The following is a 115,343-nucleotide window of genomic DNA, read 5'->3' on the forward strand; positions in this document are numbered from 1 at the left end:
GTTTAGAACGTCGTGAGACAGTTCGGTCCCTATCCTCTGCGCGCGTTGGAAATTTGAGAGGATCTGACCCTAGTACGAGAGGACCGGGTTGGACGAACCTCTGGTGTGCCAGTTGTTCTGCCAAGGGCATGGCTGGTTGGCTACGTTCGGGATGGATAACCGCTGAAAGCATCTAAGCGGGAAGCCGGCCTCAAGATGAGATTTCCGTAGGAGTTTACTCCTGTGAGGCTCCCAGTAGATGACTGGGTTGATAGGCCAGATGTGGAAGCGCGGTAACGTGTGGAGCTGACTGGTACTAATAAGCCGATGACTTGACTTCATCCCAAATAGTGTTTTGGGGCGTAAGTATGTTGTTGTAACGATGTTCGCGTCTACTTTGTGGTTCTTGACGTACGGCCACGACCCCTTGCATCCTGTGTGGTGCCTGGTGTGGGGTTTGTGTGTTATGTCAATAGAGTTTCGGTGGTTATAGCGTCAGGGAAACGCCCGGTCACATTCCGAACCCGGAAGCTAAGGCTGACAGCGCCGATGGTACTGCGAGGGGGACCTCGTGGGAGAGTAGGACACCGCCGAACAACCTTTATTGAAAGGGGTTGTTCAGATGAAGTTGACCATGTTGGTCGCCTCATCTGAACAGCCCCTTTTTCATTTTGTAGACTAAGAAGTACTGTCTCTGAGAGACAACAACCACATAGGGAGCACCACATGAACGATCGACAGGACCGACCCGAGGATTCCGGGCGTCCGCGCCGTTCAAATGGTGACCGCCCTCGGAATTCAGGCTTCGATCGCAATCGTGCCCCCCGCGAAGAGCGCGGCGGACGCGATGACCGTCGGCCCTTCCGCGACGAGCCCGGCGGGCGCGACGGGAACCGCCCGTACCGCGGTGACCGCGACGACCGGGGCCAGCGAGGCGAACGCACACCCTACCGTGGGGATCGTGACGGAGGCCAGCGTGGTGATCGTCCGGCCTACCGAGGCGACCGCGACGGTGGCGAGCGCCGCCCGTTCCGCGGTGACCGTGATGATCGTGGTCAGCGTGGAGATCGTCCGTCGTACCGTGGAGATCGCGACGGGGGCCAGCGTGGAGATCGTCCGTCGTACCGCGGCGACCGCGATGGTGGCCAGCGCGGTGACCGTGCGCCTTACCGCGGCGACCGCGACGGAGGCCAGCGTGGTGACCGTGCGCCTTACCGTGGGGATCGCGATGGTGGCGAGCGTCGTCCGTACCGCGGAGACCGCGATGACCGGGGCCAGCGTGGTGACCGTCCGTCGTACCGCGGCGACCGCGATGGTGGCCAGCGTGGTGACCGTCCATCGTACCGCGGCGACCGTGACGGAGGCCAGCGTGGCGATCGTCCGGCGTACCGCGGCGACCGTGATGGTGGCGAGCGTCGTCCGTTCCGTGGTGACCGTGATGATCGCGGTCAGCGTGGAGATCGTCCCGCGTACCGTGGGGATCGTGACGGAGGCCAGCGCGGTGACCGTCCGACCTACCGCGGCGACCGCGAAGGTGGCGAGCGTCTTCCGTTCCGTGGTGACCGTGATGATCGGGGTCAGCGTGGTGATCGTGCGCCTTACCGCGGCGACCGTGACGGGGGCCAGCGTGGCGACCGGGCGCCGTACCGCGGCGACCGTGATGACCGGGGCCAGCGTGGCGACCGTCCGCCCCACCGGGGCAACCGTGACGGAGGCGAGCGTCGTCCGTTCCGCGGGGACCGGGATGACCGCGGCCAGCGAGGCGACCGGGCGCCCTTCCGCGGCGGCCGCGATGATCGCCGCGAGCACGACTCGCGCGGGCGCGGTGGCACCCGTGGCGGGGGTCGCAGTGATCGTGGTGGACAGGATCGCGAATTCACTGAGGAGGAGCGTCTCCAGCACTCGCTCCGTCCCGTGCGCAGTGAGCACGACGACCCGATCATCGCCGACCACATTCGGGTCAACGACCTGCACCCGTCGGCACGCAACGAGCTGAAGACGCTGCAGCCCGAGGTGCAGGAGCGCGTCGCGCTCCACCTCGCGATGGCCGCGGAGCTGATTGAAGACGATCCAGAACTTGCGCACCAGCATGCGATCTCGGCAAGCCGGCGAGCAGGCCGCATTCCGGTGACTCGTGAGACCCTGGCGATGACGGCGTATCGGACGGGCGACTTCGCGCTCGCCATCCGAGAACTCCGCACGTTCCGTCGCCTGAGCGGTCGCGATACCCACCTCGCGATCATGGTTGACTCCGAGCGAGGTCTGGGCCGCCCAGAGAAGGCGATCGAGACTGGCCTGGAGGTCGACGTCTCCACCCTCGAAACCGCGGACCGCGTCCACCTTGCCATCGCAATGTCGGGTGCTCGTCTGGACCTTGGCCAGACGCAGCAGGCACTCTTCGAACTTGAGATCCCTGAACTCGATCCGAAGAAGGGCTTCTCATGGAGCCCGGAGCTGTTCGGCGCGTACGCGACCGTGCTTGAGGATCTCGGCCGTGATGAGGAAGCCAAGACCTGGTTCGCCTACGCCGACCGCGCTGAGGCAGCGCTCGAGGAGCACTTCGGCGGCATGGATGAGATCGAGGTGCTCGAGATCACCGAGTACGACGATCTCTACGACGCCGACGAGGCTGAGCCAGCAGCGGACGAAGCCGCCGATGAGGGGGCTGTAGTCGAAGACGTCGAGGCAGGTGACGCTCCCGCAGAAGTGAGCACCGAGACCGTCGATTCCGACTCCGATGGTGTCGACGAGGAGGCGGACGCCGACGCGGACGAGTACCTCGACGCGTACGTCGAGGCTGAGGCCGAGACCGGGATCGCTGAGGACGCTGACAACGCCGCTGCCGCTGAGCAGGGCGAAAAGGAGTAACACGATGGCCCTGTTCGGCAGGCGTGAGAAGTTCGACCCCGCACCCCTGGAGGGCAGGGAGGTGCTGCTCACCGACCTCGACGGCGTCATCTATCGGGGCCACGGGGCGATCGCTGGCGCCGTGGAGGCGCTCAACCTCGCAGCCGAACGGGCTCGCGTCGGCTACGTCACGAACAACGCAGCGCGGACCGACGCCACGGTCGCAGCGCACCTGAGCGAACTCGGGCTCCGCGCGACCGCAGCCGACGTGATCACTTCCCCGCAGGCAGCCGTCGCGCTGCTGCGCGAGGTGGTCGCGCCGGGCTCGCGGGTGCTCGTCGTTGGCGGCGAGGGGCTCACCCACGAGCTCGAGAAAGCTGGCTTCGAGTGGACCCGCAGCGCGGAGGACAGCCCGGTCGCCGTAGTGCAGGGCTTCGCCAAAGACGTGGGATGGGAGCACCTCGCGGAAGCCGCGTACGCGCTCCAGGAAGAGCCCGGCCGCGAGCCGCTGCCCTGGATCGCGACGAACACGGACTGGACGGTGCCCAGGGCGCGCGGTATCGCGCCGGGCAACGGGACGCTCGTGTCCGCGGTCCACACGGCAGTCCAGCGCCTCCCGGATTTTGCGGGTAAGCCGGAGACGCCGATTTACGAGGCCGCGTTTGAACGATTCGGTTCGCGCAACGCGCTCATGCTTGGCGACCGCCTCGACACCGACATTAAGGGCGCCGTCGCCGCGGGAATCCCGTCGCTGTTTGTCTTGACGGGCGTCGACCGCCCGAAGCAGCTCATCGCCGCATCCGCGGACATGCGGCCCGACTACATCGTCGCCTCGCTCGCAGAGTTGCACGAACCCTACCAGCGCGCTGAGACGCTGAAGGATGGAACCGTGCGGGTCGGCGGGGCAAAGGTGCGCATGGACGGGCACATCGTCACCGTGGTCGCCGAGGGGGACACCCCGATGGAGTTGCTGCGTGCGGGCTGCGGCGCGATCTGGGCCTCGGGCCTCGCGATCTATGGGTTGAAGGTGCCCGAGATCCTCGTCGAGGATCACTGGCGCTAGCCTCAGACACCACAGACGTCGCTCAGATACCATAGAGGTGCAGAACGATGACCGGGAGGTTGAGCCCATGCGCCACGTAGGATCCACAATCACCATTGCAACTGCTTTGGGAGCGGCGCTGCTGCTCTCGGGCTGCGCGCCGACCGTGACGGCGATTCCGCCGACCGCGTCACCCACTCAGCCAGCACCCGAGGCTACGCCGGACGCCACGCCCGAAGCAGGCGATGGCGACGCTGCTGTCGGCACGACCCCGCGCGACGTCGACCTCACGAAGACCGAGTTCGCGACGAGCTGGCGCGACGCGCTCGCCACGGGTGCGAAGTCGTTTGACGGTGAGCCGGTCTCGGTGTCCCTCGAGTGGAACCGCACCGCTTGGGCGTACACCGTCAAGTTGCTCTCGGCCGACGAGGTGTACCTGGCGACGGTGAATGCCGACAGTGGCGCGGTCATCGGTGAATGGACGAAGCAGCGTGACGGCGGCGGTCGCGCCGGAACCCCGTCGAACGTGTTCCCCGCTGACGGCGTCATCGAACCCTCGGCGGCGATCGCCGCCGCCCTCGCCGCGGCCCCGGGAACGTTCGAGGAGTGGGAGCTTGAGGAAGACAACGGCGTGCTGGCGTACGAGGTGCAGATCGATCAGGGCCACGACGACGTCGATGTGCGGATCGACGCCGCCTCCGGCAAGGTCCTCGAAGTCGACCAGTAGTCTGGCGCCAACTGGACGCTCCGCGACGGCGAACTACGCCCCGAGCACGACCGTCGAGTAGATCAGCCAGAGGTTGAGGGCGACGATCGCGAGCACGACGGCGAGCGAGACGTAGCGGAGCACCGCGCCGTTTCTGAATTCCCCCATGAGGTCGCGCTGACCGGTGAGCGCGATGAGCGGAACGAGCGCGAACGGGATTCCGAACGACAGCACGACCTGGCTCACGACGAGCGCCCAGGTGGGGTCGATGCCGAACCCGAGCAGAATGAGCGCTGGCAGGATCGTCACGATCCTGCGCGCGATCAGCGGGACTCGCACGTGGAGCAAGCCGGCCATGATCTCAGACCCTGCGTAGGCGCCGACGGACGTGGAGGCGAGGCCCGAGACGAGCAGGCCGATCGCGAAGAGGAGCCCGACGGCGGGCCCGACGTGCTCGGTGATTGCGGCGGCCGCGCCCTCGATGGTGTCCGTCCCCTCGATACCGGGGAGCGAGGCTGCAGCCAGGAGTAGCATCGCGATGTTCACGCCGCCGGCGACGACGAGCGCGAGCACCACGTCGAGTTTCGTTGCGCGCAGCAGCCGGGTGATGCGGGTGGCGCGACCTTCCGCGTGGTCGTCCGGGGTATGTCCGTGCCTGTCGCGCGCGAGTGACGAGTGGAGATAGATCGCGTGCGGCATCACCGTCGCGCCAAGCATGCTCGCTGCGAGTAGCACCGACTGCGTATCGACGAAGCGCGGCACGAGACCCGCGAACATCGCGCCGACGTCGAGATGACTGACAAACAGGCCCCCGACGAAGCCGACGGTGATGATGAATAGCATCGCCATGATGACAACCTCGAAGCGGCGCTGGTGCCGGCCCTGGAGGAGCAGGATCAGGAGCGACACGGCGCCGACGATGACACCACCCGCGACGAGTGGAACGCCGAAGAGGATGTACAGGGCGATCGCTCCACCGATGACCTCGGCGAGATCGGTTGCAGCGGCGACGAGTTCAGCCTGGGCCCAGTAGAGCCTGCGGCCGGCCGGGCGGAGGCGCTCGCCGAGCAGCTGGGGAAGGCTCTTGCCCGTCACGAGACCGAGCTTCGCCGAGAGGTACTGCACGATCACCGCCATCACGTTCGCCGCGACGAGCACCCAGAGCAGCGTGTAGCCGTACTTCGCGCCGGCCGAGAGGTTTGCGGCCACATTTCCTGGGTCGACGTATGCAATGGCGGCGACGAACGCAGGCCCGAGGAGCCCGAGCAGTCGCCGTTCAGGGCGTCTTGTCCGGGTCGAGGGCATCATGCTCCCTATCGTAATACGGCGGTCCGGAATCTCAAGTTCGATGCAACGAACTTGAGGTTCACGGTGGCGCGGCAGGGGGGACGGATAGGCTTGACCCATGCAGCACGACCCACAGGACGATCCATCGGGGGAAGCTCCGACCTCGAGTGAGTCGACCGCGGGTGGCGCCGAAAGCGACGGGCTGCTCGATCGCATCGAACTCATCGAGTCGCAGCCGCTCGACCGGCGCGCGCAGGGCTTCGAACAGCTCCACGATGAGTTGCTGGCCGAGCTGCAGCGCAGCGACACCGAGGGGGCCTGACCCGGTGGCAGCGGAGAGCCGGTGGGACGGCCCACTCGAACGGGTCGACCGCGCCGTCGTCGAGCTCGGGCTGGTGCGGTCACGCAGCCGTGCGGCGGAGCTGATCGGCGCGGGCGGGATCGCGATCGACGGCGTCACCGCCACCAAGCCGGGGACGCGGGTGCGCGCCGGCGCGCTCGTGAGCGTGCGCGGCGACGACCACTACGTGAGCCGCGGCGCCCACAAGCTCATCGCCGCACTGACGGCGTTCGCCATCGACCCAGCGGGCAGGCTCGCGCTCGATCTCGGAGCCTCGACGGGCGGCTTCACGCAGGTGCTGCTCGAACACGGGGCCCGGGAGGTGCTCGCGGTCGACGTCGGCCACGACCAGCTCGCACCGGAGCTGCGCGCGGACCCGCGCGTGCGCGTCGTCGAGGGCTGCAACGCGCGCGAGCTCGACGCCGCGCTGCTCGCCACGCTTACCGGCGTAGCCGAGCGACCGAGCCTCGTCGTCGCCGACCTCTCCTTCATCTCCCTTACGTTGATCCTGCCCGCGATCACCCGCTGCACCGACCCGGGGGCGGAGCTTGCGCTCCTCATCAAGCCCCAGTTCGAGGTCGGGCGGGTGCGCGACGGGATCGTGACCGACCCGGCGCTGTGGCGGGAGGCGATCCTGAAGGTGCTCACCTCGGCGGCGGAGAACGGGCTCGGCGTGCGCGGCCTCGCCCCGTCACCGATCGCGGGCGGCGAAGGCAATCGTGAATTCCTCGTGCATCTGCTGCGCGGCGAACCGACCGATCCGGGAGAATGGACGGAGCGCATCGACGAGGTGTGCGCGCCCGCATACACGCGTGAAGAGGGGAGCGGCGAGTGACAGTTTCAGCGCAGGACCGGTGCATGCTCATCGTGTCGCACACCTATCGAACCGAGGCGATTGAGGCAACGGCCGCGGTCGTCGACGCCCTTATTGCTGCAGGCGTCGTTCCCGTGCTTGGCGCGGCGGACCGAGCGGAGTTCGCGCCGCATATGGACGTCACCCGCACTGCGGTACTCGGTGACGAGGTCCCCCTGAGCCAGCTCGAGGCGGCGTTTGTGCTCGGCGGTGACGGCACGATCCTGCGCGCGGCGGAGATGCTGCACGGCTCGGCGTGCCCGATCGCGGGCGTGAACCTCGGCCACGTCGGCTTCCTCGCCGAGATGGAAAGCTTCGACCTCGGCTTCACGGTCGAGCAGGTGCTTGCCGGCAACTACACGGTCGACGAGCGCCTCACCCTCGACGTGCGTGCCGAACTCAACGGTGAGGTGCTCGCGGAGACGTGGGCGCTGAACGAGGCGACAGTCGAGAAGCGCAGGCGCATGCTCGAAGTGTCGGTCGGGATCGACGACCACCCGGTGTCTGTGTTCGCCTGCGACGGCGTCGTGCTCGCGACCCCGACCGGATCGACGGCCTACGCGTTCTCGGCGGGAGGGCCGATCGTGTGGCCCTCCGTGCAGGCGCTGCTCATGGTGCCGATCGCCGCGCACGCCCTGTTCAATAAGCCGCTCGTCGCGGGGCCCGACTCCGAGCTCACCGTGCGGATCCTGCCCGAGAACATCGGTCCGGGCGTCATGTGGTGCGACGGCCGGCGCCGGACCGAGCTGCCCGCCGGATCGGTCGTGACGGTGCGGCGCTCGCCCGAGACCGTGCGCATCGCGCGGCTGAACGAGGCGCCGTTCTCTGAGCGTCTCGTGCGCAAGTTCGACCTCCCGGTCTCGGGGTGGCGGGGCGACCGGAATGGGAACGGCCGCAGCGGCGGCGCGAGCGCGGCAGCGACCCGCGCTGACGACGGCACCAACGGAGGTGGTGAGGCATGATCGAAGAACTCCGCATCAAAGACCTCGGGGTGATCGCCGACGCGACGCTCCCGCTCGGGCCAGGCTTCACCGCGATCACCGGCGAGACCGGCGCGGGCAAGACCATGGTCGTGAGCGCGCTCGGCCTCCTCATGGGCGAACGCTCGGACGCCGGGGCGGTGCGCATCGGCGCGAGCCAGGCGCGCGTCAGCGGCATCGTGCACACCGCAGACGCCGCGGTCGCAGACATCGTCGACGAGCTCGGCGGCGACGTCGAAGACGGCGACCTCGTCATGAGCCGCACCGTGTCGGCCGAGGGCCGCAGCCGTGCGGCAGTCGGCGGCGCAAGCGCGCCCGTCGGCGCCCTCGGGCGGCTCGCAGACCGGCTGTTCGCCGTCCACGGCCAGTCGGAGCAGCTGCGATTGAAGTCGCAGTCGGCGCAGCGCAACACCCTCGATAGGTTCGGTGGTTCGAAGATCGCGGACGCCCTGCGCGCCTACCGCGACGTGCACGCCGAGCGGGTCGCGGCCGAGGAGCGCCTGCTCACGCTCACCGAGACGCAGGAGTCCAGGGCGGCCGAGGCCGCGAAGCTCCGCGCCGAGCTCGAGGAGATCAACGCCGTCGAACCGGTTGCCGGCGAGGAGATCGAGCTCACCCAGCGGATCGAGATGCTCGGCAACGTCGAGGGCCTGCGCGCGGCCGCGGTCGGCGCGGGGGAGGCGCTCGCAAGCGAGTCCGACGACCCCATGCAGCGCGACGCCGGCGGGCTCGTCGATCTCGCGGTGCAGGATCTTGAGCGGGTCGCCGACCTCGACCCGCGCATCGCCGCAGTCGTCGAACAGCTGCGCTCGGTGAGCTTTCAGATCGCCGACGCCGCGAAGGAGCTCGCGGCCTACGCGAGCGACCTCGACGAAGAAGGGCCGGGCGAACTCGCCCGTGCAAACGACCGCCTCGCGCAGCTGACGGCGCTCTTCCGCTTCTACGGCGCGACGAGCGCGGAGGTGCTCGAGCACGCGGAGGCCTCGTCGCGCGCGCTCCTCGAGCTCGACAACGACGACGAGGCGCTCGGAGGGCTTGCCGACCGCGTCGCCGAGCTCACCGAGCAGGAGGGCGCCCGCGCCGCGACGCTCACGGAGCTGCGCACGCGCGCGGCCGCCGAGCTCGGCACCGCCGTCAGCGCGGAACTGCGCGAGCTTGCGCTCCCCGACGCCCAGTTCGTGGCGTCGATTGCTCCCCTCGACGCGCTGACCACGTCTGGCGCCGACGAGGTCCAGTTCCTGCTCGCCCCGCACCCGGGATCGACGCCGCGGCCGATCGCGAAGAGCGCCTCCGGCGGCGAGCTGTCGCGCGTCATGCTCGCCCTCGAGGTCGTGCTCGCGGGCGCTGACCCCGTGCCGACCTTCGTCTTCGACGAGGTGGACGCAGGCGTCGGCGGCGCCGCAGCGATCGAGATCGGGCGGCGGCTCAAACAGCTCTCGAAGACGTCGCAGGTCATCGTCGTCACCCACCTCGCGCAGGTCGCCGCCTTCGCGACGAACCACCTCCGCGTCGTGAAGGACTCGAGCGGCGGGTTTACGCAGTCGAGCTGCCAGCGGCTCGACGGTGACGCCAGGCTCGCGGAGATGGCGCGCCTGCTGTCCGGCCTCGATACGTCCGAGAGCGCCCTCGACCACGCCGCAGAACTGCTGCAGCTCGGGGCGTAGCGCGGGAGGGATGCCTCGCTCTGAGCGGCTCTCCTCCGCGGTTCCCGCGTCGGCCGGGCCCGAGGGCGTGCCCGGCGGCGTCGCCGCGCGAGGCGATGCCTCGCTCTGAGCGGCGTGCCGCTGCTACGCTCACTGCATGTCGATATTCAAGTCCATAGGCTTTGGCAAGAAGACCAAGGCGCCGGAGGTGACGGAGCAACAGAGTTCCGAGCCAACCGAGCCGAAGCTCGTGCTGCATGCCGACACGAAGCAGATGGACGCGGAAGTTCGCGAGATGTATCGCGACGCACGCGAGGCCGCCCTGGACGCGGAGGATGAGGCGCGCGAGAGCCCGAAGCGTGAGTTCACGATCGGCCGCCCGTTCGCGCTCGGCTTCACCGTGACGCTCGGCGTGCTCGTCGCGCTCGTCGTCGGCGACATGGTCGGTCAGCTGTCGACGATCCTCATGTACGTCGTCGCCGCGCTGTTCATCGCGCTTGGCCTTGACCCCGTCGTGCGGTGGCTCGAACGGCACGGCGTGCGGCGGCCGCTCGGCATCGGCATCGTGTTCGTCGGCTTCATCCTCATCATCGGCGGCATCCTCGCGATCGTGATCCCGATGATCGGCAACCAGGTCGCGCAGCTCGTGCAGAGCGCCCCTGAGATCGTCCGCAACCTCACGAACGAGCAGTGGTACAAGGACGTAAACGACCGCTTCGGCGAGTTCGTCGACTTCAACTCGATCCTGAAGATGGGGCAGGACTTCATCGGGAAGCCCTCGAACTGGGCGTCGGTCGCCGGCGGAGTCTGGCAGGCAGGCATCGGGATCGCGAACGGCCTCACCGCTGGCCTCATCGTGCTCATCCTGTCGCTGTACTTCCTCTCCTCGCTGCGCACCATCAAGCGCGGGTTCTACTCGATCGTGCCGCGTTCGGGCCGTGCGAAGGTCATCGACATCACCGAGCAGGTGACGAAGTCGGTCGGTGGCTACGTGAACGGCATGGTCGTGCTCGCGCTCGTGAACGCGACGCTCGGCTTCATCATGATGACCATTGTCGGGGTCCCGTTCGCGGGCCTCGTCGCGGTCGGCGTGTTCCTGCTCGCGCTCATCCCGCTCATCGGCTCGGTCCTCGCGACCGTGCTCGTGACGGCGATCGCCCTGTTCAACTCGCCAATCACGGCGCTCGTCGCGGCGATCTACTACCTCATCTACATGCAGCTCGAGTCGTACCTTCTCACGCCGCGCATCATGAACCGCGTGGTGTCGGTGCCGGGCTCGCTCGTCGTCATTGGCGCGCTCGCCGGCGGTACGCTGCTCGGCCTGCTCGGCGCGCTCATCGCGATCCCCGTTACCGCCGCGGTGTTGATGATCATCAAGCAGGTGTGGGTGCCGCGCCAGAACGCCAGGTAGCGGCCGGCGCGCCGACCGCTCCAGACTCCCAGCCGACCGCTGTTCACCAGACCGAAGAAGTGATAGGATTGAAGCCCGTGGGCACAAACGCGGAACAGAGCAAAACAACCAAGCACATCTTCGTGACCGGTGGGGTTGTTTCCTCACTCGGCAAGGGCCTGACCGCCGCGAGTCTCGGTAATCTTCTTACCGCACGCGGCCTGCATGTTGTCATGCAGAAGCTGGATCCCTACCTGAACGTCGATCCGGGGACGATGAACCCGTTCGAGCACGGCGAGGTCTTCGTGACCGACGACGGTGCCGAGACGGACCTCGACATCGGGCACTACGAGCGCTTCCTCGGCATCAACCTGTCGCAGGCTGCGAACGTGACGACCGGGCAGATCTACTCGGAGGTCATCCAGAAGGAGCGCCGCGGCGACTACCTCGGCGCGACCGTCCAGGTGATCCCGCACATCACCAACGAGATCAAGCGTCGCATGCGCCTGCAGGCAGAGCAGGATCCGCAGCCCGACGTCATCATCACCGAGATCGGCGGCACCGTCGGCGACATCGAGTCGCAGCCGTTCCTTGAGTCGGCGCGCCAGGTGCGCCACGAGCTCGGCCGCAAGAACGTCATCTTCGTGCACGTCTCGCTCGTGCCGTTCATGGGCGCCTCGGGCGAGCAGAAGACGAAGCCTACCCAGCACTCGGTCGCGCAGCTGCGCTCGATCGGCATTCAGCCCGACGCGCTCGTGCTGCGCTCGGACCGCCCGGTCACGGGCGACAACCTCCGCAAGATCGCCCTCATGTGCGACGTTGAAGAGAGCGCGGTCGTGAACGCGATCGACGTGAAGAGCATCTACGACCTCCCGCAGCTGCTGAACTCGCAGGGCCTCGACCAGACCATCGTCGACCACCTGCAGCTCACCGACCGCGTCACCGACGTGGACTGGACCGGCTGGCGCCCCGTGCTCGACGCGGTGCACAACCCGAAGGGCGAGGTCACGATCGGCCTCGTCGGCAAGTACATCGACCTCCCCGACGCATACCTCTCGGTCACCGAGGCGCTCCGCGCCGGCGGCTTCGCGCACTCGACCAAGGTGAACATCGAGTGGATCCCGTCGGACTCGTGCGAGACCCCCGAGGGCGCACGCGAGCACCTGTCGCACCTGCACGCGATCTGCGTGCCTGGCGGCTTCGGCATCCGCGGCATCGAGGGCAAGCTTGGCGCGCTCCGCTTCGCCCGCGAGAACGGCATCCCGACGCTCGGCATCTGCCTCGGCCTGCAGTGCATGGTCATCGAGTACGCGCGCAACGTCGCCGGGCTCGAGGGCGCGTCCTCGACCGAGTTCGACCCCGAGACCCCGGTCCCGGTCATCGCGACGATGGCGGAACAGGTCGAGATCTTGGGCGGCGGCGACCTGGGCGGCACCATGCGGCTCGGCCTGTACGAGGCGAAGCTCGCTGAGGGCTCCCTCGCCGCAGAGGTCTACGGAGCCGACACCGCGAGCGAGCGCCACCGCCACCGCTACGAGGTGAACAACGAGTACCGCGACCAGATCGCGGAGGCTGGCCTCTCGTTCTCGGGCCTCAGCCCGGACGGCGGCCTCGTCGAGTACGTCGAGCTGCCCCGCAGCGTACACCCGTACTACATCGCCACCCAGGCGCACCCCGAGCTGCGTTCGCGCCCCGGCAAGCCGCACCCGCTGTTCGCGGGCCTCGCGGGCGCCGCGATCGAGCGTCGCGAGGCGGCGAGCCTGTTCGAGGTCGAAGAGACCTCGGCGGAGTAACCACACGTGCTGAACGCGGCCGGCCACGAGCCCCCGATCGCCGACGAGCCCGCACCCGACGTGCGCGTGCTCGAGAGCACGGAGCTCGTGGCCGGTCACGTCTGGGACATCAGGCGCGACCGCCTCGACTTCGGCGGCACCGTGCTTGAGCGCGACTACATGGACCATCCGGGCGCCGTCGCCGTGCTTGCGCTCGACGACGAAGATCGCGCGCTCATGTTCCGGCAGTACCGCCACCCGATCGCGCACCGCGACTGGGAGATTCCCGCGGGCCTCATGGACGTCGCCGGCGAGAGCGGCCTCGTCGGAGCCAAGCGGGAGCTCGCCGAGGAGGCGGACCTGCAGGCGACCGAGTGGTCGCTGCTGCTCGAGATGTTCCTCAGCCCCGGCGGCTCCAGCGAGGCGATTCGCGTCTTCCTCGCCCGCGGCCTGAGCGAGGCCGTGCACGAGTTCGTGCGCGAGGGCGAAGAGGCCGAGCTTGAGCCGGTGTGGGTGCCGCTCGAGGACGCGGTCACCGCGGCGCTCGACGGGCGCATCGGAAACGCGCTCACCGTCGGGGCCGTGCTCGCGGCGGCCGCGTCGAAGGCGGCGGGGTGGACGACGCTCCGCGATCCTGATCTGCCGTGGACCGCGCGCGACCGCGTGCGCGGCGAACGCTCGAGGTAGGCGCATGGAGCCGGGGCAAGCGATCGCGAAATACCTCAGGCACCTGAGCATCGAGCGCGGCCTGAGCGACAACAGCATGGCCGCGTACCGGCGCGACTTCGCGAAGTACGCCGACTGGCTCGGTGCGCGCGGCGTCGACGACCTCGCCGCCGTCACGCCCGACACGATCTCGGCGTACGTCGCCGCGCTCGCCGAGGAGACGCGCGCCCCGCGGGCCACGGAGCCCGGCGGCGAGACGGCCGATCAGGATCCGGTGCCCGCGTACTCCGCCGCCTCCATCACGCGAATGGTGTCGACCGTGCGCGGGCTGCACCGGTTCCTGTACGACGAGGGCGCGCTCCCCGAGAACGCCGGCCGCGGCGTGCGCACCCCGAAGAAGGGCAAGCGGCTCCCGAAAGCGCTCCCCATCGAGGACGTCGAGGCGCTGCTCGCGGCCGTGACCGGCGACGACCCGGTGTCGCTCCGCGACCGCGCGCTCCTCGAACTGCTCTACGCGACCGGCGCGCGGGTGAGCGAGGTCGCCGCGATCGACCTCGACGACCTGTACGCAGGGACGGGCCGCGAGGGCTCAGACGTGTGGGGCGACCCGGAGGGGACCCTCAGCGACGGCGGCCTGCTGCGCGTTACCGGCAAGGGATCGAAGACCAGGATCGTGCCATATGGCAGCTACGCCGGCCGCGCGCTCGCCGCCTACCTCGTGCGCGCCCGGCCGCAGTTCGCGGCCCGCGGCACCGGCACACCCGCGCTGTTCCTCGGGCCCCGCGGCGCGAGGCTCTCCCGCCAGAGCGCATGGCTCGTCATCCGGGCCGCGGCAGAGGCGGCGGAGCTCACGCAGGAGGTGTCGCCGCACACGCTGCGGCACTCGTTCGCGACGCACCTGCTCGCCGGGGGCGCCGACGTGCGCGCCGTGCAGGAGCTCCTCGGGCACTCCTCGGTGACGACGACCCAGATCTACACGCAGGTCACCGCGGACACGCTGCGCGAGCACTACGTGAACGCGCACCCGCGGGCGAAGTAGGGGCGCGCTGGGCGTTGATCGGCCCCCGGGCTCAGGAAGCTTTCTGATTCCGGGGGCCGACTAGTGGCGAGAGACGAATGTGTCCCGCTATTTCCAGTGTTACTGTGCGGCTAGTATCTCTCCGGCTCGGGGGCCTCGCGGCACGTAACGTCCGGTGGGACCCCCCACAACGGCACCGTTCTTGAGGACGTGTGAGCCACGCACGAACGTGTCGGTTACGAGTGCTTCGAGCGTAAACCCATCAAACGGCGTGTACTCCTGGCGCGACTCGGAGTCCTCCGGGCGAATGACAGTGGTCTGCGTCGGATCGACGAGGGCAATATCCGCGTCATACCCAACAGCCAGATCTCCCTTGTCGGTCAGCCCGAAACGGCGTGCAACGTTCCACGAGGTGAGCTGTGCGATTCGCTGCTCTGACACCCCCCGCTTCAGACCCTCACCAACGAACCCGGGTAGGAGATACTCTGCCCCACCAAATCCCGATCGTGCAGCGAAAATGTCGTCGTGGGCGTCACCTTTGCCAAATTTCTCATCTTCAGTGCAGCACGCGTGGTCGCTGACGATCCAGTCGATGTTTCCTTCACCAACGTGGTGCCAAAGCGCTTCGATATCTGCCTCCGAGCGCAGAGGCGGGTTGACCTTGCCACCGAAGTTTGCCGCCGTGTTGTAGCTCGCCAGGAGATGCCCGATCGTTACCTCACGACGGAAGTTGACGTGCGGGAATGCGTCCTTCATGAGCATGGCCGCCTCCAGCGCCTTGGCCGAAGTCAAGTGCAGGAGGTTAATAGTGGGCAGTCGTGTTTCGTGCGCCAAGTACGAGGCAATGGTGATCGCCAGCCCCTCCGAGTGCGGCGGGCGTGCCGCGCTGTAAGCCTCGAGACCTTTGAGCTTGCCTTCTTCCTGCACTATCTCGGTGTACGCGCGCATAATCTCCGCGGTCTCACAGTGGAGGCCGAGGGAAATCTCGTCCGCGAATTCTGGCAGCTCTTCGCGCAACCGCTGCACGCCGCGCATGACGAATTCGAAGTGGGCGATGTCGTAATTCTCACCCTCAGGCAGCATGAGAAACTCTCGCTGGCTCGACGATGCTCCGTGCAAACCGAAGCCGCCGTAGAACATGTAGATTTTGAATGAGGTTACGCCAAATTCGTTGGTCAGCATGGGCAACTCGTCGATGTGCTGCTTCGACATCGGTGCGACGTGAAAGGCGTAATCAATGTGCGAGCGGCCGGCGCAGGCGTTGAGAACCTTGGGCATGAACTGAGCGTATGAGCCGCCCTCGTTCATGTAGTACTGGCCAGTTCGGGTGTAGTTGATGCCTGTGGTTACGCCGCCCTGGGCCGATGCACGCGACTCACTGACGATGTCTTGATCAATGGGATTGTAGATGCCCCAGTGTTGGTGCGCATCAATCACACCGGGGAAGGCAAGCTTGCCCTCGCCATCGACAACGTGCTTTGCGAGCTCAGCGTTAATGGAAGACTCAATTGCCGCGATCTTGCCGTCTTTGACCGCGATATCGCCGACGATCGGGTCTGCGGTAGCGCTCACTACTTTGACATTCCTGATGAGAAGGTCGAATTCAGACATGTTCACTCCTTGGAAGTTGTTCGGTTGCTAGGGGAATGTGAGGCGAGCGGTACTGCAATCGCTTCGCCGACGGACGTCAATCGCTCGAATTCTGCGACTGAAGCACGCACGTGTTGCACGGAATGCTCACTGAGCACTCTGGAGGCGTTGTCCTGAAACTTCGCCCCGAGCTCGTCAAAGCTGAGTGGATGCTCCGGCCCTCCGCGATTGACGAGCACCTTCTTCTCGAGGCGCTGCCCGTCGACGGTTAACACACGTAGTACCCCGGGGAATTGATGAGGGAAGATGGCATCGCACTCGGCGTCGGCGACCACCGTAACCTTGTCCATGATCTTGCGTAGTTCCGGATCCGTCGCGCGTGCATCGGTGAAGTCGTCCAGGCCGAGGCCCAAACCACCGCCCCCGGTAAGGGCGGCAGCGATCACGAAGGGGGCGCTGAACTGTGCCATGTATCCAGTTTCGGGGCGCCGCTTGACTGCGATAGGTTCCCCAATGGTGCGCGCGGGGGCCGCAGCCGCGCCGAGCTCGATGCTCTTGATGGCCTCGGGTCGGAGCCCCTCCGCGCGGAAAGCCAGGGCTGCGTCAATTGCTGCGTGAGTGAAATGGTTCGCCGGATACGGCTTGAAGAAGATACTCGGGACTGACCACACTTTTCCGAGATCCCGAGTGATCTCTTCCGGATCGAACTTTCCGTGCAACCAAGCTTCGTAGAAGCCGAATCTGCCCTCCAAGACAGTCGGTGGGCCAGTGAACCCGAGCGATACGAGTTGCGATGCCGACACTGCTGCGTGGGCTGCCCAGCCGCAGTGCATTCGTTTCACCGTCCCGCCGGTGCGGTTGGACTCGATCAGCCCTGAAGCCATGGATGCAGTGACTCCAAGCACGTCGGCGAGGCCAGTCTCGTCCAACCCGCTCAGCAGGCCGGCGGCGACCGCTGCGCCCATGGCGCCGGTGATTGAGGTGGCGTGTTGGCCGTGCTCAAAGAATGTAGAGTTGCCAGCTTCCTGGTCATAACCGGCCATTCCCAGCCGGACGCACACCTCAATTCCAACGGCGATCGCTGCAATCGTGGCCTCGCCGGATGCCCCAGTTGCCTCGGCGACTGCGAGCGTAGCGGGGACGATAGTTGCACTTGGATGCAGCACCGAAGGGAGATGGGTGTCGTCGTAGTCGAGGGAGTGGGCCAGCACGCCGTTGACGAATGCGGCGTTCTGGGCGGGGACCGCGTGGGAGAGCCCAATGGCGGTCGCCTGTGGGGTACCGCCTTGTCGCTCTACCCATTGCATGGCTGCCTGGCTCGTTGACAGTTCTGTTGCGGCGAAACAGATGCCAAGAATATCGAGGATCCTACCTCTCACGCTTTCTACCACCGCCGAGGGAAGCGTATCGAAGTGAGTCTCGTATGCGAAGCGTGCCAGCTGCTGCGAAAGGGTCAGACTACTCACCAGCGACCACCGCCAGCGGGCGCACTGGAGAGCCAGTTGCCCCGAAAATGTTCAAGGGTACGAGCACGAGGGTGAATTCCCACACCTGTTCGTGAGAGATCTCCTCGAGATTCATCGCTTCAATGATGTAGATCCCGTGTTCGACAAGGAAGATGCGGTGAACGGGTAGCAAGCCATGGCCGGCACCGGGCTGGAGGCACTCGAACGCGATCGAATCGGCTCCTGCAGCGTGGATTTTCCGATCGGCAAGCCACTGGCCGACCTCCGGGCCGATACCCGGCACGCCGGATGGACCACCGACAAATGTAGCGCCCTCGTCAAATTTTGCACCCCAGCCGGAACGAATGAGCACGACGTCGCCTTCACGAACTTCGGTCCCCTGCTTCTCGAGTGTCGCCTCGAAGTCAGCGAGTGTGATCTCATAGCCACCGTCGAGCGTGGTTACGCCCAGATAAGCCGCGACATCGACGAGGATTCCCCGACGTAGCATTGGTTCGATCGTATGAACGCCATGCTCAACGTACTTCCCGCCCAGGCACGCGTCGCCCGCGTCGGCGCCGCCATACAACTCACCATCCTGACTGACGTGCGCGAGAGCATCGATATGGGTGCCCACATGGGTGCCAGTCGTGATCATGTCGTTTGCCGCGCTGCCGCCATCGGCACGCACCATGTCGCCATGGCGCCGCGGCAGCACATGCCAGAATTGAGGATGGTTCGGCGACTGCGGCATCCCGACGCGCAGCTGTCGCGCTAAATCGTACGTTCGAACGTCCCCGTTCAGGGCCTGAACTAACCGGTCGGTCACTTGATCGCACCACTTTCTCTAAGGTCTTGGATTTGGTCAGCCGTATAACCGGCTTCGAGGAGAACTGCGTCGGTATCTGCTCCGTGAGCGCGGCCCGTGAAACGAATCGACCCGGGTGACTTTGACATCCGCCACATGACGTTGTGCTGGAGGAGCGGTCCGAGGTCAGGATCGTTGACCTCCGTCAGCATTTCTGTTTGTCGAATATGAGGGTCATCCACGATGTCAGCAGCGTCATATACGGGGGCGATGGCGGCGCCGGCTTCGGTGAAAGCCTCGACGACTTCGTCGAGAGTGCGGGCGGCGATCCAGTCACCGACGTACCCATCCAGGAGCTCAACGTGTTCGACTCTGCCTGCGCCGGTCGCAAACCAGGGTTCGGTGATGACCTCTGGGTGCCCGACGAGTGTGAGAACACGTTCTGCAATTGATTGCGCGCTTGTTGAAATTGCGAGCCACTTACCGTCTCCAGTGAGGTAGGTGTTCCTGGGGGCGTTGTTCACGGATCGATTGCCGTTGCGCTCGCCGATGATGCCGAGCTGCTGGTAAACCGTCGGTGAAGGGCCAACAGCGGTGAGGATAGGTTCGAGAATGCTCATGTCAACAACCTGCCCTTCGCCTGTGGCATCGCGATGACGAAGTGCCATGACAGTGGCCGACGAGGCAGCGATACCGCAAATACTGTCAGCAAGTCCAAAGGCAGGCAGGCTCGGCGCGGCATCGGCGGGACCGGTTAGGTGGGCGAAGCCGCTCATCGACTCAGCCAGGGTGCCGAAGCCCGCGCGCGCGGCGTATGGGCCGGTTTGGCCAAATCCGGTAATCCGGACGATGACGAGGCCTGGATTGAGCGCGTGTAGTTCCGCCGGGGAAAGCCCCCATCGTTCAAGCGTTCCTGGTCTGAAATTCTCAACCAACACATCGGCGTCCCGCACGAGGCGTTTAAGGGCCTCGGCTCCGCTCGGCACGCTCAAACTAAGTGCAACGCCACGTTTGTTACGAGAGACTTCTTTCCACCAGATGGGATGACCGTTCTTTTGGTGGCCATGCCCACGTAGCCCGTCAGGCTTCGTAGGATGCTCGATCTTGATGACCTCTGCGCCAAAGTCGCCGAGAATCTGGCAGCACAGGGGACCTGCGATGATCGTCGACGCGTCTATGACCTTGATTCCCGAAAGCGGGGCCTGATCTGTGCCCAATGGTGCCTCCTTTGGCAGCGGGTGAGCGTCACGGGCGGGAGCCGCAACGGACGCCAATGAGTCTACAGAAAAGTTTCGTTCAAAGAAACATGCGGTTCAGAATTTACGATCTAAGCGTGGCGGTTAATTCAAAATCTATCTCAGAATATCGTTTTGATCTGGTTTTATTGTTTGAACAACGAGAGTTTTGTTCCTGGAAGACTGTTCCTACTTGCGGAACGTCAGCGAGTCGTTAATCGCAACTATGCGTTTGGCTCCCTCAACCATTGCGGCATCGAGGAATGATCCATCAGGCAGCACCACCGTGCCGGAACTGTCTGCAGCTGCCTCGCCAACGCGGGTCAGAGTCTCCCGCGCCCGAACGACTTCCTCGGTTGAAGGCGCAAACGACTCTCGGATTGGGGCAAGCTGCGAAGGGTGTATCGCTGCGCGGCCCAGGAAGCCCAGCATTCGACCCTTGGTGCAGCTTGCGCGAAGGCCCTCGCTGTCTCTCACGTTGGTAAAGACGCTCATGAGTGGGGGGACGATCCCTGCGGCAGCCGCGGCGTTGACGATTCGTGATCGGGCCCAGGCGAGGCCAAAGTTCGCCTCGAGACCCGGGGGAAGTCCGAGTGCAGAGCAAAGGTCCGCTTCCCCTAGGCCGATTGAGGACACTCCGGCCTGCGCAATCGCAAAAGCGTTCTCGACGCCGAGCGGTGACTCGATAAGGGCGTGCCAGTGTCTCCCCGGGAGGAGCTCCTGAGCCCGCTCTACGTCCTCGGCGGCGTGAACCTTCGGCATACGGATTTCTACGTGTGGTGGAAGGTGCGCAACTGCGGCGAGATCGGCATCGTGCCAGATTGAACCTCGCGGGTTCACCCTTACCTGCACTTTTTGTTCCCCCATGGCAAGGTCGGACAGAGCACTGTGCATCCCCAGTCGTGCCCGGTGCTTATTGTCGGCGCTTACGGCGTCTTCCAAGTCAACGATGACGATATCGGCACCGGACCCGAGTGCTTTCCGCACACGATCTGTGCGGTCTCCAGGAACGTAGAGCGCAGTGAGTGCGACACTGGCAGGTGAGCGATGCATTTCCATAGTTTGTTCGACTCCTGTGCAAGTGATGGTTACGGGTTGAGTGGGGCCTTGAGCCCTGCAGTGAGTTGATCGGCTGCGGCCATGGCCTGGTTCGCTAGCGACACCTCCCTTTCGGGAGTAAGGCGTGACGTGAGCGCGGCCACGCTGATCGCGCCAATCACTTCGTTGAATCGGTTGCGCACGGGAGCAGCGAAACTCGTTGAGTCCCGAACCCGCTCGCCGGTGGTGCGCGCGAAACCCTCTTGGCGTACACGTTCGAGTCGGGCTCTGAGCATCTCCGGTGCAGTAATGGTGCTTTCGCTGAGTGCGGGAACTGGAGCGCGCAGCGAAGCCTCGATCTCGTCGTCAGGGAGGAACGCGAGGATTGCGGCGCCTGAGGCTCCAACCGTCAGGGGATGCGTTGCTCCGACCTCTACGGAAATGCGCACAAGCTGTCGGCTCTCGACTTGCCCAATGTAGACCCGGCGGTGGCCGATGCGGGACGACAGCGTCGTGGTTTCGCCTGCTATTTCTGCTAGGTCTGTGATGATCTCCATTCCTAGCCGGCGAAACCGAGTCGTCTGGTTCGCAGAGTCAACGAGCGAAAAGGCAGCGAAGCCAACCTGATACTTGCGGGTTTCGGGATTCTGCCAGAGGAATCCCGTCGAGCATAGTGTCTGCACGATTCTGTGAACCACGGCTTTGCTGAGGCCCGTTGTTTGAGCAATGTGTGTAATCCCAATCGGCTCCTTGGAGCCTGCGAAAGCTAGGAGTACCTCTGCTACTCGGGCGGTCGTGGAGTCAGCTGGGGTTTGGGGGCGGATCGGCGTCTCGCTCATCGGATCACTTTCTGTCTCTGTGTGCATGGGAGCTCACCGAAAAGAGTGTCGGTGTGCGTAAAGCGTATGTATATACTCGCAGGAGTCGGGCTCGATGCCGAGTCTGAATGTTCCATTTAGAGGAATTCTATGCGTGAAGATGTATTGAGGGAACTCTCCGCTTTCGCGGCGGGAGTGGATATCGCAGATGTGCCCGTGTCGGTGCGGGAAGCGCTTGGAAAGACCCTGTTCGACTCCATCGGAGTCGCCGTGGCTGGGGCTGGTACGCCGGAGCTGGTTTGCCTGCGGGGAGCCTGGCCCCGCACGCCGGGACCCTGCACGCTCTGGGGCGGAGAAGGAGACGTTAACCTCGAAGCGGCCGTGATGCTCAACGGGGTCGCGCTGTGCTCGCTTGAGCTCGACGAGGGAAACAAATTCGCTCGAGGCCATCCCGGGGCTCACGTTATTCCGGCGGCTATCGCGGAGGCCGAGCGCCTGAATGTTTCCGGGGCCGAAATGCTCTCGGCGGTGCTGGCTGGCTATGAAATCGCAGCGAGGGTAGCGCGCGCATTCTCCCCAGTGGAGGGGCTGCATCCGCACGGCAACTGGGGAGCGATCGGTGCGGCAGTGGCAGTAGGGCGATTGAATGGCTTTTCAGAAGCTGAGCTTGCGGAAAGTATGGATGCCGCCGCTGGCCTGGTGCTGGCTTCGCCGTTTGCGAGTGCGATAGCTGGATCATTCGTGAGGAACACGTGGGTGGGGACCGCTGGGCTCAACGGGGTTACGGCGGTGCGTCTCGTCCAGGCTGGTCTCGGCAGTGTTGACGAGACCGGGCAAGTAACGCTCGGCCAGATTCTCGGGAGAATAGACACGGCAGAGCTCACCGCAGAGTTAGGCACGCGCTGGGAAGTTTCGGGCGGTTACTACAAGCGCCACGCCTCGTGCAACTACACCCACCCACCGGCCGACGCCGCACTGCTGCTGCGGAAGACGTTCAGCCCGCAACTCGACGATATCGAAGCGATTGAGGTGGCGACTCACCGATTAGCGGCGCCGCTGGCATCGGTCGAGCCGACAAATCGGCTAGCGGCCATGTTCTCAATCCCGCACGTCGTGGCTGTAGCGCTACACCGCGGCATGTGCCTGCCAGAGAGCTTTGCTCCGGGGGCGCTCAATGCGCCCGAGATTGCCCAGCTGCGTGGCCTCGTCAATGTGGTCACTGACCCCGTGATCGACTCTCGGCTGCCGGCGGAACGGGGGGCAAGAGTCACTGTGTCTATGCGAAACGGAACTCACCATGAAATCAGTGTTCCGAACGCAATTGGAGACGCAGATCACTTCCCGCTGACAATGACGAATCTCCTGGAGAAGTTGCAGTCTCTTCTCGGGGATGAGCGTGCGGCGGCTCTACAAGCGCACGTCGCTCGCCTCTGGCAAGGGGAGAGCGTGCGAGAGGTGATGGCCGCTGTCCGGAAGGTCGCCTAGTAACCAGGGAGCGTGGCATCGCGCCCGACAACATAGTGGACAGGAATGAGAAATGAGAATACGAGCAATAACGCCAATCCGGGTAGACGAGTCGGAACTCACGCGAAGGCAGAAACGTTACGACAGGCTCGCACCGGAGGGGTGGCAGTTTGATGTTGAGAACCTCCCGCCAGGAGCGCCTGATCAGCTCGGCACGATCGCTGATCTACGCCGGTCCGAGGAAGCCGGTGTACATGTGGCACTGAACTCGCAGCGGAGCGCAACCGCGGCGGTAATGCCTGACTGTGTGCTCGACCCCGGAGTGCTCGCATTGTCCGAGGACGTTCCCCAGGCTGTGCTTGGAATCACCCGGCTGAGTGCTGGATTTCTCGCGGCACTGGGTGTGAAGTTCGGTGTCATTACACGGAATCGAGTCATTGCAGACGAATATGAAGCCACTGTTCGCCGCTACGGGATAGCCCACCTTTTCAGCGGAGCCTATGTGATGGATCTCAGCGTTGAGGACATCTCGAACACGGTGCTCTGGAACGCACGCGTCTCTGCAATTGTGGCCACGGCCTCAGCCGACGGTGTGGAGGTGTTGATTAATGGCTGCTCGGCCGTTGAAGTGACGGCAGCCCCAGGAGGGGTCCCCGTCGTGGACCCGACGGCTCTGGCCCTCAAGGTTGCTGAGCTAGGCGTCCAGGAGGGGTTGCTCGGGAATGTTGCGAGAAAGTGATTTCGCTCTACGGAACACGGGATTTCGGGCAAATATTGGGAAAATCTTTTGTTTTCTTGACATCACCGGGGTGCCTCCCGTGTATGCTGGGTGTCAGAAGTAACCTCAGATTCCGTTAATCGGAACTATGTCGATGGTGATGGAGGATGGCATGAAAGCAAAGAAGCTCACGCTTGTCGCAACGTTTGCAGTGGCCGCACTTGCGCTTACTGCGTGCCAAGGCGCCGCCGCTAGCGGTGGTTCTGGCGGCGATGGGGCCGTCGAAGAAATTGTAATTGGCGCGCTCCACCCGCTGAGCGGCGCCAACGCAGCCGATGGTCAGCAGATGAGTCACGCGGCCAAGATGGCGGTCGATGAGATCAACGAGGCTGGTGGAATCGAGTCGCTCAACGGGGCCAAGCTTGTGCTCGAAGCAGTCGATACCAAGGGCGAGCCAGAGACTGGCCAAAGCGAGGCCACGCGCCTGATCCAGGAGGGGGCTTCGGCACTCGTTGGATCGTTTCAAAGCGGAACGAGCGCCAATATCGCTGCCGTCTCAGAACGCAATGAGGTGCCGTTCGTGATGGACGTTTCGGCACTTGACTCGATTCTCGAGCAGGGCTATACATATTCGTTCCGAGTGCAGCCATCCGGTGGCATGATGGGCGAGCGGTCAGCCGTGTATCTCAAAGACATGGCAGATGAGGCAGGCACCGAGATTCAAAGAATCGGATTCCTCTATGAACAGGGCAACTATGGTGCTTCTGTATACAAAGCATTTGAGGCAAAAGCCTCTGAGCTTGGAATGACGGTATCCACCGCGATCAGCTACGACCCGGCCGCCAGTGACCTTTCGACTCAGGTGCAGCAGGCGCTCGCGGGGGGTGTGGATCTGCTCGCCGTGACGGGATACTACCGCGATGGGCTGCTGATCTCGCAGGCAGTCAACGCGATGGCGCCAGACGTAAAAGCCGTGTTTGGTGTGGCCAATGGAGGCTACGACCAAACCCAGTTTGTCGTGGACGCGCCAAACGGTGGCGAAGGCTACTTGAATGCCAACTATCGAATTGATGTCACGAACGATCGCAGCAAGGCTGTAGCCGCAGCGTTTGAAGAATCGTTTGGTGAGCCGATGCGTACGAGCGCCGCCCTAACGTATGACGCTGTGAACGTGATCGCTGCCGCGTTGGAAGAGGGCGGGAGCGCGGTTCCCTCTGATATCCGTGACGCCATCGCAGAACTGAGCTATGAGCCGATCGTCGTCAACGACGGCCCGGTGGAGTTTGACAGTGCCGGGCAGAACAAGAACGCCACAGTCTCTGTGCTGCAGGTGCAAGGCGGCAAGACGCTGACTGTGTTCCCCAACGAACTCGCTGAGGCCTCGTATGTCTTTCCGGCTCCGGTGAAGTAGGGATCATACGCGCCGTGGGAAAAGCAATAACTACACAAGTATCGACGGCCGAGACGTCCCCCGTCGCCGAGAGCGGTGTCAGCGCTCCGGGCGACGGTCCGGCTCGTCGTTTCAATGGTCCATCAATGCGAACGCTGCTGGTGACCCTCGCAATCATCGTGGTCGCTTCGGTCGTAGCCGGACTCGTGTCTGGCAGCACTACGGTGCTGGTGCAGGCGCTCAGCACGGGTTTGTTGACCGGTGGAATCTACAGTCTCATCGCGATGGGACTGACCTTGGTGTACGGGGTGCTACACGTTATCAACTTCGCTAACGGGGCGATGGTTGCGCTGGCAATGTTTATCACGTACGCCGCCGTCAACGGGCTTGGGATGCACCCATATGTTGCCTTGCTCGTCACGGTGCCAGCCATGTTCGTTATCGGGGTGGCGATTCAGGCGATGCTACTCAATCCGATCATGCGCGCGCCGATTCACACCCAGCTGTTGGTGACAATCGGCGTCGCGCTCGCAATCGAGAACATTCTTCTCCTGACCTTTGGGCCCAATCCGCTCTCAGTCTCGCTGCCGGGCAATCACGGCGTGAATATCTTTGGTGCCACGGTAGAGCTCAGCAGGATTTACGCATTTGTCGGAGCGCTGGTGCTCGTCGCAGTGCTGTGGATTGTCTTGCAGCGCACACGAATCGGCACGGCGATTCGGTCTGTGGCGTCGAGCCCGGAAGGGGCGCGACTGGTTGGAATTAACGTGAAGTTCATTTATGTGCTTACGTTTGGGCTGGGCGCCGCCGCAGCTGGGGCTGCCGGAACCTTTGTCTCGACCTTTACGACGGTCGAGCCCACGGCCGGAGCAATCTTCAACCTCACCGCATTCGTCGTTGTGGTGCTCGGTGGTATGGGTAATGTTCCCGGAGCCCTGGTCGGCGGGCTCATCGTCGGGCTGACAGAGCAGCTCGGCGGGCTCATCCTTCCCGGCCAATCGCCGCTTCTCGCGGTGTTCATTGTCTTCTTGATTGTGCTGTTTGCTAAGCCCAAGGGGATTTTTGGGAGGTCAGCATGACAACGTCAACAATTACTCGCCCGGAACCACCTGCTGCGACCGGTGCGATTATCGCCCGCCGTGTGTCGAATAACAACCAGCGGTGGAACTACATCATTCTCGCTGGAGTCGCATTGATCGGTGCGGTGCTCCCGTTCCTTTTGCCTCCTGCGGAACTAAGCATCGCCATGCGCATCATCATCTTCGCGCTCATGGGTATCGGCTGGAACATGATGAGCGGCTTCGGCGGAATGTTTAGTTTTGGTCATGCGGCCTATTTCGGTATCGGGGCGTACACCACGGCCTTTCTTGTAGTAGATCTGGGGATCTCTCCGTGGGTGGGGATGATCGCCGGCATGGCGTTTGCGAGCTTGGCTGCGGTTGGGATTAGCTATCTCGCGTTGAGGTATAGGCTCACGGGGGCGTACTACGCGTTGTCGACTTTCGCGTTTGCTGAGATGCTCCGACTCTTTGTCATGGGAAGTGGGCCGCTCAACCGCACCGTCGGGTTCACGGTCCCGGTTTTGCAGGGAGACAACTGGGCAATGTTCCAATTCCGGGCCGGCTCGCCGATCTATTTCTGGATCGGCACTGCTTTTCTCGTCCTGGCGCTCGCAGTGACTATTGTGTTTCTGCGCAGCAGGACCGGGCGATTTACGATTGCTGTGCGGGACGATGAGATGGCCGCGGCAGCGATTGGTATTCCGGTATTGCGCCACAAGCTTACGGTCGTGGCGATTTCTGCGGCAATCACCGCAGTCGCGGGCACGCTGTACCTGCAGTTCTACATGTTCGTTGATCCTGAGATCGCTTTTGGACACGCGGCATCTAACAACGCAATCATTACAGCGGTGGTGGGTGGTGTCGGCACACTTTGGGGACCAGTTCTCGGCGCAGTGATAGTGGCGCCCTTGAGTGACCTTGTCACGGCGCTGTTGAGGAACCCTCCTGAGTGGTTGAGCTTCCTTGAGGGGCAGAGCGGGCTCGATATTCTCCTGTACGCCATCATCCTCATTGCGTGTGTCATTCTCCTTCCGAAGGGCATCGTCGGAACCATGCTGGGTCGGAGGCGGAAATGAGCTTGCTAGAGATTCGCGGGGTTACGAAGTCGTTTCGAGGCATCCGCGCGCTTCGTGGCGTCGACATCAGCGTTGAAGAAGGCGAGATTCTTGGCATTATCGGAGCAAATGGCGCCGGTAAGACCACCCTCTTTAACTGCATTACAGGTGCGTTTGCCCCTGACTCGGGGGCGGTGACGCTTGACGGCGCAGACATTACCGGAGCCAAGACGCATGTCCTTGCACGCGCTGGCTTCGTGCGCACGTTTCAGCTCATGCGGCCGTTTGGAACTATGACGACGCTCGAGAACATTACGGTGGCAGTCCAAAGTCGGGGCGTGCGCACGGAACACGCTGCACGTGAAGAGGCCGAGGAACTGCTGATACGGACTGGACTTGAGCGTTGGATGGGAAGTACCTCTGCATCCCTCCCCACGGCAGTGCAGAAGCGGCTTGAACTGACACGTGCGTTAGCGCTGAAGCCCCGTGTGCTGCTGCTTGACGAGGTGCTTGCAGGACTGGTGCCCTCGGAACGTGCGCCCGTACTGGACTTGTTAGAGGAACTGCGTCGGGAGGAAGGGGTCACGTTGCTGTTCATTGAGCACATCATGGCCGCAGTTCGGCAGTTGAGTGACCGGGTTGTGATGATGGATCAGGGAGCCGTGCTCGCGGAGGGCGCGGTAGACGATGTGTTAGCTGACCCGCGTGTGATTGCCGCCTACCTGGGGAAGGAATACGGAGATGCTGCTTGAAGTAGACGAGGTACGCAGCGGCTATCACGGACTCGAGATTCTGCATGGCGTATCGCTGTCGGTAGAACCGGGAGAGGTGGTTGCGATTGTTGGGGCGAACGGAGCGGGAAAATCAACGACCCTGAAGACAATCGCCGGAGAGGTCAAGCAGTTCGCTGGCTCAGTGAAGTTCGATGGGAAGCCGATCTCCTTCGGCGGGAGCCACCAAGTGGCTCGGAGAGGACTCATGCTCGTCCCAGAAGGACGGGCCCTATTCGGCTCTTTGACGGTTGAGGACAACCTCAAAATGGGTGCTTGGGGTGCTCGGGATCGGAGCGGATTCTCGGAGCAAGAAATCCTCGAACTCTTTCCGATTCTCGAGGAGCGCCGAGATCAGCTTGCCGACACCATGTCTGGTGGTCAGCAGCAGATGCTAGCTATCGCGCGAGCCCTCATGGGGGCCCCTCGGCTGCTGATGCTGGACGAGCCGTCAACCGGGCTATCGCCGAAACTGACGTGGGATGTCTTTCACGCAGTGAACGCGATCCGCGAACGGGGCGTGGGCGTGCTCATCGTCGAGCAGAATGCTCGGCAAGTGCTCGACCTGGCGGACCGTGCATATGTGCTGGAATCAGGCCTGGTTGCCCTCTCCGGGGACTCAGCAGAACTCGCTAACGATCCACGGGTGCAGGCGGCTTATCTCGGAGGTTGACTCCACCGCGTCCGGTGTGAGCTCGGCGCTAGGAAACCACGCCGAGCTCAGCCAGATCGTTCCAGACGAACTGCTCCACGATGAATCCGTCTCGGATGGTGAACACATCGACATAGCGGATGTCTGTGAATCCTTCGCCGTGCGGGTCCTCGCCGTACAGGCGTCCCATGCTCGTGACGCTGAGTAGACCCGTGTCCGTGTCGGAACCGACCAAGAACCGGTCTCGATACTTTCGGACCCACCGATATCGGTTGCCGGTTTCTTGCGCGAGCGCCTCGAAGCTGTCGAATACCCTGCCGCCGGGGAACGTCATGCGGAGATCGCCGGGCCCCCAGTACCTCGCGGCGGACTTGAAATCTCTATCCTCACAGAGCTGGAGATACCTATCGATACCCGCGGCAACATTGTGGTGGGTGAGCGGCTTGTGCATCAGGCTCTCCGATTGGGTTGTTGCGCTGAAAGGAACATGTATGCAATGAATGCTAAGATTCGTTGAAATAATCGTGTACTCTGTACCTGTTAACGGAACCCTAACTCATGTGATTTGATCCCATCCCTCAGCGAGGAGGTAAAACGGTGGACAACGAATTTGAAGGACCTGACGTCGTAGTTGCGGGAGCAGGCGGCGGCCTCGTCGCAGCTCTCCGCGCGGCCCAGTGGGGGCTGTCCGTGCTAGTAATCGACTCGAATGAGAGCTTCAGTCGGGGGAACAACACGTCGATGTCGACGGCGATGATCCCCGCTATGGGCACGAGGTTTCAACGGGCGGCAGGCGTTGCAGACTCCCCAGAGAAGTTTCTGGGCGACGTCGCTGCGAAAACCGGCGGAAACTATAGCGTAGCTGTCGCAAGGTCGCTCGCGGAAATGAGTGCGGAGCTCGTTGAATGGCTTGCGGACGACGCAGGTCTGGACATCTCCTTGGTGACTGATTTTACTTACCCGGGGCACAGCGTGTTTCGCTGCCACACGATCCCAGGCCGCTCTGGGGCAGCGATGCTCGGAGGTCTGCTCGCTGCGGTGCGGGCCCATGATCTTATCGACGTCTATGTGCCAGCCCGACTGCTTGATGTGAACACTTCTCACGGTCAAGTGACTAGCGTGACTGTTGAAACACCAGATGGGGAAGAAGAGATTTCAACCCGTGCAGTTATCCTCGCGACTAATGGATTCGCTGCAAACACAAGTCTCGTCGCCACCCACATTCCAGAGATTGCTGGGGCCACGTACTTTGGAAGCGAACACTCTCGGGGCGATGCTCTGCGTATTGGCTCGTCACTAGGTGCGGCGACTGCCTACCTAGACGCGTACCAGGGGCATGCGGGCCTAGCAATGCCAGCCGCATCGCTTGCGACCTGGGCCACTGTCATGCACGGCGGTTTCCTCGTGAACGTCGAGGGCCAACGCTACGGGAACGAGGCAAGTGGTTACTCAGAATACGCGGCTGAATCGCTTCGCCACGCAGCAGGTGAATCGTGGATCATCATTGACCAGCGGATCTACGATGCTTGCCTCGCGTTTCAAGATTTTCTCGACGTTATCGCGGGGAACGGTGTGAAATGGGGAGAGGACCCTCGTGCTCTTTCGGCGTCGACGGGTATCGACGTCCACGGACTTTCCAGCACGGTCGAAGCGGTGTCGGAGATCGCTCGTGGAACCACCACGGACCCCTTTGGTCGAACCAACTGGTCCGCCCCTCTCGAAGGTCGACTCGCAGCCATTCGCGTACAGCCAGCGCTGTTTCATACCCAGGGGGGACTGCAGGTGAACGATCGAGCGCAGGTCCTTACGGGCGGAGGGCAACCGATCCCCGGGCTTTACGCTGCGGGCGGAGCTGCTTCTGGAATCTCAGGTCATGGGGCGAGCGGGTATCTTGCAGGTAATGGCCTGCTTCCAGCCTTGGGGCTGTCGTATATTGCGGCGACCGAGATAGCTCGTTGGCTCAAGCCGGCGTGATCCAGCAAAACCGGATTGGTGACACAGCTCGAGGATCCGCTTAGTTGAGCCGGGCACGGCGCTCTTGCCGCGCCCGACAAATGTATCGAGCGCATCCGTCGAACTGCAGCGTTCCGGCCGTCCGGGGAAGTTGAGCGTCGAAGAGGTCCGCGTTGCGGCACGTTTCGAGGCAGGCTGTACCAGCAGCGGTTCGCGCCCTATGCGGTTCGGCGCGGACGGTCGCGCATCGCGCGGACGCCTGAGGAACGCCTCCCTGGGTCGACGTAAAGCCCCTATGGCACGGACGGATGCAGGAGCGAAAGCCCACCTCGAGACCCGCGCTCGTGTCAGAAGTGGAGCCCTGTGAACGCTTGGACGGCGCCGGGCCCGGCGCCAGGCCCGGAGCGTCTGCGCGGTCGCATCCGTCCTCGTGCGGGTCATGGGGCGCAGCAACGCTCGGCGCGCCGGGCGCTCTCGATTTTGCACCCGGCGATGCCTCGTCGGTGGCCGACCGTAGTTTTTAGACGAGCTTCAGGACGGACGTCGTCGACGCGACAGTGTTGAGCCCGCGCATGCCCGAGATCGCTCTGGGGCTATAGAGACACCGGGCACGGGCGCGACAAGCTGTGGCATCTTGACGACGTTCGGTTCTGCACGTGCTGCGGTCGGCCACGTCGGGTTCCCCATCATGTCAACCGATCGGACGGTAACAGAGTGCGAACGCGCGCTTCGTCGGGCTCGCACCCCGGGACCGGCCCCAGGCCCGATAGGATAGGGCGTTAGCGACGGAAGGGAACTGGAGTGGCGAAAAAGCAGGTTGAGCTGGGACCGACGGGACGCCCGGAGCGCGTCATCCCCGCGCCCAAGACGCTCGATCGGCACGGGCCCGCGCGCATCATCGCGATGTGCAACCAGAAGGGCGGCGTCGGCAAGACCACGTCGACGATCAACCTTGCGGCCGCGCTCGCGCGCTACGGCCGGCGTGTGCTCGCCGTCGACTTCGACCCGCAGGGCGCGCTATCGGCCGGCCTCGGCGTTCCCGCGCACGACGTCCCGACGATCTACGACCTCATGCTCGGCAAGGTGAAGGATCCGCGCGAGGCGATCCAGCACACGAGCACCGAAGGTCTCGACGTGATCCCCGCGAACATCGACCTGTCGGCGGCCGAGGTGCACCTCGTGAGCGAGGTTGCCCGCGAGCAGATCCTCGGCGGCGTGCTGCGGCGCATCACCGACGACTACGACGTGATCCTCATCGACTGCCAGCCGTCGCTCGGCCTGCTCACCGTGAACGCGCTCACCGCGAGCCACGGCGTGCTCATCCCGCTTGCCTGCGAGTACTTCGCGCTCCGCGGCGTCGCGCTGCTCGTCGAGACGATCGACAAGGTGCGCGACAGGCTGAACCCGTCGCTCGAGCTCGACGGCATCCTCGCGACGATGTACGACCCGCGCACGCTCCACGCCCGCGAGGTGCTTGAGCGCGTCGTCGACACGTTCGGCGACTCGGTGTTTGACACCGTCATCGGCCGCACCGTGAAGCTGCCCGACGCGCAGATCGCCGCGCAGTCCGTGCTCGAGTACGCGCCGTCGAACCCCGCCTCCGAGGCATACCTGAAGCTCGCCCGCGAGCTCGTGCAGCGCGGCGTGGTTGCCTAACCGAGATGCCATGACCGCGCTCGAGACCGGGCCCGAGCCCGCGAGCGACGATCCCGGATTCAGGGTCTCGCTCGACGGCTTCGATGGCCCGTTCGACCTGCTGCTCACGCTGATCGGCAAGCACGAGCTCGACATCACCGAGGTCTCGCTGTCGCTCGTGACCGACGAGTTCATCGCGTACCTGGCGACGCTCGAAGGGCAGGGCCTGCTCGCGCTCGACCAGGCCTCCGAGTTTCTCGTCGTTGCGGCGACACTGCTCGACATGAAGATCGCCAGCCTGCTGCCCCAGGGGGAGACCGTCGATCCCGAGGACATCGCGCTGCTGGAGGCGCGCGACCTCCTGTTCGCGCGGCTGCTGCAGTACCGCGCGTTCAAGCAGGCGAGCGACTGGTTTCGCGAACGGCTCATCGCCGAGGAGAAACGCCACCCGCGGCAGGTGCCGCTCGAACCGAAGTATCGCGAACGCGGCCCCGAACTCGTGTGGACGCTGTCGCTCGACGACTTCGCCGCCGTCGCCCTGCTCGCGTTCACCCCGCGCGAGCTCCCGACGGTCGGGCTTGACCACCTGCACGCCCCGCTCGTGTCCATCCGCGAGCAGGCGGCCATCATTGTCTCGATGCTGCGTGGCGGGCCGGCGCGCAGCTTCCGCGAGCTCATCGTCGGGGTGACGGAGAAGGGCGTCATCGTCGCGCGCTTCCTCGCGATCCTCGAACTGTACCGCCGAGACGCCGTGCTGTTCGACCAGGCTGAGCCTCTCGGGGAGCTCAGCGTGCAGTGGTCGGGGGAGCACTGGAACGACGAAGAACTCTCGACGCTAGGAAGTGACTATGACTGACGAGACGCTCGATCCTGATCGCGAAACGCCGCTCAGCGTGGCCCGCGCTACCCACACGCTGCAGCAGCAGCTTGAGGCGCTGCTCATCGTCGCCGACGAGCCGCTCTCGGCAGTGACGCTCGCGACGGCCTGCGACGCGCCCGTGCGCGAGGTACGCAAGGCCCTTGTCGCGCTCGTCGCCGACTACGACGGGACCGGTGCGAGTGCGGCGGGTGCCACCGAGCCTCAAGCGCCGCGCGGCTTCGAACTGCGGGAGGTCGCCGGCGGCTACCGGTTCTACGTGCGCGAGAGCCTCGACCCCGTCGTCGAAGACTTCGTGCAGCAGCAGACGCCCGCGAAGCTGTCGCAGGCCGCCCTCGAGACGCTTGCCGTCATCGCGTACAGGCAGCCCGTGTCGCGCGGCGCGATCGCGTCGATCCGCGCAGTGAACGTCGACTCTGTCGTGCGCACTCTCCTCGCCCGCGGCCTCGTCGAAGAGGTCGCCCACGACGCGGAGACCGGCGCGATCCTGTATGGCACGAGCGACCAGCTCCTCGGCCACCTGGGCATCGGCGACATCAGTGAACTTCCGTCGGTGGCGCCGCTACTCGACGACGGATCGGAAGGATTTGATCATGAATCGCTCTAAAGGCGAAGACAGCGACCGCATGAGCGACGACGGCGGTGACGCCGGCGGGCAGTTCTCAGTCGACGGCACGGCCGTTGAGATCGACATGGCCGAGTGGGGGTGGGACCGTCCCGTGACGTCCTCGTCCAACGAGGTCGACCGCGAGGGCGAAGAAGGGACCGTCCGCCTGCAGAAGGCGCTCGCCAACGCGGGCGTGGCCTCACGCCGCGCCTGCGAGACGCTCATTACGAGCGGCCGCGTCACCGTGAACGGGGAGGAACAGCGCGAGCTCGGCTCCCGAGTGCACCCGGAGACCGACGAGGTGCGCGTTGACGGCGTCGTCGTGCAGCTCGACTCATCGAAGCGCTACTTCGTGCTCAACAAGCCCGTCGGCGTGGTCTCGACGATGAGCGACGAGCACGGCCGCCCCGACCTGCGCGAGTTCGCGGGCCAGGTGGAAGACCGCCTCTACAACGTCGGCCGGCTCGACACTGACACGAGCGGACTGCTGATCCTCACGAACGATGGTGAGCTTGCACACAAGCTCGCGCACCCGAGCTTCGGGGTCGAGAAGACCTACGTTGCGAAGGTGCGGGGCCGGGTGACGGCCGCGGTGATCCAGCAGATGCTCGAAGGCGTCGAGTTGAAGGACGGGCCGATGCGCGCCGACCGCGCGAAGCTCCTGCCGGGCGGTTCGACGAAGACGCACTCGCTCGTAGAACTCACCATCCACTCGGGGAAGAACCGCATCGTGCGCCGATTCCTCGCCGAGCTCGGTCATCCCGTCGAGGAGCTCGTGCGGCGCCAGTTCGGCCCGCTGAACCTCGGTACGCTCCGCGCTGGCGAGCTCCGGGAGCTCTCCGCGGCCGAGCGCGGCGCACTGCTCTCCGCGGGCGAGGGCAGCGATGCTGAGGCCGAGACGACCGGCGCGCGCGGCTCGAGCCGCAGCGGCGGGCGCGGCGCTGACGGGAAGCACAAGAACGCGAACGCCCGCGGCAAGAACCGGCCGATCACCGGCGGGCGCCCGGGTGACGGCAAGGGCGCGAAGGGCATGCGCGGGATCGCCGCGCGTGGCAACCCGAACGCCGGTCGCGGACAGGCTGATGAGGATCGCGGTGGCGCTCCGCGTGGTGGCGCTGGCGGCGACCGGCGCGGTGGCCAGCGGGGTGGCGGTGAACGGCGTGATGACCGGCGCGATGACTGGCGCGGTGGCGGTAGCGGTGTGCGCGGGCGTGACGGGGAACCCCGCGGGCGCTCGGGCGGCGACCGGGGCCGAACGGGCGATGGCCGCGGGCGCCCCCTCGAACGCGGCTGGGTCGACAACCCCTGGGACGATTCGCGTGGAGACCGGCGCGGTGGTGCCGGTGGATCGCGCGGCGACTCCCGTGGCGGCGGCAGCGGTTCGCGCGGTGGGTACCGCGGTGACTCGCGCGGCGGCCGTGACACCGATCAGCGTGGCGGAGGCCCCCGCGGTGGTGGCTCCTCCGGCAGCCGGTCAGGTGGCGCGCGCGGCGGTCGAGGTCGCGCCGGCCGCTGAGTCCGGGACGGGCGGCTGCCCGGCAGGAGGGGGTGCTGCCCGCCGGTTCTCTATCCGACGAGTAGCACGCCCGCGTAGGCGATCGCAGCAACGAGCACGGTCGCGAGTGCGGCGAGAACGAAGGGCCTGAACCCGACCTTCACGAGGCTCTTCACCTTCACGCCACACCCCAGGCCGAACATTGCTGCGGAGAGCAGCACGGTCTGCAGGAGCTGACCCGTCGCGAGCACACCCTCGGGGAGCGCCGCGAACGAGCGCAGCAGCACCATGGCGAGGAAGCCGATGATGAACGGGGGCACGATGGGAGGCAGCTTCGGCTGGCTTCCGGCGTGGCCCTCCAGCGGCGCGGGCACGCTGCCAGCGTCCGTGCCGGCGCCGCTCTGGGTGGGCGCCATGGCGGCCCTGGCGCGTGCCGCCCGCCGGATGCGCACGCTCAGCACCGCCATGATCGGTGCGAGCAGCAGCACGCGGGCGAGCTTCACGACCACCGCGAGGGTGAGCGCGGTGCCGCCGAGGATGCCGCCGACCGCGACGACCTGCGCGATCTCGTGGATCGACGCTCCGGCCCACATGCCTGTCTGGTCACTTGTGAGCCCGATGAGCGGGCCGAGGAACGGCACGAGCGGGATCATGATCGTCCCGAAGATCACGACGAGGGCGACGGCGGTGACGGTGGCCTGCTCATTCTCGTCGTCGGGGTCGGTGACACCGGCGGCGCCTGCGACGGCCGCGGCACCGCAGATCGAGAATCCGCACGCGATAAGCAGCGTGAGCTGGGTCGGCACCTTGAGGAGCCTCCCGAGCGCGACGGTGCCGAACAGGCCACCAGCGACGACGCAGACGATTACGGCGAGCATCGGCGCGCCGAGGGCGACGATGTCGCCGAGCACGAGCTGCAGGCCGAGAAACACGATGCCTGCTCGGAGCAGCTTCTTCGCCGAGAAGTCGATTCCGGGGGTTGCGGACCGCGGCAGAACCCCGGTGTTCGCCGCGATGATGCCAAGCGCGATCGCGATGATCATGGGGCTCACCCCGGGCATCGCAGCTCCGGCGGCGTACGACGCGCCGGCTGCGGCGAGGCAGATCAGCAGCCCGGGGGCGATCCTCCGGGTCCAGGCCGCGAGCCGGTGACCGCGGCGTCGGCCGCGTGCGTCGGTCGGGCCGCCGTGCGCTGTCAACCGTGGTGCCGCCTGTGCGGCGGGGGCTGCCGGTGATTCAAGGGGTGCGGGTAGGTCGTTCACGCTCCTCATGTTCCTCCTCGGCACACCGACGCGGTAGAGGCACTATCCGCGCAGCCCACAAGTTATCCTTGTGGCTAAGAGGAGGCCGTATGGATCGCGAACCAGACACAGCCGCGCTGCGGGCGCTCGCCCTCATCGCCGAGAACGGCAGCATCTCTGCGGCGAGTTCCGAGCTTGGGGTGAGTCAACAGGCGGTCTCTCTGCGGGTACGCTCGCTCGAGCACGAGCTCGGTGTGCCGTTGCTCGTCCGATCGGCACGGGGGTCGCAGCTGACCGCGGCCGGAGAACTCGTCGTCGGGTGGGCTCGCCCACTGCTCGACGCGGCGACCGAATTCGGCGCAGCAGTCGCGGACCTCCGGGCGGAACGCGACGGTAGCCTGCGGATTGCGGCGAGCCTCACGATCGCCGAACACCTCCTGCCCGGATGGATCGCGCGCTGGCGTGGCCTGCAGGGACCACACGGCGCAACGGCATCCCTCACCGCGGCCAACAGCTCCGCGGTGATCGCCGCGCTACACGCCGGCGAGGTCGACCTCGGGTTCGTCGAGACTCCGGACGTTCCGTCAAGCCTCACAGCGGTGACCGTCGGCCGCGACCGGATCGAAGTCGTCGTCGCTGCGAGCCATCCGTGGGCAGGCCAGACGGTGAGCCCCGCCGAGCTCGCCACGACCCCGATGGTGCACCGCGAGCGGGGGAGCGGCACCCGGCTGGCGTTCGAGCACGCGCTCGCCGCAGCTGGCCAGCCGCGTGCTGCCGAGCCCGCCGTTGTCCACGACACGACGCTCGGGGCGCGCAGCGCGGTGATGGCTGGCGTCGCACCCGGCGCGCTGAGCGTGCTCGCCGTGCGCGACGACATTCGGAGTGGACGGCTTGCGCGCGTCGCAGTGTCAGGGCTCGAAATCACCCGGCCGCTCACAGCACTGTGGCGCGGCGCTGATCCGACGGCCGCAGCGCAGGCGCTGCTGCAGGAGATCGCGGAGTCCCAGGGCGCGTAGATCGATTGGGAAAGCGGGCCCGACCCCGGACCTTCGACCCTCACCACATCTTCCTCTCGAGCGCACACCTACTTACGGGTGAATACGGTGTGCGCTCGCGAAGATGATGTGCTCGGGTGGGGCAGGCGTGCGGGGCGGCCCCGGCGCCACGCCCTGTCCCGCCCCGGCAAGCCTGGTTACCGGCTGGCGGGGAGTGCTGCGAGGGTGGCGAGGAGGGAGTCTGGCACGAGTTCGGTGTTCGCGCGGCCAGAGCGGACGATGTCGGCGATGCGGGTGCCGAGTTCTGCGGTTGTGGCTCCCATGTCTGCGCCCGCGAGGGCGGGGAGGCTGCCGAGGACCTCGACGGTTGCGGCCTCGATGGCCTGGGCGGCGTCGCCCTCGCCGAGGTGGCCGAGCATGAGCGCGAGGGAGAGGATCGCGCCCGAGGGGTTTGCCCAGCCCTTGCCGGCGATGTCGGGGGCGGAGCCGTGGATCGCTTCGAACATGCTGGGCGCGGTTGCGTCGAGGTTGAGGTTTGCGCTGGTGGCGACGCCGAGGCCGCCCTGGATGACGGCGCCGAGGTCGGTGATGATGTCGCCGAAGAGGTTGTCGGTGACGACGACGTCGAAGCGTTCCGGCGTGAGTGGCAGGTGGAAGCACATCGCGTCGACGTGGACGTAGTCGGTTTCGACTTCGGGGTAGCGCTGTGCGACGTCAGCGACGACTTCCTGCCAGAGCTGGCCGGCGGCGACGAGGATGTTCGTCTTGTGGCAGAGGGTGAGCTTCTTGCGGCGTCCGAGTGCGAGGCGGAACGAGAAGTCGACGACGCGTTCGATGCCGGCGCGGGTGTTCAGCGATTCCTGCATGGCGACGGCGTTGGGGGTGCCGGCGTGGACGGTTGATCCCTGGCCGACGTAGGCGCCCTCGGTGTTTTCGCGGACGATGACGAGTTCGCAGCGTTCGGGGGTGAGGCCTGCGATGGGGGTGGGGACGCCGGGGTAGAGGCGGACGGGGCGCACGTTTGCGGCCTGCTGGAAGCGTTGGCGCATTTCGAGGATGAAGCCGCGTTCGAGGATACCGGGGGTGACGCGGGGGTCTCCCATGGAGCCGAAGAGGATCGCGTCGGCGTCGCGGAGCTGGTCTTGTACTTCGGTGAAGAGTTCGCCGGTTTCGAGGTAGTGGTTGGCGCCTGCGGCGTATTCGGTGCGGGTGGTGGTGAAGCCGTAGCGGGTTTCGGCTGCGTCGAGGACTTCGAGGGCGCACGAGACGACTTCGGGGCCGATGCCGTCGCCGGGGAGGATGGCGATGGTGTGGGAGCGCGTCATTGGGATCCTTTCGGGGCCGAAGGGCGCGCGGCGTTGTCGCGGGCCAACTGTTCAACTATATTAACTGGTAAGACCACTCGTTTGAAGGCCCGCTGCCGCGCCCAGGTAGCCGCGGTGCGGCCGGCCGACGATCCTGACCGCACACCCGCACCCCGCACGACAGCAAGGATCCAGCAATGACCGCCATATCCGCCGCATCGACTGCTCCCGAGCTCGGCACCCCCGAGCTCCGCGCCCCCGCGGGCGCCCTGCCCATCGGCACGGGCTGGCGCGACCTCGCCGCGACGTCCGACATCGTCTTCCCGTTCGACGGCTCCGTGTTCGCGCACGCGCCGGTGAGTTCGGCCGCCGACTCCCGCGACGCGCTCGACGCCGCCGAGGCCGCGCGCCCGGAGGTCGCGGCGCTCACGACCGCCGAGCGCAAGGCGATCCTGCAGGGCATCCACGACCGCCTCCGCGCCGACGCCGAGCGCTTCGAGGACCTCCTCGTGCTCGAAACCGGCAAGCCCCGCGCCGACTGCCGGGTCGAGGTGAACCGCACGATTGTCACGCTGCAGGCCACGATCGAGGAGGTCTCGCACGTCACCGGCGAGACCGTGCCGCTCGACGTGCAGGAGCTCGGCCGCGGCATGATCGGCTACTACACCCGCAAGCCGGCGGGCGTGATCGTCGCGATCGCCGGTTTCAACTACCCGCTGCTGCTCGCAACCCACAAGCTCGCGCCCGCGATCGCCGCCGGCTGCCCGGTCATCGTCAAACCCGCGCCGAACACCCCGCTCGCCACGCTCGAGCTGCTCGCGATCACGCGCGACGTGCTCGCGGAGCACGGGGTGACCGGCGCCGCAGTCCAGCTCGTGAACGGCGGCCCGGAGGTCGGCGAGACGCTCGTGCAGGATCCGCGCGCTGCCGTCGTCTCCTTCACCGGATCGGCGAAGATTGGGCATCTCATCGCGAAGCAGGCGGCGCCGCGCAAGGCGCTCCTCGAGCTCGGTTCGAACACTGGCTTCATCGTCGCGGCGGACGCCGATATTGAGGCCGCGGTCGATGCCGTGTTCCGCGGCGGGTTCTACGCGAACGGGCAGGCGTGCATCTCGGTGCAGCGCGTCGTGCTCGAGCGCCCGATCGCTGAGCGCTTCACCGCCCGCCTCATTGAGCGCATGGGTGAGATCGTCGTCGGCGATCCCCGTGACATCGCGACGAACGTCGCGCCCGTGATCAACGAGGCGTCGGGGGAGCGCATCCGCGCGATGGTGGATCGGGCCCTCGCCGCTGGCGCCACGCTCCTCACGCCGGGCACGATTCCCGAGACCGGAGCATCTGTGCCCCCGATCGTGCTCGGCGATGTGCCCCGCGAGGTCGACGCCTGGTGCGAGGAAATCTTCGGCCCGGTCGTCTGCCTCACCACGGTGGACTCGGTTGACGAGGCGATCGACCTCGTGAACGACTCGCGCTACGGGCTGCAGGCCGCCGTCTACACGGCGTCGCTCGAGTCGGCCTTCGCCGCGATCGAGCGGCTCGAGGTCGGCGGCGTCGTTGTGAACGAGATCCCTGGCTTCCGCTCCGACATCATGCCCTACGGCGGCGTGAAGGACTCCGGCATCGGCCGCGAGGGCCCGCGCTACGCGATCGAGGAGTACACGGTCACCCGCATGGCGATGATTCGCCCGAGGGCGCGCTCCTAGCCTGCCGCCCCCGTACCGCCGCCACACAACCCAAAGGACTCACACTATGACCGCCGTTGACTACTCCAAGCTCTTCCGCCTCGATGCGCGCACCGTCGTCGTGATCGGCGGCGGCAGCGGCATCGGCCGCGAGTCCGCGCAGGCGCTCGCCGCGCACGGCGCACACGTCGTCGTCGCGGACCTCAAGCTCGAGGGCGCCGACGAGACGGTGCAGCTCATCGCCGAGGCCGGCGGATCCGCCGAGGCGTTCCAGCTCAACGTGCTCGACGACGCCGAGGTTGAGGCCGCGGCGGAGCGCTTCGGCACCGCCAACGCGCTCGTGTTCACGGCCGCGACGAACGTGCGCAAGCGCATGGAGGACTACTCGCTCGACGAGTTCGACCGGGTTGTGAACCTGAACATGCGTTCGTCGTTCCAGCTCATCCGCCACTTCGGGAAGCGGTTCGCGGCGAACGGCGGCGGATCGATCATCGGCTTCGCCTCGATCCGCGCGCAGGTCGTCGAGCCCGGGCAGGGCGTGTATGCGGCGACCAAGGCCGGCCTCGTGCAGCTCGCGAAGACCGCCGCGGCCGAGTTCGGTCCGCAAGGCGTGCGCGTGAACGTCGTCGCCCCTGGCGTTGTCGAGACCCCGCTGACGGCCCAGATCAAGGCGAACCCCGAGTGGTACGACGCCTACGCGAAGAAGAGCGCCTTCGGCCGCTGGTCGCGCCCCGAGGAGCTCGCGGGCGCCGTCGTGTACCTCGCGAGCGATGCGTCGTCGTTCGTGACGGGATCCACCCTCATGGTTGACGGCGGCTGGACCGCGATCGACGGCCGCTTCACCCCGCCGGCCTCCTAGCCCCTGCGAGCCGCCGCGCCCGCCGCCGAGATGGCGGGTGCACTGGCGGTCGTATTCGACCCACCGACTCCGGCGGCCTTCCCCAACTTTCCCCAAGTTCGGCCCCGGTTCCCCATGGGAGCGGCCGAACCGGCCCTCCCAGCGCACACCCCCTTCCTGGTACAGGGAAGGGGGTGTGTCGTAGGCGCGGAAGCGAGACTGCGGTGGACTACTTCGCGGACTCTGGCAGGCCGACGAGCTTGTCGAACGCCCACGAGTACACGTAGGTGAACACGAGGAAGAACACGAGCAGGCTGGCCTCGATCATGAACGCCTCGACGAGGCTCACCTTGAGCATGAACGCGACGAGCGGGATCGTGAAGACGAGCACGCCGCCCTCGTACCCGAAAGCGTGGCCGAGGCGGACGAACACGCCGCGGCCGGTCCAGCCGAAGCGGCGCTCGGCGCGCTCGAAGAGCGTGTTCCAGGCGTAGTTCCAGATGGTCGCCGTCGTCGACAGCAGGATCGCGGTGAGCGTCGCCTGCCCGCCGGAGTGGCCGAGCATGCCGCCGAGCACGAACACGGTGAAGAGGACGCTGAGGATCTCGTAGCCGCCGACGTAGATCACGCGGCGAAGGATCGGGTGCATCGCCGCGCGCGGCGCCGCATCGGTCGACGCGGCAGCAGCGGGAAGGGAGGGCACCCCGGCGGCCTGAATGGTGCCGGTGGTGGGGATTGACAGGGTTGCGGTAGCGGGCGCTATCGACAGATCGTGGTGGCCTGGGCCGGTCACGGGTATCACTCCAGAAGCGAAAGATTCGTTGCAGAGGGGTCTTGGCGTGACCGCACCTCTGAATTGCGGATTGCAACGTGTTTCAAGCTTATCTCAACGGATTCCGTCGCGCAAACTCGCTCAGAAGGAGCATAAGCCCCGAATGACCTTTTCCTTTAGTTGTTCCAGAGATCGCTCTCCAGCCATCCTGCAGCGATGCCCATTGACCCCTGATCGATGTGTTTGCCTGAGGGAAACGCTCTGAGATGCGCCGCAAGCCGCCTGGGCCAGTCCCCATTCGGTTCGATGACCCGCATGAGGTACGCCATGACTGCGAGTGCGTTGTAGGAGCCGAACTGCTTCGGCGCCTGAACCGAGCCCAAGTGCGCGAGGAGCGGCACTTGGTCAGGCTTGGGGCGCTTTGGAGCAACAACGAGCTTCCGGTTGAAGAATCGTGCGTGATGGGCAGCAACGTTTCTGACGTAGTTCGTGGTTGCAATCCAGCTGTCGAGTAGCCGTTTTGTTGGAACGCCGAACTCCTCGGCGATGCTCGTCGCAAGATCGTTTCGCAGCCCAGCATAGAGACGCGACAGATGGCCGAGCTCGAGCAGCTCCGTGAGCGCCCAGATCGGCATTCGGTTGTCATACTTCAACCGAAAGTGCATCACAAAAGCCTCATCAGAGCTATTACGTCTCTGCTCGACGCGCGAAAGCCAAGCTTCGTGTCGGCTCGGTAGCGGCGAGCCGTCTGGCCCAGCGGTACCGGCTCGTGTGAACGAGTCGATAAATATTGACGGATCTTCGTGTGCGAACGCGTCGACCTTGCCGATCGTGTAGCCAATCCGCGTTCGGAGCGTGGTTTCGATCCGTTCAACCGCGTCAAGCGTCAAAAGGCGAAGAGTTCTGTCGAAGTCGATTAACGCGGCGGCGTTACCGATCGTGGTCGCTTCACGATATGTACTGAGCACTCTGAGGCGGTCGTTCCCTACTTCGTCGCGGAACGTTTCCGACTTCCGGAAGGGATAGAGGTACCCGGTCAGACGGTAGTACCCGATAGAACGGAGCAGGGCCTGGGCATCCGATCGATTCGGAATGATCACACCGCGTTCGACGAGCCTGTCAATCTGTTCATCGATCGTCAGCCAGGGCTTGGCGTAGTGCGCCATGAGGTCTCCACAATAGAAAATCGGCCCGAGCCGTGAGGCGAGCGGGCCGATCTTGATGACTAGATTCTAGCAGGTATTCTCTTCGCAGGGCGGCGTGCTCAACACGTTCCCTGGATCTTAACTGGGTTCGCAGAAGGTTGCGAGGGGTGTGCGAGGTTCTCCAAGATTCTCATTATTTCGGGCGCTGTGAGCCGAGCGAACCCTCCCACACCTGGTCGTCAGGACCTACGGAATCGCGTTCCAGTCCACCTCGGCGCCCGCGCCGCGCACCGTCTCGAACCAGTGGGCGACCCGCATGAGGCGGTCGTCGGAGCCGATGGGGCCGGCGATCTGCAGGCCGACGGTGCGGCCGTCAGCCTGGATGCCGGCGCCGATCGACACGGCGGGCTGGCCCGACATGTTGTACGGCACGGTGAACGAGATGTGGCCCATCGTGGCGAGCGGGTCGGTGATTGGCATGGGATCCTCAGCGGGGAACGCGGCGACAGGGGTCACTGGCGAGAGCACGAGGTCGTAGGGCGCGGTCGCGAGACGCGTGAGCCTCGCCATCTCGTCCGAGCAGTTGCGATTTCGCACCGTCTCCGCCGCCGTGAAGTCCTTGCCCGCCGAGCACCAGTCGACGATGAACGGCAGCACGAGTGCGCGCTCGGCCTCGCTCAGGAGCTCGAGGTCGGCGTATGAACGTGACCGCCAGAAGTTCACGAGTCCGTCGAGCACCTCGGCGCCGACGAACGGGGCGAGCGGCTCGACGGTCGCGCCAGCGTCCGCGAAGAGCGACGCCGCACGCTCGATGATCGCGAGCGTCTCGGGCTCGACCTCGAGGCCGGAGCCAGCATCGAGCTGGATAGCGACTCGGAGGCCAGCGGGCGCGAGTGGCGTCAGCGACCAGTCCATCTCGCGGTACTCGCGGGTGAGGTAGTCGCGCACGTCAGGCTTCGCGACGATCGACATGAGCCGGATCGAGTCGGCTGCGGTGCGCGTGAGCGGGCCGGCGGCGCGCCCCGTGTACGGCACGTCGAGGGGGATCAGCCCCTCGCTCGGCTTCAGCGCGGTGAGGCCCTGCCAGGTGCCCGGCAGGCGGATCGAGCCGCCGATGTCGGTGCCGATGTGGAGCGGGCCGTAGCCTGCAGCGGCCGCCGCACCCGCACCGGCGCTGGAGCCGCCCGAGGTGTGGGCCGGGTTGAGCCCGCCGCGGGTAATCCCGTGCAGGCTGGAGACGCCGGAGGAGAGCATGCCCCAGTCGGGCATCGTCGTCGACCCGACGATGACGACGCCGGCCTCGAGCAGCCTGTCGGTCGTGGGCGCGTTCGCGGCCGCGATCGGCGGGTTCGGGAGCGCGGTGCCAGACGGCTTCGGGCGGCCAGCGCGCGCGACGTTCTCCTTCACCGTGCCCGGCACGCCGTCGAAGGGACTGAGCTGCTCGCCCGCGGCCCAGCGGGCGGTCGACGCGGCCGCGTCGGCGCGCACCTCGTCGGGCTCGTGCAGGTAGAGCGCGTTCAGCTCGGGCTCGCGCTCGGCGACGCGGGCGAGCACGTGTTCCGCGACCTCGGTTGGGGTGAGCGTTCCCGCGGCGTAGCGCTCGGCGAGCGTTCCCGCGTCGAGGAAGGCGTATTCGGTTGTGGGGTGAGACATCGGTGCCTTTCGCGCGGGGTGAAACGGGGTCAACTGGTGAAACTGGTGAAGCTGGTCCGACAGGTCGGGCGGCTACGCGCTCCCCGAGAGCAGCTCCTGCCTGAGCGTGAGCGACGAGTCGATGAGCCGCTTCGTGTACGGGTGCTGGGGGTCGCGGTAGACCGTCTCGGTCTCGCCTGCCTCGACGATCTCGCCGGACTGCATGACGATGACCGAGTCGCAGAGGTGCCGGACCACGTTCAGGTCGTGCGAGACGAACACGAGCGTGAGCCCGTACTCGTCGACGAGGTCCGCGAGCAGGTTGAGCACCTGTGCACGCACCGACACGTCGAGGGCGCTCACGGGCTCGTCGGCGACGACGACCGCGGGCCGGCAGATGAGTGCGCGCGCGATCGAGATGCGCTGCCTTTGGCCGCCCGAGAACTCGTGCGGGTAGCGCTCGGCGGCCGAGGCGGGAAGGCCCACGGCCTCGAGCATCTCGGCGACCATGCGCGAGCGGTCGGCCGCGGTCTCGTTCCTGCCGCGAACGAGCAGCGGCTCCGAGATGATCTGCTCGACGCTCATGCGCGGGTCGAGCGAGCCCATCGGATCCTGGAACACGATCTGCAGCTGCTGTCGGAGCTCCCGGAGCTGCGCCTCCTTCGCCCCCGCGACCTCGTTGCCGACGACGACCGCCGAGCCTGAGGTTGGCTGGTCGAGGCCAGCGAGGATCCGGAGCAGCGTCGACTTCCCCGATCCCGATTCGCCAACAACGCCGAGGCGACCGCCGCGCGGCACCTCGAACGAGATCCCCTTGAGCGCGTGCACCTCCGCCGCGGGCTTGAACAGGCTCGTCTTGCCGCGGGTGTAGGTGCGCACGAGGTCGGTGACGCGCATCACGGGCTCCGCGCTGGGATCCGCAGCCGCGCACTGGGCGACGTGCTCGCGCTCGGCCGCTGCCGCGTGCGCCGCAACCTCGCGGTCGGCCGCGGGATCCACGGTCGGTGGCACGTAGTCGCGCGCGCTCGCAACGGTGAACAGGCGACCGTCGGCGTCGGTCGCCTCGAGGTCGGAGGCTGCGAGCAGGCCCCGCGTGTACGGGTGCTGCGGGCGCGTGAAGATCTCGTCGGTGGGGCCCTCCTCGACGATCCTGCCGTCGTTCATCACGAGCACGCGCGTGCACATGTTCGCGACGACGGCGAGGTCGTGCGTGATGAAGAGGAGCCCGGTGCCGCGCTGCTTCACGAGCTCGAGGATGAGGTCGAGCACCTGCCGCTGCACGGTCACGTCGAGCGCCGTCGTCGGCTCGTCGCAGAGCAGCAGCGCCGGATCGTTCGCGAGCGCCATCGCGAGCATGACGCGCTGCCGCTGCCCGCCAGACAATTGGTGCGGGTAGGCGCGGGCCGCCTGCGCGGGGTCGGGGAGCTTCACCGCGTCGAGCATCTCGATCGCGCGCTGCTTTGCTTCGGCCTTGCCCTTCACGAGCGCGTGCTGGGTCATGATCTCGGCGACCTGGTCGCCGGCGCGCATGAGCGGGTTGAGGGCCGTGAGCGGCTCCTGGAACACCATCGCCATGTCGCGGCCGCGGATCTTCATGAGCTCGCGCTCGGACGCCTCAAGCAGGTTGCCGTCGCGGCCGTCCTGCTGAGCGGCGCCGCGCAGCGTCACCGAGCCGTCGGCCGTGACGCCGTTCGGCAGCAGGCCGAGGAGCGCGGTCGTGGTCATCGACTTGCCAGAGCCTGACTCGCCGATGAGGCCGATCCGCTCGCCCTGCTGCATGTGCAGCGAGAAGTCGTGCACGAGGGTGCGGTGCGCGGTGCGCACGTTCAGGTGGTCGACCGCGAGCAGCGTGTCGGTTCCCGGGGTCACGTTCGTTGCCATCAGCTGCGGCTCCCGTTCAGCTTGGGGTCGAAGCGGTCGCGGAGACCGTCGCCGAGGAGGTTGAAGCCCATCACCGCGAGGGCGATCGCTGCGCCGGGGAAGATCGCGAGCAGCGGGTGGGTGCCGAGGAACTGCTGCGATTCCTGCAGCATGCGGCCCCACGACGGGGTGGGCGGCGGGGTGCCGAGCCCGAGGAAGCTCAGCGCGGCCTCGGCGAGCACGGCGAGCGCGAACGCGACCGAGCACTGCACGACCACGATCCCGATGATGTTCGGCAGGACGTGGCGCACGGCGATCCTGAACCGCGATTGGCTCGCCGCCCGCGCCGCGAGCACGTACTCGGTACTCATCACCTGCAGGGTGCCTGAGCGCGCGACGCGCGCGAACCCGGGGATCGTCGAGACGCCGATCGCGACCATCGCCGTGAGCGTCGAGGCGCCAAACACCGCCGCCGACATGATCGCGAGCAGCAGCGCGGGGAACGCGAGCACGATGTCGGAGGAGCGCATGATGAGCTCCTCGACCCAGCCGCCGCGGATGCCCGCCCAGATGCCGAGCGGGGTACCAATGAGCAGCGCGATGCCGACCGAGACGAGGCCAACGAACAGGGTGATGCGTGCGCCGACGAGCATGCCGGAGAACAGGTCGCGGCCGTACTTGTCGGTGCCGAACCAGTGCTCAGCGCTCGGGCCCTGCAGCCGGTCTGGCGCGTTCACCTGCACGGGGTCGAACGGGGTCCAGGAGAACGACACGATCGCGGTGACGACGACGATGCCGACGAGCACCATGCCGACGATGAGCGTGGGGGAGAGGCCGCGGCGCTTGCGCGGCGCGCGGGGCGCTGAGATCGCGCTCGTGCGCGGGCCCTGCGTGGTCTTCGAGGTCTGGCTCACGGCTAGGCCCCCTTTCGCATGCGCGGGTCGACGATCGTGTAGAGCACGTCGATGAGGAGATTGAGGATCAGCGTGATCGCGACGAGCACCATCACGACCGACTGCACGGTGAGGAGGTCGCGGTTGCCGACGGCGTCGAGCAGCATCGACCCGAGGCCGGGGATCACAAACACGCGCTCGATGACGACGGCGCCGATGATGAGCGCGGCGAGCTGCACACCGGTGACAGTGATGACGGGGATGGCGGCGTTGCGCATGCCGTGCTTGAGCAGCGCTCCCGTCGGGCTCAGGCCCTTCGAGCGGGCGGTGCGGAGGTAGTCCTCGCTCATGATCTCGAGCACTGCCGAGCGCACGTAGCGGGTGAGGATCGCGCCCTGCACCGACGCGAGCGCGAGCACGGGAAGAATGAGGCGGCGCACGAAGTCGCCGAAGTCTTCGCCTGGCGGCGTCCAACCGCCAGCGGGGAGCCAGCCGAGGCCGACCGCGAAGACGAGCACGAGCAGGATGCCCGCGAGGAAGCCGGGGATCGCGACGCCGAGCTGGCTGCCGGCGCCGATCAGGATCCCGGAGGCGTTGCGGTGCCGGACCGCTGCGATCGTGCCGAGCGGGATCGCGATCGCGAGTGCCACGATCATCGCCGTGACGACGAGGATGAGGCTCACCTGCAGCCTGTCGAAGACGAGCGGGCTGATGTCCTGCCTGGTGATGTAGGAGGTGCCGAAGTCGCCGGTGAGCAGGCCCCCGACCCAGTCGAAGTACTGGACGTAGAGCGGCCGGTCCGTGCCGAACTCGTGCTGCAGCTGCGCGACGAGCTCGGGGCTCGCGTTCGTACCGAGCGCGACCTGTGCGGGGTCGCCGGGGATGAGCCGCATGAACAGGAACACGACGACTGTCGCGACGAGGAACGTCGCCGCGAAGCGCGCGAGATTGATGAGAATCCGAATGGCCATGCCGTGGTCCTAGGTGTTGAGGGCGTGGAGCGAACCGGTGTGGCGGGCGCGCTCAGCGCACCCACCACACCGCGTCAGGCTACTTCCAGGAGAGCCCGGTGAGGTCGAGCGATTCGACGATCGCGTTCTCGGGAACGCCGTCGAGCCCGGTCTTCGTGATGACGATGTTCGGGAAGAGGAACAGCACGCCGCTCGCGGCGTCGTCCACGATCTGGCGCTGCACGTCCTGCATGCCCGAGATGTAGCCGGCCTCGTCGGCCTCATCCGCGGCGGTGACGAGCGGGGCGATTTTCGAGTTGTCGTAGCCGATGTAGTAGTCGGGGTTGTTGAAGACGGTGAGCACGTCACGCGCCTCGACGGCGAGCACGGTCGTCATCTCGAAGTTGTGGTTCGTGAAGACGTCGTCGAGCCAGACGGCCGGGAACTCGGAGGACTCGATGGTGACGTCGATGCCGACGTCCTTGAGCTGCGAGACGACGATCTCGGACACGGCTTGCGCGTAGGGGCGCGTCGGCACCTTGTAGGTGACCTTCAGGTTCTCCTTGCCGGCTTCCTTCAGCAGCGCCTTCGCCTTCTCGGGGTCGTAGGCGTACTGGTCGTTGAGGTCGACGTAGTAGGGCTCCTTCGGGGTGACGAAGGTCGCGTCGAGCGAGCCGTAGCCGTTCCACGCGGTGTCGATGATCGCCTGGCGGTCGAGCGCGTAGAGCACGGCCTGGCGGACGCGGACGTCATTGAACGGCTCGGTGCGGTTATTGAACGACAGCGAGATCTCGCCCGAGGAGGTGCCGCTCGTCACGGTGAACGCGTCGTCGGACTCGAAGGTGCTCACGAGCTCGGGGGCCTGAAGGTTCACGATCGCGTCGACGTCGCCGGTGCGGAGCGCGTTCGTCGTTGCCGTCGCGTCAGCGAAGTACTTCAGCGTGACGCCCTCGACGCCCGGCTTGTCACCCCAGTAGTCGTCGCGGGTGACGAGCTCGATCGACTCGTTCTGCTTCCACGACTCGACCGTGTACGGGCCGGTGCCGACGGGAGCGTTCGCGAGGTCCGCGACGCCGTTCGGCGAGAAGATCGCGCCGACGGGGGTGGCGATGTCGAACAGCCAGGCGTTCGACGGGCGCGAGAGGTGCACGGCGACCTCGGTGTCGGAGACGACCTCGACGCTCTCGACGACGTCCATCTTCGCCTTCAGCGTGGTGGTCCAGTCGGTCTTCACGCGCTCGAAGCTGAACTTCACGTCGTTCGCGGTGAACGCGTCGCCGTTCGAGAACGTCGCGCCGTCCTGCAACGTGAAGGTGTAGGTCTTGCGGTCGTCGGAGAGCTTCCACTCCTTGGCGAGGAGCGGCACGATCTCGCCGTCCTGGTTCACCTCGACGAGGCCCTCGTAGACGTTCGTCATGAGCGCCTGCGGGATTGCGGAGCCCGCGGTCGTCGTAAAGTCGAGGTTCACGGGGGCGCCGGTGAGGGCGATCGTTGCGGTGGTCTCGGTCGAGCCGGCGTCGCCGCCGGTGCTGCCGCCCGAGCCTGCCGAGCAGCCGGTGAGGGCGAGCGCGCCCGCCGTGATGATCGCCGCGGCGATGGAGAGAGTTGTCTTACGACGCATAGTGCTTCCTGTTACAACTTGGGCCGGCTACGTCGCCGGCGATGGTGAGTTGGGGTTCTGCGGAGTTGAACGGGGGTTTCGGTTGGTGTTTCGGGGTGGGTCGCGGGGTGTGCGGCCCATGGTGGCGCGATGTGGTGTGGTGTCACCTCCCGGGGCGAGTCGGCTCTGACGCGCGCCTCGCGCCGCGAGGATTCAAACTAGGATACATGGTAAGACCACTTGTGGGGCGCTACTATCTGAGAGAGTTTCCGATACGGATCGTGTGGCCCCGGACAGCCGCAAGACGCCCGGCCCCACAGCTGCAATCTCATAGATGGAGAGTCACCGTTGACACCCACCCACAGCTTCACCCCGGCGGTACCCGTGCTGACATACCAGCGCATTGTCGAGCAGGTGGAGTCGGCCATCCTCTCCGGTGAGATCCCGGTCGGCACGCAGCTCTCAAGCGAGCGCGACCTCATGGTGCAGTTCGGAGTGAGCCGCCCGACGGTGCGCGAGGCACTCCGCGTGCTCCAGAGCATGGGGCTCATCGAACCGAAGCCCGGCACCCGCGGCGGGCCCGTCGTGCTCGCGCCAACGCCGGAGACGCTCGAGCGCTCGTTCCGGGCGATGCTCGGCACCGCGTCGCTCGGACTCGCTGAGCTCGTGCAGTTCCGCATCGTGCTCGACGGTTCCGCGTCCGAGCTTGCGGCCGTGCTGCACACCGAGGACCAGCTCGAACGGATGCGGCAGGCGGTGACCCGCATGCGCGAGGCCGCCGAAGGGGCCGACGGGGCGCAGGCGAGCGACGCCGAATTCGCCGACGCCGACCTCGCGTTCCACCGGACCGTGTGGGAGGCGAGCGGCAACCAGGTGCTGCAGCTCAGCGGCCAGGCGGTCGCGGGCGCGCTCCGGGCGCTCGTGCAGCGCGACCTCGAACGCGGCTCGGGCGAGAGCGCGGTCCGGCTCGACTCGGCGCGCATCGACTCGGGGCTGTTCGAAGCGATCGAACGCCGCGACTCGGCCGAGGCTGGGCGGATCGCCAGGAACGCGATCGCCGACCGCTTCAGCTCAATGCTCACCGAGGAGGAACGTCGGGCGCTCGCCGCGATCACAGCGGGGTAGGGGCGCGGCTGCACGGCGCGGCCCGGTCGCGCGCTCGGCCGGGCCTTGCTCGGCCGGGCCCTGCTCGGACGGCCCCTCGCTCGGCCCCTCGCTCGGCCCGATCCTCGACCGGCCTCATCCTCCGGCGGGGCCCGAACGTACACGGTCCCTGCAGATGTACACGGTTTCAACGCGTAGTTTTCGTGTACGCCTGCAGGAACCGTGTGCACTGGGATGCCGGGGCGCCCGCCAGGGCGGGGACTCGGGGTGGGACTACCGGAGGGGCGGGCTGAGCGGGGCTGCGGCGCCCGCTGGGCGGGGTCGCTGGGGCGCCGGGCCGCCGGCCTGCGGCGCCTGCCGGGCCGGGCCGCCAGCCTGCGACGTGCGCGCCGCGCCGGCCCCGCCTCAGCCGTCGGCGCGGGCCACCCGGAACGCCACAGCCGCAAGCGCGGCGCACGCCAGCGCGATCGCCGCGGTGAAGGCCAGCACGGCCGGCGTCAGCCCGAACGCCGACGCTGCGACACCGAGCCCGAGCACGGGCAGGGTGCTCCCGAGATAGGTGACCGCGTAGATCGTGTTCACGGTCGCGGCGTGCCGCTCGACCGGCACCGCAGCGACCGCGGCACCGAACACCCGCTGGAACGCGATGCCCTGGCCTGCGCCCGCGATGAGGCACGCGACGACGGTGAGCGCGGGGCTTGCGAGCGCCGTCGCCAGCCCGAGCAGGAGTGTTCCCGCGGCGAACGCCGACAATGCGATCGCGGCCGCCCACCTGCCGCGCACCGGGAACAGCTGTGCCCCGGCGGACGCGAGCAGCACGAGCGACGCGAGCAGTCCGAGCACCGGCCGGGAGGTCGCGCCGAACAGCTCGCCGAAGTGCCCGGGCGCGAGCGACAGGCAGAACCCGAGGAACGCGAAGCTCACGAACCCGACGAGAGCGGCAGTGCGGATCGCCGGAGCCGAGCTCGCCACCGCGATCACCGTGCCCGTGTCGGTCGTCACGGTGCGCGGGGCGGCGCCTGCCTGCACCACGGCGGGGCGGCACTCGTTGCGGGGCGCGGCGAGCACGATCGCGGGGATGAGCGCGATCAGGATCGCGGCCCACACGAAGAACGGCGTCTGCGTCGGCGGCCCCATGAGCGAGAGCACACCGCCGAGGATCGGCCCCGCGGCCACGCCGCCGGACGTCGCGAGCAGCGTGAGCCTGCCGCTGAGCGTCGGTCGGCCCGGCAGCAGCACGCGGAGCGCGCTCGATCCCGTCCCGGTCGCGGCCGCGATGGCGAGGCCCTGGACGGCACGTGCGAGGCAGAACCAGGCGAGGGTCGGGGCGATCGCGAGCGCGAGGGTCGCGACGGCGGTCGCCGCGAGCGCCGCAATGATGACGGTGCGGCGGTTCGCCCGCTCGCTGATGGGCCGGAAGAGCACGAGGCCAACGAGCAGGCTGAGCACGTAGCTCGAGAAGGCGATGGTGACGCCAAACGCGTCAATGTTGAGCTTGCCGCCGATCAGCGGGTACAGCGCGGTCGGGAGATTCGCGGCGGTGAGGAGCCCGAAGAGGCTGAGGATCGTGAGGGTCGCGCGAAGTCTGGGGCGCCGGAGGGAGACTGGCGCGCTGCCGGGGTGCGCGAGGGCGTGGGTGGTGCTCAACGTGGTGCTTTCGTACTGGCGACCGGGGTGGTGGTCGCGTGCGGTGCTGCGGGCGCCTGGTGTGGCTTGCAGCGGTGCGGGGAGCGGCTGGTTGGCCGAACCCCGAGGAGTATTCAACCCCACGTTGCCTCGGGCGCGCAAACCCGGGCGATACGGTGCGAAATGCGGCTCCGATGGGCGCACCCCTACGCCGCGACGACGCGGCGTACCCGCGGAAACCACGGGTGCACGGTGGCAGGGAGTTGCGCTCAATCGGGTGCGGTGTGCGAATGGCCTGGGGTGGTGGTCATCTGCGGTGCGAACCCTCCTGGTGGGGCGGGCCGCGGGTGCCGGAGGCGGATGGTGCCGCCTCCCGAGAAGTATTCAATCGATGGGTGCAAGAATCGCGCAACCGGCTACACTTTCACTACGCAATTTGTATGGTCGTTGGCCCGGAATGGAGCGCGAAGTGAGCGAAGTGTATGCCCTCGATGCGACGGATCGTCGAATCCTCGAACAGCTCGACGTTGACGCGCGCATGCCCGTCGCGATGATCGCGCACAAGCTCGGCCTCGCTCGCGGCACCGTGCAGGCGCGCATCGACAAGATGCAGGCGGCTGACGTGTTTCGCCCGCACAGCGCCCGGGTGAAGCCCGCCGCGTTCGGCCGACCGGTCGCCGCGATGGTGCAGGTCGAGCTCGACCAGCACCTCATCACCGAGGCGATCCGCGCCCTCGCGAGCATTCCCGAGGTGCTCGAGTGCTTCGCCCCCGCTGGCGACACCGACCTGCTGCTGCGCGTGGTCGCCCGCGACCCCGAGGACCTGTATCGGGTGAGCGAGGAGATCAGGCTCTGCCCCGGCATCACCCGCACATCGACGAGTCTCTTCCTCCGGCAGGTGATTCCCTATCGCGTCACGGGGATGCTCGCCGAGTAGCTCTGGGGCGGCCGCGGGGCGGCGGTGCGGGGTTTTCCGCGAAAAACAGCTAAAATCGAGGGAGTTTCATCTCCTGGCGCTGGCGAGCGCCCGCAGCGCCACGAACGGAGACCACACCCGCGATGAATGAACTTGAATCCCGCGTCCGCGGCACCGTGCACATCGTCGGCGCTGGGTTGCTCGGCGCGAGCGTCGGTCTCGGGCTGCGCGAGCGCGGCGTCGACGTCACGCTCGAGGATCTCTCGCCGACCGCGGTCGCGCTCGCCGCAGATTACGGTGCGGGCAGGATCCGCGAGGCCGGCGATCCTGAACCGTCCGTCGTCGTGGTCGCGACCCCGCCCGACGTGGTCGCCGACGCCGTCGAGCGGGCGCTCTCGGAGTTCCCGAACGCGGTCGTCACCGACGTCGCGAGCGTGAAGCTCGCCCCGTACCTCGAGCTCGTGCGCCGCGGCGCCCCGCTGAAGAACTACGTCGGCTCGCACCCGATGGCCGGCCGCGAGCGTGGCGGCGCGATCATGGCGCGCGCCGACCTGTTCACCGCGCGGCCGTGGGTGATCTGCCGCGACCGGGACACCCCCGCCGAGGCGCTCTCGCTGGTCGAGGCGATCGCGCTGGATCTCGGCGGCGTGCTCACGGAGATGACGCCGGAGGAGCACGACCGCTCAGTCGGCCTCGTCTCGCACCTGCCGCAGGTCGTGTCGAGCCTGCTCGCCGCGCGACTCGTCTCCGCGGAGGAGCAGGCGATCGCGCTCGCTGGCGCCGGTCTGCGGGATACGACGAGGATCGCGGCCAGCGATCCTGAACTGTGGGTGCAGATCCTCGGGGCGAACCGCGAGCCGGTCGTCGCGCTGCTCGAGCAGTTCTCGGCCGATGTCGCCGCGTTCACCGCGGCGCTCCGCGACGCCGACGCGCCGGGCGCGAAGCGCCGCGTCGCCGACCTGCTCGCGTCGGGCGGCCGCGGCGTCGGGCGCATCCCCGGCAAGCACGGGTCCTCCGAGCGATTCATCACGATCACGGTGCTCATCGACGATACGCCGGGTGAGCTCGGCCGCCTGCTCACCGAACTCGGAGAACTCGGTATTAACATGGAAGACTTGCGCCTTGAGCACTCGCCGGGCGCGCAGATTGGCTTTGCGGAGATCGCCGTGCTGCCAGAAGCCGCCGAACGGGCGGTCGCTGACCTCACCGAGCGCGGATGGAGAACACTGTAATGGGGACCACACCTCCCGCAACCGAACCCATCCTCGTCGCGATCGACGGCCCCGCTGGGAGCGGCAAGTCGAGCGTCTCCCGGGCCGCTGCCGAGCAGATGGGCTTCGGCATCCTCGACACCGGCGCCGCGTACCGCGCGCTCGCGTGGGCCTGCCGCGAGGACGCTGTCGACCTCGACTCGGAAGACGCCGTGGTCGCCATGCTCGACGGCTGGACGTATGCGATCACGCTGCAGGGCGAGCAGCGCGTGCAGGTGACGCTCCCCGGCGGAACTGAGGCGTTCGACGTTTCAGCCGTGATCCGGACCCCCGAGATCTCGGGCCAGGTGAGCCGTGTCTCGAAGCACGCCGAGGTCCGCGTGCGGCTGAACACGATGTTCCGCGAGATCGTCGCGGCCTCCGGCCTGCCGGGCGTCGTCATCGAGGGGCGCGACATCACGACTGTCGTCGCCCCGGATGCGCCCGTGCGGATCCTCATGACCGCGTCGCCCGAGGTGCGGGCGACCAGGCGCCAGGGCGAGCTGCCCGGCGCAATCCACGAGCAGGTGCTCGCGGACATTACGGCGCGCGACGCGAAGGACGCCGCGGTCGTAGATTTTCTGAACCCCGCCCCCGGGGTCACGCTCATTGACACGAGCGACATGAACTTTGGGCAGTCGATCCAAGCTGTGATCGACACCGTTGAGGAGGCCCGCGGGGCCCGCCCATCGAACGAGAAGGAACGATGATGAGCGAAGAACAAGAATTCGACCTGTCGCAGGTCGACCCGAGCGAGATCATCTCGGGCGGCGGCGACGCAGACCTCGACGACGCAGACCTCGACGGCGAAGAGTTTGACGGCAACGTCACCGACGAGGAGCGCCTCCGCGCGATGCGCTCGTCGCTCGACTCGTTCGAGCTTGAGGAGGACGACCGCGACATCCTCACCGCCGACGGCGAGTACATCGGGTTCGCTGAGCCGAGCCTCGAGGCGTTCCCGGTCGTCGCGATCGTCGGCCGCCCGAACGTCGGCAAGTCGTCTCTCGTGAACCGTATCCTCGGCCGCCGCGAGGCCGTCGTCGAGGACATCCCCGGCGTCACCCGCGACCGCGTGACCTACCAGGGGCTGTGGAACGACCGCCGCTTCTCGCTCGTCGACACCGGCGGCTGGGAGCCCGACGCTCGCGGCATCGACCAGTCGGTCGCACTGCAGGCCGAGGTCGCCATCGAGCTCTGCGACGTTGTGCTCTTCGTCGTCGACTCGCGCGTGGGCGCGACCGCGACCGACGAGCGCGTCGTGCAGCTGCTGCGCCGCGCGAAGAAGCCCGTCTTCCTCGTCGCGAACAAGGCCGACGACTCGATCCGCGACGGCGAAGTGTCCGAGCTGTGGTCGCTCGGCCTCGGCGAGCCCCGCCCCGTCTCGGCCGCGCACGGCCGCGGAGTCGCCGACCTGCTCGACGACGTCATGAAGGTGCTGCCCGAGGTGTCCGCTGTCGCGCAGCCGAAGCTCGCCGGCCCCCGCCGCGTCGCGCTGCTCGGCCGCCCGAACGTTGGCAAGTCGAGCCTCTTGAATAAGGCCGCCGGCGAGGAGCGCGTCGTCGTGAACGAGCTCGCCGGCACCACCCGCGACCCCGTCGACGAGCAGGTCGAGATCGCGGGCCGCGTGTGGACCTTCGTCGACACCGCCGGCATCCGCCGCCGCGTGCACCTGCAGAAGGGCGCCGACTTCTACGCGACCCTGCGCACCTCCGCGGCGCTCGAAAAGGCCGAGGTCGCCGTCGTGCTCATCGACGTGACGCAGGAGATCTCGGACCAGGACCTGCGCATCATCGACCTCGTGCTCGAGTCGGGCCGCGCGCTCGTGCTCGCGTTCAACAAGTGGGACATGCTTGATGACGAGCGTCGCAAGTACCTCGAGCGTGAGATCGAGCAGGATCTCGCCCACGTCGACTGGGCGCCCCGCGTGAACATCTCGGCGCGCACCGGCCGCCACCTCGAGAAGCTCGTGCCCGCTCTGGAGCAGGCGCTTGAGTCGTGGGATACCCGCATTCCGACGGCGAAGTTCAACGCGTTCCTCGCGGAGCTCGTGCAGGAGCACCCGCACCCGCTGCGCGGCGGCAAGCAGCCCCGCGTGCTGTTCGGCACGCAGGTGCAGAACCGCCCGCCGACGTTCGTGCTGTTCGTCTCCGGCTTCCTGGACCCCGGCTACCGCCGCTTCATCCAGCGTCGCCTCCGCGAGACGTACGGCTTCGAGGGCACCCCGATCGTGCTGAACATGCGCATCCGTGAACGGCGTGAGCGGCGCTAACTCCGCCGCCTCCCGGCAGCCGAGCCCGGCTGCCGGGCCGGAGCTGCTCCCGTGACGGCTGATGCGGGCGGCCTGCCCCCGCACGAGCTCACCCGGCTCGAGCGCGCGATCGACCGCGCCGCGAACCGGGTGCTCGAGGGCGCCCCGGCGCGCGGCGTTCGCGCCGTGCTCGTCGAGTGCTCGGTCTTCCTACTCAAGCAGGCGTGGGCGTGCATCTTCGGCGCGCTGCTGCTCGTCGTGCTCGTCGCCGCGCGGCTCTGGTACCCCGACGACGCGATCCTCGCCCGGAATGATGCGCTGACGATCGCGGCGGTCGTGATCCAGATCCTGCTCCTCGTCTTCAAGCTCGAGACGGGGCGGGAGCTGTGGGTGATCCTGCTCTTCCACGTCACCGGCACCGTGATGGAGCTCTTCAAGACCGACGTCGGCTCGTGGGCGTACGAGGGCGATGGGATCCTGCGCATCGGCGCCGTGCCGCTCTTCAGCGGGTTCATGTACGCCGCCGTCGGCTCCTACATGGTGCGCGTCTACCGGCTGCACGATCTCAGGTTCGCCAGGTACCCGTCGCGGCTCGTGACGACGGTGATCGCGGCGCTCATCTACGTGAACTTCTTCTCGCACCACTTCATCGTCGACTTGCGGTGGGTGCTGCTCGCCGCGGTGCTCGTGGTGTGGTGGCGCACGACGATGCACTTCCGCGTGTACCGGGTGACGCTGCGCGCCCCGCTCCTCCTCGTGTTCTTCGGCGTCGCGACGTTCATCTGGTTCGCCGAGAACATCGCGACGTGGGCTGGCGCCTGGCTGTACCCGCACCAGGAGGCGGGCTGGGAGCTCGTGTCGCCGCAGAAGCTCATCGCCTGGTTCCTGCTCATGATCATCTCGGTCGTGATGGTGACCTGGGTGTACCCGCCGCGGGCGCCGTCGGAGGAGCCAGGCCCAGGCCTGAGCCCTGACGCGGCGCCGGTGCCCGGGTCGCGCCCGTGAAGCGGGTCCTCGGGAGTCCGGTCTTCTGGGCGCTCGCGTGCTTCGCGGCGGCGCTGCCGTGGATCCTGACCGGGAGCGCGGTCGACTTCTTCCCGTTCGTGTGCCTGCTCGTTGCGGGCTTCTTCGCGGGCCTCCTCGTGATGCGGGCCCTCGCGCGCATCCCGTCGCGGCGCGCGGGTCTCTGGGCGCACATCGGGGTCTCGGCCGCGCTCGCGCTGTTCGGCGCACTGTTCGCGCCGCGACTTGGTGACGTCATGGCGTGGCTGCGTCAGGCGCTTCCCGAGCCGGCGGTCTCGCTCGTCTGGTCGCTGTGGGTGCCGACGCTCACGCTCACCGGCGTCGTCTGGCTCACGCTGCTCGGGCGGGTGACGGCGGCGCTGCCAGGCGGGCGCGCAGCGGACCTCCCAGCGCCCGTATGGGTGGGGACGCCGGAGGGCGCCCAGGCCGAGTTCACCGCCGTCGAAATGACCCGGCGCGCCTACCTCTGGATCGTCACCGCGTGCGCCCTGGTGGTCATCGCTGTGGCCGTTGCGATCTTCGTTGCGGCCGAGCCCGTCGCGAGCAGGCTCTCTCCGAAGCTGCTGCTGCTCGCCTTCGGGCTTGGCGTCGCGCTTCCCGTCTTTCTCGTGGCGCGCGCGTACTTCCGTGCGCGCTCCCGCGTGTGGCGGGTCACGTTCAAGACCGGGCGGATGAGGATCGCGGAACTGCCGCCATCGCCTGCCCCCGCCGCCGGCGATGGGACCCCGGGCGGCGCGGCGCCGATCACGACGCTCTCCACTGCGTTCACCGACATCGAGTCGTTCACCTGGAGCGCGACGGGGGAGGCCGCGCGCATCGAGGTGCGCTCGCGGCGGGGCGAGTGCTCCCTCCTCGTCGGTGTCGCGAAACCACTGGCAGGCAAGCGCGCGGCCCTGCCTGACCTGTCCCGCAGGGTGCGCGCCGAGCTCGCCGAGGCCGGCCTCGTCGAGCGCCCAGGGAAGGGGCGCCAGAGCAGCTGGCGGTACGAGCGGGTGGCGGCGGGCTGAAAGTTGACATCTGCTGCGCAAGTCGCAGCAATGTGCGATGCTGGAGCGGTGGCGAATAACGAAGTTCCCCAGCAGTCCCCAATATCGCTCGGCGCGTGGGTAAGCCGGTTGGCGGGCGCGTGGTTTCCGGTGGCGGTACTCGCAGCCGGAGCGGTTGCAGTCGCCTGGCCTGCGCCATTCCTCCCGATTGCGCCGTTCATCAACCCTCTGCTCATGGTCATCATGCTTGGCATGGGAATGACGCTTCAGGGCTCTGACTTTGCGTTGGTGGCCAAGAGACCCCTGCCGCTCCTGATCGGAATTCTCGCGCAGTTCATCATCATGCCGCTGTCCGCGCTAGCCCTGGTGACGGTGTTCCGGCTCGACGCGGCACTCGCGGTCGGGATCATCCTCGTCGCGGCAGCACCGGGCGGTACCGCTTCGAACGTGATCGTGTACCTTGCGAAGGGAGACGTCGCCCTGTCTGTCGCGATGACTTCCGTCTCGACGCTGGCTGCTCCGTTGTTGACCCCACTCATTGTGCTGTGGCTTGCTGGGTCGCATCTTGAGGTCAACTTCCTGGGAATGTTCCTCTCGATCGTGCAGATCGTGATCTTGCCCATCGTGTTGGGTCTGGTGTTACGAGCACTGCTGCCGCGCGTGGTTAGGCGCATCACCGACTGGCTGCCACTCGTCTCCGTGGTGGTGATCACGCTGGTGATCCTTGCGGTTGTCGCCGGGAGCGCAGGGACCGTGCTCAGTTCCGGGTTGGTCGTTGCTGGCCTGGTCATCGCGCTCAACGCACTGGGACTCTTCCTCGGTTACGTCGCTGCGCGTCTTGCTGGTCTTGATGAGGCGGCACGGCGAGCGGTGACGGTCGAGGTGGGCATGCAAAACTCCGGTCTCGCTGCGGGGCTCGCCCGGACGCACTTCTCACCGGAGGCCGCGCTTCCCGCTGCGCTGTTCTCGGTCTGGCACAACGTTACTGGCTCCGCTCTTGCCAGCTACTGGTCGCGGCGCCCGCCCGGTGCTCGAAAGGACTAAGCGTTCCTGTCGGCCGAGAACGCCGCAGGCAAAGCGAACGGGCGGGCCCTCCCGCGTGGGGAGAGCCCGCCCGTGCGTGCGGCGGCGGTGGGCTAGAACCCGTAGGACGCCGCCCCGGCAAAGAAGCCGAACGAGGTGAGGCCGATGAGGAGCACGAGCCCCACTGCCGCGAACGCGAGCATGGCGCCGTTGAGCCAGACGCCCCACAGCGCGAGCGTGCGCTCCTTCGTGTTGCGGCGGAGCGCGAGGATTCCGAGCACGAGGCCGACAATCGGCGCGACAAAGGTCCAGGCGCTCAGGATCGACGCAATGCCGATCACGAAGCTCGCGATGGCGAAGCCGTAGCTATTCTTGCCCGGCTCGGGGTCGAGGTGGCCCGGGACGGCATAGTAGGGCGCCTGCGGCGGTGCCGCGTACCCGCCCTGTGGCGGGACCGCGTAGCCGCCGGGCTGGGGAGCCTGCTGTAACTGCTGGGCCTGCTGGGCCTGCTGCGCCAGCGGAGTCGAACCGGTGTAGGGCGACGTGTACTGCACGGTCGGCTGCGAGACGGTCGGCTGCGACGCGGTGGCCTGCGCTGCGGCGTACGCGGGAGACGCGTCTGCGGCTGGTGCGGGCGGCACGGTTGCCTGTGGGAGGGTGACCTGCGGCACGGTCGCCTGCGGCGGCGCGTACACCGGGGTGGGTGTGGGCGCTACCGGCTGAGCCGGTGCCTCGGGCGCCGCGGGAGTTGCGCTCTCGGAAACCGAGGTGTCGGGCGCAGCGGACTCGGTCTGAACGTCCGAACCTGGAAGCTGAGTGGGGTGTGCGTCGGTGGTCATGATGACATTCCTTTCTGCCGTACGCCGCCTTGATACTTCCAAGACTATGAGCCTGTAGGATCCTGCGCGTCCTGCCCCAGTACCGGGGCCGGTGGTACCCAGGTACCTAACGACCCCGAGAGGGGAGCCTATCGCCCCCTAGTGGGAGCTCGCAGAAAGGGCTGTGATCACTGCGGCTTTCTATGGGAGCAAGGCAGCTTCATCTGCTGGCTTACCAGAGGCCGAGGAATACTGCGAGGATCGCCAGCTGTCGAGGAACGAGTGGGTTGTAGCCGGTAAGCGCCTCAACTCGGCGCATCCGGGTGACAACAGTGTTGCGATGGCAAAACAGCAGCGCCGCAGCGCCCCCAACGGTGCCCGTCTCCGCAAACGCGCGCAACGTTTCACGAAGCCGCGTCTGCTCAACCTCACGGATCTCGAAGAAATCGCGGCCGAGCACCGAGGCTGGGTCGTCGAAGTGTCCGGCCGCGCTCGCATGCGCGCTGTGGAGCACGAGATCGTCGAGATAGGCCACGCCGCTATGCTGCAATGGCGTGGTGAGTCGCGTCATTTCACGCACCAGGGCAGGGAGGCGGTCGAGGGGCGCCGGATGGCGGGTGATGACGCCCCTGGCTTCCGCCGGAAGGTCCGGTTGGGCGTGATCGGGGCTGAGGAGTACGAAGACACCCTGCCAGGAGAGACTCGCTCGCCAGGGGGCGAGAAGTCGCTCAAGTGGAACTCCTGAGGGGGACAGTAGAGCCACCCACAGTTCGCCGTCCGAGGGTGCCCCGAGCGCCTCAGCGAGCAGCGTAAGCTCTGATTGGCTGAGAAGGTCTCCGGTGATAAAACGCGCGAGCGCGTGATCGATCGTGCGTCGCGTGTCCTGGCTGAGCCGCTGCGACTCCGTGAGGTAGGCCCGCTGAACCCGGGACACCTGTTGTTCGACCAGGCCGATGAGCGTCTCGACCTGCGCGACGAGCAGCTCCGACTCTGCCTCGCCTGCAGCTTGCTTGAACGCTTCCCAGAGCACGGCGAAGTTCGTCCGCACGCCCTCGAGTAGTAGGCTCTCGGGCACGCCCTGGCCCGCCCGCCGCGTACCGAGCCGCTCCGGGAAGCTCTGGAGTCGCTCCGGAAGCGGTGTCCCCGCGAGTTGCAGCAGGAACATTTCGAGGCTGTCATCGACGACCTCGACTACATCGGCGGAGGCAACGGCATTGTCGCCGTACTTCTCGGCGACGGGGAACCCCCGGAGGAAACTGTCGCGCAGCTCGACCCGTCGGTCTTGCACCTCAGCGACGAGCTCAAGCCAGCGTGGATCGAGATCGAGGGATACTGCCTGCGTCTCGAGATCGTATGAACCTAGCATGATGCTGATTTTAGATCCAAAACGCATGGTCATCCGTCATTGCAGCGCAGCGAACTATCAAGAAAGATGGTTGCAGAGACCCGTCTCGCACCAAACTCGGAGTGGAGGAGCAGCGTGAACATCGACCTCATCCTTCGTGGTGGCCGAATCCATACGATGTCGGCGGTAGGCACCACCGACGCCGTGGCCATCCACGACGGCCGGATCATTGCTCTCGGCGAGGACGCACTTCGTCTTGATGCGCGCGTGACACGCGATATCCGGGGCAAGACCGTGCTGCCCGGGTTCATCGATGCTCACGCCCACAGCGTCTGGTTCGGGCTCACGCTTGTTGAGCTCGACGTCGCACCGGCCAGGAGTCTCGATGAGATCTACGCTCTCGTCGCCGAGCGCGCAAGCGACACCCCCGCGGGGGAGTGGATTGTCGGCGCCGGGTTCAATCAGATGAGCGTTGGGAATCGTTACCCGGATCCCGACCGCCTCACAATTGCAGCTGGGGGCCGCCCAGTGTGGCTCAAGCACACCTCTGGGCACGCCTGTGTGCTTAACCGAGCGGCGATGTCGGAGACCGGTGTGTATGAAGCTGCCCTGCGCGGGGTCGAGGGTGGCCGGATCGTGCTTGACGAGCGCGGGGAGCCCACAGGGCTGCTTGAAGAGCAGGCAATGCGGCTCGTCCAGGACGTTATGCTCCCATACCCGCTCGCGCGGATCGAAGAGGCGCTCGAAGCCGCCACGGCCCACTACGTGAGCGAGGGGCTCACGAGCGTGACGGATGCTGGGATTGGCGGGGGTTGGATTGGGCATAGTCCCCAGGAGTTCTCCGCGTACCAAAACGTGCTCGCCCGCGGGAGCCTCCGCACGAGACAGCAGGTCATGCCGGAGTCATCAACGCTCGCCAGGCACGGGGAGCCCGGAGCAACAGGATCCTTCGTTGGGTTCAACACTGGAGTGCGAAGCGGCCTCGGCGATGACCGGCTGCAACTCGGGCCGGCGAAGTTCTTTCTTGACGGCTCGATTCTCGGGGCCACCGCGCGCATGACCGAGGAGTATCACCACTGCGCTGGCAGCCATGGCTATTACCAGGGCAACCGCGACGACATTCGTGGCCACGCCCTCGACGCGGGCCGGGGTGGGTGGGCGCTTGCGATGCACGCCGTCGGCGACGAAGCTGTCGACCTGGCAATCGATATCGCCCACACGCTCCGGGCGGAGGGCATCACACCGCCCATGCCGCACCGTGTTGAGCACGGTGGGGTTGTGAGACCGGAGCAGCTCACAGAGCTCGCCGAGGCGGGACTTACGGTGATCGGTCAGCCGCGCTTCCTCACGCTCTACGGGGACGGCTTCCGCGAGTTCATTGGCGATGACCGAGCTGAGTGGTCGTTCCGCTCGAAGAGTCTTCTCGACGCCGGCATGTCGCTCGCGCTGACCTCTGACCGCCCAGTTGCTCCCGGCGCACCGCTCAGCGTCATCGAATCCTCCATGCTGCGCCGCACCGAGAGCGGGCATCTCTACGGCGCGCACGAACGTCTCACGATCGACGAGGCCCTCGCCGCCTACACAACAGGCCCGGCACAGGTGACCGGATGGGCTGGGCGGAAGGGGGTGATCGCGGTAGGTGCACTCGCCGACCTTGCGGTGCTTGGCGCTGACCCGTGTGACGTGTTGCCAGAGGAGGTCTCCGACATTCCCGTTGCGGCGACCGTTCTGGGTGGTGAGGCCGTGTACGACCCTGAGGGGGTCATCGCTGTATAGTGCAGCCAGCGCCCACACTCGACCCTCGTATCGGAAGGATTCTCGCGTCATGACAGCAGTTGCCCCGACAGTAATCGTCACCGGCGGTACCTCCGGGATCGGACGGGCCATCTCCGAGGTCCTCGTCGAGCGCGGCTACGCTGTCTTGGCGACGGGCCGCGGTGTTGCGCAGGGCGAAGAACTCGCTGCCGTCCTCGGGCCGCGCCTGGCATTTGTGAGCGTCGACCACGCCGACCCAAAAGCCGCAGACATCGTCGTCGCGGCCTACAAGGCGCTTGACCCTGCGGTCTTCGGGCGCCTCGTTGGCCTCGTCAACAATGTCGGACGAAGGCACAATGATCTTATTGGAGAGCATGATGCGACTCGGCTCGCAGAGACTCTCGCGCTCAACGTCACGGCGACGATCCTCATGACTCAGGCGGTCGTGCCGTTGTTCGACGCAGCCGGAGGGGGCTCGATCGTGAGTGTTTCCTCACGCCTCGCTGTCGCTGGGATGGCCGGGGTAAGCGGCTACGCAGCGAGCAAGGGGGCGATTAACAGTTTCTCCACCGCCGCGGCGATCGAGCTCGCCCCGAAAAACATTCGGGTGAACGTCGTTTCGCCGGGCATGACGAAGACGCCACTTATCGAGGCCTGGCTGAGCGACCAGCCGGACCCCGTAGTCGCCGAGCAGGAACAGGCGGGGCGCGTGCCACTCGCGAGGCTATGCTCGGAGCAGGACGTCGCAGCAGCCGTCGCGTATCTCATCTCCGATGGTGCCCAGTATGTGACGGGTATCGTGCTGCCCGTCGACGGTGGCTACACCGCCGCATAGGTCTCCCGGAGGGCCCAGGACGTGCAGGCGTGCGCGCAGCCGGCGTGTGCGTCGTCAGGTTTCCTGAACTCGCTGATCTGGGCCCGTGTCGTGATGGGGATGCCTCACCCAGTTTCGAGAACGGCGATTCGCGCGTCCAGGAAATCTGGTCCTGGACGCGCGAATCGCCGTCTCGTACTCCGCGCTAGGCGGAGTACGCCTCGAGTGCGTGCTCGAGGATAGCGAGCGCCTCGTCGAGGACCTCGTCCGTCACGGTGATTGCGGGGAGCATGCGGAGCACGTGGCCGTCGCTGCCGCCGGCCATGAGGATCAGTCCGCGCTCAAGTGTGAGGCGGCTGAGCGCGCGGTAGGCCTCGGGGTTCGGGGTGCCATCCGCGTGGACCAGCTCGATGCCGTGGAGAGCGCCGAGACCGCGAACGTCGCCGATCACGGGGAAGCGTGACTTCAGCGCCAGTAGCCCCGCCTGCAGCCGTTCGCCAATCTCTGCAGCCCGATCGAGCGTGCCCCGCGTCTCAAGCTGATCGAGGACGGACAGGGCTGCTGCGCATGCGACGGGGTTGCCGCTGAAGGTGCCGCTCAACGCGCCGGGCGCCATCGCGTCCATGATCTCGGCGCGTCCTGTGACCGCGGAAAGCGGAATGCCGGAGGCGATCGCCTTAGCGATGGCGACGAGGTCCGGGACAAAATCGAAGTGTTCGCTGGCGAACATCTTTCCCGTGCGCCCAAGGCCGGTCTGGATCTCATCGGCAATGACGACGATGCCGTTGTCATTGCACCAGCGCTGAAGCGTGCTGAGGAACCCTGGGGCCGGGACGATGACGCCGCCCTCACCCTGGATCGGCTCGATGAGCAGGCAGGCGAGGTTTTCGGTGCCGGCAGTCTTTTCGAGGTAGGCGATTGCGCGGCGGGCGGCTTCAGCGCCCTCGAGCCCATCGTGGAACGGGTACGAGTTCGACGTGCGGTAGATCTCACCCGGGCGAGGCCCTGCCCCTGCGGCATAGGGCGTGGCCTTGTAGTTGAGGCCGAGGGTGAGGTTCGTGCGGCCATGGTAGGCATGGTCGACGACGGCGATGCCGTTGCGACGAGTGTAGGCACGCGCAATCTTGATGGCGTTCTCGATTGCTTCCGCCCCCGTCGATCCGAGCATCGACTTCTTCGGAAAGTCACCCGGTGTGATCTCGGTGAGTCTGCGCGACACCTCGACGTAACCCTCGTAGGGGGTGACTCCGAAGAGCGTATGTGTGAAGCGCTCGATTTGCTCGACGGCGGCGCCCGTCGTGCCTGCATTGCCGTGGCCGAGGGTGGTGACGCCAATGCCAGAACCGAAGTCGATGAATTCGTTGCCGTCGACGTCGGTGAGGGTCGTGCCCTCCGCAGATGCGATGTACACGGGAAACGCGGGGTTGACAGACGCCGAGACGAACTCGGCCTTGCGGGCGGCGAGTTCCTGCGAGCGAGGTCCGGGGACCTCGGTCTTGACACGCTGCGCTGCGATGGTGCTCATGTGGCCTCCTAGTGGTGTTTGGGCTGGACGCGAGAGAAGTCCTCTCATCAGGCTAGAGAGCAGTATTGGTTATGAAAAGCGACATTCAGTGACGGAAACCTGTTAGTCTAAATGACACGTTTGGAGGTGTCGGCAGTCTCCTGTCTGCACGCGCAGCAGTGCCCCGAGGGAGCCTCGGGGCACTGCTGCGCGGGGGTGAGTCAGCAGGGTTACTCGGCTTGGGCCGCCTCCGCGGCGCTACCTGTCCTGCGTCGACCCATGGGCGGGATCAGTCGGTTCGCGATCCGCACGCCGGCGAGAGAGATCAGAGCGATGACGAGGAGCAACACCGAGATCGGCCACGACTTTGAACCTGAGACGATGAGCAGTGAGGTTGCGATCATCGGCACGAAGCCACCGACGAAGCCCGCGATGTTGAAGCCGAGGGCCACGCCTGAGTAGCGGATGCTCGTGTGAAAGAGTTCGGGCAGAATGACGCCGGTTACGGCGTAAGCGACGGCGATCGGCTGCACGATCACGATGATCGCGACGATCGCGAGTACCGGACTGCCGGACGACAGCGCCAGGATCGCAGGAAACGCAAGCACGGCGGTCACGGCGCACCCCCAGGTCGCCAGTTTGATCGGGTCTATGCGGTCGGCAACAGAACCAGTGACCAGCACTGTCACGATCTGTAGCGCCGCTGCTGAGAGTGTCGCCGTCAGCATTGTGCTCGAGCTTAGCCCGACCGTTCCCGTGCCATAACTAATGGCGAACGTGGTGACGAGGAAGAAACCGCCAATGGACACGAACGCAACGGCCGCAGCGGTGAACATGCGGCCTGGGGCACGTCGGACCACCTGCCAAGCCGGCACTTTCTGGATGAGGTTGGCCTGCGTCGCATTCTTGAACGCTGGGGACTCGTCGACGAGCGTGCGTACCCAAAGCGCGACACCGAGCAGCGGGAAAGCTGCGAGGAACGGGATGCGCCAGCCCCACGCCTGAAAGGCGTCCGGCGGCAGGGTGCCGAGCGCGAGAAATGCGCCGGAGCTAATGATGTTGCCGATCGGTGAGCCGAGCTGGGGGAGACTTGCGTACAGTCCCTCCTTGCCCTTTGGTGCGTGTTCTGAGGCGAGCGTTACCGCGCCGGCCCACTCGCCTCCGAACGAGATGCCCTGGAGGAAGCGGAGCGTAACGAGGGCTATCGGGGCCATGATCCCGATAACGTCCTGGTTTGGGATCACCCCGATCAGGCCGGTTGAAACTCCGATGAGCACGAGGGTGAAGATAAGCGTTGCGCGACGCCCGAGGGTATCGCCCAAGTGGCCAAAGATCACTGCACCAAGTGGTCGAGCCGCGAAGCCGACAGCAAATGTTGCAAACGCAGCGAGCGAGGCAACGAGCGGGTTATCGCTGGCAAAGTACTGGGTGTTGAACACCAGTGCCGCGGCGGTTCCGTAGAGGAAGAAGTCGTAGTGCTCAAGTGCGGTACCCACCACGACCGCGGTGCGCACCATGCGTGGGCGACGAGGTGTGGAGGTATCCTCTGCGGGCCTCAGGGCGGCTTCGGGGTTCATCGTTGATCCTTCCGGGTGTGTTCGGCAACGGTGCCAAGACTCCCTCCATGAAATCAGGTGCATTATGATGCATTCAATGGCCACGAGTTCCGTCTTTCGGGCGGCTAGAGTGGTGATGTGCACACTTTTCTGGTGAGGGGTGACGTGGTTCACAGTATTCCGCTTCCCGACCTATCTGGCGTGGCTCGGGACGCAGAGTGGGTCGAACTCGTTGCGCTGCTCGGCAGACACAAAGAACGCATGGTTGATGACTTCTTCGACGGTTTCGACGGAAACGTGGTCTACGAGGGGGCGGTGCCCGCGGGCGACATCTCCGACCTTGTGAGTTCGACAATGGAGATGTACCTGTTGCTCCTCGCAGGCAAACAGCTGCCCGACGAACTGCGGCGGTTGCCGGCTGATCTCGGCGCGCGTCGAGCCAGACAGGGAGTACCAGCCGAGCAGCTGCTTGATGGCGTGCGAACGAACTCTCGCGTCATTTGGAACGCGCTGCGCAGCATTACAGGCCCCGACCAGATGGAGTGCCTGGTCCGAAATACCGGCCTGTTTTTGGGGCTCGTTGAGTGGCACGTACGCGAGGTGCAGTACGCCTATCTCCGAGAAGCAGATCGGCTGCAGCGACGGAGCGAGACCGTGCGCCGTCAAGCTCTGCGGAGGTTGTTCGAGGAGCCGGCACCGGGCCAAGGGGAACTCGCAATGATCTGTCGCGACCTCGGACTGCAAGCAGACTCCGAGTACGCACTCGTCGTGCAGCCGGGGCAGCATGCGACCGACTGCGAACTGTGTGAGAGCGGCGAATGGCCGTATGCGCACGAGCCTGGCCGGGTCACGTGCCACTTTCGGCAGGTACGGCTGCATGAAAGCGAGGGGGACGAGCCCTCGCTTAGCGGACGCGCGGCCTTCTTCACGCCAATTCAGGGCGTGCGCGGTCTCCTGCCGGCGCTGCACACCGGGCACGCGTTGCTCTACGCATACGACTTCGATACGCCGGTACTGCTGACGTCGAAGAACACGTGGGCAGGAGTCGCATGGCGCGCGGTGGAGGAGCTGTTCCCTCCCGACCTTGCTCCCGTGGACGTGTCGCGGGTGCGGGCACTCGGGCCAAACGCCCGGCGGCGGCTGCTTGACACCGTCGCCGCATATCTTGCGAACGGGTCGATCAAGGCCACGGCCGAGCAACTGTTCTGTCACCGGAACACGATCGTCAAACGGCTGGCCCAGTTTGAGGAGCTCATCGGGCTGCGATTCAGCGTGCCGAACGAGGCGGCGCTCGTTGTGCTCGCGATTGCGGCGCTCACCCGGGAGGATGGTACGTATGCTTGATCTGCGCCGACTCGTTATCCTCAGGGAACTCAAACACCGCGGCACGATGAGCGCCGCAGCGCGTGAGCTCGCCTACACACACTCCGCCATCTCGCAGCAGCTTGCCCAGCTTGAGCGGGATGTGGGAGTCAAACTGCTTGAGCGCACTGGGCGCAACGTGCGGCTCACCCCGGCTGGCGATGAGCTCGTGAGGAACACGGAGGCGATCCTCTCTGCCATCGAGAAGGCTGAGGCTGACCTCGCCACGACGCACCAACGGCCGCAGGGAGTCGTTCGGCTCGCAGCCTTCACCACCATCAGTCGAGCAATCATTCCAGACGCATTGCTGCGCCTCGCGGAGCGCTACCCGGAGCTCCAGGTCCAGGTCACCCGCGCCGACCCGGAGTTCGGCATCACGATGCTCACGTCACGGCAAGTCGACGCGGTGCTCACTGACGCGTACCCGGGAGTCGGGCAGGCCGCCCCTGCGGGAGTGACGGTGACGACCCTCGGCACCGATCCGGTGCGTGCCTACCTACCACCCGGCGTGCGGTCGGAGGGGCCCGCGGGAATGGGCAGCGTACCCTGGGTATTGGAACCCCCCACGTCTGCTGCGACGCAGTGGGCATTACGCGTGTGCCGCGAACGCGGCTTCGACCCCTACGTTGCGCACACCACGAGCGACCTCCTGTTTCACCTCCGGATGGTCGAGCACGGGCTGGCGGCGGCCTTCCTGCCAGACATGGTGATCCGTGAATCCGGGCTCAAGCTCACACCGAGCGCCTGGCTGTCGGTGGGGCAAGAGCGCACCATCAACTTGCTGGTGCGTGAGGGGTCGGAAGCGCACCCGGCACACGTCGCCGTGCGTGAGGCAGTCATGCGTGAACTTGGCGATGGGTGACGACACTGGTTCGACCGGACCCGCGGCTTTCCAGACGTCGCCTCGGCCTACTTCGCGAGGTAGCCACCCTCGACCGGGATCGATGCCCCGGTGAGGTAGGAGGCCTCCGGCGAGGCGAGAAAACGCACCACGGCGGCGACGTCAGCTGGCTCGGCAATGCGTCCGAGCGGGATCGCCTCCGCGACCCGGCGCGCTTCTGCCTCGGGGTCGGGAAGGCCATCGAGCCACTCCTGGTAGAGCGGGGTGCGTGTCATGCCGGGGGCGACGGCGTTCACGCGGATGTTGTAGGGGGCGAGGTCGATTGCCGCGGCCTTCGTGAATGCAAGCATCGCGCCCTTCGACGCGCTGTAGATGCCCATGGTCGGCACGCCGATGCTCGCGAGGCGTGACGTGATGTTGATGATCGAGCCGCCGTCGCCTTGCTCGCGCATGGTCCGCGCTGCCGCGATGAGCAGGTTCATCGCCGAGAAGGTGTTCGTCTCGAACGTCGTGCGAATCTCTGCCTCCCCGACCTCGAGGAGTTCGCCAGTGTGATCGATTGCGGCATTGTTGACGAGCACGTCAAGGCGTCCAAAGGTCTCTGTTGTGCGGGAGATGAGATCGGCAGCGGCGCCGGTCGCCGTGAGATCGGTGCGCACGAACCGCGCGCGATCGCCAAGCTCTGCCGCAACGGCTGAGCCGCGCTGCTCGGAACGCCCGGAGACCACTACGCGGTGTCCGGCTTCGACGAGCTGTTGGGCGATGACCACCCCGATCCCGGAAGTTCCTCCGGTGACGAGTGCGACGGGTGCTGTTGACATGGTGACGTTCCTTTCATACGGACATGGGCGGTGGCCGGCATCTCGACGTCGATGCCGGCCACCGGGAGGTGGGGTGGCGCGGTTTAGCTGGCCTTTGCCCCGATGAGTTTCTCGCCGCGCGCGAGGCGCGCAGCGTCGTCGCTGCCCGGGAGCACGTTGCCGCGCAAGGAGCGGCCAGCTGTCTCGTTGAAGGTCAGCACGGAGATGAAACCGATCACGCCGGCTGCCGCAAGGTACCACCCGGGAATGAGCACATTGCCGGTGCGGTCGATGAGGAACTCGTTCATCATTCCGGCGGTGCCGCCGAAGATCGCCGTCGACACGTTGTAGCCGATCGCGAATCCGGAATAGCGCACGGAGGTGGGGAAGAGCGCGGGAAGCGTCGCGGAAATATTCGAGATAATCATGACGAGGAACAGTCCGAGGATCCCGATGCCGGCGAGCTGCGACCAGACCGTGCCGACTTGGATGAGCATGACCGCAGGAACTGACAGCAGGGTAAAGCCAATGCTCGCGATGAGCAGCAGCGGCTTGCGTCCGATCCGATCCGAGAGTGCACCGAACGGCACAATGACCGCCATCATGATGAGCTGGATGATGACAAGCGAGAAGTTCGATTCCGCCGCTCCGTGCCCAAGGGTCGTCGAGAGATAGCTCGGCATGTACGTGAGCACGAGATAGAACGCGACGTTGATGAGGATGACGAAGCCGGCGAGCTTGAGCACCTGCTTCGGGAACCGCACGATGAGTTCGCGCAGCGCGGCCCAGGCGCTCTGCTTGGCCTTCCCTGAGATGTCGATGTCCGAGGTGAACGTCTCAGGCTCTTCGACGTTGCGGCGCATCCAGAGGGCGAGCAGGCCGAGGGGGAGCGTTAGCAGGAACGGTAGGCGCCACCAGCCGGCCATCATCGCGTCCTCTCCGAGGACGAGCGTCATGGTCGTGACGAGGATTGCCGCGCCGGAGAAGCCCGCGAGCGTGCCGAACTCGAGGAACGAACCGTAGAAGCCGCGTCGATTATCGGGCGCGTGCTCTGCCATGAAGACAGCGGCACCCGCGTACTCGCCGCCGGCGGAGAACCCCTGCACCATGCGAAGGAACACGAGCAGCAGCGGAGCCCACACTCCGATCGAATCGTAGGTGGGGAGAAGACCGATCGCCGCCGTGGACACGCTGATCATGAGGATCGTCGCCATCAGCACGGTGCGACGCCCAATCTTGTCGCCGAGCGGGCCGAGCACGATCCCACCGAGCGGCCTCACGAGGAACGATACGGCGAACGTGGCGAACGCGAGAATGCGCGGCAGCGCGGATCCTGGCTCACCGCCGAAGTCGAAGAACAGGCTCGAGAGGTAGACGACAAGGTAGCCGTAGACGCCGTAGTCGAACCACTCGATAGCATTGCCGATGGCCGCCCCGGCGACCGACTTGCGTGTGTTCTTGCGTTGTATCGGTGTGAGATCGATGTCCCGGGTAATTGTGGGGAGCTCCTGGTGTGCGGTCATGATTTCCTTCCTACGCACTCCCCGATGAGTGCGACTGGTGTTGGTGGGTGGGCTACGCTGCCCTTGCGAGTCGAAGCGCGATGAGCACGTAGGCCTGTGCGGCTGTCTCGAGCTGTGAGATTTCCACGTTCTCGTCGGGCTGGTGGGCCTGGCCGGTGATATCTCCCGGACCGAGAATGATTGTTGGGGTACCGTGGTGCCGCGCGACGAAGCCGCCCTCGCAGGCAGCGGTCCAGCCGGTCTGCGTGCCTGACGCCCCGAGCTCACGGAGTGCCTGTGACGCGATCTGGACAACAGGGGAGTCGGTCTCGGTGCGGAAGCCTGGCATCTCCATGTCGACGGTGCCCTCGATGCTGATGCGTTCAGCGTTCGCGATGCCGGATTCGGCCAGATCGATCCTTGCCGCCCCGAGGAGTTCGGCGAGGATCGTCTCCGGATCCTCGCCCGGCATCGTGCGGCGGTCGAGGGTGAGCGTGGTCACTCGCGGCACCATCGAGGTGCCGCTTCCGCCTTCGATCGTGCCGACGTTCCACGTCCCGGTGCCGAGGAGCCTATCGCGCTCACCCGCAGCGAGTATGGCGTGGCGGTCGCGTACGAGTTCCACAATCCGCGCTGCGGCGTAGATCGAGCTCGCGCCGTCCTCAGGCCGTCCGGCGTGCGCGGAGGCGCCGGTCACTTCGACGACGAGGTTGCTTGCGCCCCTGCATCCGATCACCACGTCGAGATCGGTTGGCTCCGCAACGATGCATGCGAGGTACTCTCGCGGCATCTCCGCCGCAAGTGCGGCGAGCACGCCGAGCGCGCGATCCTCCTCGTCGACAGTGCACAGTAGTTCGAGTCGCAGGTCGGGCGCAACGGCCGAAACCGCTGCCATCGCCGCCAGCAGCGCGGCAAGACCGCCCTTCATATCGGTGGTTCCTCGACCAATGATCCGGCCACCGGCGATCCGCGGCTCGAACGGGTCACCGCTCCACCCCTCCCCGGCGGGCACAACGTCGCTGTGACCGAGGAACAGGATCGCCGGCCCATCTGCTGGACCGAGAGCGGCCCTGAGGTTTTCCCGCCCCGGCTCAACCTCTTGAAGCGTGACCTCGGCGCCAATCCGCGCACAGATCGCGGCGAGGCGGAGCACGGTGTCCCGTTCCGTCTCGCCTGGGTTCTCGCCGCGCCCTCGAATGAGGTCGCAGGTGTCAGCAGTGATCGCGTCGACGTCCAGAAGATCGAGTGCCGCGCGTTCGCGTGGTGAGAAGGTCATGCGCGCGTGGCCTCTCCGGCGGCGATTGCCCGCTTGATCGTGCTCGCGAGCCTACTCACGCCAACGTCAATGCGTGCGGGGGATGAAGTCGCGAAGCAGAGCCTCAGGGCATTGCGCATACTCCCATCGACGGTGAACGCCGGGCCTGGAATGTACGCGACTCCGTCGCGCAGCGCAGCAGGGAAGAGCGCCTCAGTGTCGAGGCCAGCCGCGTCACCGCGGAGCGTGAGCCAGAGGAAGAACCCGCCCTCGGGGTCGGTGGTCGTCGCGAGTCCGCCGAGGTGACGCTCGACTGCGGCGAGCATTGCGGCCTTCCGCTCGCGGTAGATGGGCTTGAGTCGTGCAACGTGCGTCTCGAAGTGACCGCTCGTGAGGTAGTTCAGCACTGCGTTCTGGACGGGCACGCTGCTGCACGTGTCCATGGCCTGCTTCGCATTCACCGCCAGGGCACGCACGGCGGGGTCGACGTCAATCCAACCGGTCCGGAGGCCAGGGGCAATCATCTTGGAGAGGGTGCGGACCTGGAACAGGAGTGGATGCTTGGGGGCAATACCCGCGAGGTCCGGCAAATCTTCGCCCTCGAAGCGGAGCCTGCCGTATGGATCGTCGTCGATGATCATCGCGCCCCAGCGCTCTGCGAGCTCGATGAGGAGCTCCCGCCGCCTGAGGCTCAGGGTCACCCCGGTGGGGTTTTGGAAGTTTGGGATTGTGTAGATCGCTCGGGGGGTCTTGCCGGTGCGAGCGACGAGCTCAGGGAGAGCTTCGACGATGAGCCCGTCCTCGTCGACCGGCGCCGGGAGCAGGTCGGCTCCGTAGCTCAGCGCAGTTGCGTTTCCATTGCTGTAGGTGGGGGCCTCGACAATGACGAGGTCTCCCGGATCGACGAAGAGCTTGAATGCGAGGTCGAGCCCCTGCATGCCGCCCGTCGTGACGAGCAAACGCTCGTCGCTGGTCTCGATGCCGCGTTGGGACGTGAGCTCCATGATCTGCGCCCGCAGCCGCGGCTCGCCCTCGGTCTCGCCGTAGTCGTACCGCCCGCTCCGCGAGCCGGTGAAGGCCTCGTCGAGCTGCGCGATTGGCATCAGGTCCTCGCTTGGAGCGCCCATCGCAAACCGCACGATGTCGTGTTGCTGTTCGGCAAGTAACGCAGTCGAGGCATCAATGACGGAACCGACGAGTAGCTCGCTGCGGTCCGCGAAAGGTGGTGCGATTTGGGTGGGCATTAGGCCTCCTGAATGATGAGTCGACGGGGCGCGTCGGTGAACACGTCTGCGCCCCCAGCGGCCACCCGCGCGGACTCGGAGGCTTCGAAGCCGTAGCCCGTCATCCACATACCCGCGATGAGGTGGAAGGTCATGTTTTCTTCGAGCACGGTGTCATCGCCTGCACGAATGCTGACCGTTCGTTCGCCCCAGTCGGGCGGGAAGCCCACACCGATCGAGTACCCAAGTCGCGATTTCTTCTCGAGACCGTAGCGGCGTAAAACGCGGTCGAAAGCAGCGTGCACCTCCGCGGAGGTGTTGCCCGGTCGGAGCGCGTCGAGCGCCGCGTCGAGCCCCTCGACAGTGGCGCCGGCGAGCCGGTCGAGTTCGCGGCTGGGCGCGCCGAGCGACACCGTGCGCGCGAGCGGCGCGTGGTAGCGGCGGTGCACGCCTGTCAGCTCGATCGATACGGCTTCACCGGCAGCCATCCGCTCCGCCGTCCACGTCAGGTGAGGCGTGTCCGCGCCCTCGCCATACATAAACATTGGCACGATCGCCGGGTAGTCGCCGTCGGCGCCGTCGACTCCGCGCGCCTGCGCCGCGAGCACCTCCGCCGCGAGCTCGTTGAGTGGCTTCCCCGTCTCGATTGCCGCTACCGCGCGCCGCATTGCCTCGCTCGCGACTTGGCCCGCCCGACGCATTTGGCCAATCTCAAACTCGGACTTGATGAGCCGCACCCAATTCACGAGTTCCCGGCTCTCGACGAGTTCCCACTCGGGGAAGCCGTCACGGAGCGCAAGGTACGAACGGACGGAGAAGTAGTGGGCGTCGCCCTCAAAGCCGACCCTGCGAGCGCGGCCAGCCTCGCCACGGTCCCGCAGTCGCTCCGCGATCCACTCCATTGGGTGCGTGTCCGGCCGGTGCACGTAGGTTTCGGGGTAGCCGAGTACGGAGTCTGCGTAGCGTAACGCGGTGCGATGGGCGCCGAGCGCGTCCATTTCTCGCATCGCGAGCACGGGCTCACCGTCAAGCGGTACGTAGAAGATCTGCGGCGTGTAGAAGGACCAAGCGTTGTATCCCGTGAGGTAGAACATGTTCGCAGGGTCGGAGACCACGAGCGCGTCTAACTCGCGCAGTCGCATGGCCTCACGGACCGCGGCGAGCCTCCGATCGAGCTCGTCCACGTCCACCTGTGCTGTTGTCATCGCCCACCCCTTCGTGCCGGTACTCTCACACACGCTAGAGGGACTTGTACTGTTTTGGAAGGCTGGAAGTATATAAACGTACTGTTCACGTTTGCTAAAGGATCGGTGTGCTGTGATTGATGTCCGAAGGCTCGCGCTGCTGCGCGAGGTGTCGATCTACGGCGGCCTCACCGGTGCGGCCGAAGTGCTCGGGATGAGCGTGTCGTCGATCTCGCAGCAACTCTCGCGGTTGCAAAACGAGCTCGGCGTCTCACTGCTCGAGCCCGCGGGGCGCGGAGTGCGGCTCACGGCGGATGCGGAGCGCCTCGTCGTGCACACCGAGCGGGTGCTCGCCGTGCTTGAAGAAGCGGAGGCTGAGCTGCTCCTCACTCGCGGAGGGCTCTCCGGTGTGGTGCGCGTCGCGGCCTTCCACACCTTCGGCACCCGGTTGCTCGTGCCGGCCATGCGTCGCCTGCGGGAGGTTGCGCCCAATCTCGCGCTCGAATACGCCCAGCTCGATCCAGAGGGAGCGATCAGGGAACTTGGTGCGCGCAGGGCAGACATCGCAGTGGCCGATGAGTATCCCGGAGCGCCGCTCTCGCCAACGCCGGGACTCGTGCGAGTCGATCTTGGACACGATCCGATCGCGATGTATCTCCCCGACGGTATGCGAGAAGCGGACCTGTCAGGGGGGAGCTCGGTGGACTCCCTGGCGCGGCTGCCGTGGGTGATGGAGCCGCGGCAGACCGATGCTTACCGCTGGGCACGTGGGATCTGCCGCACTATCGGTTTCGAGCCACGGGTCGCCTTCGAGTCTGCCAGCCTCGACTTTCACCGGCAGTTGGTGGCCAGCGGCGAAGCGGCGGCCTTCCTGCCGCGCTCGATCGCTGGCGAGCTCTCTGGTCAGGTCACCCGGTTGCCGGGGCGGCGCGGCCTTCCGGGCGGCATGCATCGAACCTTTCTCATGCTGATGCGCCGGGGCGCGGAGCGCACGCCCGCCCTTATGGCGTGCCGAGAGGCGATCGAGGGGGCATATCGTGAGCTCGGCACGGAACCTGCAGGTGGCACGTGACCAATACGGTGGGCGAGGCATCTGTCACTGTAGCTAACCGTTTATTGTTACGAGCAGTCGCTTTTGTTTACGTGTTGCGCCCCCTAGCGTGGAGGAAATCCCGGATCGTTACTGGCTGCCACACCCGTGTGTTGCAACGCCAGCCCCGGAGCCACACGCACATCACGGCCACCGGCCGTCCATCCTTGGAGGCGCACTCGCGATGACTTCCCCACTCACCGTCCGGCAGGAATCAGAGCTTCTCGCGGGCTCCGCGTCAGCGATTGCCCTCGCAGACTCCGTCATCGCGGGTCTCGGGCTTCCGGCCGACGGCATCCCCGTTCACGATCCCGCGACAGGGCAGCGAATCGCGAGCGTGCCAGACGTCAGCGCAGCGGGCGCTGTCGCGGAACTCGCTATCGCTGACGCCGCGGGCGCAGCCTGGGCAAGGACCACTGCCAGGCACCGTGCTTCACTGCTGAGCCGCTGGTACGAACTTATCGTCGAGCACACCGAAGAGATCGCGCATCTCATCACACGCGAGATGGGCAAGACACTCGCCGAGGCGCGGGGAGAGGTGAAGTACGGTTCGGACTTTGTGCGCCTGTACGCAGAGGAAGCCGTGCGTCCCGGCGGCGGGTTCCGCGACGTCCCAGACGGAGGATCGAGCCTGCTCATCAAGCGCTCGCCTGTCGGCCTCGCCGTGCTCATCACCCCGTGGAACTTCCCCCTCGCAATGGCCACTCGAAAGATCGCACCCGCGCTCGCCGCAGGCTGCCCAGTTGTCGTTAAGCCCGCGACGCTGACGCCGCTCACCACCTACTTCGTGGTTGAACTCGCCCGCCGTGCCGGGATTCCCGCTGAGCTTGTGCGGGTAGTGACCACGTCGAATGCCGGGGACTTCAGCGATGCCGTCCTGCGGGACCCGCGCACGCGGAAAGTCTCGTTCACGGGGTCGACGCCGGTGGGGAAGCAACTCCTGCGCATCGCGAGTGACGGGGTGCTGCGCACCTCGATGGAGCTTGGCGGCAACGGTCCCTTGCTCGTGTTCGACGACGCCGATCTCGAGCGCGCCGTTGACGGCGTCTTCGCGGCGAAGCTCCGCAACGGCGGCCAGTCGTGCATCGCAGCGAACCGCATCTACGTGCAGGACGGGATTGCCGACGCCTTCGTCGAGGCATTCGCCGAGCGACTCTCCGCTTCTCCCGTGGGCAACGGATTCGGCGAGGGCGTCGCGGTCGGGCCGCTCATCGACGAGCGTGCGGTGCGAGAGATGCGCGCGCTGACCGACGAGGCCATCGCCGATGGCGCCGAACTTCGCACGGGAGGCGCCACCTACGAAGGGCCGGGGCAGTTCTTTGCTCCAACGGTGCTCGACCGGGTGCCGGCGGAGTCCCGCGTGGCGAACGTCGAAATCTTCGGGCCGATCGCAGCGATTCAGCGATTCTCCTCAGAGGAGGAAGGCATCGCCCGCGCGAATGACACCGAGTTCGGGCTCGCTGGCTACGTGTTCACCGAAAACCTCGACCGGGCACTGAACGTTGCGGACGCGCTCGAGACGGGGCTGGTCGGCATCAACCAGGGAGTGCCGTCGAACGCAGCGGCTCCCTTTGGTGGAGTGAAGCAGTCGGGTCTCGGCAGAGAGGGCAGCGCAGAGGGGCTCGAGGAGTACCAGAACGTCCGGTTCTACAACGTCGCGAGGCGTGCAAGCGCCGAGCTGTAGCCCGGTGCGAGGGCGGGTTTCGGGCCGGTAGCTGCGCTCGACTCGATGCGCGGCGTGGCCCTGAGTGCAGGTGCACCCAACGATCACGCCGCGCAGCGTCCGCGCCTCACAGGGTCAGCGTTGCCCCTAGTGGGAGCTCGCAGAAACGTCTGTGCCCTTTGGTGTGAGGAAGAACACGGTCGCGGCAATCGTCAGCATGCTCAGGCCGCCGACGATCCCGGTGGTCTGCATCGACGAGGTGAACGCTTCGCTCGCGGTGGCGAGCAGGTCGGGGAGCCCCAGCTCCTCGGCGATCGCCGCGGCGGCGCCGAGCGAGTCGTTCGCCTGCTTTGCAGCCTCGGCGCCGAGGCCGTCCACGAGCGGATTGCCCGCGAGCCCCGAGCGGTAGAGGATCGCGGCGATCGACCCGAGGATCGCGACGCCGAGCACGGCGCCAAGCTCGTATGAGGTCTCCTCGATCGCGCCCGCGCTGCCCGCCTTCTCCTCGGGGGTGCCGTGCATGATCATTGCCGATCCGATCGCGAGCGAGCCCGTGCCGAAGCCCACGAGGGTGAGCGCGACGAGCACCGTCGTGTAGGTGAGCGTGCCCGGCTGCAGGCCGATCGCGAGCATGCCGATCCCGGCGAGCGCGATGCCGCCCGCGAGGACCGCGCGCGAGCCGATGAGGCGCGCGATCGGGGGAGCGGCGAGCGAGGCTACCGCGCCAGCGATCGCGACGGGGATGAGCCTGACGCCAGCCTCGATCGGGGTCGCGCCGTCGATGATCTGCATCCACTGCGCGAGCAGCAGCAGGGCGGCGCCCATCGCGAACGAGGAGCCGAGCGCGGCGATGATGCCCGCCGAGAACGGCCGGTTCTTGAAGAGCCCGAGCTCGAGCAGCGGCGCGTCGCTGCGGAGGCATCGGACAATGAACCAGGCGAGCAGGGCGACGCCCGCGGCGAACGCGGTGAGCGCGTTCGGCACGAGGAAGCTCGACTCTGCGGCGAACGTCTTGATCGCCCAGATGACGAGCGTCATGCCCACGAACGAGAGGATCGCCGCCAGGTAGTCCCAGCGGCCCGGGTTCTTGACCTTGGACTCGGGGAGCACGAGCACGCCCGCGACGACGCCAGCGAGCATGAGCGGCACGTTCACGAGGAACGCCGCGTGCCAGGAGAAGTGCTCGAGCAGTACGCCGCCGATGAGCGGACCGACGGCGGCGCCGAGACCCGAGACCGCGGCCCAGATGCTCAGCGCGGTCGCGCGCTCGCGCGGGTCGGTGAACGTCACGCGGATGAGCGACAGCGTCGTCGGCATGATCATGGCACCGCCGATGCCGAGCAGCGCGCGGATCGTGATGACGGCCTCGGCGCTCGACGCGACGAGCACGAGGAGCGAGGCGAGCCCGAAGAGGGTGTAGCCGATCATGAGCATGCGCTTGCGGCCCCACCGGTCGGCGAGGGCGGCGAACGACACGAGCAGGCCGGCGAGCACGAGCGAGTAGACGTCGATGATCCACAGCTGCTGCGCCGCGGTCGGGTGCAGTTCGGCCGCCATTTTCGGCAGCGCGATGTTGAGGATCGTCATGTCCATCGTGATGACGAGCAGGCTCGCGGTGAGCACCGCGAGCGCTCCCCAACGTCGGGCACGGCTGATGGGCGCGGCGGTGGCCTGCGCCGGGTCGGCGTGCGGGGCGTTCGTGGTGGGCGTGTGTTCGTTCGTCATAACTCAGACTTTTCGGATGGGTGGCCAGTCGTGCTGGTGGGTTGAGGTGAAGTGGGTGTGCCCGCGAGGGCGGTGAGCGCGAGCGTGAGCGCCTCGCGGGAGAGCGAGTGCTGCCGGAGCCCCGCGTGGATCGTCGCGCCGTCGATGTAGACGGCGATGGCCTCGGCGCGATCCCGATCGAAGTGGACCGAGAGCATCTCGATGAGCTTGTCGCTCCACCTGAGTGCGAGCTCCCGGAGGCTCGGGTCTGCCGTCGCGCTCGAGAACAACGCAATGTCGGCGTTGACGGCGCGCGGGTCTTGCAGGTAGCTCAGCAGCTCGGTGACCGCCCCCGACGGGTCGGTCTGGAGTGTGGCGAGATGCGGTTCCAGCGCGGTGAGCGCCTCGTCGTCCTCCTGGGCGAGCTCGCGCAGCGCCTCCTCGCGGAGCTCCTCGATGGAGGAGAAGTACTGGGTCGTCGAGCCGAGGGAGACGCCGGCGTGGCTCGCGACGGCGCGGTGCGTGAGGGCGGCGGCGCCGCGGGTGACGATGATCTCCGTGGCGGCGCGCAGGATCGCGCGGCGGCGCCCCTCCGGATCGCGTCGTCCGGGCGCGAGTGGTTCGATGCTCATCGCTTCCCCCCTGCGTTGTTGTACTTCTGTACATGTACATTTGTACAGCACCTTGCCGTAGCGTTGCAACTCTGTCGCGCGGTAGCGTGGGGTCGGCGGCAGAGTCGCCGCGCGTGGCAGTCGGCCCGAGCCACACGACCGCCGCCTTCTCGAACAAGGAATGAGGCCCATCGAGATGGACACCATCAGCACCGCAGATCTCTTTGACGAGCGGGGCGACGAGCTCCAGTCAGTGTCACTGCAGTTTCAGGACTGCGGCGGCGACACCAGCTTCAGCGGCACCGTGCGCACGGTGAAGTGCTTCCAAGACAACGCGCGCCTGAAGAGCGTGCTCTCCACGCCGGGCGACGGCGCCGTGCTCGTGATCGACGGCGAGGGATCGCTCGAGACCGCCCTCGTCGGCGACATCATCGCGGGCCTCGGCGCGGACAATGGCTGGGCCGGCATCATCGTGCACGGCGCGATCCGCGACCGCGTCGCGATCGGCACACTGCCGCTCGGCGTCAAGGCGCTCGGCTCGAACCCCGCCAAGTCGACGAAGACGGGCAGCGGCGAGACTGACGTGCCCGTGACCTTCGGCGGCGTGACGTTCACGCCAGGTGCGATGGTCTGGTGCGACTCCGACGGCATCCTGGTCGAGAAGTGACCGACGCGCTGCCCGGTGGGCTGAGCGCCGCTGGGCAGCGCGCGGCGGCTGGGCCCACCCAGCTCGTGCTGCCGTTCGTGCCGTACATCGCGATCTCGGTCGTGCACGTCGCGTTCATCGCTCTCGACAACCCGCTCGCGGGCCCGACGAAGCTGCTGCTCATGCCGCTGCTCGCCGTCGGGATCCTCTGGGCCGCAGCCGGCATCCGCCCGTGGCCGGGCAGGGCGCTCTCGCTCCTACTGCTCGGCGTGCTCTTCTCGTGGCTCGGCGACGGTTCCTCAACGTTCTTCCCGATGTTCGAGGACGAGGTGCCGATGATGCTCGCCTGCTTCGGCATCGCGCACGTCTGCTACGTACTACTCATGTGGCGCGGGCGCGGGCTCGCCCGCGGCGGATTCCCGAAGTGGGCGCTCGGCTACGTCGCGGCCTACGTGTTGCTCATTGCGCTGCTCGTGCCGCACACGGGCGACCTGACGATCCCCGTCGTGTTCTACGGCGCGCTACTCGTCGCGACGGCCGCCTTCGCGGCGCGCTGCGGCGGGGTCATCGCGTGGGGCGGGTTCTGGTTTCTCGCCTCGGACGCGATCCTGTCGTTTCGTATCTTCACGCCCGACGCGATGCCCGACTGGACCAGCGGCGCGGTGATGCTCACCTACACGCTCGGCCAGGGCCTCATCGCCGCTGGGGTGGTGCGGGCGCTTGCAACGAGAGCGAACTAGGCCCCGAACGACACGAAGTGCGAGCTTGTTGTCGTGTAGAAGTCGAGCGCACGAGTTCCCTGCTCTCGCGGGCCGTAACTCGACGAACCGACCCCGCCGAACGGCGCGTGGAGCTCAGACACCGCGGGTGAGGCGTTGACTGAGACAAGGCCGGCCCGAACCTCTTCCTGGAACCGTTCGCTCGTCGCCAACCCTGTCGTCACAATGCCTGCGGAGAGCCCGTAGGGCACGTCGTTCGCGATCTCGATTGCATGCTCGATGCCGTCAGCCTCAATAATGCACGCGACCGGGCCGAATATCTCGTCTTGGTTGAGCCGCATCGAGCTCTGCCCGCTCGCGAAGAGTGTCGGCTCGAGATAGTACCCGCGGGTGCTGCGTTCAAGGAGCGTGCCGCCAGTGAGTAGTTCTGCGCCCTCGCGCTGTCCGAGGGCGATCGCCGCGAGATCCGTTTCGAGTTGCGCGTGTGTGGCGACCGGACCCATCGTTGTCGCCGGGTCGAGGGCGTGGCCGACGCGGATCGCGGCGGTTGTCGCTGTCATCCGGCGCACGAAGTCGTCGTGGACTGCGCTGTCGACGATGAGCCGGCTGCTTGCGGTGCAGCGCTGACCTGTCGCGCCAAAGCACGAGTCGATCGCGACTCGAACGGCGAGGTCGAGGTCTGCGTCAGCCGCGACGACGAGCGGGTTCTTGCCTCCCATCTCAGCCTGCACACGCTTCGACCCCGTTGCATGCGCGGTCGCGAGGAGATGCCTGCCGACCCGTGTCGAACCCGTGAAGCTCACTGCGGCTACGTCGGGGTGGGTCGCGAACCGCTCGCCGACGACACTGCCGCGACCGGTGACGAGGCTGAACACGCCCGCGGGCGCGCCAGCATCGGCGATGATCTCTGCGAGCGATGCGGCCGATGCTGGCACGGCCTCTGCTGGCTTGAACACCACAGTGTTTCCCGCCGCGAGGGCAGGGGCGATCTTCCAGCTCGGCACGGCGAGCGGGAAGTTCCACGGGGCGATGATGCCGACGACACCGAGCGGTTTGCGGCGTGTGTGAATCGAGGTGTCTTGTCTGCGCGATGCAAGCACCTCGCCCTGGGGCGTGAAGAGGTGGTTCGCGTAGTAGGAGAACGTTTGCGCCGCCCGAGTGACCTCGCCAATGCCCTCGGCGCGCGTCTTGCCCTCCTCGCGCGCGAGCTGCTCGCCGAGCTCGTCGCGGCGCGCGAGCAGCCGCGCAGCGACGCCCTCGAGGAGGGTGGCCCGTTCGGCTGCGGGCGACCTTCCCCACGTCACAGCCGCCGCCGCGGCGGCGGCGATCGCGTCGTCGGTCTGCGCGAGAGAGGCCATGCCGTACTCACCGAGCGGCGCATCGAGGTCGCTCGGGTTCTCGTTGAGGGTCACGTCTGCGCCTGGCACCCAGGCGCCGTCGATGAAGATTGGATGGGTCGACACCTGTCGGTCTCCTTACGTGGTTTCGGCGCCGAGCGCCTCAAGCGTGAATCGTGCGACATCAACTGCCATGCGCTCGAGCGCTTCGGCGGTCATCGCGGCCATGTGCGGGGTGAGCAGCAGGTTTGGCGCGCCAAACAGCGGCGAGGCAACGTCTGGCGGCTCGGGCGAGAAGACGTCGACTGCGGCACCCGCGAGTGTTCCGCCGGTGAGTGCGCGAGCAAGCGCATCCTCGTCGACAAGTCCGCCGCGGGCGGCATTGATAAGCACGGCGTTGGGTCGCAACATTCCGAACTCGCGTTCGCCGATGAGCGGGCCGCGGGCAGGATCGCCGGGAACGTGCAGGCTGAGCGCGTCGACAGTCGGAAGCAGCGAGGCGAGGTCGGCCACTGGGGTGATTCCGGCCCGCTCGAGCGCATCCGGGTCGGCGTAGGGATCGACCGCAGACACGCGCATCCCGAGCGCCAGCGCCCGCCGAGCGACGGACTGACCGATCGCACCGGCGCCAACAAGCCCGAGATGGGCTCCTGAGAGCTCACGGCCAATCAGCCCAAGCCTGTCGACCTGGCCGGGGAGTGAGCCAGCTGCCGCGGTGAACTTGCCGCCGCGGAGCGCCGACTCCACTTCGCTGAATCGCTTGAAGAGGTGCATGAGCGCGGCGATCGTGTACTCGCCGACTGACTCGGTGTTGCTTCGTGGGGTATTCACGATGCGGATGCCGCGCTCGGCAGCGAGCGTGCCATCGATGTTGTCGATGCCAGCACCGTGACGGCCGATGACACGGAGACGCATGCCCTGATTGAGGGTCGCGGCGGTGATCGGGGTGCTGCGAACGATGATCGCATCTGAGTCGGCGAGCGCCTCGGGCAGTCGCGGGTCGTCGGGGCCGGAGAGCTCCCGAACTGTCGCCGACTGTCTGAGGATCTCGACGCCGGCCGGATGGATTGATTCGAGCAGGGTGATGATTGGCACTGTGAGCTCCGGGTTAGAGAACGCTGGGAAGGAACGTGGTGACCGCTGGCACGTAGCTCACAAGCAGCAGCACGATGATGAGTGCGAGGAAGAACGGCATGAACGCGCGGGTGATCTCGCCGATCTTTGCGCCAGTGATCGCGCTCACCGTGAAGAGCGTGCTGCCGACGGGCGGGGTGATCGAGCCGATCGTGACGTTGAGCACAACCATCACGCCAAACTGCACGGGATCAATGCCGAGACCTACGGCGAGCGGCGCGAGCATCGGGGTCATGATGATCATGAGGCTCATCGCGTCGATGACGGCGCCGAGCAGCAGCAGGATGACGTTGACGAGCAGCAAGAACAGGATCGGGTTCTCGCCGACGACGCCGAGCAGGTCTCCGAGCTGCTGCGGAACGCGTTCGTAGGCAACGACGATGCTGAATACCGCCGCTGCGGCGATGATCAGCATGAGCATCGCGCTCGTGAGCGCGGCGTCCTTGAGCACCTTCGGGATGTCGCGCCACGTCATCTGCTTGTAGACGAACATCGAGACGAGCAGCGCGTAGATGACCGCGACCGCGCTGAGCTCGGTCGGCGTGAACACGCCCATGCGCAGCCCGACGAGCAACAGCACAGGCATGAGCAGCGCAGAGAACGACGCGCGGAAGCCCTGCATGACCTCGCGAAATGACGCACGCGTATCGCGGGCGCGGGGGTGGTTGAGCCGTTCGGCGAGGATCCGCACCGCAACGCTCAGTACGACGGCGATGAGCAGCGCGGGAAGCACGCCGCCCATGAAGAGCGCGCCGACTGAGACGTCGGCGAGGACGCCGTAGAGGATCAGACCGATTGAGGGCGGAAGGATCGGGGAGATCGAGCTTGAGGCCGCAGTGAGGGCTGACGCGTACGCGTTGCTGTAGCCCTCGCGCCGCATGATGGGCACGAGCACCTTTGAGTCGATCGCGGCGTCTGCCTGCGCCGAACCGCTCATGCCGCCGATCATGAGGCTGTTGAGCACGTTGACTTGCGCGAGTCCACCCTTGAAGTGGCCGACGAGCGTGCCAGCAAAGCTCATGAGGCGCTCGGCGAGGCCGCCGCCTGCCATGATGCTTCCGGCGAGGACGAAGAGGGGGACCGCAACGAGCGGGAAGGACTCGAGGCCGCTCGTGAGCCGTTGAACGACGAGTGACATTGCCCGGCCATCGACGAACACGTAGATGAGCGAGACGCTGAGCAGCGAGAGGTACACGGGCACGCGAAGCGCGAGCAGCGCGAGCAGTACGACAAAGAGCGCGAGAAGCAGCATGAATCAGCCCTGCTTTCCGGTGAGCTCGTCGCTCACAACGTTGACGAATCGCGTATCAAAGTCATCGAGTTCGACCTCTTCGATGGGAACGTTCACTCGCTCGTAGTCTGGGTTTCGGAGCCCGGAGATGGCGCGCACGGCGTGCCCGCACGAGTGAATGACCATGAGCAGCAGCCCGACGAGCGCGGCGACGGTGATGTACTTCTTCGAGAAGCCCAGGCCGGGCATGATGAGAAAGCGCGCCTTCTCAAGGTAGATGACTGTCGCGACGCAGATCGTGCCGAGCACTGCGAGGGTCACGAGTTCGACGAAGATGTCGACAGTCGCGCGGCCACGGTGCCCGAGTTTGGTTGACAGGAAGTCGAGGCAGATGTGTGCGCCGCGGCGCGAGACCGCCGCTGAGCCGAGGTACACCATCCACACCATGCAGAACATGGAGAGCGGGCCTGCCCAGGCGAGTGGGTGGTTGAACACGTACCGCATGATGACATCGGCGGTGATCGCAACTGCCATGACGCCCATGAGGGCGGCCGGCACCCACTCTTCTACGGTTGCGAGGGTGCCCCTGAGCCAGCGGGGCGCTGATCTTGCGGCTGGTGATTGCACGGATGCTCCTTTGCACTCTGCACGTCGCACCTGTGCGACGCCGATACGTCAGGCATCCAGTCTAGTGATAAAAAATCACTCATGTTGTGACTTTGCGTCACAATTTCACATTGCTATGCGCTTAGAGTGCTCCCCACCCAAAGCGATGAGTGCGAATTGAGTAGTACGGAAAAGTCTCGATTCGCAGTACGCCTGGCACGTTGCGCACCTGGTGGTTGATCGCCTCGAACATCGCAGCCTGGTCTTCCGCGATAACCTCGGCGAGGATGTCGTACTGGCCGGCGGCGATGACCACGTACACGACGTTCTGGAGGTCATTCAGGGCTGCCGCGATCTCCTCGACGTCGCCCTGGGCGACGATGCCGACCATCGCCATGCTGCGGTAGCCGAGTTTGAGCGGGTCTGTGACTCCGACGATCTGGATGATGCCGCGCTCCTCGAGGCGCATGACGCGGCGTCTCGCGCCGCCCGCGGTGAGGCCGACGAGCTCGCCGAGCTCGGCGTAACCACACCGGCCATCTTTCTGGAGCGCCGACAGCAGCTTGCGGTCAATGTCATCAATGTCGTTGGGCTCGTGGTTTACGTCGATCACGCTCTATCGCCTTGCTGTGATGAAAAATGACTAATCTGGACAATTTTGTGATGTAGGGTGATTTCTCAGAGGCATTGAGTGTACCACGCGACATCGAATGGGGTTGTAATGACTGAGAGTATCAGCCGGACTTGGCTTTTTGCGCGCCCAGTGGTGGCCGAAAGCGACGCCGCGAAGGTGGCGAACGAGTGCTTTGGGGTGAGCGGCACGGCCGTCGAGGTCGGCAGCCAGCAAGACCGAAACTTCGCGATCAGGGGCGCCGGTGAGCGGAATATCCTGCTGAAGTTCGATAACGCTGCCACGACAGAAGCCGACCGCGAGTTCCAGACACTCGTCGGGGGCGCGCTCGCCGCCGCTGGCGTCTCGACCCCGGCGCAGCTCGTGCCGATCCCTGGCGTCGAGATCACACACGAGACCGTGTCTGAGGTCGGAGAAGCCGAGACCGTCGTCGCTCGGGCGTTCGAGTGGGTTGAAGGGGCGCCTATCGCAGATGAGCCTGAGCTTCGCGGATTCCGTGCCGAACAGCTCGGCGAGCTCGCAGGCCGCTCGGTATCTGGTCTGCGGGGGGTCGCGCATGCGGCGGCCGAGCGCGACATCCAGTGGGAGCTAAGCCGCGCGCTCGATGTTGTCGAACAGCTCGCCGACGCATTGCCCCTCGAGCGCCGCGAGCGCTGCCTCGCCGCCGCGCGCCGTGCGGATGCTGCGGTGCGCGCCGCCCAGCACGCGCTGCCTCGCCAGGTGATCCACGGCGACATCACTGCCGATAACGTGCTCTGCGACGCTCGCGGCACGCTGTGGGTTGTCGACCTCGGGGACGCGGCGATGTCGTGGCGAGTCGCTGAGCTCGCGGTGACTGCCGCCGACGTTCTCGGGCGCACGGGCAGCATTGCGCACACCGGGCGAGTGGTTCGCGGCTTTCTTACTGCCGCCACGCTCACTGAGACAGAACTCTCGGTCGTGTGGCCGCTCATCGTGCTCCGCGGGGCGGTACTCGCGGTGAGCGGGTGGAGCCAGCTCGATGTTGACCCTGGAAACGAGTACGCGCGCGAGCGGCTCGAGCACGAGTGGGAGGTGTTCGAGCGCGCCTGCGCCATCGACGAAGAGACAGCGTACGCGCAGCTGCGGCTCGCCGCCGGGATGCCGCATCGCCCTGACATCGAGTACGCGCCGCTCGCCGGGTCGCGGCCCCAGTTGCTTGATTTGGGGATTGAGAGCGCCGAGCTTGATCGGGGCGCCTGGCTCGAGGCTGGAATCGAAGATCGTCTCGCGCAGCGCGCACTCGAAACGGCACAGGCTGTCGCGGCCCCGTTCGGGCAGGCGCGCCTGAGTCGCGTATCGCCCCGCGCAGACGTGCCCGCAGCGGCGCGGGCTCGCTGCATCGAGCTGTGGACCGCGCCGGGCGCGACGCTCGTCGCACCGTATGCTGGCGAGCTCACTGCCGACGGCGATGCGCTCGAGCTGAGCGACAGTGGCGTCGTGCTTCGCCTTGAGGGCGTGCGGGCGCTTGCGCCTGCTGGGAGCGTGCTTGCCGGGGCGCTGATCGCGGTTGCCGAGTCCGGGCCGCCCGTGCGTGTGACCAGGCGATTCGCCGGCGTCGAGCCTGCCGACCCGTTCGTTGAGTTCGACGGCGAGTACGAGTGCGACGGGGCGAGTGATCCCTCGCTGCTTGTTGGTGTCGTGCCAGTACCCGATCCTGATATCGAGCTGCGAAGCGAACGAGCGCGCCGCGACCTGGCGATGGGAGGGGCGAGCGAGCGCTACTATCTTGAGCCGCCGCGCATCGAGCGTGGCTGGGGCGCGCTGCTCATCGAGACTCGCGGTCGCGCCTACCTCGACATGGTGAATAACGTCACGGCTATTGGGCACTCCCATCCGGCGCTTGCAGATAGCGTGTCGCGACAGCTCAACCTGCTGAACACGAACTCGAGGTTTCTCTACGGCCTCTACGCAGATTTCACTTCCAGGTTGCTTGAGCACTCGCCAGATCCCGCACTCGACGTGGTGATCCCCGTGAGCTCTGGCTCCGAGGCGAATGACCTCGCGCTGCGCCTCGCCCAGGTCGCCACGCAACGCAAGGTCGTTGTGGCGGCGCGCGAGGGGTACCACGGGTGGACGGTGGCGTCTGACGCTGTCAGCACGTCTGCGTTTGACAACCCCAACGCGGCGGGATCGCGGCCCGAATGGGTCGATATCGTGAGCGCCCCGAACTCCTACAGGGGCGAATACCGTGGCCCTGAGTCGGGTGAGCAGTACGTTGCGGAGCTGCGTGAGCGGCTCGCGGAGCTTGTTGCCGAGGGGCGGCCCCCGGCAGCGTTCATCTCGGAGCCCGTGCTTGGCAACGCGGGCGGAGTGATACCGCCAGCTGGCTACCTCGCTGGCGCGTATGACGCGATTCGCGCGGTTGGCGGCGTCGCAATCGCCGATGAGGTGCAGGTCGGGTACGGAAGGCTCGGTAGGCATTTCTGGGGCTCCGAGCTCGCTGGGGCAGTGCCCGACATCATTACCGTCGCGAAGGCCGCAGGAAACGCCTTCCCGCTTGGCGCGGTCATCACGAAGCGGGAGATCGTCGACGCGTTGCGGGAGGAGGGGATGTTTTTCTCATCATCTGGGGGCGCACCGGCAAGCATGGCAGCCGGGCTTGCCGTGCTCGACGTCATCCGCGACGAGGGGCTCCAGGAAAATGCTCGGGTGATTGGCGAGCACCTCGTCGCCGAGCTTGCGCGCCTTGCCGACAAGCACCCGATGATCGGTGCGGTGCACGGGTCGGGGCTCTACCTCGGTGTCGAGTTGGTGCGAGACCGCGAGACCCGCGAGCCAGCGGTCGCTGAGACGCGCGAGGTATGCGAACTGCTGCTGCGCCACGGGGTCATCATGCAGGCGACGTCTGAGCGGCAGAACGTGTTGAAGGTGAAGCCGCCGATGACGCTCACTCGCGAGCAGGCTGACGTGTTCATTGCAGCGCTGGATCGTGTGCTCGAAGAAGTGAATTCGGAAGAGTTGTGACGAATTGTGATGAATTTACTTCAAAAAGTGTTGTATGGTGATTAGGTGCCCGATCGAAAAGATCTTTCGATGATGAAACTGAATTCTCGTGGCACGCATCTGTGAAGGCAGACCGGAGGTATCAAAGATGATCAAACGCAAAATTCTCGCGGCGAGCGTCGCCGCTGTTGTTGGGCTCGCACTCGCCGGTTGCTCGGCAGGTGGCGACGGTGGTGACTCAAGTGAGGCCGGGTCGACGACGACAATTTCGGTGTCACACGTCGAATCGTCATCGAGCATCACCCACAAGACCCTTGAAGCTGTCGCAGACCGCGTGAAGGAGCGGTCGGGTGGCTCGCTCGAGCTCGAGATCTACCCAGACGGCCAGCTCGGTACGTCTGCAGACACGTTGCAGCAGTCTGCATCGGGCGAGCCCCTCATCGGGTACACCGATGCGGCCGAGCTCTCGGCGCTGGCGCCGAGCAGCAACCTCGACGTGCTCGCGGGGCCGTTCCTGTTCGAAAACACCGACCAGGCACAGACGTTCCACGAGTCAGATGTGTTCGCGGAGATGAACGACGCGCTTGCCGAAGAGGGCGGGGTTCGCGTGCTCGCGCTGAACTACTTCCTCGGCACCCGCAACATTCTCGGCAAGGACGCGTACCCAGAGCCCGCAGACCTCGGGGGCGTGAAGCTCCGAGTACCTCCGATCGATTCGTTCACCCGCACCACCGAGCTGCTCGGCGCCGTGCCGACGACTGTCGACTACACGGAGGTCTACAGCGCGCTGCAGCAGGGCGTCGTCGACGCAGCAGAGAACGACATCAACTCGATGCTCGACCAGAAGTGGGGAGAGGCTGCGAACCAGCTCACCATGACCCACCACTTCCAGCTCTTCCTCGGCTTCGCGATCGGTACCGCAGCGTTCGACGCACTCACCGAAGAGCAGCAGCAGATCCTCGTTGAGGAGTTCGCGCAGGGCGGGGTCGACTCGACAGCCGAGAACGCCTCGATCGAGAGCGACACGCTCCAGGCGCTCGAAGACGCGGGCGTGACAATCACCGAAGCGAACCTCAAAGCGTACCGAGAGACGACGAAGTCGTACTACGACGGCTACCCCGAGGGGCTGCTCGACAGCGTGCGCTCAGCCGCAGGCATGTAATTGGTCGGGTTTGGCGGGCAGTGCCCGCCAAACCTGCCTTCGCGGTGCCCGAATCCGAGATTCGCACCGAACAGAAAGCAGGATTTTGATGAGTGTCACCGCCGAGATCAATGGTGAAGTGTCGTACTGGTTTTCGCAGGTCGCAACCAGGCCCGCGAGAGCTCCACTCGATCGCGACCTCACCGTCGACGTCGCACTCGTCGGCGCGGGATACACGAACCTCTGGATCGCCTACTACCTGAAGCAGGCTCGGCCGGATCTCGAAATCGCGATCCTCGAGCGCGAGGTCGCAGGATTTGGGGCGTCGAGCCGCAACGGCGGCTGGATCTCGTACGGGCTCCCCGGGCAGCACAGCCGCTACGCGAAGGCGCACGGAGTGCAGGCGGTTCGAGACTTTCAGCGCGAGCTGTTCGCGACGATCGGTGAGATCGTCGACGTCGCCGCGCGAGAGGGCATCGAGGCCGACATCGCCCACGAGGGTGAAGTCGCAATCGCGCGAAACCCCGCCCAGCTCGCGCGGCTGCGCGAGGAGTATGAGGGCGGCTCGCAGTGGGGGTTTGGCCCCGGCGACCTTGTCATGCTCGACCGTGACGGCGCGAACGAGCACGCGAGGCTCTCGAACGCCGTTGGTGGCCTCTGGTCCCCGCACTGCGCTCGCGTGCAACCGGCGCTGCTCGCCTCGGGCCTCGCCGACACCGTCGAGCGGATGGGCGTGCGCATCTACGAGCACACCGCAGTCTCCGAGATTGTGCCGCACACGGCACTCACCGAACGCGGCAACAGGGTATCCGCCGAGTTCGTTGTGCGCGGCACCGAGGGCTACACCAACTCGTTGAAGGGCCACTCGCGTGACTGGCTTCCGAAGCTGTCGAGCATGCTCGTGACCGAGCCGCTCACTCCCGAGCAGCATCGCGAGATCGGCTGGGACACAAACGTGATGGTTCGAGACGCGGGCCACTTTTTCAGCTACATTCACCGCACCGCAGACGACAGGATCGCGCTCGGCGGGCCGGGCGTTCCCTACCTGTGGGGCTCTGGCTGGGACGACAGGGGGAGCACGCTGCCAGCCTCTGAGCAGGCGCTCGTCCGTGCACTGCACACGCTCTTCCCGATGCTCAAAGACCACCCGATCGCGCACACATGGACCGGGATTCTCGGGATCCCGCGGAACTGGTCGGCCACAGTCACGCTCGACCGCGCCAGCGGGATGGCTGTCGCTGGCGGCTATGTCGGTGACGGGGTGACGAGCACAAACCTCGCGGGGCGCACAATGCGCGACCTGATTCTGGGGGAGGACACGCAGCTCACGCGCATGCCCTGGGTCGGCGGGCAGATTCGCAAGTGGGAGCCCGAGCCGCTGCGCTGGATTGCGCTTCGCGGCATGTACGGAGTGTACAACCTCGCTGACAGGCTTGAGGATCGGTCGGGGAGCCCGAAGACGTCGATTCTCGCGCGTGCCGCAAACGTCATCGCCGGCCGGAGCTGACTGGGCGAGGATTGCATCATGACTGTTCCACGAAACACGCTGCTCGTTGTCCCTGACGCAGAGAGTGACGCAGACGCTGCAGCCTTTCGAGCGTGCTTTGCGGCGGTCGCGCCGCAGGGCGTCGAGCTCAGGGTGCACGTTGGCCAACCGGCGACCGATGCGGCGTGGCGGGAGCTCGTCGCTGATGCCGACGGCATCGTCTTGAACTGGCGGTTGCCAGACGAGGCGTTGCGGGCAGCGACCAAGCTTCGCGTCGTGTCGTTTCTCGGGACGGGCGCGGCAGATCACCTTGATCTTGGCGCCGCCCAGGCTCGCGGAATCGACGTTCGAACGGTGTCTGGCTATTCGAACGACGCCGTCGCGGAGCACACACTCGGGCTGCTGCTTGCGCTCGCCCGCGGCACGGTTGCGCGAAACCGCGAGCTCCGCGAGGGCGAGTGGCTGCCTGCGACAGGGATGCAGCTGTCTGGCAAACGCCTGGGCCTCGTCGGCTACGGCGGTATCGGGCAGCGGGTCGCTGAGCTCGGCGCGGCGTTTGGGATGGACGTTGTCGCGTGGACGCGCAGCGGCCGCGTCGCCAGCCCCGCGCGGTTCGCCGAGCTCGCCGAGGTGTTGAGCGAGAGCGACGTCGTCAGCCTGCACCTCTCGCTGACGCCTGGGACAACTGCCTGCATCGGCGCCGAGGAGCTCGCAACCATGCGCGAGGGGGCCCTGCTTCTCAACACCGCCCGCGGGGCGCTCGTTGACGAAGCCGCGGTGCTCGACGCCCTCGACTCAGGCAGGCTTGGCGGGTACGCGACTGACGTTTTCGTCGAGGAACCGGCGCCGCCAGGGTCGCCACTCCTCGCTCACCCGCGCGTGCTTGCGACTCCACACATCGGCTACGCCACCGCCGACGCAGAGGCGGCACTGCTTCGACGTGGCATCGAAAACGCTATCGCTGGCCTCACCGGGGCCAGCCCAACGACCTAGCCAGACACGGCCATGCGCTCCAACGAAGGGACACCCATGTCACAGCACGCATCTCGCAGCGGCGGCGAACTTCTCGTCGACACACTTGCCGAGCAGGGGGTGACCCGCGTCAGCTGCGTACCCGGCGAAAGCTACCTGCCGGTGCTCGACGCACTGCGCGAGGCGCCAATCGAGGTTGACGTGTGTCGCCACGAGGCTGGCGCGGGCAACATGGCGGTCGCGACAGGCAAGCTCACTGGCCGAGCGGGAGTCGCGATGGTCACCCGCGGGCCAGGCGCGATGCACGCTGCCATCTCGGTGCACACCGCCGAGCAGGACGCGGTACCGATGCTGCTGCTCATCGGACAGGTCGCGCTGCGAGACCGCGAGCGCGGCGGGTTCCAAGAGATGAACTACCACGAGGTCTTCGGATCTGTCGCGAAGTGGGTTGTTTCGCTCGACACCGTCGAACGCATCCCAGAGACGATCGCGCGGGCGTTCCGGATCGCCGAGGGCGGCAGGCCGGGCCCAGTGGTGATCGAGATGCCCGAGGACGTGCTCGCTGAGACCGCGGCAGTCGCGGCAGTGCCCCGCATCGAGCCGCTCACCGCGGCCCCGACCCCCGCCGCGGTCGCGCAGATTCGGGAGCGCCTGCGGGTCGCGAAACGCCCACTCGTGCTGCTCGGCCGCAGCACATGGTCGCAGGAGACAGCCGACGCAGCCCTCGCGTTCGCCGAGCGCTACGAGCTACCAACGCTCGCAGCCTTCCGCTGTCAGGACTACATCGACAACACGTCTGCCTATTACGGTGGCCACGTCGGGCTCGGCACCGACGCTGCGCTCGCCGCCAGGCTCGAAGAGGCAGACGTGATCCTCGCGGTTGGCGGTCACATCGGTGACGCCGAAACCAAGGGCTACGAGATCTTGGGGCCCAAGCCTGGCCGCACGCTCATACACGTTGCGGCGAGCGAGATGGACGTCGACAGGTACCTGCAGGCGACGATCGCGGTGCAGGCGACCCCGCGGGCGTTCTTCGACGCCATGCTCGGGGCGGCTGGGGAGCCCCCTGTCGCCGCGAGTGGCGCGCGACGCGACTGGGTGAGCACGGTTCGGAGCGAAGAGGTCGCGCGCTCGATCCCGCCGGTGCAGAGCGACGACCTGCTGTCAGCGATCATGACGCAGCTCGCCGACGAGCTCCCGGCCGACGCGATCGTCGCGAACGGGGCAGGCAACTACGCGGTGTGGGTGCACCAGTTCGTGAAGTACCGGCGGTACGGCACGCAGCTCGCGCCCGCGAGCGGCGCCATGGGCTTTGGGCTTCCCGCGGGCATCGCCGGGGGCCTCGTCCACCCTGGCCGCCAGGTTGTCGTGTTCGCTGGCGACGGCTGCTTCAGCATGGCGATGACCGAGATGGGTGTGCTGCGCAGCTCAGGCGTGCCAGCCGTTGTCGTCATCGTGAATAACGGCATCTACGGCACCATCAGGTTGCATCAGGAGCGCCGCTACCCTGGCCGTGTCAGCGCCACCTCGTTCGAGAACCCAGACTTTGTGATGCTCGCACAGGCGTTTGGGTTCACAGCAGAACGCGTGACCACCGCCGACGACTTCATGCGCGTGTACCGCGCTGCGACCGCAAGCGGCGAGGCCGCGGTGATCGAGGTCGTTGTCGATCCGCTCAGGTCAACCCCGAGCGTGAGGCTCGACGAGCTCGTGTAGCTGGCGCTAGCGCTCAGACCTGTCGAGCAGGTCGAGGAGCCGCTTCGAGCCGTGCGCGGTGGTGACGCCAGCCGCCGCCGCGCGCACCCGAAGTTCTGCGTCGCTCGTGACGACGACGCCGAGGCCGCCCTTACTTGCGACCGCTGCGGCTTCCTCGACGATCGCGTCGTCGCCCGAGGTCGTCGCGTCGACGACGCGCACGTTCTCGGTCGTTGAGATGCCCCGAGCGGTGCTCTCGGTGACGAACACCCACTCGGGGAACACAAGGCCGCCGTGGAGGTCTGCCGGCATCTCAAAGAACGCGGCGCGAACACCCTCGCCCGAGAGCGCGTGCGCCTCGATGCGATCGCGGAGCCGCTCGGTCGATCCCTTGCGGTCCTTCCACCAGCCGTCGGGCACGGTGCCGACGACGTTCGCCGCGTCGACGATGATCACCGGGGTGCGGCGCACGAGCGGCTTGAGCAGCTCCCAGGTCGTCGCGAACGCCGGGTGGAGATCTTTGCGCTCGACCTCGTCGACGGGCACCCACTCGAGCGCGTGGCTCTCGGGGTCGGTGATCTCGGGGGTGAACGGGGTGGTCACCTCAGCGACCACGGTCGTGTACGACCAGCCACCGCGGTCGAGCACGTGCGTGTAGCGGGGCAGCACGGCGTCGTCGGGAACCCCGGCCTCCTCCTGGGCCTCACGAATCGCTCCGGCGATCATTTCCTCGCCCTGGTTGATCGCGCCGCCGGGGATGCCCCAGGTGTTGCCGTGGTCGCTCCAGCTCACGCGATGCTGCATGAGGATCGCGTCGAGCCCGCGATCGTAGGCGAGCAGGCCGGCGGCCCCGAACTTGCCCCAGTAGCGGTTTCCGTCTGCGGCCGTCACCCACGCGTCGCCGGGATCTCGAAGGTCGCTCATGGCTCCCAGACTACCGGGCGGGCCGCGAACGCACCCGCTATCTGTCGATCCTGCGGCTGGAGAGGATCACCGCAGCGACGCTCGCCGCGACGAGCAGGGCGACGCCGAGGAGGATCCACGGGCTCGTCATCACCCGCCCTGGCGCAAGCGGGCCGACGCTCTCGGCGAGCTCGATGGTGCCATCGCGAAGCTCCTGCGTGCCCGCGGCGAGGGTCCGGGAGCCGGCGGCGGCGAGCTGCGCGCCGTCGTCGAGGAGTCCGGATCCTGCGCGGAGCTCGGTGAGCCCGTCGTCGAGGGTGCGCGATCCCGTGTGGAGATCCCGCGCGCCGTCTCTGAGCTCCCCGGCACCGTCCTCGATCTCTTCGAGCCCGTCGTCGAGTTCGACGGCGCCGTCACGCAGTTCTTGTGAGCCGTCGACGAGGCGGTCTGCGCCGTCGTGGAGTTGGCGGGCGCCGTCGCTGAGTTCGGCGCTGCCAGCCGCGAGCGCGCCGGCCCCGGCGGAGGCCTCGCCCGCCCCGGCCGCGAGGCGGCGGGCGCCGTCGTCGAGCTGGCGTGATCCGGCCCGCAGCTCGCTCGTGCCGGCCTTCACCTGGCGCATCCCGGCGTTCGCCTCCTGGGTGCCGTCGGCGAGTTCGAGGTACTCGCCGAGCAGCTCCCGCATGCCCGCCTGGAGCTCCGGGGCTCCGGCCGCGAGCAGCGGTGCGTTGTCGATGAGCTCGTGCGCGCCGTCGCTGAGCAGCACCATGCTCTCGGGCAGCGGGGCGACGCCGGCCGCGAGCTCCGCGATCCCCGCATCGAACAGGCCGAGCCCGGCCCGGAGCTCGCCGACGCCGTCGGTCAGCTGCCCGACGCCTGTGTCGAGCGGCTGCACGATGTATGGCTCGATGAGGCCGAGCACCGAGACGGCGTTGGTGAGCTGCGGCCAGAGGTCCGCCGGCGCTGCGCCGGCGAGCGCGCCGTTCACGCCCTCGAGCCGCTCGAGCGCCTCGGCCTGCCCGGCCTGAGCGGCCGCCGCGGCACCACCCGTCGCGGCGGCCGCGGTCTGGAGCCGTGCGAGCACCTCTGCGCCGAGCGGCGCGTCTGGGTCGATGCCCGCGAGTAGTTCGCTGAGCTGGGCGGCGCTCCCTGCGACCTCCTGGACCTGCCAGGCGGCGTCGGCCGCGGCACCAACCGCGCCGGCAGCGGTATCGCGGAGCCCGGCGACGGAGCCCTGCGCGGACTCCGCGGAGGCGAGCGCTTGCGCGGTGAGCTGCCGCGCGCCGGTGACTGCCGCAGGCAGCTGCGCGACGCCATCGGCGAGGGCGTCTCCGCCGGCGACGAGCTCGCCGATCCCCGCCTGCAGTTCGTCGACGCCCTCGGTGAGGTCGCCCACGCCGTCCGCGAGGAGCAGCACTCCGCCGGAGAGGGCGACGACGCCTGGGAGATACTCGGCGAGTCCCGCAGCCATCGCCGTCGCGCCCGCGTCGAGGAGCCGCACGCGCGGCTTGCGGTTTTGCACGCGGTCGTTGATTTCCTTGATGCCTGCCGATAGCCTCGCGGCACCGCGGTCGAGTTCCCCGGTGCCAGAGACGGCCTGCCCGGTTCCCGCGGTGAGCTCGCCGGTGCCAGCGCTGAGCTCCCGGGTGCCGCCAGCGAGCGCCCCCGCCCCCGCCTGCAGCTCGCCCGTTCCGGCCTCGAGCGTGACGACGCCGTCGTGCAGCTCGGAGGTGCCGGCCGCGGCGCGCTCGGCGCCGTCCGCGAGTTCCTCGCTGCCGGCCTTCGCCGTCTGCGCGCCGGTGAGCAGCCGCACCGTGCCGAGCGAGAGCTCGTCGGCGCCTGCGCGCAGCCGCGTGCCGCCGTTCGACAGCAGCACGGCGCTCTCGACGAGCTCCTCCGTGCCGTCGGCGAGGTCAGTCAGGCCGCCCGTGAGTTCGTTCGCGCCCGCGTCGAGCTCGTCGGCGCCGGCGTCGAGGCGGGTCGCGCCGTCGTTGATGCGCGCGCTGGCCGTCAACGAGAACGCTGAGACGCCGACGAGCGCGAGTCCGAGCAGGCCAGCGAGTATCGGGATCGCCGGGAGGCGCGTCCGGCGCCGGCCCGGCGTGGAATCGGTTGACATGAACTGCTGCTCCGTCCCCTCCCGGAAGCGGTCACCGTTGACCCGGGAGCTCGTAGCAGGGAGCCTAGCCACGGTGCGGGCCGCCCCGGCCCGGCGGCGGCAGATTCGTCGAAATGTGCGACGCGAAATCAGATTGCCGCGGCGCGATGCGCGTGAAGCTACAGCCGCTGGGGGAGCGGGGTAGGCGTTGGACGGCTCTTGGCCCTGGGGTCGTGCGTGGGCGTGTGTCATCCTTGACGGGTGGATATCAGGGTCACGCACAAGCTGACCATCCCAGCCGCGGAGCTCGGATGGCGGTTCTCGCGATCCTCCGGGCCAGGCGGGCAGCACGTGAACACGTCAGACAGCAGGGTTGAACTCGTCTGGGACGTCGCCGCGTCGAAAGCCCTCACCGACGAACAGCGCGCGCGACTGCTCGCGAAACTCGGGCATCGGCTCGTCTCGGGCGTGATCACCGTCGCGTCGTCTGAGCAGCGCTCCCAGCTGCGCAACCGTGAGACCGCGCGCGAGAAGCTCGGCGAACTCGTCGCCGCAGCCCTCGCCCCCGACGGCCCCAAGCGCCGCGCGACGAAGCCGACCCGCGGTTCGCGCGAGCGGCGCCTCCAGACGAAGGGCAAGCGCTCAGAGGTGAAGCGGAACCGGCAGCGGCCCGCCGTAGACTAGGGAACGGCAGTCGGGCCCGTGCGTCAGGCGTGCACGTTGGCGGCGTCGCCTGGTGCCGCCCCGCGTTGACTCGCGCTGCCGGTGCACTCGCGTTGGCGGTGGTGTCGCGTCGTGCCCCGCCGCGCGCAAGCACACCATCTTCGCCAGAACACATCTAAATTGCCCTGAAATTGATGTGCCTTCGAGAAAACGATGTGGTGAGGACGTGGCGCGGCCCGACAGGTTCTGAGGGGGTCAGTCGTGGACGTTGGCGTCGATCCAGGCCGCAAAGCTCGGCGCGAGCTCGACGACCTCGAACCCGCTGTTGTGATCGACGAGGCGGACGGGGCCGGTACTCGAGATCCAGATCGGGTTGCCCGCACCGTCGTCGGCGAGCACGAGCCCGTCGATGACGCCGTCGCCGAACTCGGCGCGGGCCGCACTCGTGAGTTCGACGACAGTCTCGTTGCCGAGAATGGACGCGTTGCCCCAGCCGTGCACGGGAACGCCGACGAAGCAACCGCCCCAGCGGCTCAGGAACTCGACGTAGCCCGCGTCGGCGGGGGCGCCGATCTCCGCGAGGCGCGCTCGGACCTCGGCGGCGGGGACGGGTTCGCCCGCACCGTACCTCGCGACGGCGCGCTCGATGCGCGGGATGAGGTCGGCGGGCAGGCCGTCCGCGGGGCGCGGGTGCTCTGAGCCGGGTGTGGCGGACTGCGTCACGTGGCGCGGCCCCGGGTTATGCCGGGGTGGGCAGGGTGCGGAGGATCTTCTCCATCGCCTTGCCCTTCGCGAGCTCGTCGATGAGCTTGTCGAGGTAGCGGATCTCGAGCATCAGCGGATCCTCAATCTCGGCGAGCTTCACGCCGCAGATCGTGCCCGTGATCTGCGAGCGGGCGATGTTCATCTTCGGGGCGTCGCGGAAGAACTCCTCGAGGTTCACGGGGTTGCCCGGCTCGATGAGCTCGTCGAGCTGCGCCTGCGAGTAGCCGGTGAGCCAGCAGATGATCTCATCGACCTCTGCCGTGGTGCGGCCCTTGCGCTCGGCCTTGTGCGTGTAGTTCGGGTAGAGATCCGAAAACGCGAGCTTGTAAATGCGGTGTCCAGCCATGCGCTAAGGATACGTCGGTTTCGCTGAGATGTGGCCCTCCACCCGTGGGTGGTGGTTGGAGGTGAGCCCGTCCCGTAGCGTCGACGTGACGGAAGGAATCTCATGCTGGGAACGGTCGTCGCGGCGGCAGCGGTCGCCGTGTTCGGGGTGATGCTCATCGAGTGGGCGCGGGCGTGCAGGCGCGGCGAGTTCAGGCGGAGCTGGGTCGTCGGGTATCGCACCCCGCTTACGCTTCGAGATGACCGTGCGTGGGCCGCCGCACACCGGGCTGCGGCACCATTCGTCCTGCTCGCGGGCATCGGGACGCTCGCGAGCGGGGCCGCCGCAGCCGCACTCGCTGCAGTGCGGGTGGGGGAGGTCGTCCCGCTGCTTCTCGGGGGCGCGATCGTGTGGTCGCTCGCCTGGGTCGTGATTGGGGGCTTCCCTGCCGTCCGAGCCTCGCGCGCAGCGGTAACGGAGGGTGACTGGGTGCCAGAGTGACCCGCGTCCGATCCGAGCGCCCGAGCCAGAGCATGAACGGGGCTGGCGCGAGCGCCGCCCAACCTCGGCTGTTCCCTGGCCGCGAACCGGGCGCGCCCGCCGGGACACGGGAGCGTATGCTGGACGGAGTCCATCTAAGTCGAGCGCGAGGAGTCCCGGGTGCCGATCACGCAGTCGATACTTGAGGTCGCGAGCCAGCATCCCGAGCAAGTCGCGATCGCCGGGGACGACGGCCGGCTCAGCTACGCCGAACTCGTCGAGGATTCGCGCCGCGTGTTCGCCGTTGTCGACGCCCTGCACCGTGCACAGGACGACCCGCCCGTACCCGCGCCAGAGACGCAGGGCATCCCGATCACCGCGGTGAGCGTCGAGTCGGCGTTCCACACGTCGCGCATCGTCGCTGGCCTCGCCGGCTACCGGGCAGTCTCGGCCACGATCGACCCGCGCTGGCCGCTCGAGCACCGCGTGAACGTGATCCGCGCGACCGGCATCGGGCTCGTGATCAGCGACGCCGATGATCTCGCGCCCGCGCTCCGGGAGCGGGGCTGGGGCGGCACGATCATCTCGCTTCCCGAGTTTCGTGCGGCGGAGCGGGGCGTTCAGGATCCTGATCGCGGGGCCACCCCCGGCGGCACCCCGCTCGCGGCCGCGCCGACCGTGCGCGACGGCGGCGAGCCGTTCCTGCTGCTCTTCTCGTCGGGCACGACGAGCGCACCGAAGGGGTTCCTCAAGACGCGCGACCAGTACCGGGCGAACGTCGCGGTGTCGAGCGCGTACCTCGAACCGCTGCCCGGCGTGCACACGCTCGCGCCCGGCCCGGTGTCGTACAGCCTCACCCTCTACGCACTCATCGAGTGCCTCGCGACCGGGGGAGCCGCGCACATGGCCGACGCGTTCGACGCGGTCGCGATGGCGAGGCGCGTGCACGAGGAGCGGATCACGCGCGTCGTCGCCGTGCCCGCGCTCGTGCAGTCGCTCAGCGACGCCGCCCGCCGCGACCCGGAGCGGTTTGCCTCGCTCGAGCTCGTCGTGACCGGGGGAGCGAACCTGTCGGCGTCGCTGCGCGAGGGGCTCGGCGCCGTGCTGCCGGGGGTGCGGCTCATCAGCTACTACGGGGCCGCCGAGATCGGGTTCATCGGCGACAGTCGGGGCGGCGACGGCACCCTCATCGAGGTGTACGAAGGGATCGGGTTCGAGATCCGCTCGGAAACGGGCGAGCGGGTGCCCGACGGCGAGTTCGGCACGCTCTGGATCGACGCGGCCGCCTGCTCCGATGGCTACCTCGCGGGCACCACCGACGCCGTGCTGCGCGGAGCCGACGGTTGGGCGACCGTGCACGACCAGGGGCGCATCGTTGACGGGAGGCTGCAGCTCGCCGGCCGCGCCGGCGACATCGTCGTGACGGGCGGGCATAAGGTCGCGCTTCCCGAGGTCGAGCGGGCGTTCGAGGGCATGCCGGGGCTCGGCGCGGTCTGCGCGGTCGCGCTGCCGCACCCGCGCCTCGGGAGCGTCGTCGGGCTCGTCGTTGAAGGGGTGGCCGAGGGCGGTGCCGTGGGCGGCGCTGGCGTTGCTGTGGGCCGTGCTGGCGGTGCTGATCCCGTCCCCGTTCCCGGGAAGGATGCGCTGCGCGCGTGGGGCGGCGAGCGGCTCGCCCCGCAGTTCGTGCCGCGCCAGTGGTACCGCGTTGACGCGCTGCCGCGGACGGTCGGCGGGAAGATCCGTCGGGCCGAGACCGTTGCACTCATCGAAGCGGGCGAAGGGGAGCGACTATGAACGGGCGACGCGTCGTCATCACGGGGCTCGGCGCCGTCACCCCGAGCGGCATCGGCGTGCCCGAGCTCTGGAACGCGGTCGTCCACGGGCGGAGCGCGATCACGCAGCTCGAGGGCCCCGGGTTCGACGGCCTCGCCGTGCGGATCGGCGGGCAGGTACGCGGCTTCGACGTGTCGACCGTGCTCGACCGGAGCCTCGCGAAGCGGCTGAGCCCCGTGCAGCACTGGGCGATCGCGGCGGCCGATGAGGCGCTCGCGCAGGCCGGGGTTGATGCTGCGGCGACTGGCGGCGGCGCTGGTGCGGCGGCTGCGGCCGGCGGCGGCAGCGGGGCCGTCGGCGCGCTGCCGTGGGACGCGGAGCGGGTCGCCGTGATCGCGGCGACGGGATCCGGCCCCATTGACGCGATGCAGTCCGCGACGCGGGTGCTCGACGAGCGCGGCCCGCGCGCCGTGCCGCTCACCCTCTCGATCCACGGCGCCCCAGATTCGGCCGCGGCGCTCCTCAGCCAGCGGTACGGGATCCGCGGGCCAGCCCAGGGCGTCTCCGCGACGTGTGCGAGCGGCGCGGTCGGGCTGGGGGATGGGCTCAGGCGGATCCGTCACGGCTACGCCGACGCCGTGCTCGTCGTCGGCATGGAGGACTGCCTGAACGGCGTCAACCTCTCGTCGAACGCGAACATGCGCGCGCTCGCCGCAGGCTACGAGGGGGCGCCCGAGACTGCGTCGCGGCCGTTCGACCGCTCCCGCTCTGGGTTTGTGATGTCGCAGGGGGCTGCGGCGATCCTGATCGAATCGGAGGAGCACGCGCTCGCGCGCGGCGCCGACGTGCTCGCGGTGCTCGCCGGGTTCGGCTCCGCGAGCGACGCCCACCACCCGACCGCGCCGCACCCCGAGGGCCGCGGCGCCGCGCAGGCCGTGCGCGAGTGCCTCGCCGACGCGGGCGTCGGCCCCGAGGCCGTCGACCACATCAACGCGCACGGCACCGGCACCCCCGCGGGCGACGCCGCCGAGCTCCTCGCCCTCGAAGCGGCGCTCGGCGAGCACGCGCGCCGCACGCCGATCTCGGCGACGAAATCGAGCACCGGGCACCTGCTCGGCGCGGGCGGCGTCGTCGAGGCGATCATCTCGGTGATGTCGCTGCGCCAACGGCTCTTGCCGCCGACACTCAACCTCGACGACCCAGAGTTCGACGGCTGGGACTTCGTCGCGGGGAATGCCCGCTCGGCCGCGGTCTCGCGCGTGCTGTCGACCTCGTTCGGGTTCGGCGGGCACAACGGGGCCGTGCTCATCGAGCGGCCGTAGCGCCTCACTGCTTACTTGAGAACCAACGATCGGAGAGAGAATGAGCGACCGAGAGACGCGGCATCAGGAGCTTGCCGAGCGGTACCTGCCCGAGGAACTGCTCGAACGGTTCCGCGAGCGCGCCGCGGTGTACGACCGCGAGAACAGCTTCTTCCACGAAGACCTCGACGAGCTGCGAGAGCGCGGCTACCTGACGCTGTTCGTACCGACGGAGTTCGGCGGGCCAGGCCTCACCCTCAACGAAGTGTCGCGGCTACAGCAGCGGCTCGCGACCGCGGCCCCCGGCACGGCGCTCGCGATCAACATGCACCTCATGTGCACGGGCGTCATCAGGGCGATGTTCGAGCGGGGAGACCGCTCGCTCGGATACGTGTTCGAGGAGGCGATGGCCGGCGAGATCTTCGCGTTCGGCATCAGCGAGCCCGCGAACGACTGGGTGCTGCAAGGCTCGAAGTCGAAGGCTGAGCCACAGGAAGACGGCGGCTACCTGCTCTCGGGCGTGAAGATCTTCACGTCGCTGTCGCCCGTGTGGACGCGGCTCATCGTGCACGGCCTCGACACCGCGACCGCGGGCACCGACGCCGAGACGCTCGTCTACGGGTTCCTCGAGCGCACTTCCGAGGAGGCCGCGGCGTGGGGCGGCAACGGCATCGCGGTGTCGGATCAGTGGGACGTGCTCGGCATGCGCGCCTCGCACAGCCGCGCGACCATCCTCGACGGCGCGCGCATCAGGCCGGAGCGGGTCGCCCGGAAGATCCCGGCGGGCCGCCATCCCGACCTGCTCACGTTCGCGATCACCGCGAACTTCCAACTGCTCATCGGCTCCGTGTACGCGGGCGTCGCGCGCCGGGCGCTCGACCTTGCAGCAGCCGGAATGAAGAAGCGCCGCTCGGCGAAGGCCGGCACGTCACACGCAGAGGTACCGGAGGCGCGCGTGCGGCTCGCCGACGCCCACATGGAGTTCATGGCCGTGCCGGCGCAGCTCGACGCGTACACGCGCGACTTCGACGAGCTCGTCGACTACGGCTCCGAATGGCCGCTGCGGCTCGTCTCGGCCCGCCTGAACGCGTCTACGGCTGCGCGCCGCAACGCCGAAACCGCGCTCATCTGCACCGGCGGCTCGGGCTTCGACAACGGCAGCGAGCTCAGCCGCGTCTACCGCGACGCGACCGCGGGCCTCTTCCATCCGCCGAGCGCGGACGCGGCGCGCCCGATGTACGCGGCGGCGCTGCTCGACGAGTAGGGGTTGGGGAGCGTGCTGGGCGGGGCCTCTTGGGGTTTAGGCTTCCGTTCCTGCCGCTCCTCACTGGCGGTCCTGCCTGCCGTCAGAGAGGCAGTTTCGCCTGGGGCAACTGTCGAATCTTCGGTAAACACCCCGCCGCGTTTTTCGCCCCGCAAAAGTATGGATAAGATAGAGAGGTTGCTTCGGCAGCGAACCGGCCTCGACCGACTCGCTTGAAGAAACAACGGGCTGTGGCGCAGCTTGGTAGCGCACCTGACTGGGGGTTAAGGGGTTCACCCCTCCCGGACGGCCCGAATAACTGAAAATTGAATGCCACGGGCTGTGGCGCAGCTTGGTAGCGCACCTGACTGGGGGTCAGGGGGTCGCAGGTTCAAATCCTGTCAGCCCGACAGAAAAACCCTGATGAGAAGCCATTTTCATCAGGGTTTTGTCATGTCCGGGAGCGGTTTTTGTTGGTCCCCCTCTGGTCCCCTCGGGCGCTTCCGCACGCCGGGCTCGGGGTCGGCGAGTACGCCGAATCTCGCGTTTCTGTGGATAAGGGGACCAAAAGGGGACCAGAAGCATCTCGGGAGCCGATTCGGGGCGTCAGATGCCTCGTGTGGACGGGGTGCTGCGTGCGTTCTGACGCTTCTGTCCGGAGGGTGAGAGGAAGGCGTTCGCTTGCTCTGCGGCGGACGCGAGGTGGCGGTCGTCGGGGTGAAGATAGCCGCGGGTGGTTTCCATCGAGGCGTGGCCCAGGATCTCTTGAAGCACGTGGAGGGGGACACCGGCGTCGGCCATCCAGGTCGCTCCGGTGTGGCGGAGCCCGTGGCGGGTGAGATCGGGAAGCCCGAGGTTCGCGACGATCTTGTCCCAGTTGGTCGCGTCGCGGACGGTCGCGGTCGTCAGGACCCCGCCTTTCGGTCCGAGGAGAAGCTGTGCCTCTGGTTCTTTGCCCGCGATGAGCCGTTCTAGTACGGGGCGGAGAGGTTCGAGAATCGGCACTCGTCGTTCTTTGCGGCTCTTGGTCGGTTTGGTGACGAGGCCGCCTTTGCCGGGGAAGATCTGACGCGCGATCACCACGAGGTTCTTCTCGAACTTCACGTCACCGACTTGCAGGCCTGACACTTCGGAGGAGCGTGCGGCGAGGAGCGCGGCAAGCATCACGAAGTCGCTGTACGACTGGTCGACCTTGCCGCAGGCTGTCGCGAGCTTGTTCAGCGTCTTCATGTCAGGGATGGCATGCGCGCGCGGTGATGCCTGCTCGGCGGACTGCGTCCGGAACGCGTTCCGGTTCAGGCTCCGCTTCGCACGGTTCTTGGCCGGGTTGATGGTGAGCAGTCCGTCTCGCACCGCCTCATCGAGGACGCGCACGAGTGGTGCGATCGAGTTCTTGATCGTGGATGCTCCGTAGCGTTGCTCCCACCCGTCGATGGTCCGGTCGATGATGCCCGCGGTGATCTGCGTCACGGGGAGGTGCCCGAGCGCGGGCAGGACTCGGAGCTTCAGCCCGAAGCCGTAGGTCTCGCCCGTCGACGTCGGGTCCAGGCCCCGCGCCCACCGGTCGCCGATTGAGGTGACGAACTCCGTCAACGTCATCGTGGTATCCATACCTTTGACGGAGGAGTTGCGCAGCTGGTCGAAGAACGCGTGAGCGGCGGTCTCATCGGGGACGATCTCTGATCTGATCACCCGGCGCTTCGTGATCGGATCAGTCCACCTGGCACGCGCGCGGATTCCGTAGGAGCGGCGCTCCATGTCGGTGGAGACTTTCACCCCGATCGGTGGCACGGGTTTCGGATCGGCCTTCGGCAGCGGTTCACCCTTGCGAGGCATGGTCGTGCTCGAGTTCGATCAGCCACGCGTCGACGGCGTCGATGCGATACCGCGCGATACCGCTCATGCGGATGAATGGCGGACCCGTGCCTGCTGAGCGCCACCGCGACAGTGTGGATTCCGACACCTTCAGGTAGGCGGCGACATCACGGCTGTGCAGCAGCGGCGAGGAGACGGGGTGCTCTGGCGTGCCGGTCATGCGACTTCACCCGTGGCCGGATCGAGGGAGCGGTAGAAGCTGTCTTCCTCCTCGCGGCGCTTGGCCACCTCGCTCATGACGAACTCGATGAACTCTGTCTCGCGATCATCGATGACGATGTCTTCGACCGGTGGTGCGGGCGGTTCGCCTGGCCAGCTGGTCTGTCGGGTGGGACGGTCACGATCCAGCCGGGTTCCGTTGGCGGCGACCCATTCGCGAAGGCGGAGGCGAGCATCCGCGAAGTCCCGATGCCATGCCAGCGGTGCTGACCCGCTCTTCTCCGAGTCGTAGCAGCACAGCCAATGCAGGTGCAGCGCGGAGAGCTCCCACAACAGTTCGGGATGGCGATGCCAGAACGGCGGGATGACCGCCGCGGGCAGGCCGTAGGTGCGGCGAAGCCAATGCACCCACCGGTTCAGCTCCAGCCACTCGGCTTCGAGATCGTCAGGGCTCAGCAAGTTCCAGTTGATGGGGCGTGGCGGCTCCACCAACAGCGGCCCATCGAACTCGGTGTCGAAGTCGTCCTCTTCGACGACTTCTTCTTCGGCGATGTTCTCGTCCATGACTGTCACCGCCCCTCAGAGACTTGCCCGCGATGGAACGCTGGCTTGCGGGCGCGCAACGGGGTCATGCGCAGGGCTCTTGAGATCGGGGGCGTCATGGCCGGCATCTGTTCGTCTTGTCGAGCGATCGACGTCGTATCGAGTCCGCGCGAGATCGTGCCCGATCCGAGAAGCGATGAACTCTTCCGCAGTAACCTCCTGCCCGTCTTTGCTGTAGGTGTACTCGTGGACGCGGCCGGAGGCGATGAAACGGTCGCCCTTCCTGAACCGGGCCGCGGCTTCTTCGGCCGTCTTCCGGAAGATGGCCAGATCATGGAACGTCGGGTCGAGTTGCGTGAACGAGCCGTCGGGCTCTTGCCGCGCGTGTTCGATCCCTACGCGGGCGTGGAACCTGGATACTCCGTTCTCGCCCACGGTGAGCCGCGGTTGTGTGGCGATGAAACCGGAAATGGACTGCTGTGGATCGATGCTCATCGATCTGCTCCTCTCGGGCGGGGCGGCCAGGATTGGCTGCCGCTCACCGGAGAGGTGCACCGCGTCTGTCCACGGTTGACCGGGTTACGGTCGCTGGCGAAGCAACGCTTCGACGCCTGCCCGTTGGCCCTGCAGTTCGTTCGCATCCTTGCGGCGGGTCCAGGGGCGGAGTTTCGCGATGATCGGTGGTGCGGCGCGTAGCAGGATAAGGCCGGTGCCGAATGGGAGGGTGCGGATCACATCGGGCGGCATGATCGACACCCGACGAATGGAACGCTGCGCGGTGCGGGAGCCGTGGTCGCCGATCGTGGTGGAGTCGGTGATCTCGTCACGTTCCCCGATGAGGGTGGTGAGGTCTTGAAGATCACGCGAGTTGGATGCACCGCCGAGGATGATCTTCACGATGCTGGCGTCCCAGATCGCGCCGGCCGCGTTATCCGACCACTTCTCCCGCGCCTGCGCGAGAGACTGCAACACCGGCATCGTCGTGATCCCCGTACCCCCGCCTTCGGCCATCAACGTCGGGAGCGACGGGAGCGGGGCAAGGTTGCCGATCTCATCCAGCGCCAGCAGCAGGGGCGGGTCGAGGCGGGCTGAGGGTGATCTGGAGGCGAGGCGGCGGGCGGCTTCGACGAGGTCTTCCACGAATGCCGACACCAGCGCGGCACTGTTGTTCGCCCCGGCACCCGTCGCGAGCAAATACAGGGTGCCGCGCTTGCGTAGAAACTCCTCCGGATCGAACTTCTCATCGGGTCCGGGGCTGACGGCGTCGAGCACGCGGGGGTCGGCGAGGGCGGCGAGGGAGAGGGACACGCCTTGCCAGATGGAGTCGCGGGTTCTGGGGTCTGAGTCGATCATCGCCTGCAACGAATCCGCCCACCCCGTCGCCGCCCGCGGGTTCGCGGTGAGGATCGCGACCGCATCCGACGCGGCGGCAGGGTCGAGGGTCCACCGGAACAACTCGGTAGGGGTGCGGTGATCGAGGGCGGCGGCGTGGAGTAGTGCTTGGAGTGCGGTGCGGGTTTTCCCTTCCCAGAAGTCCCCGCCTTCGACGCCACCGGCGGAGAGGCCGGTGCCGGCGGCGAGTCCGGTGGCGCGGATCATCGCCGTCAACGGGTCCTCGCATCCTCGGATCGGTGACCACCTGAGTCCTGCGGGGACGCCTTCGGCGAGGTGCTGCGGATCGAACACCGCCACCGGCCGCCCCTCCGCGCTCCGCGCCTTCAGAGTGGCGGTGAGGTTGTCGGGGCGGGTGGAGGTGGTGACGACGGCGCCGGGTGCGTCGAGGATCGCGTTGATGACCACGTGGAGGCCCTTTCCGGAGCGGGGCGGCCCGATCAGCAGGATCGAGTCCTCCACGCTCGCCCACACGCCAACGCTCCGCGATACGCCGAGAAGGTAACCGACATCGGTGACAGCAGGCTGCTGGATGGAGGGTCGGAGTTGCCCTGCCCGACGCAGCTGCGCTTTCTCCGATGCCGCGGTGGTGACGTCGGTGCGGGTGGCGATGCCGACGATCCGGTACGGGTCGACCTTCGTCTGCCGCGACTGCTCACGGAAGAACCGCCACACCCACCACCCCATCGCCCCAACCGCGGCGATGAGGACACCGGCGATAACCCAGTACGCCACCGGGTTCAACCCGTCCGCACCGAGCGCACTCCCTGGGTCGGCGGGATGCACGAGCACCCCGAGGCCGGCTTCGACCCCGCCCGTCGGCTGCGTAATCCCGGTCACCCATGCGGCGACCGTGCCCGCAACACGAAGGAGGACACCGAGGACGGCGGCAGCGATCAGGGCGATGATGCCGAGGTTCGCCAGCTCATCCCCAAGCGCACCACCCTGCCGCGGAGCGCTCATTGGATTCTGCCAATGGTGAGGGTGCCGGAGACACGGCCGAGGAGGATCACTTCACCCGTCACCGCAAGAGCGGCTTGCTCTGCGGTGAGGAGGGCGCGGGCGGTGCCGTCACCGCCGGCGTCGGTGTGGGCGTGGATGATCGCGACGGCGACATCCTCACCCGGAACGAACCCCGACCCTGTCGCCTGATGCAGCACCGGCTGCGCGGCACGGACCGGAGGCGACACCGCAGCAGCCAGTGCTGGTGCTGGTTCTTCCCAGGGATTCAGGGTCGGGCGTTCGCGGGGCGGAGTGATGATGTCGGTGAACGTCGACCCGTCTGCCTCGTGCACCTGCACCCGCAGCGGCGACCGGTACTGGGCGGTGAGGGCGTCGAGGATCGCCGGGAACGAGTCGCGTCGCCAGCACGGCGCGAACGGCTCCGGCAGATACGGCACCCCGTCCACGGTGACCGTCATCGCACTGTCCGCGTCGATGGTGAACTCCACGACCGGCACGACGACCGGCCCACCCGGTTCAGGCTTCGACGCCACCGGGTGCTGATGGTCGGGGTGCGCGCGGCGGTATCGGGGTTTCGGGGGCACAGGGCGGTTCCTCTCCGTGGAGTGCAAGGGTGTCGCCATGCAGGTGCACCCGCACTGCCCCCGGACACAGGTGGGAGGGCACGAACCTGGGATGTTCGTGCCCTCCCGTGCTGACCTGCCCTGGGTTGGGGGTGTCGGCGGGTCAGCTGCCTGGGGTTAGTCCTCCTTTGCTCCCTCGAACTGGGCCTTGAACTCCTCGGAGGCTTCGTCTTCCTCGCGGACGTACCCGGCGCGTTCGCGGGCGATCGCGAGGCGGCGCCCGAACAGCAGCACCCCGCCGGTCGCGGCAGCGATCAGCCCACCGGCGAGGCCGAGCGGCCACCAGTCGCCGCCGCCGGTGTGCGCGAGCTCACCCGGCCCGCCCGGCTTCCCGGGCTCGTCCGGGGCCTCGGTGACGGTGGTGGTCTCATCCGGTGCGCCGCAGACGCCACGGTGCAGGATCGTCCCGTCCTCGTCGGTGACGGTCTCCACCCAGTAGTAGGTGCCGACCTTCTCGAAGATCACCTCGTCAGAGGCATACTCGCCCGGCCCATCCAGATCGATCACCTTCGAGGTGAACACCAACTCGTCCGGGGTGCAGGTCGCGGTGCCACTGTCCTGCCGGTACGCCTCGAACACCAGGCGTGCCCCGTCGGGGACGGTGCCGGTGACGGTCGCGACATCATGCGCCGGATCACCGAGCAGCACGGTCGGGACGGCGTTCGTCTTCACAATCAGCTCCTCCGGGTGCTCCTTCACCACAGTCGTCTCACCCGGTGCCCCGCAGACACCCTCGGCGATGATCTCGCCGTCAGCGTTGTAGAGGGTTTCGATCCAGTACACGTTCCCCGCCGTCTCGACGGTGGTGGTGCCGGACCGGTAGACACCCGCCCGGGTAACGGGGATCTCCTCGCTGACGTAGAACGGCGTCTCGCACACCGGATCGGCGTCCGCCGGGTGCGGCCCGTAGGCGCGGAACACGAGGTAGGCGCCTTCGGGAATGGTCGTGCCCTGCACCAGCGCCGTGTCCGAGAAGGGTTCGCCGACGAACGCCTCCGGCGTCGCCTGCGTCACCACCGACACGGGCACCTCCGTATTGGTGGGTGGGACGTAGAAGCGTTCCAGCACATCCGCCGGAGAGGAAGTGTAGGGCTGCACGCGGTCGTCGCCTTCGAAGGTGGTGATGAGGACGTAGAAGCCGGGCTCGGTCGGCACGATCTTGTCCTCGTCCGTGTATCCGAGCTTGTACACCCCATTCCGGGCCGGCGTCGTAAGCTCCGTCAGCACCGGGGCACCGTTCAGGTCGAGATCATCGGTGAGTTCCGCATCCGACGCGAAGGGGCCGTAGACGGTGTGATGCAGTTCATCGACGTCGGCGTTCCAGTAGCCGTCGCCGGTGAAATCGCCGTGGTTCGCCGGGAACCCTGTGACGGTGATCACGTCGAAGGCGCGTCCGCCGGGGTGCACGTTGTACTCCCGCATCAGCGAGGTCACCGTGACCGGCCACCGCACCGACGTCGTCTCCACGCTGATTCCGTACTCGTCGGTCCAGTCGGCGGCGAGGTAGTCACGCACCCACTCCGGCTGCGACGACTTCTTCACCTCCCACACCCAGGTCACGAACCCGCCCGTCGGCGCGATCACCGGCGGGGACGTGTAGATGCCGGGGCCGTCTGCGGTGATCGTCACGGTGCCGAGCGGCACTGCGTTCGGGTCGATGTCGGCGCTCTGTGCCGGGGGCAGGGTGCCGGGCACTTGGTAGGCGGTGCCCTCGAACACCACCGGAATGTGCGCGCCGTCCTTCTTCAACCAGGCACCGTTGCTGCTCGACACCGTGATCGTGTCGGTGAGTGCGTCGCCGGGGACGGCGAGACGCTGATCCGCTTCCGAAACGGCCTCGGGCTGGAACGGCACCACCGAGGTTTCAGTGACCCGGCCGAAGCGATCGGTGAACGAGTCGGTGAGGTACTTCGCGTTCTCACCGTGCGCGGTCTTGTCGATGCTCCACACCCACGTGTAGAACCCCGACTCCGGCGCGACGATCGTGCCCGGCGACGTATTCGACCCCGCACCGGTGAGCGTCATCGTCTCGGTGCCTGTGACGGGTGCTCCGGTGGGTGGGGTGTCGGCTTCGGTGGGCTGCTCGTCGAACGGCCCGTACAGGGTTCCGGTCGCGGTCACCTCGATCGGGTTCCCGTCGAGGTGAATCCAGGTGCCCTTCGACACCGACACGGTGAGCCCGTCCACGAACGCATCACCCTCGGCGACGTAGCGGGAGGCGACCTGGGTGGTGATCTCCGGCTGGAAGTCCAGCTCGATCACCGGCGACTCCGCCCGCGCCGAAAGCCCGGTGGATGACCCTGCGACGGCGGCGATCAGACGCTGTGCGCCGGGAGTCGTGTAGAGATCGAGCGCGGCACCGTACCCCGCCGCGGCGATGTTCATGGAAGCACCGACACGGTACGACGGCACGCCGTCTGCGGGGGTGCCGGTGATCGGATGTGTCCCGGCGCCGATCGTGCGGGCCGATGAACCGTCAGCGAAGATCGCATCCGACAGGGTCGCCGTGCCGGTGAGCCCTGCGGGGTGGGTTGCGACGGTGAGGGTGCCGGCGTACTGATCCGCCATGTCCAGGCTCAGGGACAGTGAGGGGTCGGTGACGGCGTAGACGGCGGCGTTCTGGCGCATCATGTCCAGGTTCGCGAGGATCGTGCCCCGCTCGGACGCGGGCGCCCGCCCGACGTAGTAGATGTCGCCGGACATGCCGTGGGAGTTGTAGGTGCCGGCACTCGTGATCGACCATACGAACAGAGCGACCGCCGCAGTCGTATTCGGATCGCCTGACTGCCCCCACCGATCCAGCACATAGTTCAGCTCCGCGAGCTGCTGCCGGGACAGCGAGTCCAGCGACGTGATCGTTTCCGGCCCGTAGGTCTGCGCGAACGGTGAATCGGCATCGAGGTCCGCGCAGTACGCCTGCCGGCCATCAACGTCGGTGTTGTAGGCGCCGAGGAACCCGTTCCCGATGTCGTACCCGACCCCGAGACTGCCCGCATGAGCCGCCGGCGCATTCAGTGCGAGCGACCCTGCTAGCAGGAACAGGGCCAGCAGCACCGAGAGCCAGCGCCGCACCCCCGTTCTGGGTGGCGCAGCCTCCGGCTGCGTGATGTGGGCGAGTGATCCTGACACGAGATACCTCCTGGTGTTGTCCTTCAGCGACGCGAGCCGGCCGCCTTCACACCAGGTGCACCACCCGCCTCACCGGTCCAGGCCCGGCCCCTCACGCTGAGCAGAGGGAGTCGGGGTGTCGAGGGGGTCGACCTCAAGCCCCGCGGTGCGGCGTACGGCCCGATGAGCTCCATCCCGCACCCCGTCGAGGAGGCCGCGCACATCGTCGTAGCCGGTGATGACCGTGGCGAGGCCGTCCCGCAAGAGTCGGTGACAGCCTGACGACGCGGCGCTGGTGATCGGGCCAGGGATCGCCCCGACGGGGCGGCCGAGCTCTGCGGCGCGGGCGGCGGTGTGGAGGGTCCCGGAACGGTAGCCGGCCTCCGCAATCAGGACGGTGCCGGAGAGCGCGGCGAGGAGCCTGCCTCGTTGCAGGAACCTCCACTTCGTCGGCGTCGCGCCCGGCGGCAACTCCGACAGCAACAGGCCGTCTTTGCCGACACGGGTCAGCAGATCAGTGTGCCCTGCCGGATACGGCCGGTCCAGGCCGCCTGCAAGCACGGCGACCGTCGCACCGCCCGATGCGAGCGCGGTACGGTGCGCGGCACCATCGATCCCATACGCGCCGCCGGAGAGCACCAGCAGGGAGTCGGCGATCGCCGACTGCACCAGCTCCGTGGTGACGTGCTCCCCATACCCGGTGGACGCCCGAGCGCCGGTGATGGTGAGGCGATCCCACAGCGGCCCGGCAAGCACTCCAGTGCTGCCTTTCGCCCACAATGCGACCGGTGCACGATCGCCAAGCGCATCGATCGAGGCCGGCCATTCCGTATCGCCGGGGATCAGCACCCGCATCCCGTGACGCTCGGTCTCCGCGAGCACCCTCCGGGTCTCCTCAGCATTGATGCGGGGTGCGAGGCGCCGCTGCCAGGTGTCACCATCCGGTCCCGCCGGAACTTCATTCGAGACGGCGCGGGCGACCGTCTCGGATGCGCCGACGGTGCGGATCATCCGTCCTGTCACCGCGTCTCCTGGTTCGGAGGCGATGGCGAGGATGATTCTCGCGGTGCGCTCCTCTGCTGCCAGCTCGTTGATCGTGTCCATTGGTTCTGCTCCCTCTGTCGTGGCGTATCAATCGAGGGATAGGTGCGAACCGGCCCGCCCAGACAGTCACCGTGAGTGAGCAAATGGCCGCGGGAACTTGCACCCTCACAACGCCCCGCAAATCGGCTGAAACTGGCGGAATGACGCGGAATCAGGGTTCAGGAATCCTGAACGTGAGCGTTTAGCCCTTCATTCGTGCTGTGGTGTCGAACGCGGC

General features: G+C 66.9%; 99 protein-coding genes, 1 tRNA gene, 2 rRNA genes and 1 pseudogene (2 of these 103 running past the window's edge). 55 read left to right on the plus strand and 48 right to left on the minus strand.

Annotated features, from left to right (window positions below; all coding sequences use genetic code 11):
• Together BJ960_RS02235 and rrf are read left to right on the plus strand one after the other, a co-directional pair.
• A 23S ribosomal RNA gene (locus BJ960_RS02235) occupies positions 1-319 on the plus strand; it begins 2,793 nt to the left of the window's first position.
• A 139-nt stretch (positions 320-458) separates the two neighbouring features.
• Positions 459-575 (plus strand): 5S ribosomal RNA (gene rrf / locus BJ960_RS02240).
• A 202-nt stretch (positions 576-777) separates the two neighbouring features.
• Here the strand turns inward: rrf and BJ960_RS02245 are convergent.
• Positions 778-1,908 (minus strand): hypothetical protein, encoded by a 1,131-nt coding sequence (locus BJ960_RS02245; RefSeq protein ID WP_185986079.1) that lies wholly within the window; start codon positions 1,906-1,908, stop codon positions 778-780.
• Between BJ960_RS02245 and BJ960_RS02250 the strand changes: the two genes are divergently transcribed.
• The 3 genes from BJ960_RS02250 to BJ960_RS02260 all read left to right on the plus strand — a co-directional run bounded on the left by BJ960_RS02250 (position 1,894) and on the right by BJ960_RS02260 (position 4,595).
• Positions 1,894-2,847 carry a hypothetical protein gene (locus BJ960_RS02250; RefSeq protein ID WP_307814642.1) on the plus strand — a complete coding sequence of 318 codons (954 nt, stop codon included), beginning with the start codon at positions 1,894-1,896 and terminating at the stop codon, positions 2,845-2,847. The two genes, BJ960_RS02245 and BJ960_RS02250, sit on opposite strands and share 15 nt — an antisense overlap.
• 4 nt (positions 2,848-2,851) lie before the next feature.
• Positions 2,852-3,889, plus strand: coding sequence for an HAD-IIA family hydrolase (locus BJ960_RS02255; protein ID WP_185986080.1), 1,038 nt, complete (start codon positions 2,852-2,854; stop codon positions 3,887-3,889).
• 67 nt (positions 3,890-3,956) lie between these two features.
• A complete protein-coding gene (locus BJ960_RS02260; RefSeq protein WP_185986081.1) occupies positions 3,957-4,595 on the plus strand; it encodes a PepSY domain-containing protein in 639 nt (212 codons plus the stop codon).
• Between the two features lie 33 nt (positions 4,596-4,628).
• Here BJ960_RS02260 and BJ960_RS02265 read toward each other — a convergent pair whose 3' ends face one another.
• A complete protein-coding gene (locus BJ960_RS02265) occupies positions 4,629-5,879 on the minus strand; it encodes an Nramp family divalent metal transporter (RefSeq protein ID WP_185988106.1) in 1,251 nt (416 codons plus the stop codon).
• A gap of 100 nt (positions 5,880-5,979) precedes the next feature.
• Between BJ960_RS02265 and BJ960_RS02270 the strand changes: the two genes are divergently transcribed.
• The 8 genes from BJ960_RS02270 to BJ960_RS02305 all read left to right on the plus strand — a co-directional run bounded on the left by BJ960_RS02270 (position 5,980) and on the right by BJ960_RS02305 (position 14,544).
• The gene (locus BJ960_RS02270; RefSeq protein ID WP_185988352.1) at positions 5,980-6,183 is read left to right on the plus strand and encodes a hypothetical protein; all 204 of its coding nucleotides are present in this window, start codon (positions 5,980-5,982) and stop codon (positions 6,181-6,183) included.
• A gap of 4 nt (positions 6,184-6,187) precedes the next feature.
• Entirely contained in the window at positions 6,188-7,036 is an 849-nt protein-coding gene (locus BJ960_RS02275) for a TlyA family RNA methyltransferase (protein ID WP_307814644.1), read from the plus strand.
• Positions 7,033-8,016, plus strand: coding sequence for an NAD kinase (locus BJ960_RS02280; RefSeq protein WP_307814645.1), 984 nt, complete (start codon positions 7,033-7,035; stop codon positions 8,014-8,016). Before BJ960_RS02275 ends, BJ960_RS02280 begins: the two co-directional genes overlap by 4 nt.
• Positions 8,013-9,698: a DNA repair protein RecN gene (gene recN / locus BJ960_RS02285; RefSeq protein ID WP_185986083.1), complete on the plus strand. Its 1,686-nt coding sequence runs from the start codon at positions 8,013-8,015 to the stop codon at positions 9,696-9,698. Before BJ960_RS02280 ends, recN begins: the two co-directional genes overlap by 4 nt.
• 136 nt (positions 9,699-9,834) lie before the next feature.
• A complete protein-coding gene (locus BJ960_RS02290; RefSeq protein ID WP_121076108.1) occupies positions 9,835-11,088 on the plus strand; it encodes an AI-2E family transporter in 1,254 nt (417 codons plus the stop codon).
• Between the two features lie 77 nt (positions 11,089-11,165).
• Entirely contained in the window at positions 11,166-12,860 is a 1,695-nt protein-coding gene (locus BJ960_RS02295) for a CTP synthase (RefSeq protein ID WP_185986084.1), read from the plus strand.
• 6 nt (positions 12,861-12,866) lie between these two features.
• Positions 12,867-13,526 carry an NUDIX domain-containing protein gene (locus BJ960_RS02300; RefSeq protein WP_185986085.1) on the plus strand — a complete coding sequence of 220 codons (660 nt, stop codon included), beginning with the start codon at positions 12,867-12,869 and terminating at the stop codon, positions 13,524-13,526.
• A gap of 4 nt (positions 13,527-13,530) precedes the next feature.
• The gene (locus BJ960_RS02305; protein WP_185986086.1) at positions 13,531-14,544 is read left to right on the plus strand and encodes a site-specific tyrosine recombinase XerD; all 1,014 of its coding nucleotides are present in this window, start codon (positions 13,531-13,533) and stop codon (positions 14,542-14,544) included.
• A gap of 99 nt (positions 14,545-14,643) precedes the next feature.
• Here the strand turns inward: BJ960_RS02305 and BJ960_RS02310 are convergent, their stop codons facing one another.
• The 6 genes from BJ960_RS02310 to BJ960_RS02335 form a co-directional block, all read right to left on the minus strand.
• Positions 14,644-16,134: a dihydroorotase gene (locus tag BJ960_RS02310; RefSeq protein ID WP_185986087.1), complete on the minus strand. Its 1,491-nt coding sequence runs from the start codon at positions 16,132-16,134 to the stop codon at positions 14,644-14,646.
• A gap of 2 nt (positions 16,135-16,136) precedes the next feature.
• A complete protein-coding gene (locus BJ960_RS02315; protein WP_185986088.1) occupies positions 16,137-17,579 on the minus strand; it encodes an MmgE/PrpD family protein in 1,443 nt (480 codons plus the stop codon).
• Positions 17,572-18,387 carry a cyclase family protein gene (locus tag BJ960_RS02320; protein ID WP_185986089.1) on the minus strand — a complete coding sequence of 272 codons (816 nt, stop codon included), beginning with the start codon at positions 18,385-18,387 and terminating at the stop codon, positions 17,572-17,574. The genes BJ960_RS02315 and BJ960_RS02320 overlap by 8 nt, the downstream gene beginning before the upstream one ends.
• On the minus strand, positions 18,384-19,583 hold the full coding sequence (locus BJ960_RS02325; protein WP_185986090.1) for a CaiB/BaiF CoA transferase family protein: 1,200 nt from the start codon (positions 19,581-19,583) through the stop codon (positions 18,384-18,386). The genes BJ960_RS02320 and BJ960_RS02325 overlap by 4 nt, the downstream gene beginning before the upstream one ends.
• 207 nt (positions 19,584-19,790) lie before the next feature.
• Positions 19,791-20,660: an HpcH/HpaI aldolase/citrate lyase family protein gene (locus tag BJ960_RS02330; RefSeq protein WP_221936262.1), complete on the minus strand. Its 870-nt coding sequence runs from the start codon at positions 20,658-20,660 to the stop codon at positions 19,791-19,793.
• A 29-nt stretch (positions 20,661-20,689) separates the two neighbouring features.
• A complete protein-coding gene (locus tag BJ960_RS02335; protein ID WP_185986091.1) occupies positions 20,690-21,478 on the minus strand; it encodes an IclR family transcriptional regulator in 789 nt (262 codons plus the stop codon).
• 129 nt (positions 21,479-21,607) lie between these two features.
• Here BJ960_RS02335 and BJ960_RS02340 point away from each other — a divergent pair, with 129 nt between their 5' ends.
• The 7 genes from BJ960_RS02340 (at position 21,608) to BJ960_RS02370 (ending at position 28,588) form a co-directional block, all read left to right on the plus strand.
• Entirely contained in the window at positions 21,608-22,942 is a 1,335-nt protein-coding gene (locus BJ960_RS02340) for an MmgE/PrpD family protein (protein WP_185986092.1), read from the plus strand.
• Positions 22,943-22,994: 52 nt separating this feature from the next.
• A complete protein-coding gene (locus BJ960_RS02345; protein ID WP_185986093.1) occupies positions 22,995-23,660 on the plus strand; it encodes an aspartate/glutamate racemase family protein in 666 nt (221 codons plus the stop codon).
• Between the two features lie 151 nt (positions 23,661-23,811).
• Positions 23,812-25,050, plus strand: coding sequence for an ABC transporter substrate-binding protein (locus BJ960_RS02350; protein WP_185986094.1), 1,239 nt, complete (start codon positions 23,812-23,814; stop codon positions 25,048-25,050).
• Positions 25,051-25,175: 125 nt separating this feature from the next.
• A complete protein-coding gene (locus tag BJ960_RS02355; protein WP_185986095.1) occupies positions 25,176-26,108 on the plus strand; it encodes a branched-chain amino acid ABC transporter permease in 933 nt (310 codons plus the stop codon).
• Entirely contained in the window at positions 26,105-27,166 is a 1,062-nt protein-coding gene (locus BJ960_RS02360; protein WP_185986096.1) for a branched-chain amino acid ABC transporter permease, read from the plus strand. Before BJ960_RS02355 ends, BJ960_RS02360 begins: the two co-directional genes overlap by 4 nt.
• Positions 27,163-27,897 (plus strand): ABC transporter ATP-binding protein, encoded by a 735-nt coding sequence (locus BJ960_RS02365; protein WP_185986097.1) that lies wholly within the window; start codon positions 27,163-27,165, stop codon positions 27,895-27,897. The genes BJ960_RS02360 and BJ960_RS02365 overlap by 4 nt, the downstream gene beginning before the upstream one ends.
• On the plus strand, positions 27,887-28,588 hold the full coding sequence (locus BJ960_RS02370) for an ABC transporter ATP-binding protein (protein ID WP_202229167.1): 702 nt from the start codon (positions 27,887-27,889) through the stop codon (positions 28,586-28,588). Before BJ960_RS02365 ends, BJ960_RS02370 begins: the two co-directional genes overlap by 11 nt.
• 28 nt (positions 28,589-28,616) lie before the next feature.
• On the opposite strand, the gene BJ960_RS02375 is transcribed toward BJ960_RS02370, so the two are convergent.
• On the minus strand, positions 28,617-29,018 hold the full coding sequence (locus tag BJ960_RS02375; protein WP_185986098.1) for a hypothetical protein: 402 nt from the start codon (positions 29,016-29,018) through the stop codon (positions 28,617-28,619).
• Positions 29,019-29,164: 146 nt separating this feature from the next.
• On the opposite strand from BJ960_RS02375, the gene BJ960_RS02380 reads away from it, so the two are divergent.
• From BJ960_RS02380 to BJ960_RS16585, 5 genes and pseudogenes are all read left to right on the plus strand, one after another.
• A complete protein-coding gene (locus BJ960_RS02380; protein ID WP_185986099.1) occupies positions 29,165-30,541 on the plus strand; it encodes an FAD-dependent oxidoreductase in 1,377 nt (458 codons plus the stop codon).
• A 780-nt stretch (positions 30,542-31,321) separates the two neighbouring features.
• Positions 31,322-32,176, plus strand: a complete 855-nt coding sequence (locus tag BJ960_RS02385) for a ParA family protein (RefSeq protein WP_121076084.1) — start codon at positions 31,322-31,324, stop codon at positions 32,174-32,176.
• Between the two features lie 10 nt (positions 32,177-32,186).
• The gene (locus tag BJ960_RS02390; RefSeq protein ID WP_121076081.1) at positions 32,187-33,011 is read left to right on the plus strand and encodes a segregation and condensation protein A; all 825 of its coding nucleotides are present in this window, start codon (positions 32,187-32,189) and stop codon (positions 33,009-33,011) included.
• Positions 33,004-33,639 (plus strand): SMC-Scp complex subunit ScpB, encoded by a 636-nt coding sequence (scpB, locus tag BJ960_RS02395; protein WP_185986100.1) that lies wholly within the window; start codon positions 33,004-33,006, stop codon positions 33,637-33,639. The genes BJ960_RS02390 and scpB overlap by 8 nt, the downstream gene beginning before the upstream one ends.
• 85 nt (positions 33,640-33,724) lie before the next feature.
• A pseudogene (locus tag BJ960_RS16585) lies at positions 33,725-34,507 on the plus strand (pseudouridine synthase); the annotation flags it as partial.
• A 698-nt stretch (positions 34,508-35,205) separates the two neighbouring features.
• Here the strand turns inward: BJ960_RS16585 and BJ960_RS02405 are convergent.
• A complete protein-coding gene (locus BJ960_RS02405) occupies positions 35,206-36,405 on the minus strand; it encodes a YeiH family protein (protein WP_185986101.1) in 1,200 nt (399 codons plus the stop codon).
• An 80-nt stretch (positions 36,406-36,485) separates the two neighbouring features.
• On the opposite strand from BJ960_RS02405, the gene BJ960_RS02410 reads away from it, so the two are divergent.
• Positions 36,486-37,391: a LysR family transcriptional regulator gene (locus tag BJ960_RS02410; RefSeq protein WP_185986102.1), complete on the plus strand. Its 906-nt coding sequence runs from the start codon at positions 36,486-36,488 to the stop codon at positions 37,389-37,391.
• A gap of 176 nt (positions 37,392-37,567) precedes the next feature.
• On the opposite strand, the gene BJ960_RS02415 is transcribed toward BJ960_RS02410, so the two are convergent.
• The gene (locus BJ960_RS02415) at positions 37,568-38,695 is read right to left on the minus strand and encodes a 3-isopropylmalate dehydrogenase (protein ID WP_185986103.1); all 1,128 of its coding nucleotides are present in this window, start codon (positions 38,693-38,695) and stop codon (positions 37,568-37,570) included.
• Positions 38,696-38,871: 176 nt separating this feature from the next.
• Between BJ960_RS02415 and BJ960_RS02420 the strand changes: the two genes are divergently transcribed.
• Together BJ960_RS02420 and BJ960_RS02425 are read left to right on the plus strand one after the other, a co-directional pair.
• A complete protein-coding gene (locus BJ960_RS02420; protein WP_185986104.1) occupies positions 38,872-40,377 on the plus strand; it encodes an aldehyde dehydrogenase family protein in 1,506 nt (501 codons plus the stop codon).
• Between the two features lie 46 nt (positions 40,378-40,423).
• Positions 40,424-41,215 (plus strand): SDR family NAD(P)-dependent oxidoreductase, encoded by a 792-nt coding sequence (locus BJ960_RS02425; protein ID WP_185986105.1) that lies wholly within the window; start codon positions 40,424-40,426, stop codon positions 41,213-41,215.
• 208 nt (positions 41,216-41,423) lie between these two features.
• On the opposite strand, the gene BJ960_RS02430 is transcribed toward BJ960_RS02425, so the two are convergent.
• From BJ960_RS02430 to BJ960_RS02460, 7 genes are all read right to left on the minus strand, one after another.
• The gene (locus tag BJ960_RS02430) at positions 41,424-41,987 is read right to left on the minus strand and encodes a PACE efflux transporter (RefSeq protein ID WP_202229168.1); all 564 of its coding nucleotides are present in this window, start codon (positions 41,985-41,987) and stop codon (positions 41,424-41,426) included.
• A gap of 155 nt (positions 41,988-42,142) precedes the next feature.
• Positions 42,143-43,132: an Abi family protein gene (locus BJ960_RS02435; protein WP_185986106.1), complete on the minus strand. Its 990-nt coding sequence runs from the start codon at positions 43,130-43,132 to the stop codon at positions 42,143-42,145.
• Between the two features lie 225 nt (positions 43,133-43,357).
• Complete coding sequence (locus BJ960_RS02440) at positions 43,358-44,764, minus strand: amidase (RefSeq protein ID WP_185986107.1); 1,407 nt, start codon at positions 44,762-44,764, stop codon at positions 43,358-43,360.
• Between the two features lie 72 nt (positions 44,765-44,836).
• Positions 44,837-46,624 carry an ABC transporter ATP-binding protein gene (locus BJ960_RS02445; RefSeq protein WP_185986108.1) on the minus strand — a complete coding sequence of 596 codons (1,788 nt, stop codon included), beginning with the start codon at positions 46,622-46,624 and terminating at the stop codon, positions 44,837-44,839.
• Positions 46,624-47,517 carry an ABC transporter permease gene (locus tag BJ960_RS02450; protein ID WP_372430591.1) on the minus strand — a complete coding sequence of 298 codons (894 nt, stop codon included), beginning with the start codon at positions 47,515-47,517 and terminating at the stop codon, positions 46,624-46,626. Before BJ960_RS02450 ends, BJ960_RS02445 begins: the two co-directional genes overlap by 1 nt.
• Before the next feature lie 2 nt (positions 47,518-47,519).
• The gene (locus BJ960_RS02455; RefSeq protein ID WP_185986109.1) at positions 47,520-48,467 is read right to left on the minus strand and encodes an ABC transporter permease; all 948 of its coding nucleotides are present in this window, start codon (positions 48,465-48,467) and stop codon (positions 47,520-47,522) included.
• Positions 48,468-48,546: 79 nt separating this feature from the next.
• A complete protein-coding gene (locus BJ960_RS02460) occupies positions 48,547-50,067 on the minus strand; it encodes an ABC transporter substrate-binding protein (protein WP_185986110.1) in 1,521 nt (506 codons plus the stop codon).
• Positions 50,068-50,394: 327 nt separating this feature from the next.
• Here BJ960_RS02460 and BJ960_RS02465 point away from each other — a divergent pair, with 327 nt between their 5' ends.
• The gene (locus BJ960_RS02465; protein ID WP_121076041.1) at positions 50,395-51,171 is read left to right on the plus strand and encodes a FadR/GntR family transcriptional regulator; all 777 of its coding nucleotides are present in this window, start codon (positions 50,395-50,397) and stop codon (positions 51,169-51,171) included.
• Positions 51,172-51,555: 384 nt separating this feature from the next.
• Here the strand turns inward: BJ960_RS02465 and BJ960_RS02470 are convergent, their stop codons facing one another.
• Complete coding sequence (locus tag BJ960_RS02470) at positions 51,556-52,797, minus strand: MFS transporter (RefSeq protein ID WP_185986111.1); 1,242 nt, start codon at positions 52,795-52,797, stop codon at positions 51,556-51,558.
• 457 nt (positions 52,798-53,254) lie between these two features.
• Here BJ960_RS02470 and BJ960_RS02475 point away from each other — a divergent pair, with 457 nt between their 5' ends.
• The 7 genes from BJ960_RS02475 to BJ960_RS02505 all read left to right on the plus strand — a co-directional run bounded on the left by BJ960_RS02475 (position 53,255) and on the right by BJ960_RS02505 (position 60,243).
• A complete protein-coding gene (locus BJ960_RS02475; RefSeq protein ID WP_121076236.1) occupies positions 53,255-53,713 on the plus strand; it encodes an Lrp/AsnC family transcriptional regulator in 459 nt (152 codons plus the stop codon).
• A gap of 122 nt (positions 53,714-53,835) precedes the next feature.
• Positions 53,836-54,924, plus strand: a complete 1,089-nt coding sequence (locus tag BJ960_RS02480; RefSeq protein WP_185986112.1) for a prephenate dehydrogenase — start codon at positions 53,836-53,838, stop codon at positions 54,922-54,924.
• The gene (gene cmk, locus BJ960_RS02485; protein WP_237463611.1) at positions 54,924-55,652 is read left to right on the plus strand and encodes a (d)CMP kinase; all 729 of its coding nucleotides are present in this window, start codon (positions 54,924-54,926) and stop codon (positions 55,650-55,652) included. Before BJ960_RS02480 ends, cmk begins: the two co-directional genes overlap by 1 nt.
• Positions 55,653-55,795: 143 nt before the next feature.
• On the plus strand, positions 55,796-57,211 hold the full coding sequence (gene der, locus BJ960_RS02490) for a ribosome biogenesis GTPase Der (RefSeq protein ID WP_220663702.1): 1,416 nt from the start codon (positions 55,796-55,798) through the stop codon (positions 57,209-57,211).
• A 51-nt stretch (positions 57,212-57,262) separates the two neighbouring features.
• The gene (locus BJ960_RS02495; RefSeq protein WP_220663664.1) at positions 57,263-58,195 is read left to right on the plus strand and encodes a DUF817 domain-containing protein; all 933 of its coding nucleotides are present in this window, start codon (positions 57,263-57,265) and stop codon (positions 58,193-58,195) included.
• A complete protein-coding gene (locus tag BJ960_RS02500; RefSeq protein ID WP_185986114.1) occupies positions 58,192-59,220 on the plus strand; it encodes a hypothetical protein in 1,029 nt (342 codons plus the stop codon). Before BJ960_RS02495 ends, BJ960_RS02500 begins: the two co-directional genes overlap by 4 nt.
• Before the next feature lie 48 nt (positions 59,221-59,268).
• Positions 59,269-60,243, plus strand: coding sequence for a bile acid:sodium symporter family protein (locus BJ960_RS02505; RefSeq protein ID WP_307814648.1), 975 nt, complete (start codon positions 59,269-59,271; stop codon positions 60,241-60,243).
• Between the two features lie 92 nt (positions 60,244-60,335).
• Here BJ960_RS02505 and BJ960_RS16590 read toward each other — a convergent pair whose 3' ends face one another.
• Positions 60,336-61,061 (minus strand): DUF4190 domain-containing protein, encoded by a 726-nt coding sequence (locus BJ960_RS16590; RefSeq protein WP_237463612.1) that lies wholly within the window; start codon positions 61,059-61,061, stop codon positions 60,336-60,338.
• 211 nt (positions 61,062-61,272) lie between these two features.
• On the minus strand, positions 61,273-62,406 hold the full coding sequence (locus tag BJ960_RS02515; protein ID WP_185986116.1) for a helix-turn-helix domain-containing protein: 1,134 nt from the start codon (positions 62,404-62,406) through the stop codon (positions 61,273-61,275).
• 114 nt (positions 62,407-62,520) lie between these two features.
• On the opposite strand from BJ960_RS02515, the gene BJ960_RS02520 reads away from it, so the two are divergent.
• Positions 62,521-64,161 (plus strand): amidohydrolase, encoded by a 1,641-nt coding sequence (locus BJ960_RS02520; protein ID WP_185986117.1) that lies wholly within the window; start codon positions 62,521-62,523, stop codon positions 64,159-64,161.
• Between the two features lie 49 nt (positions 64,162-64,210).
• Complete coding sequence (locus BJ960_RS02525; protein WP_185986118.1) at positions 64,211-64,975, plus strand: SDR family NAD(P)-dependent oxidoreductase; 765 nt, start codon at positions 64,211-64,213, stop codon at positions 64,973-64,975.
• 184 nt (positions 64,976-65,159) lie between these two features.
• Here the strand turns inward: BJ960_RS02525 and BJ960_RS02530 are convergent, their stop codons facing one another.
• Together BJ960_RS02530 and BJ960_RS02535 are read right to left on the minus strand one after the other, a co-directional pair.
• Positions 65,160-66,479: an aminotransferase class III-fold pyridoxal phosphate-dependent enzyme gene (locus BJ960_RS02530; RefSeq protein ID WP_185986119.1), complete on the minus strand. Its 1,320-nt coding sequence runs from the start codon at positions 66,477-66,479 to the stop codon at positions 65,160-65,162.
• 209 nt (positions 66,480-66,688) lie between these two features.
• The gene (locus tag BJ960_RS02535) at positions 66,689-68,035 is read right to left on the minus strand and encodes an MFS transporter (RefSeq protein WP_185986120.1); all 1,347 of its coding nucleotides are present in this window, start codon (positions 68,033-68,035) and stop codon (positions 66,689-66,691) included.
• Between the two features lie 144 nt (positions 68,036-68,179).
• Here BJ960_RS02535 and BJ960_RS17135 point away from each other — a divergent pair, with 144 nt between their 5' ends.
• Complete coding sequence (locus BJ960_RS17135; protein WP_185986121.1) at positions 68,180-69,358, plus strand: helix-turn-helix domain-containing protein; 1,179 nt, start codon at positions 68,180-68,182, stop codon at positions 69,356-69,358.
• Complete coding sequence (locus BJ960_RS02545) at positions 69,351-70,238, plus strand: LysR family transcriptional regulator (RefSeq protein ID WP_185986122.1); 888 nt, start codon at positions 69,351-69,353, stop codon at positions 70,236-70,238. Before BJ960_RS17135 ends, BJ960_RS02545 begins: the two co-directional genes overlap by 8 nt.
• Positions 70,239-70,285: 47 nt before the next feature.
• Here BJ960_RS02545 and BJ960_RS02550 read toward each other — a convergent pair whose 3' ends face one another.
• The 5 genes from BJ960_RS02550 to BJ960_RS02570 all read right to left on the minus strand — a co-directional run bounded on the left by BJ960_RS02550 (position 70,286) and on the right by BJ960_RS02570 (position 76,202).
• Complete coding sequence (locus BJ960_RS02550) at positions 70,286-71,038, minus strand: SDR family NAD(P)-dependent oxidoreductase (protein WP_185986123.1); 753 nt, start codon at positions 71,036-71,038, stop codon at positions 70,286-70,288.
• Positions 71,039-71,121: 83 nt separating this feature from the next.
• Positions 71,122-72,540 carry an MFS transporter gene (locus tag BJ960_RS02555; RefSeq protein ID WP_185986124.1) on the minus strand — a complete coding sequence of 473 codons (1,419 nt, stop codon included), beginning with the start codon at positions 72,538-72,540 and terminating at the stop codon, positions 71,122-71,124.
• A 52-nt stretch (positions 72,541-72,592) separates the two neighbouring features.
• Positions 72,593-73,795 (minus strand): M20 family metallopeptidase, encoded by a 1,203-nt coding sequence (locus tag BJ960_RS02560; RefSeq protein WP_185986125.1) that lies wholly within the window; start codon positions 73,793-73,795, stop codon positions 72,593-72,595.
• A complete protein-coding gene (locus tag BJ960_RS02565; RefSeq protein WP_185986126.1) occupies positions 73,792-75,018 on the minus strand; it encodes an aminotransferase-like domain-containing protein in 1,227 nt (408 codons plus the stop codon). Before BJ960_RS02565 ends, BJ960_RS02560 begins: the two co-directional genes overlap by 4 nt.
• Positions 75,018-76,202: a M24 family metallopeptidase gene (locus tag BJ960_RS02570; RefSeq protein WP_185986127.1), complete on the minus strand. Its 1,185-nt coding sequence runs from the start codon at positions 76,200-76,202 to the stop codon at positions 75,018-75,020. The genes BJ960_RS02565 and BJ960_RS02570 overlap by 1 nt, the downstream gene beginning before the upstream one ends.
• A gap of 112 nt (positions 76,203-76,314) precedes the next feature.
• Between BJ960_RS02570 and BJ960_RS02575 the strand changes: the two genes are divergently transcribed.
• Positions 76,315-77,253 (plus strand): LysR family transcriptional regulator, encoded by a 939-nt coding sequence (locus BJ960_RS02575; RefSeq protein ID WP_185986128.1) that lies wholly within the window; start codon positions 76,315-76,317, stop codon positions 77,251-77,253.
• 202 nt (positions 77,254-77,455) lie between these two features.
• Entirely contained in the window at positions 77,456-78,955 is a 1,500-nt protein-coding gene (locus BJ960_RS02580) for an NAD-dependent succinate-semialdehyde dehydrogenase (RefSeq protein ID WP_185986129.1), read from the plus strand.
• A 126-nt stretch (positions 78,956-79,081) separates the two neighbouring features.
• Here the strand turns inward: BJ960_RS02580 and BJ960_RS02585 are convergent, their stop codons facing one another.
• The gene (locus BJ960_RS02585; RefSeq protein ID WP_185986130.1) at positions 79,082-80,659 is read right to left on the minus strand and encodes an MFS transporter; all 1,578 of its coding nucleotides are present in this window, start codon (positions 80,657-80,659) and stop codon (positions 79,082-79,084) included.
• The gene (locus tag BJ960_RS02590; protein WP_185986131.1) at positions 80,656-81,270 is read right to left on the minus strand and encodes a TetR/AcrR family transcriptional regulator; all 615 of its coding nucleotides are present in this window, start codon (positions 81,268-81,270) and stop codon (positions 80,656-80,658) included. Before BJ960_RS02590 ends, BJ960_RS02585 begins: the two co-directional genes overlap by 4 nt.
• Positions 81,271-81,445: 175 nt before the next feature.
• Between BJ960_RS02590 and rraA the strand changes: the two genes are divergently transcribed.
• Positions 81,446-81,916 carry a ribonuclease E activity regulator RraA gene (gene rraA, locus BJ960_RS02595; RefSeq protein WP_185986132.1) on the plus strand — a complete coding sequence of 157 codons (471 nt, stop codon included), beginning with the start codon at positions 81,446-81,448 and terminating at the stop codon, positions 81,914-81,916.
• Entirely contained in the window at positions 81,913-82,635 is a 723-nt protein-coding gene (locus BJ960_RS02600) for a lysoplasmalogenase family protein (protein ID WP_307814650.1), read from the plus strand. The genes rraA and BJ960_RS02600 overlap by 4 nt, the downstream gene beginning before the upstream one ends.
• On the opposite strand, the gene BJ960_RS02605 is transcribed toward BJ960_RS02600, so the two are convergent.
• From BJ960_RS02605 to BJ960_RS17140, 5 genes are all read right to left on the minus strand, one after another.
• Positions 82,632-84,077, minus strand: a complete 1,446-nt coding sequence (locus tag BJ960_RS02605; protein ID WP_185986133.1) for an aldehyde dehydrogenase family protein — start codon at positions 84,075-84,077, stop codon at positions 82,632-82,634. The genes BJ960_RS02600 and BJ960_RS02605 overlap by 4 nt on opposite strands.
• 12 nt (positions 84,078-84,089) lie before the next feature.
• Positions 84,090-85,046 carry a hydroxyacid dehydrogenase gene (locus BJ960_RS02610; RefSeq protein WP_185986134.1) on the minus strand — a complete coding sequence of 319 codons (957 nt, stop codon included), beginning with the start codon at positions 85,044-85,046 and terminating at the stop codon, positions 84,090-84,092.
• A 13-nt stretch (positions 85,047-85,059) separates the two neighbouring features.
• Entirely contained in the window at positions 85,060-86,337 is a 1,278-nt protein-coding gene (locus tag BJ960_RS02615; RefSeq protein WP_119283388.1) for a TRAP transporter large permease, read from the minus strand.
• Between the two features lie 3 nt (positions 86,338-86,340).
• Positions 86,341-86,943, minus strand: coding sequence for a TRAP transporter small permease (locus BJ960_RS02620; protein ID WP_162921209.1), 603 nt, complete (start codon positions 86,941-86,943; stop codon positions 86,341-86,343).
• A 121-nt stretch (positions 86,944-87,064) separates the two neighbouring features.
• On the minus strand, positions 87,065-87,535 hold the full coding sequence (locus BJ960_RS17140) for an Lrp/AsnC family transcriptional regulator (RefSeq protein WP_119283386.1): 471 nt from the start codon (positions 87,533-87,535) through the stop codon (positions 87,065-87,067).
• Between the two features lie 108 nt (positions 87,536-87,643).
• On the opposite strand from BJ960_RS17140, the gene BJ960_RS02630 reads away from it, so the two are divergent.
• The 5 genes from BJ960_RS02630 (at position 87,644) to BJ960_RS02650 (ending at position 95,832) form a co-directional block, all read left to right on the plus strand.
• Positions 87,644-90,538 (plus strand): aminotransferase class III-fold pyridoxal phosphate-dependent enzyme, encoded by a 2,895-nt coding sequence (locus BJ960_RS02630; protein ID WP_185986135.1) that lies wholly within the window; start codon positions 87,644-87,646, stop codon positions 90,536-90,538.
• A 127-nt stretch (positions 90,539-90,665) separates the two neighbouring features.
• A complete protein-coding gene (gene dctP / locus BJ960_RS02635; RefSeq protein ID WP_185986136.1) occupies positions 90,666-91,679 on the plus strand; it encodes a TRAP transporter substrate-binding protein DctP in 1,014 nt (337 codons plus the stop codon).
• Between the two features lie 88 nt (positions 91,680-91,767).
• A complete protein-coding gene (locus BJ960_RS02640) occupies positions 91,768-93,165 on the plus strand; it encodes an NAD(P)/FAD-dependent oxidoreductase (RefSeq protein ID WP_185986137.1) in 1,398 nt (465 codons plus the stop codon).
• An 18-nt stretch (positions 93,166-93,183) separates the two neighbouring features.
• Positions 93,184-94,137: a 2-hydroxyacid dehydrogenase gene (locus BJ960_RS02645; RefSeq protein ID WP_185986138.1), complete on the plus strand. Its 954-nt coding sequence runs from the start codon at positions 93,184-93,186 to the stop codon at positions 94,135-94,137.
• A 36-nt stretch (positions 94,138-94,173) separates the two neighbouring features.
• Positions 94,174-95,832, plus strand: coding sequence for a thiamine pyrophosphate-dependent enzyme (locus BJ960_RS02650; RefSeq protein WP_185986139.1), 1,659 nt, complete (start codon positions 94,174-94,176; stop codon positions 95,830-95,832).
• A gap of 6 nt (positions 95,833-95,838) precedes the next feature.
• On the opposite strand, the gene BJ960_RS02655 is transcribed toward BJ960_RS02650, so the two are convergent.
• Both BJ960_RS02655 and BJ960_RS16960 read right to left on the minus strand, forming a co-directional pair.
• Positions 95,839-96,735, minus strand: a complete 897-nt coding sequence (locus BJ960_RS02655; protein ID WP_185986140.1) for an NUDIX domain-containing protein — start codon at positions 96,733-96,735, stop codon at positions 95,839-95,841.
• A 37-nt stretch (positions 96,736-96,772) separates the two neighbouring features.
• A complete protein-coding gene (locus tag BJ960_RS16960) occupies positions 96,773-98,830 on the minus strand; it encodes a hypothetical protein (RefSeq protein ID WP_185986141.1) in 2,058 nt (685 codons plus the stop codon).
• 240 nt (positions 98,831-99,070) lie between these two features.
• Between BJ960_RS16960 and arfB the strand changes: the two genes are divergently transcribed.
• The gene (gene arfB, locus BJ960_RS02665; RefSeq protein WP_185986142.1) at positions 99,071-99,493 is read left to right on the plus strand and encodes an alternative ribosome rescue aminoacyl-tRNA hydrolase ArfB; all 423 of its coding nucleotides are present in this window, start codon (positions 99,071-99,073) and stop codon (positions 99,491-99,493) included.
• Positions 99,494-99,727: 234 nt separating this feature from the next.
• Here the strand turns inward: arfB and BJ960_RS02670 are convergent, their stop codons facing one another.
• Together BJ960_RS02670 and BJ960_RS02675 are read right to left on the minus strand one after the other, a co-directional pair.
• A complete protein-coding gene (locus BJ960_RS02670) occupies positions 99,728-100,195 on the minus strand; it encodes an SMI1/KNR4 family protein (RefSeq protein WP_202229169.1) in 468 nt (155 codons plus the stop codon).
• A gap of 16 nt (positions 100,196-100,211) precedes the next feature.
• Positions 100,212-100,583: a DUF2200 domain-containing protein gene (locus tag BJ960_RS02675; protein ID WP_121075962.1), complete on the minus strand. Its 372-nt coding sequence runs from the start codon at positions 100,581-100,583 to the stop codon at positions 100,212-100,214.
• Between the two features lie 102 nt (positions 100,584-100,685).
• Between BJ960_RS02675 and BJ960_RS02680 the strand changes: the two genes are divergently transcribed.
• The 5 genes from BJ960_RS02680 to BJ960_RS02700 all read left to right on the plus strand — a co-directional run bounded on the left by BJ960_RS02680 (position 100,686) and on the right by BJ960_RS02700 (position 105,769).
• Positions 100,686-101,063 (plus strand): SdpI family protein, encoded by a 378-nt coding sequence (locus BJ960_RS02680; protein ID WP_185986143.1) that lies wholly within the window; start codon positions 100,686-100,688, stop codon positions 101,061-101,063.
• Between the two features lie 159 nt (positions 101,064-101,222).
• On the plus strand, positions 101,223-102,836 hold the full coding sequence (locus BJ960_RS02685; protein WP_185986144.1) for a class I adenylate-forming enzyme family protein: 1,614 nt from the start codon (positions 101,223-101,225) through the stop codon (positions 102,834-102,836).
• Positions 102,833-104,137 carry a beta-ketoacyl-[acyl-carrier-protein] synthase family protein gene (locus BJ960_RS02690; protein ID WP_185986145.1) on the plus strand — a complete coding sequence of 435 codons (1,305 nt, stop codon included), beginning with the start codon at positions 102,833-102,835 and terminating at the stop codon, positions 104,135-104,137. The genes BJ960_RS02685 and BJ960_RS02690 overlap by 4 nt, the downstream gene beginning before the upstream one ends.
• Positions 104,138-104,177: 40 nt before the next feature.
• A complete protein-coding gene (locus tag BJ960_RS02695) occupies positions 104,178-105,380 on the plus strand; it encodes an acyl-CoA dehydrogenase family protein (RefSeq protein ID WP_185986146.1) in 1,203 nt (400 codons plus the stop codon).
• A 315-nt stretch (positions 105,381-105,695) separates the two neighbouring features.
• Positions 105,696-105,769 (plus strand) — tRNA-Pro (locus BJ960_RS02700).
• 196 nt (positions 105,770-105,965) lie between these two features.
• On the opposite strand, the gene BJ960_RS02705 is transcribed toward BJ960_RS02700, so the two are convergent.
• From BJ960_RS02705 to BJ960_RS02745, 9 genes are all read right to left on the minus strand, one after another.
• Entirely contained in the window at positions 105,966-107,195 is a 1,230-nt protein-coding gene (locus BJ960_RS02705) for a tyrosine-type recombinase/integrase (protein WP_185986147.1), read from the minus strand.
• On the minus strand, positions 107,179-107,394 hold the full coding sequence (locus BJ960_RS02710; protein WP_185986148.1) for a helix-turn-helix transcriptional regulator: 216 nt from the start codon (positions 107,392-107,394) through the stop codon (positions 107,179-107,181). Before BJ960_RS02710 ends, BJ960_RS02705 begins: the two co-directional genes overlap by 17 nt.
• The gene (locus tag BJ960_RS02715; protein WP_185986149.1) at positions 107,391-107,957 is read right to left on the minus strand and encodes a hypothetical protein; all 567 of its coding nucleotides are present in this window, start codon (positions 107,955-107,957) and stop codon (positions 107,391-107,393) included. Before BJ960_RS02715 ends, BJ960_RS02710 begins: the two co-directional genes overlap by 4 nt.
• Positions 107,958-107,972: 15 nt before the next feature.
• On the minus strand, positions 107,973-108,431 hold the full coding sequence (locus BJ960_RS02720) for a single-stranded DNA-binding protein (protein ID WP_185986150.1): 459 nt from the start codon (positions 108,429-108,431) through the stop codon (positions 107,973-107,975).
• 84 nt (positions 108,432-108,515) lie between these two features.
• Positions 108,516-110,291, minus strand: a complete 1,776-nt coding sequence (locus BJ960_RS02725; RefSeq protein ID WP_185986151.1) for a type IV secretory system conjugative DNA transfer family protein — start codon at positions 110,289-110,291, stop codon at positions 108,516-108,518.
• On the minus strand, positions 110,288-110,875 hold the full coding sequence (locus BJ960_RS02730) for a hypothetical protein (RefSeq protein ID WP_221936264.1): 588 nt from the start codon (positions 110,873-110,875) through the stop codon (positions 110,288-110,290). Before BJ960_RS02730 ends, BJ960_RS02725 begins: the two co-directional genes overlap by 4 nt.
• 156 nt (positions 110,876-111,031) lie before the next feature.
• A complete protein-coding gene (locus BJ960_RS02735) occupies positions 111,032-114,043 on the minus strand; it encodes a hypothetical protein (protein WP_185986152.1) in 3,012 nt (1,003 codons plus the stop codon).
• 69 nt (positions 114,044-114,112) lie between these two features.
• Positions 114,113-115,126, minus strand: a complete 1,014-nt coding sequence (locus BJ960_RS02740) for a DNA-processing protein DprA (RefSeq protein ID WP_185986153.1) — start codon at positions 115,124-115,126, stop codon at positions 114,113-114,115.
• Between the two features lie 181 nt (positions 115,127-115,307).
• Positions 115,308-115,343, minus strand: partial view of an ATP-binding protein gene (locus BJ960_RS02745; RefSeq protein WP_185986154.1) — the 3' end only. Its footprint extends 1,443 nt past the window's final position; only the last 36 of its 1,479 coding nucleotides appear in the window; its start codon lies off the right edge, out of view — the gene reads right to left on this strand; its stop codon occupies positions 115,308-115,310.

Origin of the sequence: Leucobacter aridicollis, from assembly GCF_013409595.1 — a bacterium.
Classification (GTDB): Bacteria; Actinomycetota; Actinomycetes; order Actinomycetales; family Microbacteriaceae; genus Leucobacter; species Leucobacter aridicollis.

Excerpts from the sequence above, each read along its gene's own strand:
- BJ960_RS02255 (WP_185986080.1), top strand. The coding sequence starts at position 2,852 with ATGGCCCTGTTCGGCAGGCGTGAGAAGTTCGACCCCGCACCCCTGGAG.
- BJ960_RS02260 (WP_185986081.1), top strand. The coding sequence starts at position 3,957 with ATGCGCCACGTAGGATCCACAATCACCATTGCAACTGCTTTGGGAGCG.
- BJ960_RS02265 (WP_185988106.1), bottom strand. The coding sequence starts at position 5,879 with ATGCCCTCGACCCGGACAAGACGCCCTGAACGGCGACTGCTCGGGCTC.
- BJ960_RS02270 (WP_185988352.1), top strand. The coding sequence starts at position 5,980 with ATGCAGCACGACCCACAGGACGATCCATCGGGGGAAGCTCCGACCTCG.
- recN (WP_185986083.1), top strand. The coding sequence starts at position 8,013 with ATGATCGAAGAACTCCGCATCAAAGACCTCGGGGTGATCGCCGACGCG.
- BJ960_RS02290 (WP_121076108.1), top strand. The coding sequence starts at position 9,835 with ATGTCGATATTCAAGTCCATAGGCTTTGGCAAGAAGACCAAGGCGCCG.
- BJ960_RS02305 (WP_185986086.1), top strand. The coding sequence starts at position 13,531 with ATGGAGCCGGGGCAAGCGATCGCGAAATACCTCAGGCACCTGAGCATC.
- BJ960_RS02310 (WP_185986087.1), bottom strand. The coding sequence starts at position 16,134 with ATGTCTGAATTCGACCTTCTCATCAGGAATGTCAAAGTAGTGAGCGCT.
- BJ960_RS02330 (WP_221936262.1), bottom strand. The coding sequence starts at position 20,660 with ATGGAAATGCATCGCTCACCTGCCAGTGTCGCACTCACTGCGCTCTAC.
- BJ960_RS02335 (WP_185986091.1), bottom strand. The coding sequence starts at position 21,478 with ATGAGCGAGACGCCGATCCGCCCCCAAACCCCAGCTGACTCCACGACC.
- BJ960_RS02340 (WP_185986092.1), top strand. The coding sequence starts at position 21,608 with ATGCGTGAAGATGTATTGAGGGAACTCTCCGCTTTCGCGGCGGGAGTG.
- BJ960_RS02345 (WP_185986093.1), top strand. The coding sequence starts at position 22,995 with ATGAGAATACGAGCAATAACGCCAATCCGGGTAGACGAGTCGGAACTC.
- BJ960_RS02350 (WP_185986094.1), top strand. The coding sequence starts at position 23,812 with ATGAAAGCAAAGAAGCTCACGCTTGTCGCAACGTTTGCAGTGGCCGCA.
- BJ960_RS02355 (WP_185986095.1), top strand. The coding sequence starts at position 25,176 with ATGCGAACGCTGCTGGTGACCCTCGCAATCATCGTGGTCGCTTCGGTC.
- BJ960_RS02360 (WP_185986096.1), top strand. The coding sequence starts at position 26,105 with ATGACAACGTCAACAATTACTCGCCCGGAACCACCTGCTGCGACCGGT.
- BJ960_RS02365 (WP_185986097.1), top strand. The coding sequence starts at position 27,163 with ATGAGCTTGCTAGAGATTCGCGGGGTTACGAAGTCGTTTCGAGGCATC.
- BJ960_RS02370 (WP_202229167.1), top strand. The coding sequence starts at position 27,887 with ATGCTGCTTGAAGTAGACGAGGTACGCAGCGGCTATCACGGACTCGAG.
- BJ960_RS02375 (WP_185986098.1), bottom strand. The coding sequence starts at position 29,018 with ATGCACAAGCCGCTCACCCACCACAATGTTGCCGCGGGTATCGATAGG.
- BJ960_RS02390 (WP_121076081.1), top strand. The coding sequence starts at position 32,187 with ATGACCGCGCTCGAGACCGGGCCCGAGCCCGCGAGCGACGATCCCGGA.
- scpB (WP_185986100.1), top strand. The coding sequence starts at position 33,004 with ATGACTGACGAGACGCTCGATCCTGATCGCGAAACGCCGCTCAGCGTG.
- BJ960_RS02405 (WP_185986101.1), bottom strand. The coding sequence starts at position 36,405 with ATGAGGAGCGTGAACGACCTACCCGCACCCCTTGAATCACCGGCAGCC.
- BJ960_RS02410 (WP_185986102.1), top strand. The coding sequence starts at position 36,486 with ATGGATCGCGAACCAGACACAGCCGCGCTGCGGGCGCTCGCCCTCATC.
- BJ960_RS02415 (WP_185986103.1), bottom strand. The coding sequence starts at position 38,695 with ATGACGCGCTCCCACACCATCGCCATCCTCCCCGGCGACGGCATCGGC.
- BJ960_RS02420 (WP_185986104.1), top strand. The coding sequence starts at position 38,872 with ATGACCGCCATATCCGCCGCATCGACTGCTCCCGAGCTCGGCACCCCC.
- BJ960_RS02425 (WP_185986105.1), top strand. The coding sequence starts at position 40,424 with ATGACCGCCGTTGACTACTCCAAGCTCTTCCGCCTCGATGCGCGCACC.
- BJ960_RS02435 (WP_185986106.1), bottom strand. The coding sequence starts at position 43,132 with ATGGCGCACTACGCCAAGCCCTGGCTGACGATCGATGAACAGATTGAC.
- BJ960_RS02440 (WP_185986107.1), bottom strand. The coding sequence starts at position 44,764 with ATGTCTCACCCCACAACCGAATACGCCTTCCTCGACGCGGGAACGCTC.
- BJ960_RS02445 (WP_185986108.1), bottom strand. The coding sequence starts at position 46,624 with ATGGCAACGAACGTGACCCCGGGAACCGACACGCTGCTCGCGGTCGAC.
- BJ960_RS02455 (WP_185986109.1), bottom strand. The coding sequence starts at position 48,467 with ATGGCCATTCGGATTCTCATCAATCTCGCGCGCTTCGCGGCGACGTTC.
- BJ960_RS02460 (WP_185986110.1), bottom strand. The coding sequence starts at position 50,067 with ATGCGTCGTAAGACAACTCTCTCCATCGCCGCGGCGATCATCACGGCG.
- BJ960_RS02480 (WP_185986112.1), top strand. The coding sequence starts at position 53,836 with ATGAATGAACTTGAATCCCGCGTCCGCGGCACCGTGCACATCGTCGGC.
- cmk (WP_237463611.1), top strand. The coding sequence starts at position 54,924 with ATGGGGACCACACCTCCCGCAACCGAACCCATCCTCGTCGCGATCGAC.
- der (WP_220663702.1), top strand. The coding sequence starts at position 55,796 with ATGCGCTCGTCGCTCGACTCGTTCGAGCTTGAGGAGGACGACCGCGAC.
- BJ960_RS16590 (WP_237463612.1), bottom strand. The coding sequence starts at position 61,061 with ATGACCACCGACGCACACCCCACTCAGCTTCCAGGTTCGGACGTTCAG.
- BJ960_RS02515 (WP_185986116.1), bottom strand. The coding sequence starts at position 62,406 with ATGCTAGGTTCATACGATCTCGAGACGCAGGCAGTATCCCTCGATCTC.
- BJ960_RS02525 (WP_185986118.1), top strand. The coding sequence starts at position 64,211 with ATGACAGCAGTTGCCCCGACAGTAATCGTCACCGGCGGTACCTCCGGG.
- BJ960_RS02530 (WP_185986119.1), bottom strand. The coding sequence starts at position 66,479 with ATGAGCACCATCGCAGCGCAGCGTGTCAAGACCGAGGTCCCCGGACCT.
- BJ960_RS02535 (WP_185986120.1), bottom strand. The coding sequence starts at position 68,035 with ATGAACCCCGAAGCCGCCCTGAGGCCCGCAGAGGATACCTCCACACCT.
- BJ960_RS02545 (WP_185986122.1), top strand. The coding sequence starts at position 69,351 with ATGCTTGATCTGCGCCGACTCGTTATCCTCAGGGAACTCAAACACCGC.
- BJ960_RS02550 (WP_185986123.1), bottom strand. The coding sequence starts at position 71,038 with ATGTCAACAGCACCCGTCGCACTCGTCACCGGAGGAACTTCCGGGATC.
- BJ960_RS02555 (WP_185986124.1), bottom strand. The coding sequence starts at position 72,540 with ATGACCGCACACCAGGAGCTCCCCACAATTACCCGGGACATCGATCTC.
- BJ960_RS02560 (WP_185986125.1), bottom strand. The coding sequence starts at position 73,795 with ATGACCTTCTCACCACGCGAACGCGCGGCACTCGATCTTCTGGACGTC.
- BJ960_RS02565 (WP_185986126.1), bottom strand. The coding sequence starts at position 75,018 with ATGCCCACCCAAATCGCACCACCTTTCGCGGACCGCAGCGAGCTACTC.
- BJ960_RS02570 (WP_185986127.1), bottom strand. The coding sequence starts at position 76,202 with ATGACAACAGCACAGGTGGACGTGGACGAGCTCGATCGGAGGCTCGCC.
- BJ960_RS02580 (WP_185986129.1), top strand. The coding sequence starts at position 77,456 with ATGACTTCCCCACTCACCGTCCGGCAGGAATCAGAGCTTCTCGCGGGC.
- BJ960_RS02585 (WP_185986130.1), bottom strand. The coding sequence starts at position 80,659 with ATGACGAACGAACACACGCCCACCACGAACGCCCCGCACGCCGACCCG.
- BJ960_RS02590 (WP_185986131.1), bottom strand. The coding sequence starts at position 81,270 with ATGAGCATCGAACCACTCGCGCCCGGACGACGCGATCCGGAGGGGCGC.
- rraA (WP_185986132.1), top strand. The coding sequence starts at position 81,446 with ATGGACACCATCAGCACCGCAGATCTCTTTGACGAGCGGGGCGACGAG.
- BJ960_RS02615 (WP_119283388.1), bottom strand. The coding sequence starts at position 86,337 with ATGCTGCTTCTCGCGCTCTTTGTCGTACTGCTCGCGCTGCTCGCGCTT.
- BJ960_RS02630 (WP_185986135.1), top strand. The coding sequence starts at position 87,644 with ATGACTGAGAGTATCAGCCGGACTTGGCTTTTTGCGCGCCCAGTGGTG.
- dctP (WP_185986136.1), top strand. The coding sequence starts at position 90,666 with ATGATCAAACGCAAAATTCTCGCGGCGAGCGTCGCCGCTGTTGTTGGG.
- BJ960_RS02640 (WP_185986137.1), top strand. The coding sequence starts at position 91,768 with ATGAGTGTCACCGCCGAGATCAATGGTGAAGTGTCGTACTGGTTTTCG.
- BJ960_RS02645 (WP_185986138.1), top strand. The coding sequence starts at position 93,184 with ATGACTGTTCCACGAAACACGCTGCTCGTTGTCCCTGACGCAGAGAGT.
- BJ960_RS02650 (WP_185986139.1), top strand. The coding sequence starts at position 94,174 with ATGTCACAGCACGCATCTCGCAGCGGCGGCGAACTTCTCGTCGACACA.
- BJ960_RS02655 (WP_185986140.1), bottom strand. The coding sequence starts at position 96,735 with ATGAGCGACCTTCGAGATCCCGGCGACGCGTGGGTGACGGCCGCAGAC.
- BJ960_RS16960 (WP_185986141.1), bottom strand. The coding sequence starts at position 98,830 with ATGTCAACCGATTCCACGCCGGGCCGGCGCCGGACGCGCCTCCCGGCG.
- BJ960_RS02675 (WP_121075962.1), bottom strand. The coding sequence starts at position 100,583 with ATGGCTGGACACCGCATTTACAAGCTCGCGTTTTCGGATCTCTACCCG.
- BJ960_RS02680 (WP_185986143.1), top strand. The coding sequence starts at position 100,686 with ATGCTGGGAACGGTCGTCGCGGCGGCAGCGGTCGCCGTGTTCGGGGTG.
- BJ960_RS02690 (WP_185986145.1), top strand. The coding sequence starts at position 102,833 with ATGAACGGGCGACGCGTCGTCATCACGGGGCTCGGCGCCGTCACCCCG.
- BJ960_RS02695 (WP_185986146.1), top strand. The coding sequence starts at position 104,178 with ATGAGCGACCGAGAGACGCGGCATCAGGAGCTTGCCGAGCGGTACCTG.
- BJ960_RS02705 (WP_185986147.1), bottom strand. The coding sequence starts at position 107,195 with ATGCCTCGCAAGGGTGAACCGCTGCCGAAGGCCGATCCGAAACCCGTG.
- BJ960_RS02710 (WP_185986148.1), bottom strand. The coding sequence starts at position 107,394 with ATGACCGGCACGCCAGAGCACCCCGTCTCCTCGCCGCTGCTGCACAGC.
- BJ960_RS02715 (WP_185986149.1), bottom strand. The coding sequence starts at position 107,957 with ATGGACGAGAACATCGCCGAAGAAGAAGTCGTCGAAGAGGACGACTTC.
- BJ960_RS02720 (WP_185986150.1), bottom strand. The coding sequence starts at position 108,431 with ATGAGCATCGATCCACAGCAGTCCATTTCCGGTTTCATCGCCACACAA.
- BJ960_RS02725 (WP_185986151.1), bottom strand. The coding sequence starts at position 110,291 with ATGAGCGCTCCGCGGCAGGGTGGTGCGCTTGGGGATGAGCTGGCGAAC.
- BJ960_RS02740 (WP_185986153.1), bottom strand. The coding sequence starts at position 115,126 with ATGGACACGATCAACGAGCTGGCAGCAGAGGAGCGCACCGCGAGAATC.